Genomic DNA, 115,343 nt, shown 5'->3' on the forward strand with positions numbered 1-115,343 from the left:
GAAAGCCAACAGGAAGGTACTGTCAGTCTTATATTCATGATCAAAAGTATAGTCCTTCAGCAACTTGTTGCCGAAGTCATTTTTCAGTCGCAGGCGAAGTTGGTTGGTTGTCGTATCCCCGAATACTTTAACCGAGTCATTTGTCATACTCGGGATAACACTGACGGGTGCATCGTTATAAGTAAGCTCACCGGCGCGGGCAAACTGTTCTGTCGTACGATAAGGATAATTATTATTTACGCCAATGGCAGCATTCTGATCAATTTCATACACCTTAAAACCCAGTGGCTGGGTAGAGTCACCATATACTGCCCCTCCGGTACTTAAAACCAGCACAACGGAATCCAGGGTCAGGCTGTCTTTACCTACGGGAAAACTGAAAGAATCAACAGCGGGTTGCATCTGAATATTGATCGTAGCCTGTGTATGCCCAAAAACAGAACTGACCGTATTGCCCAACACATTCATTGAAGTAATGGGAATTGAAGCGCTATCTTCACCCCAGGTTTTAGCAAAGACATCAATTAAAGTGTCTTTGACATTCACGCCATCAATTGGCGGGATAAAGTCCTTTCCGAGCGTAGTGGTAATGTCTTTGGTACATGCGGCAATAGTGCCGATTGCCAAAGCTGCTATGATCCAGATTTTTTTGTACTTCACTGATTATCTGCTGTGTTGTTAGATAATATTTAAAGGGCTTTCTCTGCAACGGTTAATAGTAGTAATCGGAAAATGGTGTTATCCGGACTGCCCATCCCAGATGCCAATCCTTCTGGTGGAGAGATCTAGCTCCATTCCTATTTTCATCCCACCTCCTGAGATGTACCCAGGTTATCCGTTCCAATCCAACTGAAAATATAGCTTCAGTTTCTGAAAAAGCGCAATAAACGATTAAGGCGCAATCTCGTTATACAATTCTAAATACTCTGTTAAATCAGTCTCCCAGCCTTTAAATGGCAGGATTTTTTTGCCTTTTGCCTTCGAAAACTCAGTAACAATTTTCTTATCAACATTATCAGAGGCAAAAATAATACCGTCGGCAAAGGTAGCCCCACCACGGTTCATACCCATATTGTCGCCTGTTTTAAAGATCTCCAGATCTTTCGATTTAACGTTGGCATTGATTGCAGCCTGCTTTATAAAATCTTTGCTAAAATTATCTTCAAATGTTTGCCCCCCTACGGAATAAAGAACTTTACTATTGGTAAATACAGGATCTTTCTTATAGGCTGTTTTTATATAAAGAGGGATGAGTGCACTCATCCAGCCACTGCAGTGAATAATGTCCGGAGGCCATCCGAACTTCTTTACAGTTTCCAATGCCCCCTTACAGAAGAAAACAGAACGAAGGCCATTATCGTCGAACCAGTTTTCGTTTTCATCATGAAAAACGAACTTCCGTTTAAAGAATTCATCGTTATCCAGAAAATAAACCTGTAGTCTGGCGTTGGGCAGGGACGCTACTTTTATCTGTAGCGGAAAATCATCATTATCTATGGAGACATTGATTCCGGACAGTCTGACGACCTCGTGGAGACGGTGCCGCCTTTCGTTGATTACACCGAACCTCGGCATAATACAGCGGACTTCCAGTCCTGAATCATTACTTTTAATTGCTAGTTTGTTAATAATCTCTGCGTACTCTGTCAGCTCTAAATAGGGCGACATTTCTGTAGAAATAAATAAAATTCTTTTTTTATTAGACATTCTTATACCAATTTTGTCCTCAATAGGTTTGCAAAGGTAACAAAAATAACTCAAATGCGTAATTTGCGGCCTTCCATATATATAATACAATGATTATATTAAAAACAGTAAAGGACTTAACCAAGCAGCTGGAAGCCTACAGAGATGCCGGGAAAACCACTGGTTTCGTTCCGACCATGGGTGCCCTACATGAAGGGCATTTATCGCTGATCCGGGAGGCTAAAGCCAAAGCCGACATTACTATTTGCAGCATATTCGTTAACCCAACTCAGTTTAATGACCCCGAAGACTTCAAAAAATACCCCGTGACGACCGGTAATGATATTGAACTCTTGCTGGGAGAAAACGTAGATTTACTATTCCTGCCATCCGCTAACGAAATGTATCCTAAGGATTTAGAAAAAAAGGTGTATCCCCTGGGCCCGCTAGAGATGACACTGGAGGGGGCGCACCGGCCTGGCCATTTTCAGGGGGTGGCACAGGTAATCGACAGATTAGTTGGCATTATCCAACCCACGTATATGGTTATGGGGCAAAAAGATTTTCAGCAGGTGATGATTGTCAGACGTTTATTAGCACTTTTAAAATCCAAAACCGCTTTGATAACCGGCCCTACCCTGCGTGAACCGTCAGGTCTGGCTAAAAGCAGCCGCAATACCCGGCTGACCGCACAACAATTGAATCAGGCTGCTGCCATCTACCAGGCTTTATTATTTGGCAAAGAGACTGCCGGGACAATTCCCATTAAGGAGCTGATACAGCAAATGGAGCAAAGACTGTTGAAAGCGGGGTTTGCCAAAGTTGATTACGTGGCTTTTTATGATCCGACAAATCTCAGTCCTTTAGAAAGTTATACAAAGGGAACTCCGGCAGTTATTCTGGTCGCAGCTTTTTTGGGCGATGTCCGGCTGATTGACAATATTACATTATGAATATCTGGCCAGCGAACCACAGATAGTTTACATATGGCACGTTAATATTGCGACCCCTTGATTCTCAAACTTTTTTTAGACTAGAGGGGGTCGTACCTTTGCAGGGTCCATCATACTATTCAAACAATCAAATATCAGACCTGCAAGGATTTATGCTCAAAAAAATAACCGATAGTGTCCGCAAATACTTTTTAGAACAAAAAGCATTAACGCACAAGAATTACAGGTTATTTATGGTAGGTCAGAGTTTTTCGTTGATCGGGACATGGATTCAGCGTATGGCGATGATCTGGCTTTCCTACCAGTTGACCGGGTCTGCTTTTTTATTGGGCTTGGTTGGCTTTTGTGAACAAATACCCATATTCATACTGGCCCCTTTCGCAGGTGTATACGCTGACAAGTGGGATAAACATAAGGCTCTTTGCCGCATCGAGGCATTTGCCATGATTCAGGCCCTGATATTAGGCATCCTCACGCTTACAGGCACCGTGAACATCTATCATATTATCGTACTAAGCCTCTGCCTTGGCTGCATCAATGCTTTTGAAGTGCCAATGCGGCAGTCCTTTGTTGTGGATATGGTAGATCGGGAAAAAGAGGTGCTACCCAATGCAATCGCTTTAAACTCTACCGTGTTTAATTTATCCAGATTAATCGGGCCTTCCATCGCTGGCATTCTGATCAGTTCAGTGGGTGAAGGCTGGTGTTTTATGGCCAATGCCCTTAGCTATGCCATCGTACTGGTTTCGCTGTTGCTGATGAATATAAAAAAACTTCCGCCTGTGGCAGCAACTTCTGCAAAAGTCCTGACCCGGTTAAAAGAAGGCATTCAATATATAAAAAGGAAGCAGATCATGCGGACCTTGCTTTTACTTTTAGCTATCGTCAGTTTTAGTAATGCTTCACTCAGAACGCTGGCGCCTATATTTGCCCAGGATGTTCTACACGGCGATGCCAATACACTCGGCTTTCTTATGAGTGCTTCGGGCGTAGGGGCGATCTGCGGTGCACTTTTCCTTACTAAATCCAAGACGACACCGTTATTACAGAAGATCGTGTCCATGACAGGTATTCTGTTGGGAACCGGGATGATTCTTTTTGCGATTTCTAAATCGCTGATATTATCTCTGATCTTTATCGGCATTGCCGGTCTGGCCCAGATGATGCATACGGCTTGCACAAATACCCTATTGCAACTACATGTGGCAGATGATAAAAGAGGCCGGGTAATGAGTTTTTATACCGTGTGCCTACAAGGAACAATGCCCTTTGGTAGTCTGGTCGCAGGCGCCATTGCAGGCGCCCTCAGCGGCCCATGGGCCATGGCAATCATGGGCCTGATCTGCCTGGCTGCGACATTAATTTTCCGCCATGAGAAACACCCTGAACAGCCAGAGGACAGGCAACTGTCGCCAGCTTAATCATTGATTTTGTATAACCAGATTTTTTTTAGAGCGTACCCGGCAGGTAATCAGCCCTGATTTACTCATCCAAATCAATCATGACTCTGATTTTCTGGAGCCGGTTCTTACTGATTTCTTCGACCGAAAAGTTAAAGTCACCGCAGTTGATCATGGTTCCCAAGGCGGGAATTTCTCCTGCAAGCTCCAGAACAAGGCCTGCCAGCGAATCGCTGTCACCCTTTACAACATCAAAAGTATTGGAAGGAATACCCATAGCCCGGCATACATCATTGATCATGGTACGGCCTTCAAAAACATAATTATAATCGTCGATCTTCTTATAGGATGTTTCCATATTATCATGTTCATCCTTAATTTCTCCTATAATCTCTTCCTGGATATCCTGCACAGTGACAATACCACTGGTACCCCCAAACTCATCAACAACAACTGCAAACCGCAGGTGTTTTTGCTGAAATTCCTCTAATAACTCACCGGCGAGCTTTTGCTCAAAAACAAAATACAGATTACTGATTAGTGAATGCCAATCAAAATTGTCGTTTTCGTGAAGATGCGGCAACACATCTTTTATATGTAACATCCCAACCATCTGATCCAGACTTCCCTTATACACGGGTAATCTGGAAAAGCGGACATCCTTGATTCTTTGAATTACCTGGCCAAAGTTCAGTTCATAATCCAGGCCGCAGATATCTAACCTGGCTTTCATAACCTGCTTTACGGTGACCTTATTGAACTTTAATACCCCCTGCAGAATCCTTTTCTCTTCTTCAGAGGCATCTCTGTGTGTCAGACTAATGGCGTTGTCTAATTCCACATTATAATAAGAACTTGCATCTCTTTTAAAGATCACCGCTTCCAGTTTATTGGAGGAATAGAGCATCCATGTGCCGATTCTCCTGAAAAAATAATAGACGATCTCTGTCAATACGCCAAAGTCTTTGGCAAATCTGATACTTTCCTGTGCTGCATAGGATTTGGGAAGGCACTCTCCCAGTAAAAAGATCAGTATAAAAATGATAGCCGTCTTGATCAGGAATATCCCGGCAAAACCAATACTGGTCACAATCAAATGGTCAATCAGATAGCTGGAAGTGAAAATGATAGCCAGATAGATAAACCAGCTGGCTATCTGTAAAGCATACAATAATTCCTGCGGATGTTCCAGTAAATCCAAAATACGTTTATACGAAGCCTGGGGCTTGGTCTTGATCAGGTTGATATCCTTAATCCCGAAAGAGAAAAAAGCGACCTGGGAACCAGACACAGCAAAAGCAAATATAAAAAGCACGACCAGTAATGCACCGAAGATGGTAATCATCTGTGAGTCCGCCGCATCCATGTGCACCGTTTGTATGAGCGTATTGATCAATGTGGAGTTAATCACAGTCAAGGGTTCTTTAAAATTATCAAAATCGAAACCGGCTTAATCCTTACAGGCTCTAGCACTTCTAACAACTTATGTCAAGTAAGGGTAAACAGAAGATGCTATTCAGTACTACTTGATTTTACGTATGAAATTAAACAAAATTCTGGACAAAATCTGATTTTTTGTCCTGGCATTTTTTAGGTTAATACACAAAATACACTGCAATAATAAGACATTTTTTACTATTCCGAAAGATTATAAGTGATTGTTTGTTAACCACATGGGGCTGCATATCAACTAAAAAGCCTCTTTGATTGAATCCAAAGAGGCTTTTATAATCTTATTTGAGCTTATTTTACATTGGCCACGACCCTTGCGCCTGCTTTCTTGGCTGATTGCATAATCCTGAACACCTGACCATAATAGGAAACGGTATCTGCGTTTATGACCACCGAGGGGGTATCAACCGTTGCATGAAGTTTATTTACCGCTGCCATGAGAATGGTATCCAGCTGATTGTAATCGGCGACCATATTCTGGCCTACATATATATGCTGATCCTTATCGATGGAAACCACAATATTTTGCTTCACTTTAGTATCTTTTTGACCTTTGGGGTTGTTCACCTTGATCACATTAGGGTTGGCCAGCGTGGATACGATCAAAAAGAACAGCAAAAGGATAAACAATATATCATTCAGTGAGCCGGTATAAACTTCGGGGCGCTCTTTAAATCTTCTTCTTATATTCATTTTTACTTAGTGCTTTAGGCGAACAACAACCTTTTATCTTGTCGGTTCCTGTAATATATCAATGAATTCTGTACTGGCTATTTCCATCTTATTGGCCGTCTTGTCTACCTGTGTCGTGAGGTAGTTATGCATGATGTAGGCAATAAGACCAATCACCAGACCTGTACCGGAAGTAATCATTTTAATATAAATACCTCCTGCGATTACGCTTAATTCAAAATTTCCCGTACTATTAATCTCAAAAAAGAGTTCAATCATACCCACAATGGTACCCAGGAATCCGAACATGGGTGCAATACCGGCGATAAGCGACAGGATATTGAGGTTTTTCTCCATATTATAAAGTTCCAATCTACCGACACTTTCCATGCTTTTTTCAATGACGTCGATAGGCTTACCCACTCTTTTAAGACCTTTATCAATGATCCGGGCTACCGGGCTGTCTGTTGTACGGGCCAGGTTTCTGGCAGCTTGTACGTTCCCCGAAAGAATATTATCGCGAATAACCCGCATAAAATTGGCATCTATCCGGGATGCCTTGCGAATAGCCAAAAAACGTTCAAAGAACATGAAAATAGCCAGTATTAAGAGCAAATACAAAGGGTACATCAGCACCCCACCCTTACCCAGCAATCCCCAAAGCGAGATCTTCTCCATGGCCTGCTGGCCGGTTTGAGCGGCCTGAACGGTGGTATCTGCTACAATCTGCAATAAAACACTCATATTTATTATTATTAATATTTTCGCTAAAATAACAAGACCCGTACAAGAATTTTGTTAATGTTGATAAGTTTTTAGCCATTTGGAGTGATAGTCACTCTAAAAGTTTAATGCGCCGCCTAAATGTGTACCCATTTGCCAATAATACAAAAAAGGCTCCAACTATCTTTAGACAGCGGAGCCCAGTACATAAAACCCCATTTTAATTATTTATTGTTGGTAGATCTCTCTTTCAAACTTATCGAGCCAATGAGACCCCTGTAACCCCCAGTCACTGTTCGGTTCTACCTTTAACCAATAAAACATATTCGCTACAATATCTTCAGTTACCGGAACCACTGAAATACCCGTGTTTGTGTCAGGGACCATCGACACCGGCACATCAGTTCCCAGTCCGTCCCATTGAAAATTCCCGGTCATCATCATATCATATCCTTTTGGCGCTCTGTTAGTCACCAGACCTCCTCCCCCCTCGTCAATGGGCCAGTAACCGATCAGGTGGGCATACTCTGGATGTTTGGTGATATCTTTCAACGCAATGTTATTAGCGATCGTCTCTGCATCCAGTGCAATATCAAAGATCTCCAGGTCCGCTGCATGAAAATCAGCACCTCCGGAGCCAGGATCAGATACATTTCCAATGGCAAGCGGCGCATCCGTATTCAGGCTTTTGTTGCCTGTGATATCCTTAGAGGTCGCAAATACACCATCTGTATATACATACGCCGTACGTTTTCCATCTTCCATTTTTACACTAAAGGTAATCGTATGCCATTTGCCATTCACAATCGGCGTATTGACTGCAATCTGGTTCTTGCCGCTACCGCCATTGGCCGTACCTCCAAATTCAACATTATAATGATCATTTTCCAGCATTAAAAACCATCCGGTTAATTTACTACCATCCAACGGTGTATTTTTACCCAAAAAACCAGGATAGTTTCTACTGCTGGGGATATTTACCTGGACCTGGACTGTAAAGTCTTTATCTGCACCAAAATTATATAGTCCCTTATCATCCGGTATATGTGCAATAGCTCCCGCAGTCCCTGATCCCTTAAAATGAATGGTATTGAAGCCCACTTTCTTGAGTTCTTCCTTTTTCAGTTTAGCATTGGAGGCAATAACAAATCCCAATTGCGGATTCTCTGCACTACCGCCCCGTGCAGAGGTTACCATAATCAGCCAGTCTTCTGCCGCAATGTTCTCACGATTTTGGAGTGCTTTTACAACCTCACCCACATAGCTGTCAACTTTGTCTACGGCCGCCTTAAATCCTGCATCACTTAAGTCATACTTACCTGCATGCCCGGCGAGGTCAACGCTATTAAAATCTAAAAACATAACGCCCATTGTTGTTAGCCGTAATAGAGAAACCGCAGAGTCCTTTACAGCCGCGTCATTATTTACCAGGTAAGGATAGTCTGCAATTTGGACGGTGTTTACCAGATTGCGCCAGGGAGAAACAAGAGCCGTTTTATATCCCGGTTTCGTCTGCAAGACATAATTAAGTACATTTGGCACATAAGGTGTTGGCGATCCTTCCCCCTCACTGACATCTCCGGTTGGAATATATTGAAAGCTGCTGTCATAAATCTGGTGCTTGCCGAACCCGACGCCTGTCAAAAGGCTTGTCCAAACCGCAGCATCCGTACTATTCACGTTTTTTAATTGTGCAAATGAATACTTACCTGTCTCCATCAACTTTTCAAGGTTGGACAATTTAGCGGCTTTCAATTGGGGGCCACTTAATCCATTAATATTAATGATCAGCACTTTACGTTGATTAACAACACTATCCTCGCCATACGCCTCAAAATAAGGCGGCGGATCTGCATATTTCTTACAGGCACTGCCCAGGATTGTAACAACCAGCATGCAAAATCCTAATTTTCTCATCATTGCCATAATATTACGATTTTCCGAGTTCTTTAATAAATTGTTCGATACAATAGAGGAACAACATCTAACCATTTACTCAATACCTTCTAAAATACATTTACCTCAGCCATGGATGCAAACTGGGATGCATCTGTTTGCCCTTTGGTGAACACCAGTTTAAAGACCTGAAAACTCTGAGGTGAACTGAAATTGATGGCCTGCTGTTCATTTTGTGAGGCTAGGTCTGATTCTGTATACTTCGTCAGATGGTCTTTGTCCGGTCCCAGCCACACTTCTACATGCGATGGACGGGTTCCGGAACTATTCTGCCTCATCGTCAGGTAAATCCCATGAAGATTTTGTTTCTTCTCTGTCATGTCGATTAATAAATAATGCGGATAAGGAGGTTGCGCCTGATACCACTGAGAATGCCAGAAGGTATTGACATTTCCATCCAGTACATTGATGGCCGCTCCATCTTCGCCTTCGGTTTCCTGAGAATCAAATTCAACCAACCAGTCCGTCCTCGGCACGGTATAATCGACTACGTTATCACCTCCGCTTTTTGTCAGTGGATTGTAGTTCCATATATCTGTCGGGACTTTGTCAGGGAACTGGTCGCCCATGGCGGACCTGGACTGCGCAGAGAGGGCTATCCCCCAAGCCTGGAAAAATTTATAATAATCAAGATGCGTATATTCACAGACGGCCTCATATAGAAAATCATGTTTTGCGAGATCTGTCAAAGAATAACGCTGGGCATGCCGTGTCCTCCAATATAAATAAGGCATCAGCCCATATCCGTCCTGTTTGCCGTCCCAGCGCTTGATTTTATCAAATAACTGCATAAAGGGCACCATGCGTGTGAAGGGACTATTCACCAATGGATCAGTATCAAACTTTTTCCCTTCATTCGGCTGGGATGTGTATGCCAGGCCGTCGCGTACAGCGCCTGGTAATGCGGGATGTAAGGCGCTGATATTTTTAATACCGATTCGGTGAGCGCGCTTGATTGAAAACAGGTTATTTGTCGTTTCCCCCAGTGTACTCCAACTCCAGTATTGTCCCTGTTGATTATTATGACCAATTTCATGAAGCGTCCCCCAGATAGATACAGTGTCTGTTGCAAGCATCGCTGCACTAAACCATTCATTATCATCTTGTGCCACAACAGGGAAACCGCTATGCCCATAGCCTACCACAGGCTGGATATCCAAGACAATTCTCCAGGGCAGATTAATAGGCTTATCCCTTTGGTCGGAGGCGGTATCAGACAGGCCTTCCCATTCGTTATAATCTTTTTCAATGATCTCATCCCATGCCTTCAATTCGGCAATCGGATCAACATCCGGGTGTCTCATAATATAATCCACCATTTTCTGGCGGGGTAAGGTAAAGGCCACATGACCGGAAGCAAACTCAAACCACGGCACTTTACTGTCCATGATATCTTTCTTCCAGGTAGCTGCATCTGTTTTGCCCAACACAAAGTCCGGGCTCTTACACGCCCCGGTGAAATTCAATGTGACGGGCTGCTTTATCGGAAAGTTCGTTACAACATAAATATTTCCTCCGAATAAATTGCGGACATAATTTCTGCCGGGGAACAGCATTTTCTCACTATAAATGATCGGCTCCCTTCTCCTATCCTTGGTGCCGCTAAGATCGTCCGTCCACATCCCGATCAGGCAGACCAATCCCTTTACACCGGCAGGCACATCGATAATAACAGGCTCTCCGGGCGCTGCATACATTCCCGTACCAAATATAGGTTGCGGGATGACACTGATCCGCAAACGATTGTAGGCTTCATTCAGATAATTAAGGTTTAAAGTAACCGGGTAGTCCTTTATCCTTGGCTCTGCCGCGTCTACCAAACCAGGAAAAATCCGGGCCTTAGACAGCATACTGAAATCTGGCCTGCTGCCGGAAGTATCCACCGTAATATGCTCTTTCAACGTATCAAGGCCGTATCCGTCCTTTATGTCAAATCCGTACTTCTTACAGCCCGAAACGACCAGCATACTTGCCACCGTCAGAAGACCTAATAAAGCATGTATTTTTTTCATCCGAAAATATTTTATTGTTGGGTTGGCCGCTCATGCATATTGCAAACCGGCCAGTTCAAATCTAAATTTCAATCACAGTTAATAATTATCGGGCAACTGAACATCATTATACCCATTGGACCAATATTGCCCGTCAAGTCCCCAGGACGGATTAATAACGATACCCAGCCACTGATAAATCTGTAAAGGAATATCCAGCCCATTAGGCGTCGCTTTGTAGAAATTCTTGTCGGGCGAAGGACATACATTATTACTTACTTCATTAAAGGACTTCCATGTCGCGAGGCCACTTGGATCCTGAATCACCCCATCCTGCTGATTCACAGAATAATCTTTAACGGTCGTGCTGTTATTTCCGTCGTTCATTTTATAATTAGCAGCCAGGTAGGGATAATAGGGGCTTGAAGTAGAGATATCCGTTTTACAGTTATACTGAGTGATTATATCGTACGGTAACAATGTTTTCCAATACCTGAAATCTGTCAGATAAAAATCTGTATACTTCGTTACACTGGCGGTGCTCCCATGTCCAAAAGTCAGCGCCCTGCCAGATGTCAAATTGCTGCTAAGCGTCACAACACGCTCACTGATATCAATCAGGCCGTCATAATATAGATTTATATGCACTTTATCACTTCCTTTCGGCCAGGCAAGCGTCGCCGCAAGGGTGTGCCAGTTATTATCCTTAATCTGTACCGTCATATCGACATTATAATAGGTTTTGGAGTCAGAAATATATAATAAAAAACCTGAGCCTGTCCGCCAGAATCCCCACCCATTCCCATTAGAATACCAGCCGGTTTGTGAACCCACCAGGTTCAGAAAATAGCCACCACCGGAAAGTTCATAATCCAGGAATTTTACTTTAAAAGCGATCGTAATACTATCACCCTGTTTAAAATCATATACCCTTTTTGGATCATCTACTTTCACGTTTACACCGGTTGAGCCAATACCTGTAAACAGCAAAGAAGAATCACGGTAAGCTGAGAGTCCCTTGGTAGAAGGGGTTCCGTCCCTGCCGATATTTTCGTCAACGAATCTTGGGTTGTTGTAAATAATAAAATTGTTCCGGCGTGTATCATTATATGCAGAAGTACTATCGCCGTTATTATTCTTGTCAACCGAACCATTCTCATTAGAGGCCAGAATCACCAGCCAGTCTTCATTGGCATAATTGGGCCTCGCCTTAAGTGCTGCCATAATTTCCCCGATATAACCATCTACCTTCTCAACGGCAGCCGCATACTCAGCCACGTCAAACCTATACCCGAACTGATCACCTGCAACGGCAATGCTATGAAACTGACCGATAACCAGACTCGCAGAATCATCTTTCAACGTGCTAATGACATTGGCCGCAACAGCACCGTCGTCGCCTGTTGACAATTTGTGTTTAGTTGCGCCCGTTAACAAATGGCTGTCAAATAAGGGAGAGGCGGCATAGCCCACAGTACGCAAATCCGGTTCAAGCTTCTTTAACCGGCTCACAATGGAAGGATAAGTCTCCAGGTCCGCCGTATCAAATCCGGCGCCCACCTTTGACTTATCGGTATTCACACCCGTCATCATGGACGTCCAGGCACCCGGCAATACCGTATCCCGGTTATTGGACCCGCTGATCCCTATCCATGTATACACGGATGTTTTCAGAAGAGCAGTAATATTAGCCGGCGCGAGCGTGTCTATTTGTTTGCCTTCGGCACCATCAAGAATCAAATACAGCACCTTCCTCTGCTTAAAGGCTGAACCGCTGCCATCAGGAGGATAGCTGTCCTGCAGACTGTTTTCAACTGTCTTGTTACAGGAAAAGACCCCGACAACAAATGCAAGAAGCAAAAACCTGCTTGCCATTACTTTCAACTGCTGTGTATTTTTCAGTATCATCATCACTGTTAACCTTTATTATTTTAATCAAAAGCAATTTTTACGATATTCCCTACTTTCACATTGTCAAACAAAGTGAAATAGCCATACAGTACCACCGAATGCGGATTGATTTCAACCATGCCATAGATCTCACCCGCGAAACTGCCGGTGTTATTATAACCGGCCGCCAGTGTTCCATCCTGATTTAAAATCATGAAACCCTGACGCACGATATCATTATACTTGTTGAATGTACCCGAAACAATAATCTTTCCATCATTTAACTGGCCGGCAAAACTCGGACGCCCTCCAGACAGGGCGCCTAATGCAAAGCTATCGTCATAAGTTCCATCTGCATTCAGCATGGCGATACCGTTTGCTTTATGTCCATCAAACTGTGTAAAATCACCAGACACTAAAATCTTGCCCGTCTGCTTATTGTAGGTAATTTTCTGAATGTCGCCATCGGCACCCTGACCAATATTTGCAGCAAAGTCGGGATCCAGTCCACCCTCATCTGTCAGGGCACAAATTCTGGCCGCCGGCGCGCCGTCAAAGCGCGTAAATGAGCCGACAAAAATAATTTTACCGTCTGGCAACTGTATCGCGTCTGCGATACCCCCATTCAGCTTCCACCTTCCCTTTTGAATTGTCTCATCAAAATTATAGGAAGAGTCCAGCTTGCCATCTGCATCCAACCGGATGAAATTATACATCTCTGTCTGATCAACATAATAGTTATCCTTCTGCGACCCTTCATAAAAATAGCTGTAGTAGCTCACGAAGTTGCCTATCGCTATGATTCCCTGATCTTTGCTTTCGAACAATCTTGAAACACTTCCGGTTAAATAAGCATTTAAAGCAGGCACCCTGGCTGTATCGGCTTCCGGATTTTTTTCGCCATTGGGGTTCACCAGGTCTACGACCATAGTATCTATAGAACAGTCGTCATTCAGTCTTGTAAGGCCTTCCACTCTGTGTGCACCATAGCCCGAAAGTACCCCTCCGATATAATATTTCGAGTTCAGGCTGAGAATCGTAGAGACAGTACCGCCAAATGCGCCCTTGCCGGCGCTGTATTCCTGTACAGTCCCGTCACCGGCAATTTTGACAATACTGTTAACAGGACTGCTGGCACTGGCATTATTAAAATCACTAAATGCACCTCCTAAAAGGAACATGCCATTTCCGGCACCATTATAATAAGCCGTAAAAATGGGACCATTCGCACCATTCCCTATTTTAAACGTTCGGTCGATCGATACCCGGCCATCTATTTTTAAAATCGGGCCATAGAAATACTGCCCGTCAACAGTAAGTACTGATGCCGGGCCGGAAGATGTCCCTTCCGGTATCACAACAGTAGCCAGGCTGTCTGTAACAGCCACCACTTCTGCCGGTATCTGGTTAATAAAAAATTTAAAATCCTTCAATTTGTCCAGACCGACAACTTCAAAGGTAACCTTATCTCCTGCCCTGCCGTCCTGAGGATTCGGCTTTTTACCATAAAACTGGACAGCCGTCTGTGGCGCATCAAAATAGGGCCCACTGCCAAGTTCAGTTTTTTTACTGCACCCACCGATCGATAAGCCTACCATCAGGCAGCTTGATACCAAAAAATATTTCAGCGCTAGTTTATTCATTATTTCAACCTTTTTAATAAGTACGTCTTATAATTTAGATCTTACTTTCTTCTTTTCTGACTCCTAATAATTGATGCCTGCTTCCAGTACCTCACTGATAAAGCTATACGGCGCAAACCCAAAATATACGGGTATGGTGGTTACAGTATAGTCGTCTGAATCTCCCTGCTGATAAATAAACTTCTGTGTATACTGCAGCACATGGACAATCCCATTATACGGATGTATATCCGATGAGGCTACAGGTACGATATAGGGCAAAAAGTCAGGCGGGGTCTCACCGGAAAAATAACCCAGCATCAGCTGCCGGTATCCCGCATATTTTACCCCGTTCACATCATTAAAATATACCCCGATATTCATTACTTTGCCGCTATAGGACGAATAATACTGGCCTCCATAAACCTGCATGGCCAGAGGATCTAACTGGGGGTAATCTTTTAGCCTGTGGACGCCTTTAAATATATATTGTGACAGCTCTTTTTTCCAGACAGCCGCCGGAATCTGAGATATCTGTGTTACCGTATCCTTACCGTCGAGCTTTAACTGTTCATTCAGCAGCTGGATACTTGACAGGATGCAGGTATCAGCTGGCGCGAAAAAAGTGATCGAATCATTTTGGAATACCTGCTCCATACCGGCTAACCGGATTACCTTGCACAGCGTGTCGAACATATGATATGGATTCTGTTCAAGATACTCCATAACGGTCCCTTTATAATCGGCTTTGTGCAGACCGGTATCCTTAAAATAATCATCCTTGTGACAGGCACCGCCAATCAACACAAGGGCGACCAATGTCATTAAACTTCCAAATAACTTCCTATTATACATCTTTACAATTTTTAAAATGAAACGCTTCAACACAAAGGCCTGTTTTCAAAAGCAAAACATTATTAACGCCAATAATCATTTAACCGCATTCCCGGATTCTTCTCCAGAGCCTTTTCACTGATCGGCCAGGTCCATGCTCCTCTTGAAAAAGCCTCTGCCGAAATCGGATGCGGACAAATCTTGCCATCCAAAATCCTTCTCGTCCTGACCATGTCAAAGAAATAGTACCCTTCTCCAAAGAGCTCTTTCCACCTTTCATAAAATATGGCGTCAGATAAATCATGGTTCGGCGTTTCTCCCTCCGTGTAAGGCGTCGCACCGGCTCTGCCCCGGACGATATCCAGAAGCCTGATCGCTTCAGCAGTCTTACCCAGATTCGCGCACGCTTCTGCTCTTAACAGAATCGCATCAGGAAGTCTGAAAATGATCTGGTTGTCGTCCGGGTTCACGTCTTCACCTTCCTCCGCATAAATATTGCTGAATTTCAAATACTCCATACCAAAATTGTCATTATCCCGGTCAGTAAACAACAGCGTCCAGCGCAGATCAGGTTTTCCCGGCGGAAACAGGATATCCAGATACCTGCGATCGACCCGAAGATAGCTCTGCGAGCTTCCGTTTTGCTTATGCGGATAGTGTAACATATTATCGGTGAATGTAGAGAACAAACCAAAAACTTCACCTTTATTCAAGCTCTGCGCAATCTCAAACAAACCTTCTTTTGAATTCCCTTCAAATACTTCATGAAAACGGTCCATCGGCAATAATTCATAAGAGCCTCCATTTTCTGTGAGTAAAACATTGCCCAGTGAATCGGTTGCTTCCCAATAATCCTGTTGATGGTCCAAATCAAACCCGGCACACCACATGTTTATTTCCATCATAAGATCCAAGGCCGATCCCTTCATTGCCCTTACCCCTCTTTTGGACGGATCATCGTAGGTCCAGGGGAGGCCATTGGCGGCAGCACCCATATCGACAAGACACTTTTTCAGTACAGTTACCATATCTTCCCTGGGTGTCGCTTCTACTTTGAAAGGTTCGGTGTAATAGGGTATATCTCCATACAGGCGAGCCATATAGAAATAACACAGGTTCCTCATAAAGACCGCCTCTCCCTTATACTGCGCCGCATTCTTCTCAGAAAGAACGCCGTCAGACTTATCAATCTCATCGATAAGAATATTGCAAGAGGAAATAATTTCAAAAAAACGGGACCAGTCCGTAATCTTGGCATAAGTGCCCTTCCAGTAGGTCGTATTATTAATGGCACTCTTCAGATCGTTCACTGCAAACTGGTTGATATAGGCGCGATTTGAATTATTTACGCCAATAAACGGTGCACAGCGGAAGTCACCGATTGCGGGAAAAAACTGCGTATAAGTACCGCCCCAATCCATCATTGTATACGTTCTGAACTGGTTATAAATTCCTGCCATATAATTATCAAAATCGGCGTCGGTTTTCCAAAAACTATTTCCGGATAGCGCACTGATCGGATCTACGTTAAGGAACTTCTTACAGCCTGTTCCCAGTGATATACTTGCCCCTACCATAGCCATTACCAGAATTTTACTTGTCAATTTCATAGTCTCAATTTTTATTAACCGTCCTGTTTATAACTTTATTATACAAATCACTAAAACTGAATATCTATACCTAAAACATAGTTTTTCGGGTTAGGATAACCATTAGGGTTATCAAAGCCCAGACTCGTTACGTTCTCAGGACTGCTGCCGGAGTACGGAGAAATAATCAAAAGATTCGCCCCGGTAAAATAGACCCTTGCAGAAGTAATTCCAAAACGTTTACTCCACCCTTTGTCGATCATATAGGACAACGTAACATTATTCAACTTCCAGTAAGATCCGTCTTCAAAAAAGAGTGTCTGATTGTGACGATAGGGATTCATGAGCGGGGCATTCAGATAGTCAAAAGGATTTGGAAAATCTGCATTATCGCCATCTACCTTCCAATAATTATATCCGTCAATCGGTACCAGCACGCCATTGTTAGAAAGATTGCTATTGCTTCCGGTAAACAAGGGATCTTTAAAATGTTCAAACTTTCCTGCCAGGGCTGTATTGATCACATCTCTGAATAGTGTGGCAGAAATACTCGAATTCAATGTCCACTGCTTATACTTAATATAAAAGTTGATGCCGCCTGTCAGTTTAGGCAAAGGATTACCCAAAACAACCAAATCATTATCATCAATAATATAGTCTCCGTTCAGGTCTGTCCAGATGGGAGATCCCCCGGTCAGATAAACATCACTTCCCAATCCGACCTGAACCGGGCGGCCGGTCAACGGGTCGACAATCACTGCACTGGCAGTCGGGTAGACGCCAACTGTATTATACACCATGGTCTGCAAAGGGGTATTACCGATTCTATACAGCAAAGGATATTTAGTAGCCGCATCTGGCTTAATCAACTGTCGCATGTTATCCGGAAGCCTGGTCAGGACATCATGGTTAATGCCGACATTTGCTGAAATATTCCAGCTCAGGCTTTTTTCATCGCTACTCGGAGCAGACCTGAATGACAGGGTCAACTCATTACCATAGCTTACAGTAGAAACATCGTTGGTCACCAGTTTCTGATAGCCGGTCGTATTGGCCAGTGCGTTGTCGAACGGCTGATTATCCTTGGTATTATAGTAAAAATCATACATGACGCTAAGCCGGTTGTTGAAGAACGTCCCCTCATATCCCACATCAAAAGACGTATTGGTATACGATTTAAAGTTGACATTAGGCGCATACTCAAAATCGGAGACAATAGTCTGCTGTCCGTTATAGTTGGTCCCCGGTGCAAACTTTCCATAGACGCTAAATATATCACCTGTCGGAACGAGCGTTGTACCGTAGCTGAATCTAAAGGAGCTTTCATTCATCCAGTGCCAGCTCTTGGTCCACTCTTCATTTTGCATATTCCAGCGTGCACTGATGGTCGGACTTTTCATAAAACCTGAATTAGGCCCATTGGTAGAAGTTCCGGAAGCGCGATACTGAAAATCAACGACATACCGGAGTTTATAATTATAGCTAAAAGCTCCCCCGTAGGCAAAAGTGCGGCTATCCTTTGCATTATCAAATGTCCCGGCCACACTGGCATACCAGTTATATCCGTTAGGCCCTGTCAGATAGTCATTTGCTGATCCGGACAACATAGACTGATCAGCCCTGTAAGAATCCATCGTTATTTCGTCAAATACAAAAATGTTGAAGTTATGCGCAGCCTCTCCGTCCTTATCTATCGTCTTGATATAGTTCAGTGAGTTTCTGTTATACAGTGAGTAAGTACGGCTGTGATAAGAAGTGGTCAAACCATTACCTTTATTAATAATGGACGGCTTAAAATTATCGCTTATGGAGGAATTGAAATTATAATTCGAACTGCTCAATATTTGGATGCCTTCAACAGGCATCCACTGAATATCAATGCTGGGCTGTACCTGAATCGTTTTATTGTCATCCCGTACTGAAATACTCGCGAGTGCTTCATTATTGGCTGAATATTGAGAAGGCGCTGGCAGCAGCGAAGAAGCGTTCGTGCCGTCCGCCACACCTTCCTGCACCAATCCATTCCCACTGCCATTACGCTTCTGAGCCAGCCCGGAATTAATGGCAGCCGTCAAAATGAATTTTTCCGATGGTTGGTACCGGGTGTTCATATTCAGGCTGTATCTGGTCAGGCCAGTATTCTCTATAATCCCTTTCTGATCAAAAACACCCATATTCACTTTATAATTAAATTTCTGGCTTCCCCCTCTAATGTTGATATTATGGGTGTGATTATAGGTCGGCTTGTAAAAAACGGCCTGCCAGTTGGTGGAATTATTGTAATATGGATTCAGGCTGTCAGACAAATACGGATGGGAGTTAATCTGTAAAAGTGCATCCGCATACGATGTGTCGTAGGCCAGTAGCTGGCGGATACGCAACATCCGTTCTTCCCTGCCGCCAATAACATCTCTGAGTCTCGGAATATCGCTGTAAAACACTTTTCCCTGATACTCCACAATGGGGATTTCAGAATTCCCCCTTTTTGTTGTCACCAGTATTACACCATAAGCCCCCCTGGATCCCCAAAGCGCCGTGGCGGCAGCGTCTTTTAATACTTCAACTTTCTCGATATCTTCCACAGGAATCAAAGAAAGAGGGCTGATGCCGGGGCCTCCTTGATTAAACCCATACTGATACTCACTATTCATATCAACGGGTACGCCATCAATCACAAACAAAGGAGAAGTGGGAGTCAGATAACCATTCGCTCCTGAACCGGATACAGAGATATTGGAAAGTCCGCGAACAAACATGGCACCTCTCGCCCCGGGAGATCCGTTATTATTCTGTATATTCAAACCTGCCACCTTACCCTGCAAAAGATCGGCAACACTTGCTGCAGGGACATCCTGCAGGTCTTTCCCCGAAATCACAATCGATGAACCGGTATTGGCATCCCGGGATACCTTTCTAAACCCGACCACCGCAACATCTTGTAAATCACTGTCATCTTTTGTCGTCATGGCGACTTCCATTTCATTTTTGGAATTCGCAATCGCCGTCGCATTGACATAATTTACGAAGGTAAATTCCAGCTCTGTACCATCGGGAACCTCTACTGTAAACTTCCCATGCTCATCAGTCCTGCCCACCACTTTGCGGGTCTTCTTTATTAAGATAGACACACCAACCATCGGATTATTTGTCACTTTATCAATCACCGTCCCCGAACAGCTGGCCTTTGTCTGCCCAAATGAAGGCTGAATGCCAAAGCACATTGTAAATATTAATAAAATAGCAATCACATGCCTCATAGCTAAACTTTTGTATATTAAAAAAGCAATATAATTTCAGAGATTTCTACGACGGAAAATTTATTCATCCTCAAAATTGGGGTTATCATTGATAAACCAAAATTTGATCTGCCAGTCGCCCGGCTCATAAATAGCGAAATCAAGCCCCAGGTTGGCAATCATTCTCTTACCGCCAAAACCTAGCCTGTCGTAACTAAAAACAGTATGTGCTTTCAGACCATCAGTAGTTGTATAGCGGGTTTTTAAATTCGTCAGTGGAATCGGATAAGCCACCTGATAGGTAACAGCCGTATCACTCATTTTCATGTCAAAGCCATGCACCAGGTTCTTCCAGTCCGTGAGATTAAATTTTTTGGGGTTGATCGGATTCTGAAGCGTGTCTAAAAACTGAAAACTCAGTGAATTTCCATTGCCGACTTTATGAAAAATAACGCCGATCTGATATACAAACTGCCGGGTATGCTCTCCGTAAATATTCTGAACGAAGGTGGGATAAATGCCGACAGAGGTTGTCTGTCCGGTGATCGGATCCTGTATGCTCGGTTCAAAAGGGATCTCCCTGAAAGGCTTCAGCCGCATATTACGGAAGTAGCGCCTTCCGCCGGAATTCGTCATCTCTACATCAAAAATATAACCGGAGTCAGGCTGTGCGTGAATAAAAGTGGACTTGGCCTCAGGCCACATTACAAACTGCCCCGAATGTTCCCTGATCTCAAAAAGCCGGTGATTCTCCACGCCTCTTTTTTCACTAATCTCCTTCAGTGATGTTTCCTTTCCTGTATAGGCTTCTTTCCAGACTTTAACAGGAAACACATCAGTCAACTCGGGGGCTGCCTCTCCTGAATAGCTGCGCGGATTAATAATTTTAAAATTAAGCGGCTGTGTCGAGTTGCCGACATTAAAAGTATTGAAGAGCGTCGCCCGGCCAAGAACGGGAGAGTAAACATCCTGTGTAAAACTTGAATTGGTGGCCACAGAAGCCCTTTCATCCGGCAAAAGTTTGTCACATGAATTCAATACCAGGCTGCTGAAGGCTAACAAGGCCAATGGTACTCTGAATAGTAATCTCATCCGATTAAATTTATTAGTTGACTCAGGGAGTTTACCCTTTGAGTTATATTTTTTAAACATTTAATTGCTATTTATTCATCCGCCTTGTAAACTCTCCAAACCCAAACTCATGACCACCTGACAGAAGATGTACGATGCCATTAGTGGTATGTATGTTGACAGAAGTCGTGTAGGTCGTTACCCAATACCTTTCAAATATGGAACTTTTGGGATCGCTGAGCTGAATTTCCTGCGGGCCACCGTTCTGGTATCCATTTGCATCCTGCCGGTTATAGCGCAGATGCATATCATAATCATAACGCAGGCTTTCTACTCCGACACCATCCGTAAATTTGGATAATGAGTCGGTCGTATACTCACCTTTAATCACATACCGGCATAGCAAAGTGTCTAATTCCACCAGGTCAATATCACTTAAACTAAGAGGTGCCTTATGCTGACTGCCCCTTAATTCATTTAGGTTCTTGAGTGCATTGGTAAAACACTGGTTGGTGGGCGCAAACAAGGTGACCGAAAAATTTTCAATCGTGTCCTTAAGATTAGGAACCCTGTCAATCACATATACCAGGGAATCATATAGCCCTCCCTGGCTCTTTAAGAAAGCATATGTGCTTCCCTCATATACTGCATTGCGATTCTGATAGTCATAATAGGCTCCTTCGTGGCTTTTAGAACAGCCTATAGCGAACAGCAGTAGGCCTGCCATTAACCATATGCCGCCACCAGCTTTTATTTTATTCTTAAATAAACTTTTCATTGTACCCATCATTTTATAACTGACTTAATTATTTTACAACGTTCCAATATGCGTTCTGCGTCAATTTCTCATTAGCAGACAAAACGGAGGCCGCTATCGGCCAATAGATTCCGCCTTCATCTATCAACTTGGTCATTTCAGGATCCTTTCTGGTTATCTTATTATAGCGGATCTGGTCATACCATCTCCATCCTTCGCCCATTAATTCCCTTCGTCTTTCCGCAAAGATGGCATCAATCAGGGGCCCGTCCACAGTAGCCTCATAAGGCGACTCACCCCGTTTGGTGCGAATAATATCCAGTAGTGTAATCGCCCCATCTACACCGATTGACTTCCCTAAAACAGCGTCTGCCTCCGCTTTCAAAAGGGTGATCTCTTCGAGTCTGGAAAAAATAATCGCAGAGCTGTAAATAGCGAACTCCCCGTCGGTGCCCCCATCTCCTAAAACCTTTATTTTTGAAAAAATGGGAATCTCAGCATTGTAGTTAGTAAAGTAAGCTGTTCTGGGAAGTCCGTTAACGGTGTCAATACCAAAGCGCTGATCACCCCGGTCTGTAAAAGCCGCATTGATTACATCCACCGGAACATACATATCCGGTTTGGGTTTGGTAATTAAAGGAGCTGCCAGTGTCCAGGACTCAATATGGCCGACACCACTGGTACCGGTCTCCCCATGACCATATACAAAATTGAATCCCAATAACTGATTATAGTTTCCCCTGGCATAAAAGACACCATCGGGGTCAGTCAAGTCACTTGTGGTCAGATAGTAAAGGTGTGAATTACTGTAATTATCAATAACAAACTTCGCATACACGTCTACGTCCGCATAATGTCCTTGCCAGGCAGCCACATGCGCCAATAAAGCATAGGCGGCTGTTCTTGAAATCAACGTATTCTCAAAGCGGGATAATCCATAGGTGTAATACAAACCTGGTAAGATCGGGTCATCCAGTACACCGTACTGGAATGGCAAAACCTGCGCTGCTGCTAATAGCTCCTGTTCACAAAAAGAAAGTACCTTCCCCTGGCTGGACTTTCCAATTGCCGGAAAGCTTCCGTCATAAGAATTCGTAATAAACGGAACATCGCCCCAGATACGCACCATCATAAAATAAGCCCATGCCCTGAGCGAACGTACCTGTGCCACATCCACATCGTGATTCAGTGTTGTATAACGTGGATCAACCAGTGCTTCTCCAGATCTTTCTATAAAAAGGTTAGCGGCATTAATGACTGCATAAAAGCGGCGCCAGTCCTTCATATCATCAAGGGTTTTATAGGAGGCATTCAGGTCGCCGTCAATAACGGCTTTTAAATCGGCGCGGGTAGTGGACACAAAATCTCCATGACGCAACTCTCCCCAGAGCCAATAATCATTATTATTCGCCAAAGCTGCCCGGAAAAGAGCATATACCCCGATCAGGTTGCTCCTTGTATCATCCATCGTTTTCCATTGCGTGTTTTCATTCGCCATGGCGTTGGTATCGACATCCAGCTTTTTATTACAAGCGCCAAGTACAAACAGTAACAACAGGGCGCATAATAAGGTCTTACTAAATCTCATTGTATATAATATTATCTCGATTATCAATTAATTAAAGATCCAGGCGCAGGCCGATCGTGTATGTTTTAGGCAACAGCTGATTATAGCCCCTGTAGTATCCCTGGTAGTCCACTAGTTCGGGATCACCATGTTTAAATGAACTGATCGTGAATAAATTAGTAGCGGAAACATATAACTGCGCACTCCTGAAGATCCTGTCAGGATTATTCCTGTCGCCGTGCATCATATCATATCCAATCGTGAGTGACCGCAGCTTTAAAAAAGAAGCATTCTCCAGAAATAAATCCTGATCAATCTGGTAGGGAACAACATTACTCCAGGGATTATATACGGGATAGTCGCTGGGTTCGAAAGTTTTTTGCCAGTAGGTAATTTCCTTGACCGTAGAAAGATCCCGGCTACCTTCCGTATTAATAAAGTCAAATCTGTTTGCGATTTGTTGGTTGAGTAGTTTTTGCCCCAGGGCAAAATAGAATTGAAAACTCAGGTTAAAGCCATTGTAGGTGAAATTATTACCAAAACCACCGGTGACAGTCGGCATTGCGTGCCCCTTAAATACTTTATCATCTTCATTAATATCATAATCCCCATTCAGATCTGCCCATCTTGGATCACCTGCATTCAATAAGAGTCCATTGAATGACTGCCTCACTCCAGTCTTACTATTAACGGGAATCGAAGCAACATCTTCATATATGCCCTGGTTCTCATACACCCAGAAGGCATCGACAGGCTGGCCGATCTCCAGTTTTCTGTTTCCTATTATGATGGACTGAAGTCCATCGGGGAGCGCCGTTAACTTGTTCTTATTGAGCCCTAGATTAAAGTTCGTCGTCCAGGAAAACCGATCCGGATTTTCCGGTGCAAAAATCCGCCCCATTAAACTGACATCCACGCCTTTGTTATTGACCACCATGCCATTTTTATAGGCCGCAGTATAGCCTAGCTCCTTAGGTACAGGGACCGGGATTATCAGATTCTTATTATCTTCATTATAAAGATCGACAGAGAGCTGAATGTGATCATCGGCAAAACCAAAATCCAGTCCAAGATTCATTTTATCCGATTTCTGCCAGCCAATACCATAACCCGCCCAACCCGTCGTATACGGCCTGGAGGCGGCGGCGATGCCAACATAAGAACCAATGGCAGGATCCGCGGGCCAGCTTGCATCTGTTACGTACCTGGGACCTTTGCTATAGATATCTGTATTATACAGAGCTCCGAAACTTCCATATGATGCCCGTACTTCAAGATTACTCAAGGCAGTAGATTTTTTCAACAGGCTGCTTAATACATCCCAGGACAGATTGACGACGGGACTGGTGATCCAGCGACTATCCGGTTGTACATTGGAAGAACCATCTCTTCTTACAACACCTGTCAATGTCAGGTAGTCTTTATAGCTATAGTTTACCTGTCCGTAAAAGGAGGTCACTCTCTGATTTAACTTACCAAAAAACGGAAAATATTGCATGTTGAATATAGGCACGTAATCGCCACCATCATTGATCTTGGTCGTTCTGAACTTTATAAAGTTATTGGGAGTATTATAACCGAATGCATAGTCATAACGGTTGATATCAGCCTGATAAGACTGTCCGGCTTCCAGATCTATTTTATGGTCTTCATTCAGCTTAAATTCATAAGAAGCTGTATTAGACAGCAGTAACCTTTGATTATAGCCAAAATAATAGGAAACAAAATTATTACCACTAAGCAGCTCTGTTGGCCAGAATGCATCCCGCTGGGATTCATTGTAATCAACAGACAGCTTCGACAACAGAGAAAAGCCAGAGAGTTTTGCTCCCACAGAAAAATAGCCCTGGATGCTGTTTACTTTGTTATCATCAATCGCTTCGTCAAAATCATGCAGATACTTTCCATACACATTGCTGCTGGGCGGTAATGGGTTACTGAGATCAGGGATATAGCGAACTTCAGCGAGCCTGTCCCTGATATTTCTGTTTCTGTCTCTTTCCAAACGGTTCGCATTAATCATGCTGGATACCGTCAGCCAGGTCAGGGGCGACATGTTGATAAAAAACGACAGACCATACTTGTTGAGCCCGGCTCCATCTTGCCCTGAAACACTTTTGGTATTATTGACCTGGAACCGGAAATTAGCTCTCGGGGAACCGCCTGTGAGACTCATATTCACGGCATAAAAAGGCTTATTCTTAAAATAGAGATCCGTCCAGTCGGCCGTTCCATAGTACTCCTGATCAGTAGAGTCCTTCAAATACACCGGGTAATTGATCAGATCCGCTGCCGTGGCATACTTGTTATAAAAAGTCTGCCTGAACTGATTTTCGTAAGCCGCATTTACTGGTGTCACTTTCGGGGACTGAATCATTCCAAAATAAGCGTCTATCGCGATGTGTTTCTCTCCTGACTGCGCTTTTTTTGTGGTTACCCAGATAGCCCCATTAGTGGCCAGAGGCCCTAACTTCGCCAGGGTTGCAGGATCTTTAAGTATTTCAATGCTTTCAATACTATTGGGATCAACTGTCGTTAAAAGATTGGTCGCAGGTCCTACCATATTGAAATCTGTCGCTTGTATATCAAGAGGCATTATGCTGTTTTGTATGAGAGCCACTCCATTGACAAAAACAACCGGCTGCTGGGCATACAGATCTTTCTTTGACAACATAGGCCCCTTCAGTCCATGGATAAACATATACTGCTCAGATCCGGGCTCGCCGTTGGGTTCGGCGACATATACGCCGGCAGCATTCCCTTTAACCATCTGCTGAATAGAAACATAATCCAAGCGATTAATAATATTGGTATCAACTTTCGCCCGATAAGGATTAGAGCCTGAAAGTTCATTGATGATTCTTGTCTGATTGGTCAATTTCATCAAAGAATCCACGTTACCTGAAGCAGAGTCCTTTGTATTATTGAACAAATCAAGTGCTTTTGATCGGTGTGTCGAGTCCTGACCAAAGAGTTGTACCTGACAAACAAATGTCATAAGCACTATCAGCAGCTTATGATTTCTCCCGTTCATTATTGATGTATATATTTTTATTGACATATGTTTAAGAACATTGAATAATGAAAATTTTCAGAATGGTTATATAAGTTTCGGCATTAGCCTTTTGGTTTGTGTTTGACTTAACTGTCCATTGATGCCCCATTATCAGTAAAAAAAGCAGTTTTTACTAATTTTAGGCACTTGCCAAACGTTAACAGATATATCTATGATTTCGCCTAACAAATGTTAAACAAAGAAAGTTGTTTATTCTTTAAAAAAAAGTCGAATATTTCAATAAAAATCACAAATAACTGATAAACAGCATAATCAAACGTTTGCGCAAGTTTTTAAAACTCTAAAAATTCCTAAAAATCCGAACCAAATTAATGTTAGTTTTTACATATCCTTAAAACTATCCTTTATTTTGTTAAAATGGAGGATAGTTATATATGTATAACATATTAAAAAGCAAAATTTGCATAGGCTTCTCCCATCGTGGGCGCCTGGATTCCCGGCAATAAAATCTATCGGTACATTTATCTGCAATAAATAGTAGCTGATACTAATTTTTTAATGTAATTTATTTTTATTATATATATAGCAGACACCATTACAGCCTGCTTTTACCGGTATATATGTACGAAGCAGTGGTATGCGATATCACTAATTTTGATCGCCGGAAGGTGGCATACAGGCGATGCCCGGTCCATGAGGTTAACCGTGCAAAATTTGTAGCACTTACGAAGTTATCGGCAAATAAAAATCAGATAAAACTGATTTAATATTTTGCCAGGCAGCGGACAAGCAATATTAATTCTGCAGCCCGACACATAAGGTGATACAGTAAAACAATGTCTGTAAAAAATGATCAATCCACTTGGCACTATAAAAATGGCAAAACATGGCGGGGAATTTGCCATTTTTGAACGTAGATGAGTCATGGCAATTGTTCTCTTCCCTTTTCTGTAGATAATTCCATCACTCATCTATCTTGTAACTCTGAGGGATTCTCTTTTGACCCATCGCATGGCCTTGAATGCGTCCTGACCAAAAACAAAACGGGCAATCCCTAAGCCTTATTCAGACCGGATTGCCCGTTAAAAGATCCATTTATGTATAATCTAATGGCTAGATTACCCTATTCTTATTTGAATTGCGGAGCTAAGCCTTTCACCAGCTCTACCATTTTCTGTACACCGTCTTCAGGTAAGTTACCCTTCTTGAATTCAGCTAACACTTCAGGTAATTTATTTTCCATTTCCAGGAAGAACTGTGTTTCGAAAGCTTTTACATTCTTAACAGCAATATCACGCAACAGGCCCTGAGAACCCAGGTAGATGATAGCAACCTGTTTATCTACGGATAATGGAGAGAACTGAGGTTGTTTCAGGATTTCTACGTTACGTGCACCTTTATCCAATACCAGTTTAGTAGCAGCATCCAGGTCACCACCGAATTTAGAGAAAGCCTCCATTTCACGGTAAAGCGCCTGATCCAATTTCAAAGTACCGGACACTTTTTTCATGGATTTGATCTGGGCACTACCACCCACACGGCTAACAGAAATACCTACGTTGATAGCCGGACGGATACCAGCGTTAAACAGATTACCTTCCAGGAAGATCTGTCCATCCGTGATGGAGATTACGTTTGTAGGAATATAAGCAGACACGTCACCAGCCTGTGTCTCAATGATAGGTAAGGCTGTCAAAGATCCACCACCTTTCACCAAATGTTTGATCGAATCAGGCAAGTCGTTCATATTCTTAACAACGTCCTGATTGCCGATTACTTTCGCAGCTCTTTCCAACAGACGGCTATGCAGATAGAACACATCACCCGGATAAGCTTCACGTCCCGGAGGGCGGCGAAGTAGCAAAGACACTTCACGATAGGCCACGGCCTGTTTAGACAAATCATCGTATACGATCAGGGCAGGACGACCTGTATCACGGAAGTACTCACCGATCGCCGCGCCGGCAAACGGCGCATAGAACTGCTGAGGAGCCGGATCTGATGCAGAAGCCGCAACAATAGTCGTGTAAGCCATAGCACCATTATCTTCCAGCGTTTTCATGACACCGGCTATCGTAGAAGCTTTCTGTCCGATTGCAACGTATATACAATAAACAGGTTTGCCTGCTTCGTAGAATTCTTTCTGATTGATGATCGTATCAATACAAATGGCTGTTTTACCAGTCTGACGGTCGCCGATCACCAATTCTCTTTGTCCACGTCCGATAGGGATCATCGCATCAATTGCTTTGATACCCGTCTGCAGTGGTTCTTTAACCGGCTCGCGAAAGATCACGCCAGGGGCTTTTCTTTCCAGAGGCATCTCATAAAGATCACCTGTGATAGGACCTTTTCCATCGATAGGTTCGCCGAGCATGTTGATAACACGTCCGACAAGACCCTCACCTGCTTTGATCGAGGCAATGCTACCTGTGCGGCGCACTTTTGCACCTTCTTTTATACCTGTACTCTTACCCATAAGTACCACACCAACATTGTCTTCTTCCAGGTTCAGGGCGATGGCCTTGGTACCGGTCTCAAATTCGACCAGTTCACCTGAACGGACATTATTAAGACCATAGACACGTGCAATACCGTCACCTACTTCCAGTACGGTACCCACTTCTTCCAATTCAGCAGCGCTATTGAAGTTGCTCAATTGTTGTCTTAATATCGCCGATATTTCATCTGGTTTAATCTCTGCCATATTATTTAGAATTTGTCTTTCGTTTGAAAACGAAAAAGGATTTTTGATTTTTAGTTTTAAAAAGATTGCTTATCGAATATCCTGAATATAGTCGTTACGCTGAAACTGTCTCTTGACATCCTGCAGGTCACGGAGTATACTCGCATCGATCAGATTATTATTATATTCCAATATAAACCCGCCGATGATATCCTGATTGACTTCGGTGTCCATTTTTATATGTTCGAAACCTGCATCCTTTTTCAGCTTCTCTTCAATACGTTTTCTCAGCGCTTCACTTAAAGGTTCTGCAGTCGTCACTTTTACCTGATGAATAGAGTTGCGCTCGTTATATAAATGAATAAAGGCAACCGCGATCTCAGGTAAATAACCTTCTCTACCCTTTCTGATCAACAGTGTATTAAATGCTGCCGTCAAGTCATTGATATTGCCTTTTGTAATAGCCGTCAGAATACCTTGCTTTTTATCAGCATATACAACAGGGCTTTTCAGTAAAAGTACCAGATCACGGCTGGCAGCACAAAGTGCCTTCAGATATTCCATATCCTGATACACCTGCTCAAACTGACCTTTTTCTTCGGCCAGATCTGCCAGGCTTTTTGCGTAAACAGCGGCTAAACGTGGATTTTGCATCTTATTAATATATTATAGATATCAGGAAAATTAAAGCTATGGTCCGACAGGAGCTTAATTTAACTTCACATTGTCAACCAGATCCTGAATCAGGGTTTCCTGTTCACCTTTATTAGATAACTGCTTGCGTAATACTTTCTCAGCAACTTCAATAACCAGATTACCTACCTGATTCTTAACATCTGTCAGCGCTGCCTGTTTTTGTTGTGTAATAGCAGCCTGCGCATCAGCTACGATCCTTTCGTATTCGGATTTGGCCTTTGACTGTGCATCAGAGATCAGTTTTTCCGCATTATCCTTAGCTTCTTTCAGCATCAGGCTACGCTCTTCACGCGCTTTTTGTAATAAGGCTTCATTTTCACTTTTCAGGCTAGCCATTTCCTGCCTTGCTTTTTCTGCAGTAGCCAGGCTTTCAGCGATTGAATTTTCACGCTCAGACAATGAATTTAAAATCGGCTTCCAGGCAAATTTACCCAGTACAAATAAAACCAGTAAAAATGCCAGCAGCGTCCAAAAGAATAATCCGAAATCCGGGGTAAGAAGTCCCATCTTATAGTGAATTTATGATCAATGATTAATGTTCTAAAAAAACCGCGTTTTAGCCCTGTGCGTCCAACGCGGTTCAGGTACTTTTCTAATTAAAGTACGATTGCAAGGATACCGGCAATTACACCCAGGAAGGCAACACCTTCAACCAAGGCAGCTGCTAAGATCATGTTCGCACGGATATCACCAGAAGCTTCTGGCTGACGAGCGATCGCTTCTACAGCACCTTTACCGATTTGTCCGATACCAACCCCTGCACCAAGGGCGGCAACGCCTGCACCAATAGCTCCGAAACCTTTTGCCATTCCAGCGGCTTCTGCCATTACAGTGTTTAATACTGACATTGTATTTGGGTTTTAAAATGAAAAAACAAAATTGAATACTATCTAAAATCTTTTACTTCCTGACAATTACAGAGATAACTCTCTTTCCGTATCTGTGTGGTCAAACCCCTCTTCTCCTGCATGGTGGCTGTGATCTTCAATCATCTGACCAATAAAGATAGCCGTCAGATTCGCAAAGATATATGCCTGGATCGCTGTTACCAAAAGCTCGATCAGCATGGAGAAGACGGACAGGCCGACAGAGACCACCGAGAATCCCATACCAATATATTGATTCAGATTGGCGAAAATAAAGATCAGGAGTACAAAACAGGCGATAACGATGTGTCCGGCCAGCATATTGGCAAAAAGACGGATCATTAAGGCGATTGGTTTGATGATCAGAGAAATTATTTCAATCGGTACCAGGATGAATTTAACCGCAGTAGGCATGCCGGGAGGGTTAAACAAATGACCCCAGAAATGCTTCTTGCTGGTAAACAGCATTACAATGAAGGCAATTACCGCCAGACAGCAGGTAACGGCGATATTACCGGTCAGGTTTGCGCCGCCGGGAATAAGTCCCAGCATATTAGCGATCCAGATAAAGAAAAAGATCGTAAGGATCAAGGGCATAAAGCGTCTATAATCTTTACCCAGATTAGGAATAGCCACTTCATCTCTTATAAATACGACACAAGCTTCAATCGCATTCTGCAATCCGGAAGGTGCCTTATCAGGGCCGTTCTTTTTATATTTTTTGGAAACATTTAAAAACACAAGGAGGATCAAAATTACCGCCAAAAGCATCGCTACGACATTCTTTGTCATTGAGATATCGTAAATTTTGGAACCGTCAAGTGCTTCTACTTTACCTTCAGTATTTAATTGATAACCATTATAAGCAGCATGACCATGTTCAAATTTGCTGGACATAAAAGCAGTCAGCCCACTCGACGGACTATAAATAATCACGGGGAGTGGTATAGTAACATGATTTTCACCGAAGGAAAATATATGCCAATCGTGCGAATCCTGAATATGGGAAAATATCTCATGAGAAATATCCAATTTGCCTTCTTCATGAGCAGGTTCAGCCGCTCTTACCTGAAAGGAAAACAGGGTCAAAATAACGCTGAAAGAGAGTGCCCACAATAGTTTCACAGATTTAGATGCCATACCTATGCTAAATTTTCGGCAAAGATAACACGTTGCAACCAAATAACAGGCGTTTGAAGACAAAAATTTTGACGGATTTTCTATTATATAAATATATTTATTAATGCGATTTAGATCAACGCTTCGCCAATGTTCTAACATCTAAAATTATCCGCCAAATCCCGTCAAAATACTAACAAAAATAATCACCAAAACAATCAATGTTATAACAACATACATCCTATCCTTTTCCTGATTAAATGCCCATAGGGAAAATATAACTCTCGTAAGTGGCGTTGCAATTAATAGTAAAATACCCAATTCGATAATAGACAGGCCGTCTCCATGGGCAACACCTCTCAGTGTATCGGTTATCAAATCAAAGAGGTTTTCGTCTTTTTCTATAAAAACATTGTGTTGTACACTCGTGTGGTTCCCCTCAGCCACGAGGTAAATGAGTCCGCCGACTACTGCTACAGAAAGGGATAAATATACCCCACAGCGGAGAATCTTTCCAATGATCAGCGATATATCTTTATCTTTTATTGTCTTAGTGTTCATACTTGATCATATGATTATATGATTATATCTGTCCTGTCATACCTTTATAGATCATGTCCAGGGCAATTATCAGGATAAATATGGAGAATCCAAACCTGAGTTTAGCTGTATTGGATTGCAAAAGGATCTTAGAACCGCCCATTGCGCCAATTAATACGCCAATCACCACCGGCATACAAAGTGCCGGGTGGATATATCCGTTTTGCAGGTAGATGAAAGCCCCGGCCGTAGCAGTCACCCCGATCATGAAATTACTCGTAGTGGTGGAAACCTTGAACGGCACCCGCATTATATTATCCATAGCAATCACCTTCATCGCACCGGCCCCGATGCCTAAAAGTCCTGAAATAATCCCCGCAAGCATCATCATAAAAAAACCTCCCACCACATTTTTCACACCATACCTGACGGGTCCGTCCGGACCGGGATAGGCGCCTGTCAATTTAAATCTTTTCCCCATTTTGCTGCAGACCTGTTCCGTAATTTCTGGCTTTTTGCGCCAGGAATTAACGGCCGACAATATCAATATGATGCCAAATAATATAGCGACGATGGGCGTTGGGATCAGCTTAGAGGCGACCAGTAATGCACCGAACACCGCCCCTATAGTGGTCGCGATTTCCAAGAACATCCCCATACGCAAATTCGTAACGCCTTCTTTTACATAAGCCGCAGCGGATCCTGAAGATGTGGCAATAACGGCCACCAGCGCTGTCCCTATGGCATAATGGAAGTCCACTCCCATATAGGTCAATAATGGAATAATAATGACACCTCCCCCCAAACCCGTCAGAGAACCCAGCAGCCCCGCCAAAATGGAGCCGGCAAACAGCACTAATGTGAAGGCAAGTGTGGTCATATTATTAAATAAATAGGATTGGTACTTTGCAAAATTAAAGATCACTAGTAAACTAATTTTCCATAGAGAAACATCAGACTTGGCATCCCGAATGACAGAACATAGTGCTTAATGCTGTTTTTTAAAGAGAAAAACCGAAGTTTGCCAGATAATTAAGACTAAACGAAAAAATGTGTCATGGCTAAAAAAACACTCTGTTTTGATTTTGGTAACAGTCGCCTAAAATGCGCGCTGATGAATGGTGGGGAAGTAAAGGAAGAACGGTTCTTAAATGGGACTCCTGAACAGTTAAAAGCCCTGCTCCAGGAGTTTAAACCAGATCGGACCATATTGTCTTCTGTCATTGATCACGACCCGGCTCTGGAGGATATATTGGCAACTTATGGCCATTTTCTCAAAATTGGCCCTGACACAGCGTTTCCTATTTCGGTTCCATCAGGTCAGGCGAAAACCGTTGGTGCCGACCGGTGGGCGATGCTTATGGCCGCCAGGGACCAGTTCCCCGGGCAGCATAATCTCATTATCGGTCTGGGTTCCTGTATTACCTTTAATTTTCTGGATAAATTTGATAAATTTCTGGGTGGATCCATCAGTCCGGGGTTACGTATGCGTCTGAGGTCTTTAAACGATTATACCGCTGGCTTACCCCTTGTGCAACCTGACTGGAATTTTCCACTGATAGGCTATGATACCAGAACCAATATTCTCAGTGGGGTTATCCTGGGCATGTCCGCAGAAATCGATGGTATTATTGATTTATATAAGGCAAAATACAGTAAGTTTAATATTATGATCACTGGCGGGGACATCGCTTTTTTTACCCCACATCTCAAAAACACGATACTTCCTGATCCTTATCTGATTTATAAAGGATTATACCGGATTAGCCAGGATAACGGTTAATCCGTATAAATTTTCAGGAGACAATCACCTGTTTGCGCCCTGGAGTGATTAACCACTCAGCTAGCTGGTTGCCGGGCTACTGGGAACGAAATTCAAAATGAATCTGATAGCGACCATATTAAGGATAGATATCAGGTGTAAAACGGTAAGTTTAACGTACTTTTAACCGGTCGGGATTTATCTATTTTTGTCCCGCACCTTAAAAACAAGATATTTGCAGACCCCTATTTACATTGTAGGGGTATATATCTTATTCGTTTAGAAAATGCTTAGAACAAACAAGTGCCTGTTATTATTGGTATTGGTATGCTTTATACAGAAGGCTCAGAGCCAGATCAATTCTCCTTTCTCCCGGTACGGGCTCGGAGTTGATTATGCCAGCCAGAATTCCCGCTACCTGGGTATTGGCGGAATGTCAGCAGCCTTCAGTGACCAACAGGCTCTGAATACCGGTAATCCGGCCAGTTATGGCGACCTCCATACACTGGGACCCGCCGGAGGTCTTGCGACCTTTGACTTGGGATTTGACATCAGCTCTCACAATCTAAAAAGCCTTGATCCGGCAGGTACCTATAAATCAAATTACTTCAGGCCTTCTTATTTCACACTCGGTATGCCTCTTGCCAAGAAAGGCTTCGGTTTGATTTTTGGTCTGAGATCTCTGACTGACATCAACTACAATATTAAAGAGCAGAACTCATTGCCGATAAATGGTTACCCCGATTCGGTCAGAAATTATAATAGCCTCTATCGGGGTGATGGCGGGCTGAATCAGGTGTTTATGGGCCTTGGTAAAAGGATCGGGCATTTGTCGCTGGGGGTCAACCTCGGTTATGATTTTGGTAAAAGAAACATCAGCACACAAACGGCTTTCGATTCCTCCTATTCGGCGGATCCGGCTGATGCCGTTACACAGGGATCTATTAAAAATGTAAGAATGGCAGTAGGCGGTTTTGTATGGGAAGGGGGCCTCCAATATGAGCTTCCCTTATCGAACAAAACAGACCCTGTCACAAAGATTAAGACGAGTTCAAGCCTGACCCTTGGAGCCACGATGTCTCTCAGTCAGGACCTTACCAGCAAAACCAATACGACCTTCTTTACCTACTACGCCAGTGATCCTGATAATCCCATCGGGCAGGATACTGTCGTAAGTTCCGGAGAAGTCAGGGGTAAAGTGACCCTGCCCCGGTCCTATAAAATAGGCCTGATGTATAACAACTACCAGGAAAATATAGACCGCTGGGGTGTAGGTGCAGAATACAACAGCACCAGTTGGGGCTCCGACTATAAAGAAGATGGTGTTAGTGAACCAGCTTACGCGAATAGCTACATGATTCGTGGCGGTGTTTATTTCCGGCCCTCACCGCTGAGAGGTAAAAGTATGTTCTCCAGAGCCCGGTACAGTGCTGGTTTTTACACAGGAAAAGATAAATTGGTGTTTGATGGCAAACAATATAAAATTCAAGCTGTAACTTTGGGCATGGATTTTATGATCCGGAATTTTGTCCGCACTTCCAGACAATATAGTCTGATCAATGCGGCACTTCAGTTCGGGCGCAGAGGCTCTGATGAGAATAATGTCTCTGAGAGTTTTATTAAATTCTCTATGGGATTTTCTCTTAGTGATTTCTGGTTTACCAAGAGAAGATACTAATAAGATCAAACAGATATGCCCACTTTCACGTCAAAATACTTACGTAAAAGCTGCTGCCTGCTCTTAGCAGGCAGTTTGCTTCTTGGCGGTTGTGAAAATGACATCAATGAGGTGAAAGCCCTGAATAATCATGGATATAACACCGAGGAAGCCACGGGTGTGACCAGCTATCTGAGTATCGGAGGGAAAGTGAAAGCCAAGCTGACAGCTCCGGTTATGATCAGTTCTGAGAAAGATACGACCAGTATGAGTTTCCCTAACTCGCTTTTTGTTGTTTTCTATGATGATTCCACCAGTCTCCCTTCCAGCTTTGTATCCGCAAAGTATGGCATCTACTATAAAAGACTCAATAAAGTCAAACTTAAGGACTCAGTTGTCGCTTATACCATCGCAGGAGATACATTGACGACCAGCGAGTTATGGTGGGATCAGAATACCGAAACTATTTATAGTGATAAACCCTCAGTGCTTAAACAAACGCATCCATATGGTTTGATTCCCGGTGATAACGGATTTCATGCCAAACAGGATTTCAGTGAATTTGTTTTCTTGAATGCCAATGACGCAATCTTGGAAGTTGAAAATTCTATCAGTTCCGGCAGTAACGACTCTTCTGCGCCACCTGTTACCGCTGGCACGGACACGACCACGGAGGCTCGGGACACCACAGCCCCGGCAAAAGAAAATACACCGAAGCCGGCTGACAGTGCCCATAAGCCCTAAAACGGCATTATTTGGCCCTAAATAGCTGACGGGCAAATATTTATCCGCATATAGCAAAAAAAAGGGCGGCTTGCTTTTCTGCTTCATTTGATTTACATAATTTAGCCTAATTAATTTTTTTACCTTAATTTCAACCCTATGAGTCAGTTAAGTGCACTTACGGGCATATTGATTACGCTTCTATTGATCCTGTTTTTTGCAGGAATGGAAGCCGCTTTCCTTACTGCAAACCGGTTGAATATCGAGCTGAAAAAAAAACAAGGCTCGAGTGAAGGGCTGTTATCTTCAAGATTTGCTGATAACCCCACGACTTTTATAGGTACCAGTATTTTTGGAGCATTGCTTTGTCTGGTAGTGTATGGGCTGTTCTTTAATGAATTCTTCAATCAGCTATTTTGGGCTAAAACCAGTTTTCATAATGAGAACCTGCAGATGGTCCTGAATACGATTATCTCTACCATCTTTGTGGTATTCTTTGGCCGGTTCCTTGCCAGGTTATTCTTCAATCGTAATGATAAGCTCTTTCATTCCCTTCTTTCCTTTTTCAGTATATTCTATAATCTGTTTAATAATATAATCAAGATCTTTCTCAGCTTTTCAGGCGGTATTCTCAAATACCTGTTCAATGTCCGCCTGAAACCGGAGAAGAAACCGTTTGGCCGTATGCAGGTGGAACATCTTTTCCAGCAGGCCAAAGATTCAGATGAAATGGTCAGCCAGGACCTCAATACCTATCTATTTGAAAATGCGCTGACCTTGCCCAATATCAAGATCCGCCAGTGCCTGGTACCCCGTACCGAGATCATCGGTGTTGAATTGCATACCAGCATTGAAGACCTGCGACAGTCCTTTATCAAGCACATCATGAGCAAGCTGGTCGTTTATGAAGGTTCTATTGATAATATCATCGGGTATGTTACGCAACAGGGACTATTTACAAGGCCCGGAAGTATCGAGCAGATCCTGCTTCCTACATTTACGGTTCCGGAAAGTATGAGTATTATTGATCTGCTTACCCGCTTCTCAAAAGAACGCAAGAGTCTGGCCTGGGTCGTAGATGAATTTGGGGGCACGGCGGGTATCATCACCGTAGAGAATATTTTATCTGAACTATTCGGAGAGATGCAGCATGAATCTGATAAAGAAGCCTTTGTGGAACAAAAAGTAGCCGAAAATGAATATGTCTTCTCCGGACGGCTGGAGCTTGAATATCTTAACGAAAAATACGACTTCGAATTTCCTGAAAATAATTCTGAAACATTATCGGGTTACATCATTAAGGAAAATAAAGACATTCCGAAACAAAAAGAAAGAATTATCGTGGATAATTATGAGTTCGACATTATCAGTGTGACAGATACCCGTATTGGCATGGTCAAGATGCGGATACTCAGATAAGTATATGATCAGCTCTGTAGCTGATGGCATAAAACCCAGAAAAGGGGGTAATTAAATGATCCGGTATCATTTAATTACCCCCTTTTTTATTGGTATTTTCGCCTCTGGCTCTTTTGAACAACTGCTCTGAAACCTATTAAAACAGGGTCTTTAATTTTCTGGTCAGCGCCTCCATGGTCAGGTTCTTGGCTACGATCTTACCAGAGCGGTCTACCAGCACGTTTTGCGGCAGTACAACTACCCCATACATTCTGCCGACCTTGGAATTCCAGAATCTCAGATCTGACACCTGCGGCCAGCTCAGCTTATCATCTCTGATTGCATCGGTCCATTCGGATTTCTCGCCAGGTTTATCCAGGGCTACACCTATGATTTCCAGACCCTGGTCTTTATACTGATTGTAGAGTTTAATCAATGTAGGGTTTTGCGCCCGGCAGGGGCCGCACCAACTCGCCCAGAAATTCACAAGCACATATTTACCTTTGAAATCAGAAAGGGCAATCGTCTTACCGTCCGGATCACTTTCGGTAAATTCAGGTGCCTGACTACCCACCGGCGTGAGCTTTGCAAACCCGATCAGGGTTTCCATCCTTCTGCCATCAGGAGACTGACGCAAGGATTGCGGCAGCAGATTAAAGAGTTTTTGCGTCTCGTCCGGTTGATCGATCAGCGCACCGGAAAACTGCTGCAATGCAAAAAAAGCGATGGGAGAACCGGGATCCTTTCTGATATAGTCTGCGTAGACCTCTTTTTTGAGCTGGGACTGCAGATCTTCTATTTGTTGTTGCGTATTGTCCAGAGCAGACTGATTACCTGCTTTCTCCTCTGCCGCTGCTTTCTTCAATAATGTGGCAGCCCTTGCTTCAAATGGTTTAGCTGCAGCTCTCAGTTTATCAAATTCTATATTAGATTTAGACCCACTAACACTCGCATTAGAAAAGGAGTCGACGCTTTTAACCTCCATATCAGCCGGATCTGCAAACAAGGTAATCATATCACGTCCCATAGAAGGCTTCACTTTTTCTTTCAGATCATAGCCAGCTCTAAGTTCAATGCGGGTCGGCTGATTGATTACCCCCTGAAATACGTATTTATTTCCACTCACATTTGTGCTGTCAATAACGTTATGACCACCGGAAGCGTAGGAGATATACACCTTTTCTACTTTGGGAGAGACTCCTCTTACCGTTCCCTGAATAGTAAAGTTGCTTTGGGCCAGTACACATAGTGGTGCTGCCACAAGCACTGCCAGGCCCATATTTTTTATCGCTTTCATTTAATTGTATTTTTAATTTAAGGTTCCTATTCCTAACAAAAGTAGACACTTATGTGAAAAACGGAAAATATATCCTGTATGACACACCTGCGTTAGTTAAAGTTTATCCCTATAATCATAAAATTTCACTTTAAACCAGTCACAAACACTTCAAAAACAAAGAATTCAGGCCCCTGAAAATATGTAGATTATATTCAATACCAAAGAATTCACTAAAAACCGCCGATTTTTAAGCAATATTGGCCGCTTCGTTGTAATTTGTAACCGGAATTAATAATATCAACAGACCGAACTTTGGATAGGATATCGCTTTGGGTTCGCTTTCGCTGCGATACTGCTTAAGCATATAAGCACTGTTCCGGAAGGTATTAATCTCCACCGAGTTTTAAAATTATCAGCTTTTTTTCGGATGAAACCCCAGTTACTTAAGATTTCCAGTAATCCTGCTTTCTCGTTCCAGGTCCGCCGCGACAGGGTACCCTATTTTTTTGACAAATGGCACTATCATCCGGAAGTAGAGTTGGTCTATATTGTCAAAGGCAGCGGCACCCAGTTTATCGGCAATGACATTGACAGGTTTGCACCGGGTGATATGATTATGGTCGGCGCCAACCTGCCCCATCTCTGGCGCTGTGACCAGCAGTATTATGAAGGAAAAGAAGCCCGGCTGGCGGAATCCTCTGTGCTTCACTTTGCGCCTCAGGCCCTGGGAGAGAAATTCTGGCAAATGCCCGAGAATAAAGCTTTCAACGAGCTATTAGAAAGGGCAAGACTGGGGATCATAATAGAAGGTGCTGCCCGGAAGGCCATCGCCCGGTATATGAAGCAACTGGAGGCAACCAGTGAGCATGGACGTACTGTTTTGCTGTTGCAAATATTGGAAGCAGCCAGTAATCTGGAAGATACCCGGACCATTTTGTCACCGACCTCGCATAAGGCAGATTTCCATGATAAATCTGAGTCGGAACGCATGAACCGGATCTATCAGTATATCTTTAATAATTTCCAGCAGAAAATCTCTCTGGAGGACATTGCAGGAGTGGCCCATATCAGCCCGCATTCATTCTGCAGGTTCTTTAAATCCAAGACCAAGAAAAGCTTTTCTACCTTTTTAACCGAGGTCAGGATCCATCATGCCTGTAAGCTGCTTGCGGAGACAGATCACCCCGTTTCAGATATATGTTACGAAAGCGGCTTTAATAATTTTTCCAATTTTAACCGACACTTTAAGCTGTTGAAAAACAAATCCCCTCTTCAGCATCGCCAGCAGTACCAGCAACCCAAAAAGGGGATCTAACGGTTTCAATCTATTACTATTAACAGCTCAGCTGAAAGTTCGTAAGCCGGACAAATTTCGCGGCGCGTTTTTGAATATCTTCTGGCGTGAGAGATTTCAGGCGCTCTGTACCCATTTTCTCGCAGCAGAAACTCGCTGTTACACTACCCATGATAACCGCTGTTTTCATATTCTCAAATGAGAGATCGCCTGTACTGGCCAGATAGCCGATAAAACCACCTGCAAAGGCGTCACCGGCGCCGGTTGGATCGAAAACTTCTTCTAGCGGCAACGCCGGTGCACAGAATATTTCTTCGCCATTGAACAGTAAAGCACCATGTTCGCCTTTTTTAACGATCAAAAACTTAGGGCCCATGGCTAGGATCTTGCGGGCTGCCTTTACCAAGGCAAATTCTCCGGAGAGCTGTCTGGCTTCACTATCATTTACCACCAGCACATCGACCATTTTCAAGACGTCCTCCAGGTCTTCCATAGCCGTCTCCATCCAGAAATTCATAGTGTCCAGTACAATCAGCTTAGGTCTTTTAGACAACTGATTGATAACAGAACGTTGAATAGCTGGGACCAGATTACCCAGTAACAGATAATCCGTCTCCAGATAGCTGTCCGGCAGCGTCGGATTAAAATCGGCCAGCACATTTAAGTCAGTGATCAAAGTCTCCCGGGTATTCATATCCAGGTGGTATTTACCACTCCAGAAAAAGGATTTTTTGTCTTTTACAATCTCTACGCCCTCGGTATTGACGCCTAGGCGGTTCAGATCCTGGAGTACCTCCTGCGGGAAGTCGCCACCCACAATTGACACCTGATTAATGGAATGCATGAAGTTTGTGGCGGCATAGGCGCAATAAGTTCCTGATCCCCCAATTGTTTTTTCTGTCTTGGCAAACGGCGTTTCGATTGCATCGAAAGCCATTGTTCCAATAATGGTTAAGGCCATGTAAGCTGCTTTTTGTTTAAAGATATCTTATACAACCCCGCAAACCTATTACATTTACATAATATTTCAAATGTTCGGTGATAATTTATGGTTTTCAAAGCGGGCGGAGGTTCATATAAACAGTGATTTCCTTTAAAATCCCTTTGATTTTCTTTGCATATAGGTTAACGTATAGTAGTCGGTTTATTATTCTTTTTAATGTAACTTAGAGCCATTATTCAAATTAAAAATGATACGTTGATGAAAAAGTATTGGGTAGCGTTATCGGCTGTCTGTCTGCTGGCTGTTGCCTGCGGTTCTAATAGTAATAGTGAAAAACCAGAAACCACCCCCCCGGCAGCTGAAAGTCATGAGTCTGCCGCAAATGATATCTCGAAAGATCCTAACTATCAGAAGGGCCTGAAATTAGTCGCACAAAACGATTGTCTTACCTGCCACAAGGTGAGCGGACAGTCCACCGGTCCTTCTTACGAAGAAGTCGCCAATAAGTACACCAATGACGAGACCACGATTAATATGCTGGCACAGAAAATCATCGACGGCGGCAGCGGCCATTGGGGAACTGTTCCCATGACAGCCCATCCAACCTTAAAACCCGAGGATGCCAAGCAAATGGTCAAATACGTTTTACTTCTGGGAAAAAAATAACAGGATCCGTGCAGCAGACAGATGAGTTCTATATGCGTCAGGCCCTTAGAGAAGCAGAAAAAGCCTTTGAGATGGGTGAAGTCCCGATTGGCGCTGTTTTGGTGATTGGGGACAGGATTGTTGCCCGTGCACACAATCAGGTAGAGCTCCTCAAAGACCCGACCGCCCATGCCGAAGTAATGGCCATCACAGCCGCCTGCGATTTTATGGGGGCCAAGTACCTTCCGGAAGCCACACTCTTTATCACCTTGGAGCCTTGCCTGATGTGCAGCGGGGCTCTGTATTGGAGCAAAATCGGGCGGGTCGTCTTTGGCGCAAGTGATCCTAAAAACGGTTATGGCCGTCAGGTGAACACTACGCCATTTCATCCGAAAACAAAAGTACAGAGTGGTCTGCTGGAAAAAGAAGCACTGGAACTGATGCAGTCATTTTTCAAGAACAGGCGCTGATTTATTAATATTTCATTCTCATTGAGGCTGAACGATCAACCATAATTTTCAGTACCTTTGTTAGGCTCCTGTAAGAAATCTGAAGTGATGCTTTCAGGACACATAACATTTCATTATTCAACATTTAAAATTAAATAGTATGGCTTTTACACTCCCACAGCTTCCATATGCATTTGATGCACTGGAACCACATATCGACGCTAAAACAATGGAAATTCACCATGGCAAACACCATCAGGCCTACGTGAACAATCTCAATAAAGCAATTGAAGGAACTGACAACGCAGATAAGAGTCTGGAAGAGTTGGTTAAAAACGCTGGCAGTTTTTCCCCTGCTGTTCGTAATAACGGTGGCGGGCATTGGAACCACTCCTTCTTCTGGACCATATTGTCGCCTAATGGCGGCCAGCCTTCCGGTGATCTGGCGGCAGCCATTGACAGCACTTTCGGCTCTCTGGACGGCTTAAAAGAAAAGTTTAACGCAGCAGGCGGAGCACGCTTCGGCAGCGGCTGGGCATGGCTGATCGTTAAAGACGGTAAACTGGAAGTAACCTCTACACCAAATCAGGATAATCCCCTGATGGATGTAGCAGAAACCAAAGGAACCCCAATCCTGGGCGTTGACGTCTGGGAACATGCTTATTACCTAAATTATCAGAACCGCCGGCCTGATTATCTGGCTGCCTTCTGGAATGTGGTAAATTGGGACAAAGTAGCAGAACTTTACAACGCAGCTAAATAAGGCATGCCTTGTAAAATTCAATAGCACAATACTAGGTGCAAAGCAGGAGTGTTTTGCACCTTTTTTTTCATCATAAAAAATCAATTTCTATGAAAAAACTCTTATGGGCAATCTTACCGCTGGCCATGATGGCTTCCTGTGGTAAAAGTAGTGAACGCAAGATCCTGGTTGTCGCCAACGGTGATATTTCCGTTGCGGGTCAGGACCTGAAAATCACCAACCCTTCTGATGGCGCCGTTGAAAAGCTGATTGATTTGAAAAACGCAGCGCAAACCAGCTACACGGTTAACAATGCCGGCAAGACCAGCACCGTGGATCTGCCTGCAGAAGACGGATTTTATATACTCAACCTGATGAAAGATACCGTGTTTGGCAGCCAGCTGATTGATGGACGGGATTATAACACCTCTGAAGACCTGGGTTTGGACAAACAAAAACAAATGATTGACAGCCTGAAACTGATATTACAGGGTCAGAATATCTCTGCGGCCAATAAGAATTACATGATTGTGCCCGGGCAATTGACTAAAATTACCAACGATTTAGTTCATGCCCGTGTGTTCGGCCCTTTCCACGCAATGGATGCCAACGTAGATGCACCAACTGATGGTAAGCCACCCGTACTATATAAATTCTATTCCTCGGATGAATTACAGACCCGCCTGCAAACAGTGGAAGAGTCTTATAATTCTACCGATTAACGTCTTTGGTATAGAGCCAGAAACTAAAAATTGCCGCTCAGTGTAACGATTAAACACCAGCGGCAATTTTCTATATAAAGAAGCCCATTATCAAGTGCTTCTCCGTATTTTCAATACATAATAATTATTTGCGATCTGCCTTGGGCTTTTTAAGGATAGCAAATACTTCAATCCCAAACCCCAGCAAAATAACGATAGGCGCAACCGTTATTCTTCTAAAGCTGTATACCTGTGTTTTATCAAACACACTGGCATCCGTACTACGACCACCGGACAGCAACATCATTCCCAGGGCAATCACTACTGCCCCGATGATCATCCACATGTAATTATCTTTGGTAAAATGCAATCCGCCGCTACTGCGCTGTGGTTCTTTATTATCCATAGTAATTAATTTGCCTGACAAATATGCTATTAAATTTTGAATTTAACGGTAATTTCCTGTTATTTCTCCCAAATCTTACGAAAAGACATCCAAACAATTCTCTTCCTAATACAGATCATCCAGCCTGGTCTTCAGGTATTTATTAACGCTCCGGTTTGTACTGAACCAGGATATCAGCACGGAAAACACAACCATACATCCGTAGAGCAGAAAATTCAATCCGGCATTCTCCAGACTTCGGATCTCAGGAAATCTTTCTTTGGCCCATCCTGTCAGCAATAGCATGATGAGAATGGCCACGGCTGCACTGATTAACCCATTAACAATGGCTCTTACATTCATAGGCCGGGCAATGAAGCTGCGGGTTGCCCCGACCATTTGCATAGTCTTGATCAAAAACCTGTTTGAATACATGGTCAGCTTAATGGTGTTATCGATACTCACAACAACAATGACCCCCAAAATAATGCTGATGGCCAGAAAAATGAGCCCCATCTTATTGACCTTGTCGTTCATGGAAGTGACAAGGGTTTCGGGATAGTTGAGTCCGGAGAGCTGCGTGCCAAATTTCTGCGTCAGTTCGCCGGCGATCTTTTTGAGGCTGTCTTCATTGACATAATCGGCCTTCGCATAGAAGTTAATGCTCTCCGGCAGCGGATTATAGTCCAGGATTTTATCCCAATCCTCATTATTATCTTTATTCCATATTTCCTTGGCTTTCTCTTTATCAATATATTGCACATCTTTGGCGTAGGGCTGGGCAGCGATATAGTTTTTGATCTGGGCGATGGTGTCTTTGCCCTTCACATTAAGGTAAGCAGAGACCTCTACCTGCTCTTTCAGGTTATTGCCCATGGTTTTGAGGTTAAGAAAAAACCAGCCCATAATTCCCATGATTAATAATACCAGGGATATCCCGACAATACTAAAGACGGAATTAGATTTTTTTTTGTGCTTGGGGACGCTTTGAATTTCTGACATATTGTCCTTAAAAGTATAACATTGAAGATAGAACCTATAAGGGCAAATTTAATGTTTAGATACTAAACACGTACATTTGCAAGCAATTATTTTAATTTGTTTAAAGGTTTGACCGTTGGAGCTATGTTCGCCGGCCATTCCGTCCGTTTAATTTACGCATCATATGGATTATAATTTCAGGGATATTGAGAAGAAGTGGCAACAGCACTGGACTGAAACAGAGGCATATAAAGTGCCCAATGACACCACTAAGCCTAAGTTTTATGTACTGGATATGTTCCCCTACCCCAGTGGTGCCGGACTGCACGTGGGGCACCCCTTAGGGTATATCGCCAGCGATATCTTTGCCCGGTATAAAAGACTTAAAGGCTATAACGTTCTGCATCCGATGGGTTATGACGCCTTCGGGCTCCCTGCAGAGCAATATGCCATTGAGCATGGCATCCACCCGGCAGACTCCACCCGGCAGAATATCGCCACATTTGAAAAACAGCTCAATAATATAGGATTTTGCTTTGACTGGTCCAGAAGGGTCAATACCAGCGATCCCGGCTATTATAAATGGACGCAGTGGATCTTCCTGCAGCTTTTTGATAGCTTTTATGACCGTCATCAGAAAAAAGCCAGAAAAATCACGCAATTACAATCCCTGTTTGAAAAAGAAGGAAACCAGGCGCACCCCTGCCCTGGAGACGATACGATTGTCTTTTCAGCAGATCAGTGGAATGCTTATGACAATAAAAAGCAGCAGGATATTTTAATGCAGTACCGCCTGGCCTATTGTGGTTACGGAGAAGTAAACTGGTGTGAAGCATTGGGAACGGTGCTCGCCAATGATGAAGTGGTGAATGGTGTGAGTGAACGGGGCGGTCATCCGGTGCAAAAGAAAACACTGAGACAATGGTATCTGCGCATTACCGAATATGCGGACCGTCTGTTGGAAGGGCTGGATACGGTCGAGTTCAGTGATGCCATGAAAGAGATGCAAACCAATTGGATTGGCAAAAGCACCGGGGCAGAAATCACTTTTAAAATTAGCAGTGAATCGGACGAAATTCCGTCATTTACCGCCTATACAACACGGCCCGATACAATCATGGGCGTTGATTTCTGTGTCTTAGCGCCAGAACTGGATTGGATACTGAGTATCGCCTCAGTAGAACAGAGGCCGGAAGTCGAAAAATATATCGCCTATGTAAAGAGCAGAAGCGAAAGAGAGCGAATGGCAGAAAAACGGATTACCGGATGTTTTACCGGAGCCTATGCCATTAATCCCTTTGATGAAAACAAAAAGATTCCGATCTATATTTCAGAGTACGTGCTGGCCGGATACGGAACCGGTGCCATTATGGCTGTCCCCTGTGGTGATGAAAGAGATTACAAGTTTGCAAAAAACTTTGAGATTCCCATCACCAATATCCTGGGGGATCATTTTGACGGCGAGTACGCCAACCCGACTAAAGATGCCATTTTACAAAACAGTGGCTTCCTGAACGGACTTCCTATGCGGGAAGCGATGGAAGTCGTTGTAACGAAGCTACAGGAAAAAGGAATCGGTAAAAGAAAGACCAACTACCGGATGCGCGACGCCGCCTTCAGCCGTCAGCGATACTGGGGAGAGCCGTTCCCGATCATATGGAAAGACGGTATTGCGATCCCTTTATCAGAACAAGAGTTACCTCTCTTATTGCCGCAGATAGATAAATACGGTCCCGGTCCCGGAGGTGCCGGTCCTCTGGCGACAATAGACAGTTGGACCAGCCGGGGGCTGGAGACCAATACCATGCCTGGTTACGCCGGCAGCTCCTGGTATTTTCTACGCTATATGGACCCCCACAATACAGAAGCCTTCTGCGACCCTGCAGTCAGCGCCTACTGGAACCAGGTAGATCTGTATATCGGCGGTACGGAACATGCCGTAGGGCACCTGCTCTATAGCCGCCTTTGGACAAAGATCCTGTATGATTTAGGCTTTGTTACTTTCCAGGAACCGTTTAAAAAGCTCCTGAACCAGGGCATGATCCAGGGAAGCTCCCGTTTTGTTTACCGCCGGCATGGCACCCAGGAATTTATTTCTGCGGGATTAATTGCGGGGCAGCAAGTAGACCGTATCCATGTAGATGTGAACATCGTAGACGGCGTGGAGCTGGATATGGAGGCTTTTAAACAATGGAAGAACGGAGAATTTGCACAGGCCGCTTTTATTCTGGAAGAGGGTAAATATATATGCGGGGTTGAAGTAGAAAAAATGTCCAAATCCAAGTTCAACACCGTGAATCCGGATACCCTCGTCGAAAAATTCGGCGCGGACACCTTCCGAATGTACGAAATGTTCCTGGGCCCGGTAGAGCAGTCTAAGCCCTGGGATACCAAAGGTATCGAAGGCGTACACCGCTTTTTGAAAAAACTCTGGCGCCTATTCTTTGACGAAGAAAAGGGTGCTGTCTGGACAGATCAGGAGCCAACCACAGCAGAGTTAAAAGTGCTGCACAAAACCATCCAGAAAGTACAGTCTGACACAGAACGTTACTCATTTAATACCGTAGTTTCTGCCTTCATGGTCTGCGTCAATGAGCTCACCGACCTTAAGTGCCATAAAAAGCAAATCCTGGCGCCCTTACTGATCATGCTGACACCTTATGCACCGCACATCGCAGCTGAACTCTGGCAGGCGATCGGTGGCACAGGCGAAATTTTGGATGCTTCCTTCCCGGCATTCAAACCGGAACTCATAAAAGAATCCTCCAAGAATTATCCCGTCAGCATTAACGGTAAAATGCGCACCAATATGGAATTTGCCCTGGATGCCGATAAAGAAGCCATACAGACTGCCGTACTGGAAAATGAAGTAGTCAAAAAATGGGTCGAGGACAAACCTGTTAAAAAGTTCATCTTCGTCCCAGGCAAAATGATCAATGTGGTCATATAAGAAAAAGCAATGCTCCTCAATATTGTGTAAGCCCGGTATGTTTTAACATTACATACCGGGCTTATTGCTGCTTTTTCGTGGCTGGCATATCAAGTACAACGTTTGCGTGATTTTTACTTCCGCTAGGCTGATGTCTTTGTTTTTATGCATCTTTGATGGTACAGATGAATACCCGCTGCTGATACACTGTTCATCGCCTAATAAGTAATCAACTATGCACACAAAACGACATTGGAAACCTTTCACCGCTACTTGTCTCGGATTAAGCCTCATGACGCTGGGCTTCAGTTTGAATCCCGGTCTGGCCGGGGCACAGTCTAAAACATTCACGGTGCCGGCTAATAAGGGCTATGTCCTCCCTTTTACCGCGGGGCGCCATCAGGGTGTTTCAGTTCCTGTCGGTTATCCTGAAACCATCCGGCCTGTTTCTAAATGGACAGACAAGACTAAATCAGTGGTATGGTACCTGTATCAGGAACCGGGAGACTATAATTTTAGCTTTGACGGACAAGTAGACAAGGGTATTGACCTCCCCTTTGAACTTAGCATTTCCGACGCGGATCCAGCCGGTCAATTTAACGAACAACATCAGCGAATCACCTTCAAAGGTAGCGGGAGCAGAGATACCTTTACTGTTGGAAGCATCGCTATAGCTGATACAGGCTACTACCGTTATGAGCTTAAACCGAAGGCCGATCCTAAAAATGCGATTACTTTACATTCCTTGTTCTTTACTGCCGAAAATGGAAAAGGCGAGGTACATCAGACCGATTACCAGTCCTCTCCTTCTGTGCACTTAAGTTTTAGTTCGACAGCGCCAACAACCAAATCATACGACTGGATCTATGGCGAGATCCTTGTACCCAAAGGAGGTGATCCGCTGGCTACTTATTATGAAAGCCTGGGCTTCTACCGGGGCTACATGGGCATCCAGACCAATAGTGATCAGGAACGCAGGGTGTTGTTTTCCGTTTGGGACAGCAAGGATGCCGAAAAGGATAAGAGCATTCAGCAATCTGATCTGGTAACCCTTGTCGCCAAAGGCCCCGGAACAGTTACAAATAATTTCGGGGGCGAAGGAACCGGGGGGCAGTGTTATAACCCCAATGCCAACTGGGAAACCGGCAAACCCGTCCATTTTCTGATGAATGTATTACCGGATAGCAATGGCTCTGTCGTAATTTCCGCCTGGTATCAGATCGACACTAAGCCGTGGGTCTATGTCGCCAGCTGGCGGGCCCCGAAAGAAAAGCGTTATTTTGACGGGTATTATTCCTTTATTGAGAATTATGGTTATACCAATGGTTGGATGCGGCGAATGGCCTATTATTATAATGCCTGGGGTAAACAAAGCGGTGGCGGAGACTGGGTATCTTTCAACAGAGTCCGGTTCTCACATACGGATGGCAAGCCAGGTCAACGTGTAGATTATGAACAAGGGGTATCTCCGGCATACCCAGACCGGTTCTATATGGCATCGGGCGGCTATACACCAACGAAGCTAACCGCCAATGAAATTCCACTGGGAAAGCAGATTCCCATCAAAGATCTGACATCCTTTAAAAAACAGGTGCAGGACGCGTTAAAGGAGGAAGTAAAACGACAATAGCCTTAGAGAATAATACCCTCAAGAATAGCACGGTATCCACCCCTTTTTTAGATACAATAGGGGTGTCGCCATTTTGACATAAACAACGCCCCTGTTGTTATCTTGTCAGCTCTATTCAATCCAGGGAGCTGCATTCGTCTACTCGCTTTTCAAATGCCGCAACAAATTGGATTTAGCGGCCTTATATACCTTGAGACTGATCGTCATAAAGGTGATCAGCATCAGTGTGCAAAATACCTCTATAAATACATCGGCACCGATCGTTGATTGGTAGGCAAAATTACGAAGCCATCTGCCAGCCAGCAAATAAGATACCGGTGTGGCTATTAAAATTGCCAGCAATACCAAGACGACAAACTCCTTACAGATTAAACGTACAAGACTACGGGCACTCGCCCCCAACACTTTTCTGATACCCATTTCTTTAATCCTTGTCTCCGTACTATAGGTCGCCAGACCGAACAGGCCCAGACAGGAAATAAAAATAGCGATAGAAGCAAAGGTGGTAAATAAAGCGCCGACCCGCATATCCGATTTATACAAATTCTCAAACTGCTTGTCTAAAAAATGATAACTGAAAGGAGCATCGCTGGTCTTATAAGGTGTATAGGCATCAGCCACTGCCGCAATAGCTGATTTCATCTGCCGGGCAGATGTTCTGACATAAAGTGTATTCCACGATTTGGGTTGCACATAGAACACAAGTGGCGAAACAGCTGACCTTAAATCCTGAAAATTAAAATCCTTCACGACACCGATAACCTTATATTTCTTTCCGGAGAATCCCACCTCTTGGCCCAGATAAGGAGCTTTAAGGCCCATTTGGCGTACGGCTGTTTGATTCAAAATAACTGCTAAACTGTCTGCTGGTGAACCTGTAAAGTTCCGGCCATGTGCCAGCGCCATTTTCATGGCCGGAATAAAAGAAGCATCAATGGCTACTGGGTAACTCAAAAAACTGCTATTAGGATCCTGGCCTTGTTTTTTTAGACTCGTGGAAGAAACATTCAGATTTGTCAGTTCTTCGGCACTACTCAATCCTATATTTTCAATACTGGTGTAATGCAACAGATCTGCCTTTATCGCTTCCAGATGAGGAATGGCCGTTTTGGGAAAGGTCACTGTAAATACATAGGCTCTGTCATAGCCAATATTTATGTTTCGAATGTAATCCAGCTGACGGCCCATGATCAGGGTTACGAATAGTAATACAGCTGCCATGAAAAACTGAAAAACCACTAGGCCCTTCCGGAATGTATTTGCACCTATATTTCTGCTGATTTTTCCTTTTAACGACTCGATGGGCTTGAAAGAAGACAGCAAAATGGCAGGATAAATACTGGCCACCAATAAGGTTGCTATTAAAACGACACCTAAAGTTTTCCATAGCTGCCAGTCGTTTAACGCACAGCTAAATGCTTTACCGGAAATAAAATTATATAGTGGCATGAGCGCAAATATCAAGCCTATCGCGATCACCATCGAAATGCCAAAAACCATCACCGTCTCCCCCATAAATTGAAAGAACAGCTGCCTTCTTTTAGCTCCGACAATCTTTTTTATACCCACTTCCTTAGCGCGAACTAAAGATCTGGCAGTAGACATATTCACATAGTTGATACAGGCAATCAGAAATAACATGAGCATAATCACCATGAAGACTTGTACCAAGCGGTAAGCGCTGTTATTTCCGTTCGGTTGAATCAGGTGGATATCGGTTAAGTGTTGCAGGCGAAACTCGAAACGCTTGTCTCCGATGTCTGTCCAGTTTTTGACAACAGCGGCCGCAACTTTATTGGCGTCTGTCTTATTTCGTAGCAAAAGAAAGGTCGACATACTAAAGTTCTGCCGGTCTTCATCCAGATTTTTCCCACTATGCCTGGCTGCATATCCGGCTGCGTAATAACTGATAGGTAAAAGCACATCAGCGCGGATCGTCGAATTTTCCGGAAAGTCAGCCAGTATACCGGTAATCGTCATCGGATGCCCGTCATAGTTCAGCACCTGCCCCAGGGGCGCTGTGTTTCCATATATTTTTTTTGCGGCAGATGCCGTCAGTACAATACTATAGGGATTTTGCCAGAGGCCATTTCTGTTACCTGCCAACAGCTTAAAACTGAAAACAGACAGAAAGCTATTATCAACAAATAGAGAAGATAGTTTAAAGTCTCGGGAAAGGCGTGCCCTGGTAAACCTGGCCTGACCATTATCGATAATCCGGGAAGCAGCTGCTACAGCTGGTATGGACGAAGTCACATCAAACACTTTGGGCGGGGTCATAGGGTAAACAACCTCTTGACCGGCATTTTCCTGCCCCATAAAATGTGTATTGACCCTGTAGATACGATCTGCATTTTGGAAGAACGCATCAAAGCTCGATTCATTTTGGACCCAAATCAGTAACATAATACCTGTCGCCAGTCCTATGCTAAGACCGGCAATATTAATAATACTATATAGTTTCCCCTTTTTTAGATTTCTCCAGGCTGATCTTAGATAATACTTCCACATATAATTAATAGGCTGCTATATTCCCGTCATTAAAAATATAAACACCAAAGGGCCACTATTAATATGCCAATACATAAATATGTAATTAACTGAATAATTATATATTATATTTTTATAACAACTGTTCGAGATCGAAACAACCTGTGTCCGCTTTTTGTACAGTTGTACCTCAGAGATTGCTTAGCCGCTACGGACTATTTTTCAATCAGGTAGCACCAGCGTTTTAATTTCCCTTCAAAGTCAAAGGGGGTAGTTCTTTTGGTAATATCCGTGATCTTCGTGGCCGGTATGTTTGCAGCGTCCAATACGAACCGTGTATAATTGGTACTAAAATAGAGCTGTCCACCGGCAGTAAGTGCATGTAACACATCGCTGATCAGCGTGACATGGTCCCTTTGGATGTCCAGTATATCTTTCATCTTTTTGGAATTACTGAAAGTAGGAGGATCCATCACTGCCAGATCAAAAGAATTTGGCGTGAGTGTCTTCAGGTATGCTTTCACGTCTGCCGGTATAAAACTGTATTTCCTTTTCGTAGACGGTGTCAGCAACCGGTTATACCTGAAATTCTCCTCCGCCCAATTGAGATAGGTATTAGATAAGTCTACGCTACAAACGCTGGCAGCCCCACCGTCAGCAGCATAGACTGAAAACGAGCCCGTATAGCAAAAAAGGTTCAGCACGTTTTTATCCCGGGCCACTTCCCGTACCATTTGCCTGGTAACTCTGTGATCAAGGAAAAGGCCTGTATCCAGATAATCTGTCAGGTTAATCCTAAAGCTCAATCCACCCTCTTCCACTGTAAAGAAATGTCCTTCACCGTCTACTTTTTCATACTGTGCGCCGGCAGTTCTATGACTCATTTTACTACGCTGCTTAAGATAGATCTTCGCAACGGGTATGCCTGTCACCTGACTGATCTTCTCGAAACAGGCATGTACTTTCTGTTCCGGCCACTCATCCTCCTGATTGGTATCCGTGTTTTTTTTAGCATAAATGCTTACATAGGCTTTTTCTCCATACAGATCAATACTGATAGGAAATTCAGTCAAATCCCGGTCATAAAGGCGATAACACTCGATCTGCTGCCTTCTGGCCAGCTTGCTGCGGTGTTTAAACACCTTGGTCAGCCGGTTACTAAACATTTGCATTGCTTCTTCCATACCCTACGCTTGAACGATTGATTGGACCTGCAAAGTACGCCGAATTATTGTGACTGATAACTGAAATTAAGCAGCCATTGTACCAACCAGGATAAAGGCCGTAAAATGCAAACCGGCTCTACGGCAATAAAGCTATAGAGCCAGTCAAAAAATCAGCGTCGATCCGGGACGCTGTACCCGTATTATTTCTTCACAAAAGACACGTTAAAGCCATTCACTATACCATAATAAATGCCAGCAGCAAGGCCGGTAACATCAATGTCGTTGTTGCCAGTTTCCAGCGCCTGGGTCAATACTTTTTTCCCGGATCCGTTATAAATGGTCAGAATACCTGATTTCAGTATGTATACATGGATATACTGAGTGGCAGGATTAGGATAAACAAAGATCCCTTGTGGATCATTTTTGTGGTCAACCGTGATCACTTTGCTATAGTTTACCGCTCCGCCCATGTCCACTAGTCTAAGCCGGTAGTAGGCCCTGGCGGCGGTTTGTGCGATACTTGCCCGGTACTGCTGTTCACTCCCTTTCGCAGCGATCCGGCTCACAGAACTAAATGTATTATTATTTAAACTCCTTTCCAACTCATAGTGATCAAAATTCGTTTCTACACCGCTGGCCCAATTGAAGCTGGCGGTGTTGCCGGTCAGGCGGCCTGTAAACCACTTCAGGTCTACAGATGTGGCATCTAAGGCTTCCAGATTTACATTGTCAACAGCCATAAAGTCGTTTACTATACTGGTAGTAATAACTACCTTATCGACTCCTTTAAAACCGGCATTGCCGGTAAGATCAAAATTGACGGCAACCGCATAACCGCCCTGTCCTTTAATAACCGTACTAAGTGCAACTTTTGTTGTCACCGCCAAGTTGTTTTTAAACCCCTGAACATATATGTCAAAGGGAACATCATAATCCGGCACGGATGGATACGCAGACAATGTGATCTTATTAAAGTCAAATAGACCGCCTCCGGTGCGGGTCAGATCTATCTCAGTCATAGGCGACCCGTCCAGCGTCCCCAGATACATGTAGACAGAATTGTAGCCTATCGATTCCGGATACGTCGAAGGATTATCCTGATCAAAACCATAATATACACCACCAGTGCTACTGGTCGAATAAATGGTAAAATCAAAGCCCGAATAGCTTGCGGATGTCTGGCTTGTGTTTGCAGCTTCGAAGTACGTACCAGGTGCTTGTGATTCAAAATCAATTGCGGTCTGCGCAAAACTGAAAGCGGTCATTGCCAGGGCAAGCAGGCACAAAAAAAACTGTTTGTAGAAATGTTTCATAAATAGTGTTTTGGAAGTCCTGAAAGAAGCAGCATCAAAGTTATTACTTTTGGGGAATCATCCGCACCGAAAATCCATAAACGGCATGACCTCTTCATTATTTTTTGGATGGATATCTATAATTCAGTGAAGTAGTCTTATTTTTGAATTTACGGCACCTCTATAAAAGGTTGCCTGGATGTTCCCAAGCGGAATCGTGTGCCGTTTAAAAATTAAAACAGAAAATATGACCTCTTTTAAAGAAATTGAAATAAATGGATTGCAAAACGGACAACTCGATCTTCTTGTCGGGCTGCTGGCGGAAGCAGGCTATTCAGGCTTCGAGGAATTGGAAAACGGGCAGACACTTAAAGCATTTATAGAATTGCCTGAGTTCGACGAGTCCTTGCTTAACAAGCTGCTTGCACCCTACAATATCAGCTATAAACAGCAGGATATTCAGCAACAGAATTGGAATGCGCTTTGGGAATCCAATTTTGAACCTGTTATCGTTGATGATTTTGTGGTTATCCGGGCGGACTTTCATGAGCAAAAATTCAATACGGAGCTGGAAATCCTCATTACGCCGAAAATGAGTTTCGGAACGGGGCACCATGCCACCACCTATATGATGGTATCTCAGATGCGGCTATTGGAATGGGCAGGGAAAAAAGTACTGGATTTCGGGACGGGAACAGGAATTCTTGCCATTCTGGCCAATAAACTAGGCGCCAGAGAAGTGGTTGCACTCGATAATGACGACTGGTCTATCGAAAATGCAACAGAAAACATCCTGCGGAATAACTGCCACCATATCACGGTCAAAAAAGCGCACACCGCAGCCACGGGAGATCAATATGAAATCATCCTCGCAAATATCAACAGAAATGTGATTATTGCCAATGGAGAAATCCTGGCAGACTCCTTGCGCCCAGATGCAGATTTGCTGGTCAGCGGGCTATTGAAGGAAGATGAGCAAGACATCAAAGCACTGTTTATCCAATTAGGTTTAACCTATCTCACTTCAGTATATAAGGCACAATGGACCACTATCCATTTTAGGAAAACCACATAGGTTCATTGGTTAGCAACCCCTTCGAAATTTATATCGCACAGATTTTAGCTTCCGGCCGGATTGCACACAGGTTGTTAAAATATCTTAAAAGGCTATTTTTTGTACTTTATAAATGTCAATTTTTCATCGACATTGTCTATAATTGGCAATAAGCTGTTATATTTGTGACTTATAATTTCTGACGAAAAGCTATTAATGCAAGAGATATTACTTTTACTGGTAGCCTATATGCTTGGCTCTATACCTACTTCTGTATGGGTGAGCAAACACTTTTTTGGTATTGATATCCGGGAATATGGTAGTGGAAATGCGGGCGCGACCAATACATTCAGGGTACTCGGCCCTAAATGGGGTACTATTGTCATGCTGGTGGATGTGTCGAAGGGCGCAGCGGCAGCTTTATTGGTTTTTACCCTGCAGAAGTATGCTTTACATGACAGCATGCAGCGGACCAATCTGATGATCGGATTGGGGCTTGCGGCAGTTGTGGGACATATCTTCCCGCTTTGGGCCGGATTTAAAGGCGGCAAGGGAGTCGCTACTTTATTTGGAATGATTCTCGCCATCCAACCTGCGGTTGCCGGGCTCTGCGTCGGTGTATTCATTCTGGTCTTATACCTGACGCGCTTTGTTTCATTGAGTTCTATATTATCGGGCGTCGCATTTGCCATTCTGATCCTTTTTATTTTTAACGACGATTCAACCTTTTACCGAATATTTTCCATTGCGGTAGCATTGATGCTGGTACTGACTCATCAGAAAAATATCAATCGCATTCTAAAAGGCACAGAAAGTAAGGTCCCGATCTTAAAATTCAGAGACCGTCGCAAAAATCGTCGCAGAGGCAATAAAAATCAGGAAGAAACCGAAAATTCCTAATACCCGGACCAGCCTGCTTCGTATTTCTGTGGTCCAACTACGGCATAGACTTTATATAAAAACATAACAATCAGTATTTCACCCTTCGATCCCCCTACCGATGGAATCAGCAGATTTTGTGGAGGAAAAATAATGGTTGGCAACCAAACAAGCATTCTTTTTGGTACGGATATTGATTTTAACAAATAAGTCGCAATACCCTTTAATAAGGTATCCCGGCCAATTTAATTCACTTCTACTTTACTGTTAAATACTAGTACTATGTTACTCAAGAAACTGTCTCTTAGCGCTTTAGGACTTATTACACTTTTTGGCTGCACCCGCAATGCCATTTCCGGCCGCAGTCAACTCATGCTGACTTCAGAGAGCTCCCTACAGACGCAAGCACTCACCGAATACAAGGATTTTCTTTCTAAGAATAAAGTGGTTACCGCAGCAGTGGACAAAAAAGACTATGATGTGGTGCAGAAGGTTGGCAAAAGGATTGCCGCTGCTATCACAAAATATTACGCGCAAAAAGGCCTTTCCAATGAATTGAGCGGTTATAAATGGGAATTCAATCTGGTACAGTCCAAGGATGTGAATGCCTGGTGTATGCCCGGCGGTAAGGTTGTCGTATACACAGGCCTGTTGCCTGTCGCTCAAAATGAAGCAGGCCTGGCCATTGTAATGGGCCATGAAATCGCTCACGCTGTCCTGCACCATGGTCAGGAGCGGGTCAGCCAACAGCAGGCAGCTGCTATCGGCGGAAATATTGTGGGTAGTGTGTTGTCCAAGGGTTCTAACAAAATAGCTTCCAACGTATTCAATACAGTGTACGCGCCAACAGCGCAAATGGGCGTAATTTTGCCCAATTCCAGGAAACAGGAGTCAGAAGCAGACCATTACGGGTTGATTTTTGCAGCGATGGCAGGTTATAATCCGCAGGAAGCGATCACTTTTTGGCAGCGAATGGAAAAAATGGGAGGTGCAGACAACACACCGACCCTACTACGCAGTCATCCCACAAATGCCACCAGAATCGCCGATATTAAAAGATTAATGCCTGAGGCAGAACGCTATTATAAAGCGCGTTAATTTTTGATATTAACGCTAAATAACACGTTAAAAAAGTTAAAACATTGTTCAACTTTGCCTGGACGGCTGGTTCATATCGATTTTTTACCTTAAATAGTGTAATTTTGCATGTATTTGTTTTTTTAACCTTAAACCACAATTAAGGAATGTCCCATCTAGATTTGTACGAGCAATTTCAATTAACTAACGAAAAGAACATACTTATACAAGGCTTACCTTCTTCTATAGAAAAACAATTTGCAAAGGTTTCTTTCAGTAAAAATGTAACCCCTTTATTAAGGAATAAGAAAATTGATTTTGCGCTGGTTTTCGCAATTAACCATCAGCAGCTTTGTTGTATATTAAAAGATGTGTTTCCGGCCCTGCATGGGAACAGTAAAGTTTGGATCGCCTATCCAAAATCTTCCAGTAAGATTGTAAGTGATTTGAACCGGGTTGATTGCTGGGAGATTCTGAGCAATAACAGTTACGAAAAATCGACCGAAGAAATCGTATTAGATAATGTCTGGGGAGCAGTTAAATTTAATAAAGTACAGGCAGAGGAACCCGCTGAATCTGCACCTATCGCCACCAAAACACCCCGTGCCAAAGGCTTTGATAAAAAGTTATCCATTATCCCGGCAGAACTGGACGCACTTTTTGTGAAACACAATAAGGCTAAAGAGTTTTTTAGCTCTCTGCCTTCTGCTAATCAAAAAGAATTTGTCACCTGGATTGAAGGAGCAAAACGCAGCGATACCAAACAAAAGCGCCTGGCTTCTACCCTGGAAAAACTGCTGGCAGGTAAGAAAAACCCTATAGAGAAATAGGTGCTGACCAGCCAGATCTGGTACATTGAATATTAAAGAAAAATCGCCGGGCAATAATACTTGTCCGGCGATTTTTCTTTCCATGCAGCCCTGCATGAGCCATCACCTATTTCTTTTTTACGGCTTTTGCTTTAGTTTTTGAAGCAGTATTTTTACCGGACGGAGCCACAGCTTTCTTTTTGGCAGCAGGGACCCCAACAGTTTTTTTCCTGACAGGTGTCGCTTTTAATTCTTCTTCCAGAAATTTAGCCGTAAAACTTTCCTTGCAGTGAATCATTTCTTCCGGGGTACCCTCAAATAAAATCTCGCCGCCCCCTTTTCCTCCTTCAGGGCCTAAATCGACGACATGATCGGCTACTTTGATTACATCCAGGTTATGCTCAATAATCAGCACAGTATTACCTCTGTCAGCCAGTTTATCCATCACATGCATTAGCTGGCGAATATCACTAAAATGCAACCCGGTTGTTGGTTCATCCAGTATGTAAAAAGTCTTACCTGTATCTTTTTTGGCCAGCTCTGTGGCCAGCTTTACACGTTGCGCCTCTCCTCCGCTAAGCGTTACGGCAGACTGTCCAAGGCTGATATAACCTAACCCAACGTCTTGCAAGGTTTTTACCTTTCTATATAAGGAAGGAACCGCCTGAAAAAATTCCACAGCTTCATCTACTGTCATATTCAGGACATCACTGATGGACTTGCCTTTGTAGCGAATCTCAAGGGTTTCCCGATTATAGCGTTTACCTCCACATTTTTCACAAGGCACATACACATCTGGTAGAAAATTCATTTCTATAACACGCATTCCCCCTCCTTCACAAACATCACATCTGCCCCCTCTGACATTAAAAGAGAACCGCCCCGGTGCATAGCCCCGGATCTTGGCTTCAGGTACCGCAGCAAATAACTGTCGGATATCTGTAAAAAAACCGCAATAGGTAGCCGGGTTGCTTCTGGGCGTTCTGCCAATAGGCGACTGGTCAATTTCTATCACCTTATCAATATTTTCCAGCCCCTTGACTGATTTATAAGGAAGAGGCGTCATTTTAGAGTGATAACAATGTTTAGACAAAATAGGATATAATGTCTCATTGATTAAGGTTGATTTACCACTACCGCTGACACCTGTCACAACGATGAGCTTGCCCAGGGGTAATTTCAAATGGACGTTTTTAAGGTTATTGCCACTGGCACCTTTGATCTCAATCCATTTGCCATTACCGGGTCTGCGCATTTCTGGTATTTCGATGGCTTTTTCTCCGTTTAAAAAGCGGGCTGTTTCCGTATGAGCTTTAAGCGCCTCGGAGGGCGTTCCGGAAAACACGATCTCGCCACCGTGGAGACCGGCTCTTGGGCCTATATCCACCAGATAATCAGATGCCAGCATAATATCTTTATCATGTTCTACAACCAGTACACTATTGCCTATATCCCGCAAATGCTGCAATGCCGTAATCAAACGATGATTGTCCCTTTGATGAAGTCCGATAGAAGGCTCATCCAATACATAGGTAATCCCCTGCAATTGAGAGCCAATCTGAGTGGCCAGCCGGATGCGCTGGCTTTCCCCACCGCTTAAACTCCGGCTCGGCCTGTTAAGTGTTAGATAAGTAAGCCCTACATCGAGCAAAAACTGTAGTCTTTCTCTGATTTCCTTTAATATGTCTTTAGCAATAACATTTTGTTTCTTGGAGAGTCGGCTTTCCAGCCCTGTAAACCAGCCGGCAAGCTCCTCGAGATCCATATCACCTAATTGGGCAATATTGTGTTTATCGATCCAGAACCAGAGGCTTTCCTTCCTTAACCGCTGTCCTTCGCACATATTACAAGGACGCAGTTCCATAAAACCGGATACCCAATCCCGGAGATGATCAGAACTACCAGAGGCGGAGAACCATCTTTTTAGCATAGGAACCATTCCTTCGTAACTTCCTGTATACACCTGAGGAATGCTGTCGTCCTGCCCGTCTATTTCAAAAGTTTTTTGTGCGTCACCATCCCCAAACAGCAGTAAATCCAGCTCCTTTTTCGAAAGGCTTTCCAAAGGCTTATCCAATGGGATCTTATGTTTTTTACTAAATTGCACAACCTGTTGATAAACGCTTGCACTCCGCTCCTCTCCCAATGGAGCAAGGCCACCTTTCTTTATACTTAACTTTTTATCCGGCAACATCAATTCTTCGCTAACGGCATAAATCTCTCCCAGCCCCCTGCATTGCGGGCAAGCGCCATAGGGGGAATTAAAAGAAAAAGAATTGGGCGAAGGCTCCTCATAACTGATCCCCGTGTCCGCACAAACCAATTGTCTGGAATACTGGGCAAGCGTTTCATTATCACCCACCAGGACGAAAACCAGGTCTTTTCCCAGTTTAAGAGCCTGCTGAATACTGGAAGACAGTCTGGGTTGCATATCTTCGGTTATCTTCATCCGGTCAATGACGATCTCTACATCATGAATCTTATAACGGTCCAACTGCATTTGCGGCTTCAGATCCTGGATCTCACCATCTACCCGTACTTTGACAAAGCCTTTCTTGCGGATCTCTTCGAAGAGTTCCCGGTAATGTCCTTTTCTACCCCTGACAACAGGTGCCAGAATCACCGCTTTTTGGCCTTTTTGCCTGAGATAGATATCCGATACGATCTCTTCTTCGCTGAACTTGACCATTTTCTTCCCCGTGTTATAACTATAGGCTTCCGCCACACGGGCAAAAAACAAACGTAAAAAATCATAGACCTCTGTAACCGTACCGACGGTCGATCTCGGGTTCTTGTTAGTGGTCTTCTGTTCAATTGAAATGACTGGGCTGAGCCCCGTGATCTTATCCACATCAGGCCTTTCCATATCTCCCATAAACTGCCTGGCATAGGCACTAAAGCTCTCCATGTACCTTCTTTGACCTTCATTATAGATGGTATCAAAGGCCAATGACGACTTCCCGCTGCCAGACACACCCGTAAACACGACCATCCTGTTTTTAGGAATATGGATATCAATATCTTTCAGGTTATGTTCTCTGGCACCAAATACATCCAGCGTTTCTATCGTTTGCTGAAGAGCCGAGGCGCCAATCGTATTATTTAGTTTTACCGGCGCAGAAGTCCGGGAGTTTCTCTTGGTCATAGTATCACCAAAATTAATGGAAATTTCTTCAATTGATACTAAAATATTTATAAGATTAAAAAAAGTTTATCGTTATCCCAAAAAAGAAGGCCTGATCTATAAAGATCAAACCTTCCAGTCAACGGTATTATACATCAATATTGGGAACAGGTCTTATTGACCTTCCTGTTCTCTTTTATTGTCTTTATGTTTTCCTATGCCGTATCCGGCGCCTCCACCGATCGCGGCGCCGATTACAGCGCCCAATCCACGGTTTTTCTTGGAAATAATAGCTCCGAGTACAGCACCGGATCCGGCGCCTATGACAGCCCCCTTAGCAGCACTGCTGAATTTCTTCTTTTGGGTGGTTCTCGCTTCTGTATTCGATGTCTGTGTCGGGTCGGCAGCTACTTCCGTATTACCTGCAGTTGCCCCTGCACTGTTATCATCTATATAGTCGCCGCCCGTATTGTCGTCGTTCACAGATTTGATAGCACCGCCTTCATCCTCACTGCCAGTGTAGGCGTCATTGTCGCCACCTGAGGTGAAAGCCTGGTTTGCGCCATTGTCAGTTACCCCATTTCCGTCAGGCGCTTCCCCGTTTAGGGCAGCGACTGAATCTGCGGCTTTTTGTGCATTAAAAGCGGCCAGGCCAGCTGTATCTGAAGGAGCGATCTGTGAATCTGAAGCGCCACTGTTCTTACAAGATCCAAACAGGATAGCCGCACTAAGTAGCACTGCCATCCATAAAATCCAGCGAAACTTAGTGGCGGCAGCCCACTTTGATCTGTCAGTGGTAACCACGGAAAGCCTGTTCATTTGCCGGTTGTGTATAGGAGATTCTCGATCGATTGAATTTACATTTTGTTTCATAACGAATAAATTGTTTGCTTACCAGCGAAAATTCAAAAAGCATACCAAGCAGGATCATTAAACAGGGCAAAACACAGGCCCATCCAGTAGGGCATTATCCAATATACTACTAACCAATGAATTACATGATTTGCCAGCCCTATCTCCTTTGTTAAAATCAGCCGGTGAATTAATAAAACATTAAGCCTCTGTGTAGGGTTTGACCTCCGTTTCAAACTTTTTATCGATGTATTTGGAATGCATAATACGCAGGATGCCCATATAATCCATTTTAAACTCTATCAGGTCGCCCGTTTTAATGCCTTTTTTGTTGCTGCCCAGATCGATTACTGTCATATCCGAACTGGAACCGACAATATGCATGTCGGCCTCTACCGGCTTAAAATGTTCAGCCTCAATATCCAGCAGGCCAACATCAACAATCGCCCGGTGTGCACTTCCTGAAGCACTTTGTTGATCGAACTGTAATACATCACCAGTCAGATTATGCCCCAGTTCACCCATAGGAACCATGGGCTTCTCATTTACCTCAATAACTTCTGCGTACAATTTGAATACATCATTGTGCATCTGGTCGAAAGTGGTGTTATGATAAACGTCAGTTCCTAAATACAGCGTTTCCCCCACTCTGAAGTGATTAACACCAGCCGGCAACAGGCCATTTTCAATTAAAGGGATCGTGACTGAAGCGCCTCCCGATACATAAGGTATTTTCCTGTTGAACTTCGTTTCTATAAGCTGTTTATAAATACAAAGCTGAATAAGTTTATCATGATTAGGCAATACGCCATACATACAAGTAAGATTTGTACCAATTCCAATGACCTCGATGCCCGGCAATTTAAATATATCACTGTAAAAATCAACCAGGTGCTCCCGCATAACGCCTTCCCTGAGTTCTCCCAGTTCAATCATGATCACCACCTTATGTATCTTACCCATTTTAACCGCAGCATCTGAAAGCAGGCGGATAGTTTGCAGTTCTGTATTAAAGCTAATATCCGCAAATTCTACCACACCTTGAATAGACCTTTTGGCAGGCGGCTTGATGAATACTGTTTCGATAGAAGGCTTAATCGCCTTGATTGCCTTTAGGTTGGTCACTCTGGAGTCACAGATCTGCGTCACTCCCAGGTCTATGACAGCTTCCAGATATTTCTTGTTACCACAAAGCAGTTTACTGACAACAGCCCATTCTATATTTTTACTTCTAAACAATGCATCCAGCTTTCCGTAATTCTCCCGAAGTTTCTTCTTATTGAGTGTTATAAAAGCCATGGATTATTTTTTAATTAAACGCATTTCTAAATATTTATTGCCAAAGCCAAACTTCTCATATAGTTTCCTGGCAGGGTTTTGCGGCTCTACGTGCAAGGCGATATCACCTTCAACCACATCTACCATTTTTTGCATCAATTGCCCTCCCAGGCCTTGCCCCCTATGTTGTTTATGGGTGGCAAGATAAACCAGAATATTTTCGGGGATATATTCTCCCATTCCCGTTTTATTGATGACTGCAGCCGAAAGCAACCTGCCCTCCTCCAAAACTTCAATCAGGTATCCACCAGGTGTATCACTGGAATTTGCATATAGAACGGCTTTTTCAATGGCAGATTTCTCATCGCCATATTCTTCCAGATGTTCAAATAAGAATGATGTTAACTTAGTCAGCTCCTCCGATGACAATTGCTCATCGGGCGTAATTATACGTGTATCTTTCATGATAATGTCGGTAGCCAGACGCCACCACTTGTTAATCCACTCATCCAAAATAAAAGCAAGATGTGCAATGCTTTTTCTCTCTCGCGTAAGTGCTGGGTAAAAATAAAGAAGAGTGTTGCTAAAAAAAATGATAAACCGAAGCCCAGCCTGATAGCTTATCTGTTGATGATTGACGCATATTCCCATCTTTATTTGGGAAAACTGCTCCGCAAAGTTACGAAAATAATATTTAATGGCATTTGATCCGCCAAAAGCTGCAGCAATTCAGCGTTTTAAACAAAATCGATATTATAATAAATTTTGTCGCGTTGCTTCAATAATCAATTCGGCCGTATTTTTTACACCAAACTTCTGAAGCATATTTTTGCGATGTGTATCAACCGTTAAATTACTCAAAAACAATTCTTCAGCGATCTGAATGCTTGTCTTCCCCTCAGCGATCATCTTTAATATCTGTTTCTCCCTTTTGGTAATAGATGTAACGCCTAATAAGTCTCGTCTGGATGGCTGTGCAATAATCTCCTGCACCTCTTTCGAATAAATGAGCCGGCCATCCATCGCAGCGCGGACGGCCTCTATAATTTCCTGCACGGAAGCATTCTTTAATAAATACCCCTTCGCACCATTTTGAATAGACTGCATGATCATACTTCTTTCCGTATGATTACTAAGAATAAGAATAGCAACATCGGGCCATTTCAATTTAATATTCTTACAGAGTTCCAGGCCGTTGGTCTCCGGAAGGCTTATATCCAACAAAATGACATCTACAGCTTTGTCCGCAATATGCTGCATCAGTCCGTTCGATGAATCAAAAGTACCTGTCACGACAAAACCAGGCTCTTTATCCAGCATATTTTTGAGCCCTTCCACTACGATAGGATGATCTTCGACAATTGCAATATAAATATCAGTTTGTTTCATATATTTCTATTTCTATATTGACAGTCGTACCTTCTCCCGGGCTGGAAATTATTTCCATTCTACCTTTAAGAAAGTCGACCCTGCTTTTAAGGTTATGTAATCCAATTCCTTTGACTTTTTGTAACTGGCCGGTGTCAAAACCGCGGCCATTATCTTCAACCGTAATCAGAAAGTTCTTCTCATTCTGACTGCATTGCAAAACTATTTGTGTGGCCTCTCCATGCTTGATTGCATTGGACAATAATTCCTGAATGATGCGGTAGATATTCAGTTGCATTGACACACTTAAATGATTTTTAATACCAAAATATTGGAAATTTATCTGCGTTTGTGGGCCATCATAAAACGCCACAAGGTCTTTGAGTGCCTGGTTGAGACCAAATTTTAACAGCGTCTCCGGAATCATATTGCGGGCGATACGCCTTAGCTCAGAAACAGCGTTATCCAACTGGTGCATGGTCTTTATAAGTTCCGGATCTTTTGACCTTTCCCGGGTATCATCGACCCAACCCGATAGATTTAATTTGACACCGGCCAGTATCCCGCCCAACCCATCATGCAGATCTCTTGCCATACGCACTCTCTCTTTTTCTTCTCCCTCCAGCATCGCCTCGGTAACCTGTATTTGTCGCTGCTGTTCCAGCACGCGTAACTGGCCTTTATGATCTTTTTCCTTTAGCTTATTTTGATGCCTGTAATAAAAGATTGCCAGTAAAATCAGCAATCCCAGGAAACCACATATAACCAGCAACAGCCTGCTGGTATATTTGGCTTTCTGCTGATCCAACTCCCTTTGACTATTCTCCCCCTGTAAGGCCAGGATTTTCTTTTCTTTTTCTGAAGTCCTGAACTTTATTTCCAATGCGTTGATCTTTCCCTGGATGTCCTCCTGGTGTAAACTGTCCTGCAGGGAAGAATAACGCTGCATCCAACCGTAGGCCGCCCTATAATCACCAAGCCTTTCATAGGTCTTGGCCATTTCATAGTAGCAAAGAACGCGATTACCCGCGCGCGACACAACCGGACTATGCATAATGGCATCCAGTACATTTCTGGCATGACGATAGTTACCTTGATCGGTATAAGTCTTGTACTGCTGAAATCGGATGGAATATGTATTATATACCGCATTTAACTCTTTACTAAGCGCAAGGCCTTTATTGAGTGCTTCAATAGAAGCATCGTGCTCTTTTTCCATCCTGTAATACATCCCTAAATACTCATAATAATCTAAAAAATTATCAGACTTCGGATAAGGAGCGATAATGCTGTAAACGGTATCCAGCATTGACTTGGCTATTTTGGTCTGTCCCATAAACAGCTTATTTCTGCTGCTGCGCAGATAACAATAGGCAGATATCGAATTAAGATAATAAGGCCCTTTGCGGATAGACTGTAATCCAAGGGAAAAATATGTATCCGCTTTGACGTAATTATTGGTGTTAGAGAATGCGAGCGCAACATTGACGTATAAAAGTCCCAATTCATCATTTCTGCCTGAAGCCTCCGCCATCGGGATGGCCTTATTCAACATCAGATCCAGATACCTTTCTTTATGATCCTTCATCTGTTCCAAAACACAGAAATTGTTCCATGCCTGAGCCCGGAAATAATAACTATCCGGTGATTTTATCTCGGATAGAAGACTGACAGCGCGCATATACAGTTTTTGTGTTGAATCCACATTGCGTTCAAAGAGTATTCCTCCCTGAAAATAAGGATAGACCGCATTGAGGAAACTGTTATTATGCATCAATCTTTTAGCGGACTGCAGGTAATGGATGGCCTTCATCGTATCCTTAGCTGACCAGTAGTCAGATAACCTTAGATTGGCCATCGCCTTTATACTGTCTGTCGTTTCTTTTTGCGGCTGCTTTATAATCGCCTCTATACTGTCTAAATAACGGCTTTCATTCAGATCTACAAATTGCGCAGTTCCCCAACAGGTCAGGGATAGAAAAATCAATAAGAGATTTACTTTGAGGCGCATGGAGAAATGAATATAACAGCAATTTAAACATATATCCGCAATCTACCTATCCTTGGCGTATCATCCCTGGAAACTACCAGATTTTCGGTAGCGGCATTTACTTGTCAATTGGTATTGCCGGTTATTCGTATGGCAGCTACCTTCATACCTGTTTTTAGAAATGTTTAGGTGATGCTTCAGCAAGTGCAGGGTACAATGTGTAAATAGGGCGGTTTTTTCTGTTATTGGTTTCTATTGATTACCCGGAGCTTCCTGATACATCCATAGAAATAAAGCGTCGCAACCAGTTCAGCTTCCTGCTGATTGCAGAGATAGAGAAGCCGCCCAAACTTTAATATAAACATGGATGCAGGACATCGCTAGCGCGGCCCCTATAATGTTTTTAATATAACAATGCCGTGCGCCGGAATCTGAAAGGCCGCCAAATCCGCTAGTCGTCCCAGATCTTTATGCTGCCATAAATCCCGCACTTTTTGGTTACCGGTAAGATCTATTTTTTCAGCTACCAATCTGTAGGTGGTGGATGTATCCGACCGGTTCATAATCGCTATAGCTTTATGTTTCCCGGATTTGCCAAGCGCTTTTACCCAGATGTCAATATTGCCGTTTTCTTTGTTGACAACCCTTCTGCCCTGTCGATAGCCGGGATCCTGATCAATAGCGATCAATTCTTTGTTGGTCAGAATTTCCTTTGACTGATCACTTAAATGTGTCAGGTCACAACTGATCAGCAGCGGCGATGTCAGCATACACCACATTGAAAAATGCGTTTTATCCTCTTCATAGCTCATGCCACGGCCCACCTGCAGCATATCCATATCATTATAATGACCGGGGCTTACATATTTATATAAATCGGCGTTTTGGTCAATTATCTCTAGGATCTTCGGAAAATTATTGCGGATATCTGTTGACATCCGCCAACTGTCCGCGGCCTTAATGGCCCATGTACCCGGGAATTCCCAGCGACAAAGGTTAAATACAACGTCCGGCTTGATCTGACGGATCGTATCAATAATATGCAGATAAGTGGCACTGTCATCGAGCTTCAATACTTTCCCCCCGCACCAGTCTACCTTGATAAAATCGAAACCCCAATCTTTAAAAAACTGCCAGCCGTCCTGTTTTACATGACCATATAATCCGACACCGATTCCTTTCTTATCATTATTCCAGATGGAGCCGCAGGTATTGCAACCTCCATCAGAATATATACCAGCCTTCATACCCAGGCCATGAATATAATCCGCCATCCCCTTCATGCCTGAAGGGAATTTAATACTGTCATATAATAATCTGCCATCTGCTGCGCGGCCTTCAAAATAGCCATCGTCGATATTCACGTAATTGTAACCCGCGTCATAGAGACCGGATGCTTTCAAGGCGTCCGCCTGTGCCCGGATTCCGGTCTCGCTGATCCGGACATCATATTGATACCAGCTGCTCCACCCCATTACAGGTGGTTTTGCCTGTTGGCCCCTGGCCTTTACAAAAAATAATAATCCAAAAAGTATACAAAGTGACAGCCCTGTTCTTCTCATATTAATGCGCTTTAATTTTACAATAGATCAAGAAATTTCCGGTTGTATCCTGCCTGGCAACCGGAACCTATTATAACGAAAATAAGGGTTTTCTGCTATTTATCTTCGTGTATAATCGCTCTATATAAACAAAAAAGAAGGGATTGACGGCCAAATCAGATAAACGAAAGGAGCTTTATCGCAGCAGTAAGCGCGGACAAGTTAAAAATTACCTGTCCAGTGTATGGTATACAAGCAGCCCCTTCCAGGAAGGCAATAAAAAACAGCTACAGGCAGTAAAGCAAAAGGAGTTAAGCCTTAAACAATGATTTTATCTTATCGCAGAAACCAGAGGCAATCATTTGTTCTGCCTGGATAATCATGTTACTAAAAGCTCTGTCATTGCTGATGCCATGACCAATGATTACAGGCTTGTCAATACCCAAGATGGGGGTACCACCATAATTCTCATAATGGAAGCGACTGAGAAACGCATCGTTTTCCAGTTGTCTTTCCGCAGCGATCTCATAAATGGATTCTGCCATTTTAAGCACAATATTACCGGTAAAACCGTCACAGACAATTACATCTGCCTGTTCCTTAAACAAGTCACGGCTCTCAATATTGCCGACAAAGTTAATCTGTTCGTTCTCCTTAAGTAAGGGATAAGTCGCCTGGCAAAGCAGGTTACCTTTTTCCGCTTCTTCACCCACATTTAGCAAAGCGACGCGGGGTTTTGCCATTTGCAGGACACCTTTGGCGTATTCACTGCCTAAAATGGCAAATTGATTCAATTGTTCCGGTTTACAATCTGCATTCAATCCTACATCCAGTAATAGTCCGTTCTCTCCATTTAATTTAGGTACCAGCGTAGGAATAGTGGGTCTTAATACACCTTCAATGGTTTTAATGGTATACATTGCTCCGACAAGCATTGCACCTGTATTACCTGCACTGATAAAGGCATGGATCTTGCCCGTTGAGAGTAAATGAAAACCGATGCCGATGGAGGAATCTGGCTTTTCTTTCAGGGCTTTTGTAGGATGTTCATTATAACCAATGGTCTGCGGCGCATGAACGACCTTGATACGCGGATCGGCGGCAATACCACAACTATCCAATAGCGGCTGGATTTCTGCTTCGTTACCGATACAATAGATCAGACATGTTTTTGAATCATCGTTAAGATACAGCGCAATGCCTTTTACAGCTTCAGAGGGGGCATAATCACCACCCATCATATCTATTCCAATGTTGATGTCAGACACGTTTAAGGTTTTTGTTGAATTGGAAATAACTTAGATGTCGAAAACATGCATAGTTATTAAGCGACGACGCAGGCTTCAATAGTCCCAGTAATTCCCTGTGCGTCTACTGAGTATGAGACCGGTGCGCCTGCTTCTTGCGAAATTACAAAATTGCCTATATTGACCAAATATTTCCCCTTACAACCCACTTGTTAATAAAAACAACAAGGGAATGTAAGGGGTTATAATATCATTGCTCGTAGCCGGACAATTTCCAATAAGATCAAAAACCACATTTGGGCAATCCATTGACCAAATATGACCTGTAAGCCTGTGTCGGAAATCTCGGTTCACCCGAAAAGTGCCGGCTGTAGAACCCGGTAAGTGTAATACGTTGCTTTCGCAGGCTGTATGACTCTAGGCTTTCAAAGGTGCTTTTTCAGCAACGAGTTTGCCTTTGTAATACAGTTTCCCTTCGCTGACGTGTGCGCGATGACGTACATGCGTTTCGCCGGTAGTGGCGTCTTTGCTTAAAGTCACTTCTTCTGCAACATAATGTGTTCTTCTTTTCGCACTGCGTTGTTGAGAGTGTCTGCGTTTAGGATTTGGCATGACTATTCTGTTTTTTTAAATTGTGATCGTTTTATTATTGTTAAGGAAACTGAAGTTTAATTCAATTCATTCTCCTCAAATCCCTTCAGTTTATCCAGATCTTTCCAAACGTTGGAAGCCCCGTTATTCATGGTTCTTGCTTTCATTTGATCAAGTTTTTGCAATACTTCCGGATTACATTTGGAGGTGTCCTCGGCATTTTCGCCGCAGAACCGCTGGGTCGGAATGCTCAGGTTCACAAATTCGTAAATCCAATCGGCCAGATGTAAGTGGCTCTCCTGATATCCTATATAAAAAATATCGGGATCTTCTTCCTGCTCGTTCATCTGTTCGGGCTCCTCTACCATTTTCACCACCACGTCAAACTCATCCCACAACTCTTTGGTAATGGTATTGGCGCATCTGTCACACTGAACATCTACGGTCCCGGAAATATCAAACTTTAATAAGATCAGCGATGTTGTTTTTTCAAGCTTTACTTTCACCTCCGCATGACAATTTTCAAAGTCTTGCGGCCCGTAATGCTCAAAAAAAGTGTCATCCACCTTGTATTCGAATTCATGAACTCCCGGCTTCAGGCCCACAAAGGCAATTTCGTATGCTCGTCGGTAATTCATTCTCTCAAATTTAGGCGCACAAAGGTAAAAATTTATATCTGAATAGACAAATTAGTTTTTGGCGGAACAGCTGTTACATTTCGCCTGCGCAGAAGATATCTGGGCCATCATTCACCCGTAAGCACGCTTAGCAACGGCCAACAACGCCCCCTCACCACCCCGGCAAGGAGCGTTCGTAAGACAAATAATTGATTATTAACTATTTATCATCTAACAAACCAAAAGAACACGGATGTTACTACAATACATCGCGCTTTTCAACCACTTTGCCGGGTGTATGCGCTGCGGCCAGTAAGATGGCTCCGCCAAACAGACCAATGTCCTTTACCAGCATCATTGGATCACCGGTTTTGTTGAGGGCGCCCGGTATCTGAATGCTCAGCAAGATCACTAGTAAATAAAGTGCCAATAGCCATGCGGCCAGCCGGACCTGAATATTAAGCACGAAAGAGATAGCAGCCAGAAGCTGCGCAACACCGGTAAAATATACCCAAAAAGTCGCGGGCGGAAAGGGCACCATCGGCGCCATGGTACTGCCTGCCATCAAATGATTGATGCCAAAATAGGCGAAAGGTACCGCTATAAGAATCTGGGCGATTCTAAGTAATACTGCTTTGGACATACCTGAAACGTTTTATATGAATATATCTTGCTCACAGGAACCACCCTGCCGGGACCGGATCCCATGGGGCATTGTCTTTAACAACAGTAAGGTACGAAGATTTCTGCGTTTCAGGGAATTATATTTTTTTAAGACTCTCCTTCAGGGTAGACCCGTCTCAGGTGTAAGCTGCGCGTTGTGGAAACAATTAGCGGAAATTTCTCTACCTGAACATAGCTCGAATCCAACCCAAAACCCTTTTCCTCCCCAAGAGAGATCTTCTTCAAGAAGAAATAATATTTCATGATCAGCTTCTCAAAGAAAGGCAGTTCATTATCATTGGACAGGAACTTTTCAAGCACAACAAACTGAAAATCACCACTGATATTATTACGCTCCAGGCTCTCATACCGGCTGGTAATATTCACCTCTTTATTGGCATACAACTCTTCCACTACTCTTTTCATCATCAGCTGGATCTTCTGTTCTACCCTGAAACCGAGCCGGAATTCCACACGAATGATATCATTGGGAATGATATGTTCTACAACAAATTCAGTTGTATAAGGATCATCAACAATATCTACATGCACGAACCAATAAATATCTGCCCGCTTGGGTTTGCGGTTCAAAATGGAATAAATAATCTTATGCTCGATTTCCTTGGGGTTGTTAGCACTGGTCATATAGACCAGATGCGTAGAATACATCGGAATTGATTTATCATTGCTGAGCTCCTGGATCATAGGGACATAATGCTCCAGCCGGACAAATTCCACGTACCTGTTTTTGATTTTACGGCTGCGAAACCAGACGTACATGACCCCAAAGAGAATTCCTCCCACAATAATAGCCACATAGCCTCCATGAGGAAATTTGTTCAGATTGGCTCCCAGGAAAGAAAGTTCAATGACCAGGTAAACTAATAAATACACCACCACCCAAATTCTTTTCACCCGCTTGCCGATCAGATAATTAGCGAATAAAATTGAAGTACTGATCATGCACAGTGTAATGGCCAGACCATAAGCCGCTTCCATCTTGGAGGATTCCTGAAAATGCAGGACAATCGCCAGACAGCCAATCCAGAGTAAAGTATTGATTCCAGGTATATATACCTGACCTTTTTCCTCAGAAGGGTATTTGATCTTCATTTTAGGCCAGAGGTTAAGACGGAGGGCCTCAGAGATCAATGTAAAAGATCCGGAAATAAGCGCCTGGGAAGCAATCACAGCTGCCGCCGTGGCAATCAGAATCCCTATCAGTCTAAAGTTGTCGGGCATAACGGCAAAAAACGGATTTCGGCCCAGATCCAGCGTGCCATTCTTATATTGTGCAAGCAACCAGGCTCCCTGTCCTAAATAATTCAGTATCAAACAAATCTTTACAAAAACCCAGGTAACATAAATATTCTTTCTGCCACAATGCCCCAGATCCGAATAAAGCGCCTCCGCCCCTGTCGTACAAAGGAAAACCGCTCCCAGCAACCAGAAACCACCTGGATAATCAATCAGTAGCCGGATGGCATAATAGGGATTGAAGGCTTTCAATACACCTAAGTTATCCATCAGGTGGCTGCCACCCAGGATCGCCATCATTATAAACCAGATCAGCATGATCGGGCCAAATAATTTTCCAATATTATAAGTACCGAATTGCTGCATAAAAAAGAGCACACAGATAATAGACATGACGATCAACACGATGGCCTCTCTGGTGATTCCGGCAAATGCAGGTATCAGCTCCAGCCCTTCAATAGCAGATGTCACCGTTACAGGGGGTGTAATAATACCGTCAGCCAATAAGGCAGCGCCGCCAATCATCGCCGGTACTACTAACCATTTTTTTTGTCTTCTGACCAGGGCGTATAAACTAAAAATGCCGCCTTCACCTCTGTTATCAGCTCGTAAAGTCAGCACTACGTATTTGATGGTTGTCTGCAGGGTCAGTGTCCAGATGATACACGATATACCTCCTATAATGAGTTCAGGAAATCTACCAGAAGGTATTAAATCATGGTTCAGAATGGCCTTCAATACATACAATGGAGAAGTTCCGATATCTCCATAGATGATGCCCAATGCTATCACAAGGCCCGCCAGGGAAACCTTGTTGATATTGTTTTTACTCATGTGGATGTACCTTGATGAATAATTTTATGTTGCAGGCAGGTTATGCCACCCGTTAAACGGCAAAAATACAAAACCGTTTTCAATTATCTGGTTTTATCCTGCTTACGAGTGTTTGTTTAATGACAGATAATTTCCTGCCTTTCAACGGGAGAGTTGGATGTCATAAGCTATATTTGCCCTGAAATTATTATTGTAACTGTGGTTAGCCTCTTTAAAGAAAAAACCACAATCGGGGTGTTTCGCCTGATTCTCCTGAGTGTGGTGGTTCATATTCGATTTTTTATTCATTCTCCGGTAGTGACACCGCTGCCGGATAACCTGCTGTTGGGGCCACTGCTGAAAGAAATGATGGACCTTCCGACACTGTTGCTGGCGACGATCTATCACGCTTTAGTTGTTATTCAGGGACTCCGCCTTAATTATATCCTCGGCAATCACAAGCTTTTTGCACATACCAACTTCACGGTGGCCATGTGTTATATTCTTTTTACCGGCTTGCTGCCGGAATGGTGTATGATCACAGGTGCACTGATTATCAATATTCTGATTATATGGCTGGTTCATTTACTATGCCAGTTGTATCATAGCGTAAAGCCAGGGGCAGTTATATTCAATATCGGGCTGATCGCGGGAATAGCAGTGCTATTATATCCACCTGCCTATTTGACCCTTTTGATCATGTTGATCGGTATTCTGATCATCCGGCCTTTCCGGTTTACCCAGGTCTTTACCTATCTGATCGGAGCTATGCTGCCGCTCTATTTTCTGGGTTCCTATTTATATCTGCATGGAGCAATAACTCAACTTCATTTATACCTGCCTAAACTCAGCTGGCATCAGCCTCCATTGCGGGAGAAAGGCACACTGATCGGTAGTTTTGCACTCATTGTCATTTGCCTGGTGGGCGGTTTTTCCTACATGCAAGCCGGAATGCACAAACTACTTATCCTGGCCCGTAAATGCTGGATCATTTTATTCTTAATGTTACTTTGTTTTATACCTGCCATTTTTACGGTACAAAATACCAGTTGGGCAGTCGCTCTTCTGTTGATGCCCGCTTCCGCGGCTATTGCAGGTAATCTATTTTATTATAACCAACAAAAGGTACTCCTTTCGGTTTTATTCTGGCTGTTTATATTTTCCGCCTGGTTCTATAGTTTTAACGGCTGGCAACTTTTACAGGCTAAATAATTTTTTACTTCCAGACACCTTCCTGTACTCGGTAAATCCCCTTAAAACGTTTAACTTTGCACCCGAGTTGAGCGCAGCAGGTCAATAATTGTAAAAAAAGCGCTCTATTTACTTTTAAACATAAATATTCTACGATGAAATTTGGAGTAGTAGTATTCCCCGGATCCAACTGTGATCATGATATGCAACATGCTTTGCAGAATGACTTAAATAAGGAAGTCAGAATGCTTTGGCATAAGGATAAATCTCTGGACGGGTTTACTACGGAAGACTGCATTGTTCTACCCGGCGGTTTTTCATTTGGCGACTACCTGCGTTGCGGTGCTATCGCCCGCTTCAGTCCAATGATGCAAAGCGTCATTGATTTTGCAGGTAAGGGCGGAAAAGTACTGGGGGTATGTAATGGATTTCAGATCCTGTGCGAAAGTCACTTGCTACCCGGCGTCCTGACCATGAACGCCCATCGTCAGTTTGTTTGTAAAAATAACTATCTTAAGGCACCGGGCGGTGAGCCTTTATTGATTCCGGTAGCGCATGGGGATGGACGTTTCCAGGCCGATGAGAAAACCCTGGATGACCTCGAAGCTAACAACCAGGTTCTTTTCTATTATTGTGATGACAAAGGCAATGTTGTAGACGACGCCAATCCAAACGGCGCCATCAGAAATATTGCCGGCATCCGGAATAAAGAAGGGAATGTGTTTGGCATGATGCCCCACCCTGAGAGAGCCGTATCGGCCACACTGGGAAATGTGGATGGCAAGAAGGTTTTTGAGATGCTGGGATTATTATAGCCCGGCACCCGCAGGCAAAGAGGCGCAAAAAAAAGTTAAAACATAGACCCGCCTTCCACTCGGCCGGGTCTATGTTTTTTCGTCAGGGCAATGCGTTAAAACGCTCCTCAGCTTCGACAAGATCCGGTTTAAGTTTCGCAGGTTTATGGAAGGAAAACTATTCATAGTCAAGGCTGCCCGCTACATGATAAGATAATCAGTGGCGGGCAGTGTTTCTGAAGGGTTATGCAGAAATCGCCTGAAATTTGAAAAAGCTCCCTCCGCATTTAAAAAATATGGGGATCTCTTAACCCATCCGTTAAACAACTATGAGTGAAATTGGTCTATATTTGGTCTGCTTAAGCATACTAAATGAGCAAGACAATGTAATTTAAAACGAAACAATGATGAAAAAATTAACAGCAACACTGGTATTGGCTTTTATCGCAGTTCTTTCTTTTGCCCAACAATCTCCTGTTAAATGGAGCTCTTCTGCAGAAAAAGTGGATGGTGGCCAATATAAAGTGACGATTACTGCCACGTTTGCGGAACCTTGGCATATCTATTCTCAGAATACACCGGATGGCGGTCCCGTACCGACTAGTTTTACCTTTGCCAAGAATCCACTGGTGTCACTGGTTGGTAAGACAAAGGAAGTCGGTAAGATGCAAACCGTCCATGATAAGAACTTTGGCGTCGACGTAAAATACTACTCTAATAAAGTGAGTTTTACGCAGCTTGTCAAAGTAAAAGGAAACGTTAAAACAAACTTGTCCGGTGAAGTGGAATTTATGGTTTGTAACGATCATGAATGTCTGCCACCCAGCAGTTCTAAGTTCTCAGTAGCACTGAAATAGCCAGGTTTAGTGTAGTATACCATTTTAGTATACTGGTATAATCTAATTTTAAGGTTTGTCCGACAGGTTTACGGACAAACCTTTTTACTTTTGTATCCTGTCAGAAGACAGCTATCTTCAATACATTATAGACTTATGCGTAAATTCATTTTGCTTCTTTCCTTTTTCATCGCCGCAATCATAGGCTGTAAGGCGCAGCCAACAGACAGTCGGGATGATACCGCTGTTCATTTTACAGCCGATATCCAGCGGATCAGTGATACAATTGCCGTATTAAGCATAAAGGCAACAATTGCTTCGGGCAATATGCTGATGAGTACCCGGAAATTTTCTGAGGAAGATGCCTTTATTTCGACGCTGGAATTAGACAGCTCGCTGAAAGCCTACCAATTGCCTGCAGATACGGTTACTGAAAAGGGGAAAATACAATCTTTGGACGCGCCGGATCTGGGCGGCACCTTACATTACTATACGGATAGTGTCAGTTTTGAGTTACCGCTTCATATTAAATCTTCTGAAGAGGCAACGGTGCGGGGAGCGTTTACCTGGCTGGCTAAGAACGGGGATAACTTTCCCAGTGGCGAGTATAAGTTTGTCGTGCCTCTCAAAAAAGGCAGTGCGGCTCAAGCTGTCAGTAAGGGAAATGCCAGCAGTATCGCCGGGCCCGCAAACGATATTGATACAAACAATTCTCTGCTTAAAATCTTCTGGCTGGGCCTCATTGCCGGTTTGATTGCGGTATTTACGCCATGCGTATTCCCGCTGATCCCAGTGACTGTAAGCTTCTTTCTTAAACGTAGTCAAAGTAAGCGTGAAGGTATCCGCAACGCCGTTATCTATTCCATTTCCATTATTTTGATCTATACCGTTCCGACCTTTGTGCTGACCAAAATATTCGGAGATGATATCATGTATACGATAGCCACCAGCGCTATTGCGAATCTGCTGTTCTTTGTCATCTTTATCATATTTGCCATCTCTTTCTTCGGTGGCTTTGAACTGACGCTACCCAGTAGCTGGGCAACCAAGGCAGATCAGAAAGCCAGCGGCGGCGGATTGATCGGTATCTTCTTTATGGCCCTTACCTTAGTGATCGTGTCATTTTCCTGTACGGGTCCTTTTGTAGGCAGTCTTCTGGCCCAGGTCAGTTCAGCGAACTCGGCGCATGCGGGATCAGCAGCCGTATTTGGTATGTTAGGGTTGAGTGCAGGGCTCGCCATACCTTTCTCCCTGTTTGCTTTCTTCCCGTCTCTGCTCCATGTATTGCCGAAGAGTGGCGGCTGGCTCAATAGCGTAAAAGTCGTATTTGGCTTTATAGAACTGGCACTGGCCATGAAATTCCTTTCCATGGTAGATCAGATATACGGCTGGCACTTATTGGACAGAGAAATCTTTCTGGCGATCTGGATTGTACTGACCTTACTTGCGGGCTTTTACCTGTTAGGGAAGCTTAAATTCTCCCATGACAGTGACCTGAAATTTATCAGTATTCCGCGCTTGTTTTTTGCAATTATTTTTTTGACGTTCGGTGTGTATCTGATTCCCGGTATGTGGGGCGCACCGCTTAAGTCTATGAGCGGGCTTTTACCGCCTGTTACGACGCAGGATTTTGACCTGAATGCGCTACAATATAAACTGGATGGAATTGCCAGCTCTTCTGGTGGTGGTAGCAATACCGCCGATTTTGCCGCAAAGGCAGATCCTCCCAAGCTCTATATAGACAAATTACATGTCCCTTATGGATTAACAGCGTATTACGATCTGGACGAAGGTTTAAAAGCCGCCAAAGCCTTAAATAAACCTGTTATGCTGGACTTTACGGGCCATTCCTGTACTAATTGCCGGAAAATGGAACAGGAGGTATGGGGTGATCCGGAGGTGCTTAAAAGAATTAAAAATGACTTTGTATTGGTGAGTTTATATGTAGATGAGAATTCTACACTTCCTGTGGAGCAGCAGTATACCGCTAAAAACGGTAAATATATATCCACTGTCGGCGACAAGAACAAAGATTATGAGATCTCAACCTTTGGCGTATTGGTTCAACCGCTCTATATGTTCCTGGATGTAAATGGCCAGCCACTAAGCATGGAACATTATGGCTATGATTCCGATATTGACAAGTTTGTTAAACATCTCGACGATATGAAAGCTGCCTTTGAAGCGAGAAAGCAATAATCCAACGTCACGGCAGATATAGTCTTCTTAAAAAGAAACTAGAAAGCCAAAGGCCGGATGTATTCGATACATCCGGCCTTTGGCTTTTCGTTCAGTATTGGTACCAGACTAATTTTCAAAAGAGCTATAGTAGTATGGCGTCTTTGCTTCGAATTCGGCACTGCAGGTATCTACCATTTTGTAAACACGGGTAATACCCGCCGCCTTACGCTTTTCATACACTTGATCTTCCGTACAATCACCATGAACAATCTTGGCGATCTGTGCGTCTCCAAAACCATGTTTCTTGGCATCTTTCAACAGATCCAGCGGTAAGTTATCAATGGAATATTTAGCAACCTCTTTTTCAATGTTACACAGTAATTGAATCTGATAAATGAACCAACGGTCGATCTGTGTAGCCTGTACAATGGTTTTTACTGTAACGCCCAGCATTAAGGCATCTTTAATTCTGAAAATGCGGTCCCATTTTGGCACCTTAATATATTCTACCAGTTCTTCAGCCTTCATCTGGTTTTTACCATAGTAGCCCAAACCGAGTGCATCATTTTCGAGGCTCTGGCAGGCCTTTTGAATCGCCTCAGTAAAGCTCCGGCCGATGGCCATTACCTCACCTACGCTTTTCATCTGCAGCCCCAACGTATCGTCAGCACCTTTGAACTTATCAAAGTTCCAGCGGGGAATTTTTACGATCACGTAGTCCAGTGCCGGTTCAAAATAAGCGGAAGTAGTCTTGGTGATCTGATTTTTCAATTCATCCAGAGTATAACCCAGTGCCAGTTTAGCTGCAATTTTAGCGATTGGATAGCCGGTTGCTTTTGATGCCAGTGCAGAAGAGCGGCTTACACGCGGATTAATCTCAATGGCAATGATCTCTTCTGTTTCCGGGTTAAGGGAGAACTGGATATTACATCCGCCTGCGAAGTTGCCTAAATCGCGCATGATTCTGATAGCGGTGTTTCGCATCAGTTGGAAGGCCGTATCACTCAGTGTCATGGCCGGAGCTACAGTCACACTATCTCCGGTATGGATACCCATCGGGTCGAAGTTTTCTACGGTACAGATAATAGCTACATTATCTGCGCTGTCACGCAGCAGTTCCAGTTCAAACTCTTTCCACCCTAACACGGCTTTCTCCACCAATACTTCATGGATCGGAGAGGCTTCCAGCCCACGGTTCAGGGCTTCATCCAGGTCATCTTTTGTATGGACAAATCCGCCACCGGTGCCTCCCAGTGTAAAAGAAGGACGAATCACCAATGGAAAGCCGATTTCCTGTGCAAACTCTTTTCCTTCCAGGAAGCTGTTGGCCGTTTTCGCCGGTGCCACCTGAATGCCCATTTCAATCATCCATTTACGGAAAAGCTCTCTGTCTTCCGCCTTATCAATGGCATTGATATCAACACCGATAAGTCTGACCCCATATTTTTCCCAGATACCCAGGTCGGCAACTTCCTTACAGAGATTGAGTGCTGTCTGCCCACCCATGGTCGGTAATACCGCATCAATGTCATTTTCCTGGAGGATCTTTTCGACACTTTCTACTTCCAGCGGCAACAGATATACCTTATCAGCCATCATGGGGTCAGTCATAATGGTCGCCGGATTACTGTTGATCAGCGTCACTTTAATTCCTTCTTCACTGATACTGCGCGCAGCCTGGCTGCCGGAATAATCGAACTCACAGGCCTGACCGATAACAATAGGTCCAGAACCAATAATGAGCACCGATTTGATTGAATTGTCTTTTGGCATCTTTTTAAAAATATAAATTGCGCAAAACTACAAGATTATGGCCAAACTAAAAAGACAATTTACAGATTATGCACCTACCCGACCTATAAAAAGTTGGTGCTTAGCTGAATGTCATCGAAAATTAAAACGAATTAGAGCATCAAGCTGGTAATCAGATAATCCAGCGTAAGAATAATCACACAGTTAAGTGTCACGGAACGTGTAGAAGTACGGCTCAGCTCGACCGTGCCGCCTCTAAAATAATATCCCAAATAAAAGGCAACACTTGAGATAACAAAAGCATAAGTGAAAGTCTTAACCCCTGCCACTGCGACTTCATAGGGATTAAATTCAGTGGTTAATCCTGTCAGGTAATAAGCAGTTGGAATATTAGCAGAAAAGAGTGCGACCAGATATCCCCCAAACATGCTTAGAGTCAATGAGAAGATAATCAGACAGGGGATCGTTAGCATAGCCGCCAGTATTCTGGGGAAAAGCATATAATTAAGCGTTTGCACCCCCATAATTTCCATGGCATCCAGTTGTTCATATAGCCGCATGTACCCGACCTCAGAAGTGATCTTAAACCCCACCACACCGGCCAGTATACAACAGATCCCGGTCGGCGCAATCTCCAGCATCATCGAATCACGTACAACCGTAGCAATTACCGAACGCGGAACAATGGGATTAGTCAACATATACGCTACCTGAAGGGTCATTACCATCCCCAAAAAGATAGAAATAATACAAATCACTGGTAAAGCCTCTAGTCCGATAAACTTGCATTGATCAAAAAATTGTTTCCTGAACATCCGGAAATTGTCGGGAACAGTGAACATGTTTTTCAACATAACCATGTACCGGCCCAATTCGGTTAGTATTTCGGCAATTTTTTTCAGGATGCTTGCTTTTTAAGTAGCTAAACTATTGTATTTCAATGATTATTCCAAATCCCCGCAGATTTTAAATTCCGTTCCCTCCAGGTGATCATCCAGGCGGAGCTGGCAGGCCAGTCGGCTGGTATCATCTGCATCCGGCAGGGTGTCCAGCATGTCCATTTCCGCATCGTTTTTCTCCGGCAGTTGGTCCTGACCTTTGCTAAACTTAACATGGCAGGTGGCGCAAAGCGCCATACCGCCACAGGTAGCCATAATATTATATTCAAAGGCCTTCAACGTCTCCATAAGACTGAGCCCCATATCATCGGGCGCTTCCAGCTCCTGTTTTGAACCATCGCGGTCTTCTACTGTAAATTTTACCATACTCATAGTGCTGCAAAGATAATTGCTTCACTGAATATCTGAACAAGGCCCACCGGTTTAACGCAATAAATCTTCTATTGTATTATGGACCCAAAGAGAGGCGGGTTATTAACAGTGAAAGCTCTTCCCTGATCTGGAAGAGCTTTCACTGTTAATATTATTATTTGTTTATCAGTTTTTTAAAATTCATGTACGCCATTGACTGTGGTATACTTAAAACTCAGGTGTTTATCGGGGAACACATGCTTGAAAGCACTCTGCATCATAATCGCGCCTTCGTGGAAGCCACACAGGATTAGCTTTAATTTGCCAGGATAGGTATTGATATCTCCGATGGCATAGATACCTAATACATTTGTGGAATAATCTGTCGTGTCAACTTTAATCTGCGCCTTCTCAATTTCCAGTTCCCAATCCGCAATGGGTCCCAGTTTAGGGCTCAGACCAAATAAAGGAATCAGGTAATCAGCCTTAATGGTTTGTTCATTTTTATCAGCATCTTCATAGAAGACTGCCTTTAATGATCCGTTACCATCAATTTTCTTGAGATTAGCCTTTAAAATCAAATCGATCTTACCTTCCTTAGCCAAGTTAAACACCTTCTCTGCTGAATCGGGCGCGCCACGGAAAGTCTCCCCGCGATGCACCAGGGTCACTCTTTTAGAGATATTCGATAAGTAGATCGTCCAGTCAAGTGCGGAGTCTCCGCCACCTGCCAGGACAATTTCTTTATCCCTGAATAACTCAGGATTTTTCACCATATAGGCAACGCCTTTGCCGTGCTCAAATTCTTCCAGACGCTCAATCGCCGGTTTGCGTGGTTCAAAGCAGCCCAAACCACCAGCAATAACAATCACCTTACAAGCTATAGTCGTCCCTTCATTGGTTCCTACAATAAAGGACTGATCTTCTTGTCGTTCAATAGTTTCAACACGTTCCCCCAAGGTCATGGTCGGATGAAAAGGGGCAATCTGTTCCATCAGATTATCCACCAATTCCTGTGCGTTGACTGAAGGAAATCCTGGAATATCATATATAGGTTTATGGGGATAGATTTCTGATAATTGGCCTCCAACCTGCGGAAGCGCATCAACTAAATGACAGCGCATTTTCAGAAGTCCGGCTTCAAAAACGGAGAAAAGTCCGACCGGGCCAGCGCCAACTATACATATATCAGTGGTTATCATATCTTAAAATTAAGAACTCTATTGAAATTTGGTGCAAAATTAATCCATCTGCCTAAGTAATAAAAGGTTTTGAGGAAACATTTTGATTATTGACACTATAATGACAAAAAACGCTCCACATTGTCATATATGTTATGCCGGTTCTGTCATTATTGCGGTTTTAGCACTTCGGCAAATAATTTGAACTGGCTTAGGCTAATCGTCAAGAAAATAGTGAAATCATGAGTATAAATGGTAAAAAGCATCATGAAAATGATGATCAATTTCAGAATGATCAGGAACATACCACTGATAATCAATCAACTGAAGAAAATAATGCCAACACTGAAGCCGTTACAGACGGGACAGCACAACAAACACAGGCTGCAGGTGAGGCGGAGCAATTAGCCGACGCTTTGGCAGAACAAAAAGACAAATATATCCGCCTGATGGCGGAGTTTGAAAATTATAAAAGAAGAACAGCCAAGGAACGTATTGAATTGATACAGACTGCCGGTAAAGACATTATTGTCAGCCTGTTAGATGTGCTGGATGATTGCGACCGCGCCGAAAAACAAATGGGCCAGGATACAGATATCAACCATGTAAAAGAAGGCAGTCTGCTTGTTTTTAACAAATTCAGAAAAACGCTGGAAGCCAAGGGCGTTAAATCCATGGACAGCCAGGGAAAAGAATTTGATGTGGAGACCCAGGAAGCCATTGCCGAAGTGCCAGGGACACCTGAGCAAAGCGGCAAAGTCATCGATGTTATTCAAAAAGGCTATTTATTAAATGATAAACTGATTCGTTTCGCGAAAGTGGTGGTTGGGAAATAACCCCGCTGATACAGAGCTGAACCGGTAATTTTTATTGCCCAAACACACTGAACAGGTAAAAGATGAAAAGAGATTATTATGAGATTCTGAGTGTCACCAAGACGGCCAGCGGTGATGAAATCAAAAAGGCCTATCGCAAGGTAGCCATGCAGTTTCATCCCGACCGTAACCCTGGTGACAAAGAAGCGGAGGAGAAGTTTAAAGAAGCAGCCGAAGCTTATGAAGTGCTGAGCGATGCCGATAAAAGAGCCAAGTATGACCGTTACGGGCATCAAGCCTTTGGCCCCGGCATGAATGGCGGTAATCCGTTTGGCGGCGGCGGCATGGATATGAATGATATCTTCAGCCAATTCGGGGATATCTTCGGAGGCGGTGGTTTTTCTGATTTCTTTGGCGGTGGCGGCTCAAGAAGCAGTCAGGGGCGCGGTTCCAAGGGTAGCAACCTCCGAGTAAAGATTCGCCTCAATTATGAGGAGATGGCTGCCGGTGTCACCAAAAATATTAAAATCAAAAAATATGTTACCTGTTCCCATTGCCATGGCAATGGTGCAAAGGACAGTAGCAGTATTGAAACCTGTAAGACCTGTCACGGCAGTGGCCAGGTAAGAAAAGTTCAGTCTACTTTCCTGGGCCAGATGCAGACGGTGGTAGTTTGTCCGACTTGTCAGGGCCAGGGTTCTACGATCACTGCGAAGTGCGGCCATTGTAAAGGTGATGGCAGGGTATACGATGAAGAAACAGTCGCTATCAATATTCCGGCTGGTGTTTACGAAGGCCTTCAGCTCAGCATGAGTGGCAAAGGCAATGCCGGCCTTAGAGGTGGCCCGGCAGGAGACCTGTTGATTGCGATTGAAGAAGAAGCCCATAAAGAGCTCCACCGGGACGGGATCAATGTTGGCTATGATTTATTTATTTCCTTCCCCGAAGCCGTATTTGGCGCGCAGGTGGAAGTACCGACAATTGGCGGCCGCGCGAAAATCAAGATTCCTGCCGGCACACAAAGCGGCAAAATATTCCGCCTCAAAGGCAAGGGGTTCCCGGATATCAATGGATATAACAAGGGGGATCAATTGATTAATGTCAATGTATGGACACCACAGACTTTATCCGGTGAAGAAAAGGCAGCACTTGAAGCGATAAAAGACTCAGAGAACTTTAAGCCCCAGCCCAATAAAAATGAGAAAAGTTTCTTTGATAAGATCAAAGAAGTCTTCTCTTGATTTTAAACTGACCAACATACCTCCTCTGTGGAAAGGCTTGTTTACGTATATTACATCAAAAGGGTTATAGCACCGGTGCTATAACCCTTTTGATGTAATATAACTTTTTTTTATTCTTATTGCCTATGCCACTTGTGAAGCCTTGATATCTTCTTCACTGGCCAGATCCAGTTCAATTTTAAGATTGTCAATAATGAATTCCTGTCGCTGGGGGGTATTCTTACCCATGAAATAATCCAGCAGGCTGAATATATGCGCCCCCTGATCCAATAGCACAGGCTGTACACGCATATCCTCACCAATGAAACGGCCGAATTCCTCAGGAGATATCTCACCAAGGCCTTTGAACCTGGTAATTTCCGGCTTATTCCCTAATTTCTTGATGGCAGCCTGCTTTTCCGTTTCGTCATAACAATAAATGGTCTCCTTTTTATTACGGACCCTGAACAGCGGTGTCTCCAGGATGTAGACGTGCTTTTGTTTGACCAGATCAGGAAAGAACTGCAGAAAAAACGTCATCAGGAGCAACCGGATATGCATCCCATCCACATCTGCATCTGTCGCGATAACGATATTCTTATAACGAAGACCATCCAGCCCGTCTTCAATATTAAGCGCGTGCTGTAATAAGTTGAACTCCTCATTTTCATAAACGACTTTCTTGGATAGTCCGAAGCAATTCAATGGTTTACCGCGCAGGCTGAAGACCGCCTGTGTATCCACATTCCGGCTTTTGGTTATGCTTCCGCTCGCACTGTCTCCCTCGGTAATAAAAATGGTGGTTTGCTGTTGTTTTTCCAGCACATCCTCTTTATTCTTTCCACTGGGCTCTTCATTATAATGGATCTTGCAATCCCTAAGCTTTTTGTTGTGCAGATTGGCCTTTTTAGCCCGCTCATTGGCCAGCTTTTTGATACCGGAAAGCTCCTTGCGTTCCCTTTCGCTTTGTTCAATCCTTTTTTTCAGGATATCGGCCACCGTTGGATTCTTATGCAGGTAGTTATCCAGTTCTCTGGACATGAACTCCAGCACGAAACTCTTCATACTCTGGCCTCCTTCGACGACATACTGAGATCCCAGCTTCGTCTTGGTCTGGCTTTCAAACACGGGTTCCTGTACCCGCACGGCCAGCGCGGCAACGATACTCTGCCGGATATCGGAAGCATCATAATCTTTTTTATAGAAATCGCGAACGGTCTTGACAAATGCTTCTCTGAATGCCTGCTGATGCGTACCGCCCTGAGTGGTATACTGGCCATTGACGAAGGAGTAGAGATCTTCTCCGTAGTCATTCCCATGAGAAAAAGCGACTTCAATGTCGTAACCTTTCAGAGAGACGATCGGATAGCGAAGTTCATCCTCATTCGCTTTTCTTTTGAGCAAGTCTACCAAGCCGTTTTTGCTGACATATTTCTTCCCGTTAAAATAAATGGTCAGTCCGGCATTCAGGTAGCAATAATTCCAGAGCAGATCATCCAGATAATCCGGCTTAAAATGAAAGTTCTTAAAAACAGTCTCATCCGGAACAAAATGGACAAAAGTACCGTTTGGCTCACTGGTCTTGGTTTCCTTGGACTCATTCAGCAGTACCCCTTTTTCGAAGTCCGCACTGCGCATTTTGCCTTCCCGGTAACTTTCAATCTTAAAATAATTGCTTAATGCATTAACCGCCTTGATACCCACCCCATTCAGACCGACACTTTTCTGGAAAGCCTTACTGTCATATTTCGCCCCGGTGTTAATCTTGCTGGCCACGTCGACCAGTTTGCCCAACGGCACACCTCTGCCATAATCTCTGGCAGATACGCTTCTATCTTCAATAGTGATTTCAATCTTGGTACCGAAGCCCATCATATGCTCATCGATACAGTTATCCAGTACTTCTTTTACCAGTACATAGATACCGTCATCAGGAGCGTTGCCGTCTCCCAATTTGCCGATATACATACCTGGCCTCAAACGGATATGCTCCCGCCAGTCGAGACTCCGGATACTTCCTTCGTCATAATTTGATGCTGTCATATTCCTAACTTATTTAGTCCAAATTTCGTCAAATATAATCAATTTCTGCGCAAATACTATAAATATCTGCCTGTATACACATTGCCGGTCAAATGTAAGGGATTCAGGTAAACAAATAATCGCAGGTGAACAAATTGAAGATAATCTACTGCAATCGGTCAAAAATTTCCTTGGAAAAAACTAATCTCTTGTTGTATTTTTGCGCTCGAATTTAAACAAGCCTCCTTAGCTCAGTTGGCAGAGCAACTGTTTCGTGAACTACCTGACAACTATTGAGTTATCCGGCTTCGGGTTTCATCGGCTCATCTGCCTTGTGGCAGTTTTGTATGAGCCTCCGCCCGTGTTATTCGGAGAGTCCCGCCCCGATTATTCTATTCCCTTCCATAAGGATATTGATAGCCGCGTTGATATCCCTGTCCAGTTTATGTCCATTCTTACAAGTCCATTGTCTTTCAGATAGCTTCATCCCTTGGTTAATATCTCCGCAGACATGACAGGTTTTACTGGAGGGAAAGAAGCGTCCGACCCTGACAATCTGCTTATTATTCCATTCGGCCTTCTGCTCAAGAAGCCTGAGGAGCATCCCCCAAGCAGCATCTGCAATACGCCTCGCCAGAGCATGATTTCTCAACAATCCGGCTACAATAAGATCTTCCACACAAATCACATCATACGATTTGATTATCAACGTTGAAAGTTTGTGTGAAAAGTCCCGTCTTGAGTTCGCGATTTTTTTATGTATTGCCACTACCTTCAACCTTTGCCTTTCCCAACTCATAGAGCCGCATTGCTTTCGAGAAAGATGTCTTTGGGCATGGGCAAGTTCCCTCGCATATTTTTCTGTCGGGCTATTATTTTCAAATTTTTCACCTGTCGAAGCGATAACAAGGTTTTTTATTCCCATGTCCAGGCCAACTTTTTTACCGGTAGATTTTAAAGGTTCATGCCCCTTTTCACAAACAATAGATACAAAAAAATCTCCCGTTGTTGTTCTTGTAACAATACAACGCTTTATTTCACCTTTAATATCGCGGTGTTTTATCAGCCTGATCCCTTCTTTGAATTTAGGGATAAACAATAGATTTCCATCTACATAAACGCGTTGGGGAACGATAAAGCTATTTTTCTTCTTTCTGGATTTATGCCGCGGTGCGCCGGCACGCCCTTCTTCATGATTCTCATCAGCGATCCTTAAAACGCGTAAGGCCGCATGGAGTGATTGACTATTGACCTCATTGAAAAAATAAAAAGCATCTTCTTTTTTTAATAGCGTCAATTCCCGGCATTGAGCATAAAAACCGTCACAAATGTCCGTTTGAAGCCGTTGCTCTTTCATCCGGTCTAAAAACATATTATAAACAAGACGCACACAGCCCAAGTGCCTGTTCAGCAGGGCAATGTCCTGTTTTGAAGGATTCAATTTAAACTTGTATGTAATAATAATTTTTTTCATCTGTCCAAAAGCGTTGGCTTATAGCATTTTTTAGCCTATCATAATAAAATAGCAATACAAAACAAATATAAGTATATAATTTAGTATTCAATACTAAATAAATAATCCAATCATCTATTTAACTTTTCAATAACCATCTTGGACTTGTATATGACGAAAGAAAAACTCAATAATGAAAGCCAAATTGCACACGCGCATTGATCCTGAAAATAGCACTACCTTAGGAAGGATCTGGAGATCTATTATAGCACCATGAAAAATTTACTTGGAAATAACTAATCTCTTGTTGTATTTTTGCGCTCGAATTTAAACAAGCCTCCTTAGCTCAGTTGGTAGAGCGCTTCATTCGTAATGAATAGGTCGTAGGTTCAAGTCCTATAGGAGGCTCTGGCTATATAAAAAAACTCCCGGTAAGACTTATGCTTATCGGGAGTTTTAATGTAAGAAAATCTATCTCAGTGTGCGTTTTTTCAAGCTTTGCCGGATTGCACGCAACACTATTTATGCCTCGCATTTCTTTATAATCCAAAACGCCAGCCAGCCTTAAAGGCCACCCAGCCGTTCCCCCCGCTGGGGTCCCCGCTTTTCTTGCCGATCAGTTCATAATCGATCTGCGCTTCAATAGGGCCCAGCTTTCCGCCCACACCAAAAGAACCTGTGAATCTGGATCCGCTGGTCAGGTCATTTTTCACCTTGGCGCTTCCGACATCTGCATGTAAAAACAACAGATTCAGGGGCAAAAAGTTCTGGCGAAGCCCAAACCGGACCGGTACATAAGACATTCTGCCGGGCCTTGGGCTGGCAGATTTATCCTGGCCAAAAGAACTGTAACCTATCGTTCCGGTCGCGTAAGTCTTATTAAATAATTTGATACCCCCGCCAAGTTCACCACCGATACCATACTTATAGCTTTGCATAATACCGTTGTTACCCGGATTCTCATAGGCCAGATGCCCAAAGAGAAAAAAGAGTTTCTGTGCCCTGGCTGTCTGCACGCTTAAGCCAACTGACATTACGAGTGCCAATACAGCGCCAAACAAGGCTTTCTTGGAAAAGGAAAAGGATTGTCGCATAATTTTTATTTTTAGAAGCGTGTTTAAATTTGATAAGGGATTGTAACATTAGTTGTTACATATCCAAAGTTACATGATATTTTGTAGTGAAACGCCTATTTTTTAAGTTATTCTATTCAAATGCAAATATCCTGCCCTTATAGTAGCATCGATACTGCCCTGAAAAGAAAAACAGGAAAAGAAGACAGACCGTCAACTTTTCCTGTTTTAAAGCTTCTATAAATGATTTCTGTTACCTTTCGGATAGCAGCAACTATTTTTTCTTAGCTTCTTTATCCGCTGCTGCTTCTTCCTGACGCAACTGACGTGTCATAACGATTGAAGCGATAGGAATACGTTTGGAGTTCATGATTTCCAGATCAGGTTCATTTACGTCTTCCACACGGATGTTCTCGTTTAAGGCCAGGTTAGTAATATCCAGACTGATAAACTCTTTCAGATCTTTTGGATAACACTTAACCTTCAGAGATTTCAGTTTAGTCACCAGTTTACCACCGGCTTTAACACCTTCTGCGTTACCTTCCATTTTAACGGGGATGGTAGCGATCAGTTTCTTACCTTCCACCAGTTCCAGCAAGTCAATGTGGATTAGCTTGTCAGTAACTCTGTCAAATTGCAGGTCTTTGATGATGGTCGTATATTTTTTACCATCGATTTCTACTTCAGCTTTCTGAAACTCACTAGTGTAGACCAGGGCTTTGAAATCTTTAGCAGAAGCATGGAAATTAATTTCCTTTTCACCGCCATAAATTACACCTGGCACGTTCTCCTGAGAGCGAATTTGGCGGGTGGCACTTTTTCCGCTTTCGGTCCTCAGTTGTCCTTTGATTGTAATTGTTTTCATGTTTTATATTTAATGAATAAAAAACTATTTTTTGATAAGCTCCTAGGATCTCTGACCATGTGTCCGCTCTCTTTCTCTTAGCTGAGAGTGAAAGAACAGGCTCGAGATACTTTTATTCTCGTGTGCGTTTTTGATCGCAATAGCGAATAAATCTGCGACAGAGAGTACTTTGATCTTATCAGACTGCGCCTTTAATGGTATGGTATCGCAAACCACCAATTCATCCAAAACACTGTTTTCAATGGTTTGGTAGGCGTTGCCGCTCAATATCGGATGTGTACATAAAGCGCGAACACTTCTGGCGCCTTTTTCCATAAGCAGCCCTGCTGCTTTGGTCAAAGTTCCGGCTGTATCACAGATATCATCCACCAGGACAATATCTTTATCTACTACATCCCCTATTACCACCATACTGGCTATTTCATTGGCCCTTTTTCTGTGCTTGTCACAGATCACCATTTCTGCATTGAAATAGTTGGCCACTTCCCTGACTCTATTGGTACTACCCACATCAGGGGCCGCAAAGGTAAGGTTTTTTAGTTTCAATTGCTCAATATAAGGAATAAATATGGCGGAACTGTCCAAATGGTCCACCGGAATATCGAAAAACCCTTGAATCTGAGCAGCATGGAGATCCATGGTGATCACCCTGTCCGCACCGGCAGCCTCCAAAAGCGTCGCCACCAGCTTGGCACCGATCGCCACACGAGGACGATCCTTACGATCCTGGCGGGCAAAGCCATAATAAGGTATTACGGCCACAATTCTGCTGGCGCTGGCCCTTTTAGCCGCATCAATCATGAGTAACAGCTCCATCAGGTTATCAGTGGGAGCAAAAGTACTTTGCACCAGAAAAACATAGTCTCCACGGATGCTTTCCAGGAAAACCGGTTGAATTTCACCGTCGCTGAACTTTTGAACATTGATTTTACCAAGGGGAGCCCCGAAGCGTTGGGCGATTTTCTCTGCCAGCGCCTGAGAGCCGGTTCCAGAAAAAATCTTGACAGATGGATTCATAACTAAATAGTAATATTAGGTGCGAAAATATAAAACTTCACCAAAACGGCAATTTATTTTACCGGCTTCCCCGCCAGGATTAGCTGGTTTTTCCACATTTTAAGGTGCAAAACTTCATATCATTTTGCTTCGCCTCTACACCTTTTTCAGTTTTTACACCCAAGTCCCTTCATTCCATCATCAAACTTTATATTTGCCTGCCTGCGCCCGGATTAACTTTTTTAAACAGAAGCATCTCGATGAAACTTTCGCGCTACATAATACCGATGTCACCAACTGTATATAATACCTGTTGGGCAATTTCCTGTGATCGTCCTCATGCAATTTTCGCTATTCACTGCTGACAGGCCTGACTGAGCATTACTAAATACCGTCCTTTCTCAGTGCTGGCTGTGCTTTCCCTATTCATTTTCAGCCAACTGAACGGTAGATTATAGACGGCACACAACATATCATATCATTTCATCTTAATTATCAATCAGGTAATTAGCTCAATCAAAATTGTCAAAGCAAACCCCGACACTTCCTTGAAGCGCTAAAGTCCTGCAATAAAGTAAATTATGAACAACGTACCTATAAAAAACTGGGCAGAAGATGACCGGCCAAGGGAAAAGCTCATTGCCAAGGGAGCCGCGTCCCTCAGCAATGCAGAACTGCTGGCTATTTTGATCATTACCGGCAGTACCAAAGGTTCCGCCCTGGATATTGCCCAGGAATTGCTGGCCATTTGTGACAACAAGCTGAATTTGCTATCCCGGCTCTCCGTGCACGAAATACTGGAATACAAAATACCGGGCCTGGGCCAGGCCAAAGCCGTTGCTATCCTGGCGGCCTTATCGCTATCTGCGCGTAAAGAGCAGGAAGATAAATCCAGGCAGCAGATAACCTGCTCCAAGGATATGGCAGATTTCCTTATGCCTCATATGGCTCATTTACAACACGAAATCTTTATGGTCATCTATATGAATAGCGCTAATCATATCATCAAACATAAAATCATCAGTTCCGGCGGATTAACAGGTACTACCGTAGATGTACGGGTCATTCTGAAAATGGCTTTACAATATAATGCGGTTGCCTTTATCATCTCCCACAATCACCCCAGCGGTTCGCTCAATCCCAGTGAACAGGACCTGGCAATCACCAGGGCGATACACAGCGCCGCCAAGACAATGGATATTACCATGCTCGATCATATTATAATCTCTGATCATGGATTTTTCAGTTTTCTGGATAATGAATTCATGAAATAGATGTCCCAAAAAGACATTTTTTCAGTCTATACAATTCTTAATCAATACTAAATGTATAAATGCATTATATTTTTACTGATTATCAACCAATTATATTGTGAAAAATTTAATAGATCCCGATGACGGGAAAGTTCCCGGACGACAAAACCGACCGGATAAGTTTAGAATTTATCTTTAAAATTCGCTTTGTACGTTCAACTTTTGTTTATTATTGCAAAATTGTACCGTCATATTAGAGAAGATTTCGTATTAAAATAGTATATAATCTAAATAGAATAATGGCAAAAAACTTATTAATAGTAGAGTCGCCGGCCAAGGCCAAAACCATAGAAAAATTCCTGGGCAAGGACTTTGAAGTGGTGAGCAGCTATGGCCATATACGTGACCTTGCAAAAGGTGACAATGGTATTGATATTGAAGAAGGATTTAAACCAACTTATATAGTTCCCGATGAAAAATTAAAGGTTGTTAGTGCCCTCAAGCAGAAGGCGCAGAAGGCAGACGAAGTCTGGCTGGCATCGGATGAGGACCGGGAAGGAGAAAGTATCAGCTGGCATCTGGCTGAAGTACTGAAGCTGAATCCACATACCACTAAAAGGATCATCTTTCACGAAATCACCAAACCTGCTATTCAGCGGGCGATTCAAACACCCCGCACCATTGACCTGAATCTGGTCAATGCGCAGCAGGCCAGACGTGTACTGGACCGGTTAGTGGGTTTTGAACTCAGTCCGGTTCTATGGCGCAAGATCGGCATGACAGGCGGGCTCAGTGCGGGCAGGGTACAGAGTGTCGCGGTTCGCCTGATTGTGGAAAGAGAAAGAGAGATCAATGGATTTACGCCGGTCAGCAGCTTTAAGATAGATGGTTTTTTCCAGGCGGATGATCATAGTGGCAAAACCGTTAGCTTTAAAGCCGAAGGGCCTAATAAACTACCGGACAGCAATACAGCTGAGCAATTCTTAAATAGCTGCAAAGGGGCTACTTATAAGGTAGCAGATATACAGGTAAAACCTGCTAAGAGAACCCCTTCTGCCCCCTTTACGACCTCAACCCTGCAACAGGAAGCCAGTCGTAAGCTGGGCTTTGGCGTTAGTAAAACCATGCAGATCGCGCAACGACTGTATGAAAATGGACATATTACCTATATGCGTACTGACAGTATCAATTTAAGTGATACTGCCATGGGTGAGATCAGTCAGGAAATTAAAAATGCCTACGGCAATGAGTATTATCAACCCCGTAAGTTCAAAAATAAAAATGACAGTGCTCAGGAAGCTCATGAGGCGATTCGTCCGACCTATATCAGTCACCATACAGTAGAAGGCTACGATGAGAGAAGGTTATACGACCTCATCTGGAAACGCACCATCGCATCCCAGATGAGTGATGCTGCCTTTGAGAAAACTATCGCCAAGATTGATATATCGACAAATAAGGAGCAGTTAACAGCTTCCGGTGAAGTATTACAATTCGATGGTTTTTTAAAGGTTTACCTGGAAGGCAAAGATGAAGAGGAGGAAGAAGAACAGGAAGGCATGTTGCCGCCACTGGCTGTGGGTCAGCAGCTGACTTTCAAAGAAATGATCGCAACTGAGAAATTCACCCGTCCGGCCCCACGCTATACTGAAGCCTCTTTGGTGAAGAAACTGGAAGAGCTGGGCATTGGCAGACCGTCTACCTATGCGCCAACGATCACAACAATCATGAAGCGCAATTATGTAGAGAAAAGAGAAAAGGAAGGGACGGAAAGGATCATTCATATGATACGTCTGGATGACAAGCAACAGATCGCCAAAAAAGAGAAAAAAGAAATCACCGGTGCGGATAAAGGCAAGCTCGTACCTACAGATCTGGGTATGGTGGTAACCGACTTCTTGACCATGCATTTTAAAAATGTAATGGACTACAACTTTACTGCCCGCGTGGAAGCCGAGTTTGATGAAATAGCCGACGGTAAATTGGTCTGGAACAAAATGATCCATGCATTCTATGGCCCCTTCCACCTGAGCATTGAAGAGACCATGGAAAATGCTGGACGTGCCACCGGAGAAAGAGAACTGGGCATTGATCCTGCTTCAGGCAAGAAAGTCTATGCCCGCATGGGTAAATTTGGACCTATGGTACAGATCGGCGAACAGGAAGACGCTGAGGAGCGCCGCTTTGCCTCCCTTCGGAAAGATCAGAGTATTGAAACCATTACTTTCGAAGAAGCCATGGATCTGTTTAAGCTTCCAATCACGCTAGGTGAATATAAAGATGCTGAAGTATCCGCATCCGTGGGAAGATTTGGTCCTTATGTAAAATGGGGAGAGACCTATGTCTCTTTACCCAAAGGCAGTGACCCTTTGGAAACGACCATGGAGCAGGCCATTGAACTGATTGAAGAAAAGATCAAAGCAGATGCACCTATCGCCTTTTATCAGGACAAGCCAGTGACCAAGGGCAAAGGCCGTTTTGGTCCCTTTATTAAATGGGAAGATTATTTTATCAACGTGCCCAAAGCCTATGATTTTGACAACCTGAGCCAGTCCGACATTGACGAGCTGGTGGCCAAAAAAATAGAGAAGGAAGCCAATCGGTATATTCATAACTGGCCGGCAGAGAAAATCGCCATTGAGAATGGACGCTGGGGGCCTTTTATCCGCTTTGGCAAGGCTTCTATCAAACTGGGGAAGCGGCCCGACGGCGAAAGGTTTACGGCAGAAGACTTAAAGGATGTCACCCTGGAAGACGTCAAAAAAATGATCGAGAAAGAAGTACCGGGCGCGTTTACCAAGAAAGCCAAGAAGGCAGCACCTAAAAAGGCCGCCAAAAAAGCAGCTCCTAAAAAAACAGCTAAGAAGGCGGCTCCTAAGAAAGCGGCGGCCAAAAAGGCAGCCAGGAAATAAACAGCCTGGTCAAAGGGGCAAATGTACAATAACCATGGTCGGCTTTTTAAGGAGTCGACCATGGTTTTTATTAAGGTGGCAATACCTACCGTACTGTACAACTAAAGTATTTCTGGTCCCTGAAAAAAGTAAAATACATAATGGAAAGGATCATCAGCCCACCGGCACCTCCTACGACATATTTAATCAGCCATCCGGTATCCTCAAACTGAAAAAATAAAAAGCAGCACAGAAGACAGAGCAAATAATACCAGTCTGGAATAAACGGCCGTATGATCAGCTTAGTAGATTGTGCATTAATATGGATTGTATTGGTAGCATACCAACCTTCCAGGCGCATTTTCACTTCGCTCGTCCCTTCCGGAAGGGTTATTTGCTGTGCTTTGAGGCCGGCGAGCATATAGACATGTCCCCCGATTTCGATCTTCATTTTCGCTATGGGTAATATCCCCTTGCGTATCAGCTGTATTTGAGCCATCGCTTGATTTACATTTTTGTATCGCTAAAATTAAAGGATTTGCAACCAAAACCAACACAAATTAGTATTTGGTGTATTATCTTTGCATTTACTAAAAGGAAATGGTGTCTTCCTACTCAACCGCCTGTCTTTGCACACAGGCTGATGGCGCCTACAAATAAAAACGCATAAAGCGTACATTGGCCTGACAGGCCTCATATTTATTATTTGTAGGAAAGCATGAAAAAAATCATTACATCTTTCGAACATATTTCGATTCTCAGGCATCTTTTAAAATGGACGTTGATCACGATCCCAGTGTCCTTATTTGCCGGTTCAACTGTCGCCCTGTTTTTATGGATGCTTGAGCAGGTGACTGTTATAAGATGGCAACATCCCTGGCTATTATTTTTATTACCCTTGTCAGGTATCCTTATCTATTTGTCGTATTACTACTCCGGAAAAAACGCAGAAGCGGGCAATAATCTTATTGTGGATGAGATCCATAAGCCTGGTGGCGGTGTACCGTTCAGAATGGCACCTCTCGTATTACTCACCACCGTCGCCACCCACCTGTTTGGGGGGTCGGCAGGCCGGGAAGGAACGGCTGTGCAGATTGGCGGAAGTATTTCCAGCCTGATCGGTAAAAAACTACAACTAGACAAGGCGGATACCAAGATCCTGCTCATGACAGGTGTAGCGGCCGGCTTTGGCGCCGTGTTTGGCACACCGCTGACAGGTGCCATTTTTGCCTTAGAAGTAATTACAGTCGGGAAGATCAATCATAAGGCCCTGCTCCCCTGTTTCATGGCCAGTATACTGGCTGACATCGTCTGTAAGGAATGGGGAATACATCATACACAGTATGCCATCGCTTTTAAAAATATGCTTACCGGTGCAGACGGCATGTTCCATATGAATTGGCGATTACTGGCCAGTGTTATATTAGGGGGTGTATTGTTCGGACTTGCCAGCTATTTGTTTTCCGAGCTGTCCCATACCATTAAAAATTACAGTCAGCGATGGATTTCCAAAAAATGGCTGATCCCATTTATTGGGGGCGTTGTTATCATCGGGCTGACATACCTGTTGGGGACTGACAGCTATTTAGGCCTGGGTGTGGATAATCCCGACCCCAGGGCCGTCAGTATCTTATCCTGCTTTAAAGAAGGAGGTGCCTCTTATCTAAGCTGGTTCTGGAAACTGCTTTTTACAGCCATTACGCTTAGCATGGGTTTCAAAGGCGGTGAGGTAACACCCTTATTTTTCATCGGCGCAGCATTGGGCAATGCCATTGGTATGCTGACAGGAGCACCGGTAGACCTGATGGCAGGCCTGGGCTTTATTGCCGTGTTTGCGGGGGCCACCAACACGCCTATTGCCTGTACTTTAATGGGAGTAGAACTATTCGGCAGTGAGAACCTGATCTATTTTGCTATTGCCTGCTTCACCGCCTATTATTTCAGTGGCCATACTGGCATTTATTCTGCACAAAGACTGGGCTATTCAAAGCTCAATGCAGAACCTGCAACAGACAATGAATTAACTTTACAGAAGATCAGAAAGGCAAAACTGGAGAGAAAAAACAAAAGCGCTAACAGATAAGCCCGGATTTCCCTGAAATAAAGGAAAGTGCATTCAAGCCATACAGTTGCTCTTCATGCACTTTTCATGATCAGATCGGTCCGTTGATGTCCTATAATTTAAAGGCAACCGTCATGCTGTAATTAACCGGTCTTTGCGGATTGACAGACCAGTATCCTATGTAATATTGTTTATCCAGCAGATTGTTCCCGTTCAGCGACACTCTTACATGCCTGCCATTATAATACAAAGTCGCATTCACAAGTGTATAGGATGGCAATTCAAAAACACCGGTAGCACTGTTGTCCACTACTTTATAGACACCTGCATAATTGCCGCCGATTCCGAAGCCGAAGTTCCTGAGCGCACCCTGCTGAAAAGTATAGGTTCCCCAGAAGTTCGCCAGATCCTGCGGTCCCTGACCACCCGGCGCCCGCCCTTTTTCTGTGTAAAAATCTGTCTTATTGGCTGACGTATTCTCAATTTTATTATGAGAATAACCAGCGATCAGGCTCAGACCAGCAGCAGGCTCCGCCTCGAGATCCAGATCAAAACCGCGGCTATGAACTTTCCCACGCTGATCCGCATCGTTTATATTGCCGGCAAGCGGCGTAACCCTGTCTTCTACTTTGATATCATAATAAGAGGCGGTAAAAGCCAGTTTATTTTGAATGATATTGGTTTTAATACCAGCTTCCCACTGGTTGGCGTGCTCCGGTTTAAAGGTCTTCAAACGTGGATTACTGCCATCGACGTCATATACAGTCCGAGGCGCCACATTCATAAATGAATTTTGATAATTCGCAAACAGGGATACCTGATCCAGCACAGGTTGATAGACCAGACCAAATTTCGGGCTCAATGCAAACTGATCAAAATCATCTTCTTTATTTCCTTTTTCTCCCTTATTGTCAAAATAGTCTGCCCTGAGACTCAACATAGCAGATAAGTTGGGTGTAAAATTAATTACGTCAGATACGTAAGCGGCATATGTCTGTTTACTGGTATTGCTGAGTGAATTGCCTTTGCCCGCCAACAGACTATCTATAGAAGCCTTTGTTAAGTAGACAGGATGACTGTCATCTACCTGGAACACTTCCCCCTGAGGCGTCACAAACCGGACGATGCCATATCCGGATCCGTTATTGACAATCTGCTGCGAAAAATAATCCAGTCCGATCAACAGCCGGTTGCGGACCGATCCGATCTTAAAGTCGGCATTAAAATTCTGCTGAATATCAAATACGCGGTTACTTTGATTCTCTTTGGTAATATCCTGTTCAAAATGATCACTGCCCTGTTCATTGCCAAAGATATATCCATAATAACCGTCTGCCCATGATACACTTCTGGAGATCGCCGTCTGAGAAGACCAGACGCCGGATATCTTATAATTCATTTGTGCCTGAATATTGAACCTTGGATTTTTAATGGTCAGGTCATTGGAGGTAAAGGATAGTTCGGGATTCAGGTTCAGGGAGGCGATGTCTTTAAAAGTCAGTGGATCAACCCGGTTGGTATGGAAAAACACCGGCGCGGCGGCACGTTCTTCGTGATAAATCTCCGCCATAAAATCAAAAGTCAAACGGTCACTGGCCCTGTAAGTAAAGGAAGGGGCCAGGAAGAAGGACTTTTTAAACCCGGCATCCTGAAAGCTGTTCTCCGTATGATAATCAGCCACCATCCGGAAAGCCATACTATCATTCAGCGGTGTATTATAATCTGCCGTAATCTGGCTCAGTCCGAAACTGCCGCCTGTATAACTGAGTGTACCTCCTTTTTCAAAATAAGGCTTCTTGGTTATCACATTGATTACGCCGCCGTAGCCGACAAAGTTCGCACCGTAAAGGGTGCCGGAAGGCCCTTTCAATACCTGAATCTCTTCAATATTAGCCGGATCCAGATCTCCTGCCGTGAACCCCGGAAGGCCGTTGTATAAAGAAGGCTGCGCTTCAAATCCCCTTAAGGCAAAATATGTGGCCCCGTCTCCTGCCCGGCCGGTAGACGCCCAGGTTCTGGAAATGCCGGGCACATTACGCATCGCGTCATCAAAATTGGTAATTCCCTGCTGGATCATCAAATCAGCGCCTACACTGCTGTATACCTGAGGATTCTCCAGATTTTTAAGCGGCATCTTGGCAACACCGTAGGTTACCTTATTGCCCAATAGGATTTGCCTGGCCTGTACGGTCACATCTGCCAATTGAGCATACGTCAGGTTAATGACAAAATCTTCTTTAATATGGGCGCCTGCGCTGAGATAAACTTCTTTGGTCTGCTCCCGGGTGCCTAATGCGGTTAAGCGTAATAAATAAGTTCCGGCGGTGGGCACATCAATATGGTAGTTGCCGTTTATATCACTGATATCGGCCCAGTTTTTTCCATCTATCCGGATATTCACCTGACTGGCGGGCTTACCGTCTGTCGTAGTAATGTGACCACTGATAACGGCCTTTTGAGCCAGCACAATACCACTGCCGCAGCTCATGACAGTCAGCAGGCAAATAATTGATTGGAAGAGTTTCATAATTTTATTGAAATAGAAAATGATTGATTCTGATAATGGCGAAAAGCCTAAGTCCGTGGACCGAAAATAAGCGGTATCGCCAGATGTCCTGCAATTACACACACAATCGCGTTGCCGACCGGCGCATGCATAAATGCATTCCAAATTCCGGCGCAAAAATAATTCACATAGTCTCAACCCTTTTACGAGATGCGGAAAAAGATCAGATCTCCACGAATCATGCGGATCAGTTGGGGCAACCCTCTGATGAATTTTTTGTATCTTGTGTTGACAGTATTTTTAAAAGTAAGCAGCTGATAATGACACAGCAGAAGACAAAAAGAATCTGTCCAAATGGGCATAGCTATTACAAAACCAGTCATTGCCCCGTTTGTCCGGTCTGTGCGGCTGAGCGCAAACCGCCCGAAGATTTTTATGCCGCACTTGCAGCCCCCGCCAGGCGTGCACTATTATCCCATCAGATAAACGATCCGGAGACACTTTCCCAACTAAGCAGGAAAGAAGTGCAGGGCTGGCATGGGATAGGCGATAAGGCAATAGCCCTGCTCGACCAGGCTCTGACAGAAGCAGGCCTTTGCTTTCGATCTCAGTAGCAGAATGATTATTTAGCCTTCAAATCCAATTCCATATGGATATTGGCCCGTTTATAGGGAGAATGGATGCCTGTTACTTTGACAAAGCCCAGTTTATAGTATAGATTGATTGCAGGTGTCAAGCGTGTATTACTCTCCAGATAAAGCTTAGAAGCACCGGCCTCCTTCGCGGCTTTCACAATCGCCTTTCCGAGTAACCAACCGATATGCTTTCCCTGCGCCTCGGGGGAAACAGCCATTTTCGCCATTTCAAAATCATAATCGGTGTCCGTCATTTTAATGAGCGCACAGACCCCAACCGGCTTGCCGTTATACAAGGCTACCAATATTTTCCCACCTTTTTTCAATATCAGTTCCGGATTATCAAGGGCCTTATAATCAGCTTCCTCCATCTCAAAATATTGGTTAATCCATGCTTCGTTCAATGCCCGGAATACAGCCTTATATTTAGGAGTATAGGATATAATCTTCACATCCCGGCTCTCTCGTCTCTTTTTTTGCTCCTTCACACGCAAAAACAGAGACTTTTGCCCCAATAAGAACTCCCATTCGGCTATGGCTTCCCAAAGAGGATAGCTCGCCTCCTTTTCAATATTTTCAATAGCAGCGTCTACATCCTGATACTGCAGATGTATCTTTTGGGATAACTCCTTCCCTTTTGTTGTCAACCCAACAACATTTCTACGCTTATCTGTGGATTTAAGATTGCTCTTAACAAGGCCGGACCTGGCCATTTCTTTCACTATTTTCGTAACCGATGGCTGAGAATGGCCAATTTGCTGAGCGATCTCCGTTATCGTCATTGATGCATTATCAGAGAGCACAAAGAAAACAGGAAACCACTTAGGTGTCAGTTCTATATTGTATAATCCATATAGCAATGCTGAGTCATCGGTTATCTTAGAGGTCAGCAACCTGAGGCGGCTCCCGATAGCCATCTTACCTGTTTTTTCAAACAATTTCATTATTGTATATTTAATTATATAACTGGTTATGCAAATATAGATATTTTTCCCTGATCCCCGGATTTCTTTTTTCTATTTAAATTCACAACAACCTGATTCTATAAAAACTGTTGTGGGTAGGTATTTATTTTCAGCCACTTTGAGCAAGGAATAACAAAGAAAAATATGGCAATCTGCCCTTTTGCACTTAACTTAGAAGAGTCAACAGTCCATACTGGTGGCGCGGCCACTTGCCGGTGTATTGCTTTTATTGACAATATTTTAAGTCCTTAAGGCAAGCGAAAGAAAATGACGTAGCAGTGCATGGTGTCGACACCTGGCCTATTAAGACAGCTTTTAACCGATTCTTTATATGAGCAAGGGCACATTTTTAAAACGCGGTTTACCGGTCTCCATCTCTCTTAGTCCGACACTGGAAGCAGAGAACATGAAACCCAAAATCCCGCAGAGCAAAAAAAGACTGATCACCGTTTCTCTGATGGCCATTTCTGTAGCCATCCTGATCAGTTTTATTGCCAAATTCCTGATGTTTATTATTGGATTTATTACCCAGCTTTCTTTTTACGGCAAGGTAGCCATGACCACTGAAGCCAATCCTTCGCTCAATCACCTCGGCATCTGGGTTATTTTCATTCCGGCCATTGGCGGGCTTGTTGTGGGATTTATGGCACTGTATGGCTCCCAGGCCATCAGAGGGCATGGTATACCAGAGGCGATGGAACAGATCCTGACCAATAAGAGTAAGATCAAACCTACCATTGTATACCTAAAACCCATTTCTTCCGCAATAGCGATCGGTACAGGCGGCCCGTTCGGTGCAGAGGGCCCGATTATTGCCACGGGGGGCGCTTTGGGCTCTACCCTTGGCCAGATATTAAAGATATCCAACAATGAACGTAAAATCCTGCTCGCAGCCGGTGCCGCCGCTGGTATGGCAACGATATTTGGCAGTCCTGTTTCTTCTATTTTTCTGGCGATTGAATTACTCTTATTTGAATTTTCTCCCAGGTCTATCATTCCGGTAGCGCTGGCCTGTATAACCGGTGCCGCGGGGCATCATCTGTTTTTTGGTCAGGGACCGGTATTCCCCATGGAAAGCCTGGTGTCCATGCCGGGTAATACCGCTCTTTTATGGTACAGCATCATGGGTGTCATTTTAGGGTTCGTGTCTATTTTGGCAACCAAATCCGTTTTCTGGATCGAGGATCTTTTTGCCAAGATACCCATTAGCTGGTTTTGGTACCCCGCTATCGGTGGTCTGATAGCAGGTGTCATCGGATATTTCGCGCCGCGGACACTGGGCGTAGGCTATTTCAATATTACGGACATTCTAACCGGTAGCCTGCCGATCACCTTATTATTATCGCTATCGATTCTAAAATTTCTCTCCTGGACCATTGCACTGGGAAGCGGTACATCCGGAGGTACACTAGCCCCCTTACTCACCATTGGCGGTGCCGCCGGACTCCTGTTTGGAATGGCGATCAGCTATTACTTCCCCAATAGCGGCATCAACCTGCCGCTGGCAGCACTCATCGGCATGTCAGCGCTATTTGCCGGCGCATCCAGAGCGTTGTTAACTTCTATCATATTTGCAATCGAAAGTACGGGGCAGTCCAATGCCCTGCTCCCCTTACTAGCAGCCTGCTCTGCCGCTTATTTCGTATCTTTCTTTTTTATGAAGTACACCATCATGACGGAAAAAATCGCCCGAAAAGGTGTCAAAATCCCCGAATCCTACGAACCGGATATTCTGGAAAAAATCCTGGTCGCCCAGGTAACCAAATCTAATACAATGGTCGTGCATGCCTCCGACAAGATCAATACCGTCAAAGACCTGATCCTGCGGGATAACCAACACCTCAATTATTTTATGGTCAGATCCGAAGACGGAGAATTTATTGGCTATCTCAGTGTAATGGATCTTTTTGGCAACCATTCAGACAACCAGGAAGTCGGCAGCCTGATCACTGAAAAAAATGAAGTATTTATCCAAGATTCAGATAACCTTCTGACCGCCTTAAAACTTTTACTAAAAAAGGATAAAGAAGCTATTCCTGTTAAGAATAGCAAAGGAAAATACATAGGATTATTAACGTATAAAGATATCCTGTCCGCCTATCAGATCAGCCAGGGTGAGTTTATTAAAACCACGCCTTCAATTTCCCTGAAACGTCGTGGACTCCGTATTCTGGCCAGAGGTAATCACTTTATACAGGAAAGAAAACAACGTCATCCATAGCCACCTGATCTGAGGGATGCCAATCCGGAAATTATTTTTCCGGTACTGTACACAAATGCGTAAATTCGTCTTTATAAAAGACTTTGACGCGAATTGAAACAAACAACAACTGAAAAAGAATTGGTCAGGTATAGCCTGAATGAGGAGCAGGAAAAGAGAGAAATTCTGCGCAGATACCGTGCCTTACTGCGGACGCTGAGACCTAAATTTAAGAAAGGTGACAAGGAAATCGTCCGCCAGGCTTTTTATATGGCTGCAGAAGCACATAAAACCATGCGGCGAAAAAGCGGCGAGCCCTACATCTTCCACCCCATTGCGGTAGCCATGATCTGTGTTGAAGAGATTGGGCTGGGTGTTCGCAGTACTATCTGCGCTCTGTTGCATGATACGGTAGAAGATACAGATATTACAATTGAGGATATTACCCGCGAATTTGGGAATGAGATCGCCCGCATTGTAGATGGGCTGACAAAAATATCTACTGTAGTAGACGCGTCTACAACGCAACAGACAGAGAACTTTAAAAAAATCTTACTCACGCTGACCGATGACCCAAGAGTGATTCTGATTAAACTTGCGGACCGGCTGCATAATATGCGTACGCTGGATTGGATGAAACAGGAAAAGCAGCTTAAAATTGCCAGCGAGACTGTTTGGGTGTATGCACCACTGGCGCACAGAATGGGCCTTTATAATATTAAGACTGAGCTGGAAGACCTCTCCATGAAGTATCTGGAAAAGGACAAGTATAAGGAGATTGCCCGTAAGCTGGCAGAAACAAGAAGAGAGCGGACAAGATTTATCAATGAATTTATCAAACCCATTAAGGATAAACTGGTTTCCGCTGGTTTTAAATTCGAGATCTATGGGCGTCCAAAGAGTATCCATTCCATCTGGAATAAGATGAAAAAGAAAGGAGTCGTCTTTGAAGAAGTCTATGACTTATTTGCCATCAGGGTTATACTGGACTCGGAGCCGGAAAAAGAGAAGGAGGAGTGCTGGAAAGTCTATTCCATTGTGACAGATGCCTACGCACCTGCCCCGGAAAGACTACGGGACTGGCTGAGTAACCCTAAAAGCAACGGTTATGAAGCGCTGCACACAACTGTAATGGGGCCAAAAGGGAAATGGGTTGAAGTCCAGATCCGGACTAAACGTATGAATGAGATCGCAGAAAAAGGCCTGGCAGCACACTGGAAATACAAGGAGGGTACCAGTACGGAAGACCGGTTTGATAAATGGTTTGGCCAGATCAGAGAGATGATCAGTTCCCAGGGGACAGATAGTATCGACTTTCTGGAAGACTTTAAAACCAGTTTCCTGGCCGAGGAAATATACGCCTACACGCCGAAGGGGGATGTCAAGATGCTTCCCAAAGGATCAACGGCACTTGATTTTGCCTTTAGTATCCACTCTGCTGTCGGACAAAAATGCATTGGAGCGAAGGTTAACCATAAACTGGTGCCGATCAGTCATATTCTGCGTAGCGGCGATCAGGTAGAGATTATTACCAGTAATAAACAAAAACCCAGTGAAGACTGGCTCAGTCTGGTGGTGACAGCCAAGGCCAAAAATAGAATAAAGGATGCTTTAAAAGAAGAGAAGAGAACCATCGGCGAGGATGGCAAATATACCCTCAAAAGGAAACTGGAAAACATGGGGGTACCGGTGTCCACTTACAATGTAGATGAACTGGTGAGCTTTTATGGGCTCAGTTCTCACCTGGATCTTTATTACGGCATCGCCATTAAGAAAATTGACCTGAAAGAACTCAAGACTTTCTCTGTTAACGGCGATAAACTTGAACCGCCTAAACTAGAGGTTAAAACTGAAAAACCCGTATATAATCCAGACAGCGCAAAAACCTTATCCAAAAAGGATTCTGAATTAATCATATTTGGAGAGACCAGTGATAAGATCATGTATACGCTGGCCAACTGTTGCCACCCCATTCCGGGAGACGATGTGTTTGGCTTCGTCAGCGTGGGTAAGGGACTGATCATTCACAGGACCAACTGCCCCAATGCGGCACAGTTGATGGCTAATCAGGGTCACCGGATTGTCAAGACCAAATGGGCTAAGAACAAGGAAATATCCTTTCTTACCGGCATTGAAATCATTGGTGTGGACGATGTGGGTGTCATCAATAAGATCACCAATGTCATTAGCGGCGAATTAAAAATTAATATCTCCGCCTTAAGTATTGAATCGAAAGAAGGCTTATTCAACGGTCGGCTGAAAATCTTCGTACATGATAAAGAAGAGCTTGATACGCTGGTGGAACACCTGAAGCTACTCGATGGCATACAAGGAGTAGAGCGTTTCGATACGGATGATCTGGTTTAGGTGCTGAAACAGGTATAAATTAACGACAAGAAGGGCAGCCGGGTCAAATCCTGCTGCCCTTCTTGTCATTATCTATGTTTTTGTGCATCAACACCGAGGCGTATCCGATATAAAAAACCGTATCGAACCCTGCATTTTCAAGAGATGAATTGCGAGATTCGATACGGTTAAAATACGTTTATGGACTTTATCTTCGGAATACTTCTGGTGAGTTATATTTACTCATCCCGGTGATATCTGATCGGAAAAGCAGGAAGGATGATGCAAAATCATAACCTATACGCCCCCTTCAGTTTTCCTTTTAGCAAATCAGACCTGAGCTTTTCTGAAGGTCAGATTATTTTGCCAGAAATTCTTTGATATTGTCTTTGTGTATGATTGCTTCTTTAAAAGTGTAAGCACCTGTTTTTGGGCTGCGTACAGTTTTAATCACTTTAGTCCAGTTCTTAGCATCTGCTGCTGCTTTCTGGTCTTTAGTTTTAATCGCGGTTTTAGCTGCTTTTGCCATGATTCGTTATTTATAAGATGGTCCTGCCGGTAAAAACCGGGGTGATTATTTAATTTCTTTGTGTACAGTTACTTTTTTCAAAATAGGATTATACTTCTTCAGCTCTAAACGCTCAGCAGTATTTTTCTTATTTTTCTGTGTAATGTAACGGCTGGTTCCTGGAAGTCCACTTGCTTTGTGTTCTGTGCATTCCAAAATTACCTGAACCCTGTTTCCTTTCTTTGCCATTGCTATAATGCTTTAATTGTTGTCGACTTTTGATTAGATTTTTACGCCGTCTGCTCTTAATTGTTTAACGACTGCATTCAGGCCATTTTTATTAATGGTACGGATTGCATCGGCAGACACTTTCAATGTAATCCAGCGATCTTCCTCAGCATAAAAGAAACGTTTCGTCTGTAAATTCGGTAAGAAACGACGCTTGGATTTAATGTTAGAGTGTGAAACATTGTTTCCCACCATTGGTTTTTTTCCTGTAACCTGACATACTCTTGCCATAACTGTATTTTTTATCGGACGGCAAAGGTATAACAACCCGTCCGTAATTCCAAATTGTTTTTATTTTACCTGATTACCAGACTACCATAAACATGGCTATCTGGTCAAGGGCTGCAAAGGTAATAAAAAAGCAGTGTGAATACACTGCTTTTTTTAAAGAATTATATAGAAGGAAGAAGCTTTTACGCCTCTCCTGCAACTACCATTTTTCCACCTCTTCTGAAGCCAGCTTATCTGAAGTCTCCGTAGCATTGACAACATCCTCACCCGAATTTGTAACTACCTCTGTATCAGATGACTGGGAATGAATAACTTCAGTCTCTATCGCGGAAGCATCCGGCTCAGTCTGGATTCCGGACGCCGGCTTAAGGGCCGGTGCGGTTTCGGTCACACTGGTAGCACTTTGCTCACTGTAATTATTTTGATTATCGTTCTTATAAGAGCCGGCAGCTGTCGCGGAGGCAGGGCGGATGTGCGCTTCATCTTGCTCCTCGCCTTCATGGCTAAAGCTATCAAAGTCATAATCAGGCATCAGTTCTGTCTTTACATGATCTACCGCTTCTCCAAGAGCTTTCAGAAATTTGTTAAAATCTTCTTTATAAAGAAAGATTTTGTGCCTGTCATAGCCATCTTCGTTAAATCTTTTACGACTTTCGGTAATCGTCAGAAAAAAATCATTCCCTCTGGTTTCCCGGACATCGAAAAAGTACGTTCTTCGCTTTCCTGCTTTAAGTCTTCTGCTGTAAACACTTGCCTGTTTCCGGTCGTTGTAATCGTAATCCAAAATTCAAGTTTTTTGTTGAGCAATTAACTGTTATCTAATTTAACCTTTACAAATATAATATTGTTTTCATTTTAGCAAAACATTTTGACTATTTTTTTTATACCGTTCATGTAAAATCTGGGTATTTTTAAAGATTATTCAATAAATCCGTCACTTTTTCTCTTTGAAGGATCAGATAACCCAACCGGTCGTTGCTGATCCCATCTCGTAGCTGGTAACTGAAAATCAGGTTATCTTCTATAACCTCCGTTTCAAAATAGCGAAACTGAATATTGGGATACTTACGGAGTGGCTCTCCGATCTCATACAAATGGGTAGACAATATAAATATAGAATGATCCACTTTGCGTAACCCTTCCACAACAGTGGTGGAACATTTCATAGCATCGACAATATTGGTCCCCTTAAACAACTCATCAATGAGTATCAGCCACTTAGAACCTTGCTTTATTTTTTCGACTATCGTTTTTACCCTTTGTACTTCATTAAAAAAGTAACTTTCGCCGTTTAACGTGTTATCTGTCACTTCAATATTACTGAGCAGGCCATCAAAAGTACTGACCCGCATAGAGACGGCCGGCACGCCCATTCCCAACGCTGCCAGATAGAGCCCGATCCCAACTGCCCGGATAAAAGTACTTTTACCGGCCATATTGGCACCGGTCAGAAACAGAAAATTCTTTCCCTGATCTAACTGCAGATCATACGCAACGGGAGCATCCAGTAAAGGATGATAAAGCCCTTTTGCCTCCATAACCGGCGCATCGCATTCCAGGATTTCAGGGAAAGCCAATTTGTGTTCCTTAACGGCCTTGGCCATACTGGCCCAGGCATCTATTTTTAAAAAAGACTCTTCCAAGGCCTTCATGCCAGTCTTTTCCGTGTATTGGTAAAGGGAATGACCATATTTGATCACCTCTCTGGCTGTCAACTTTCCTCCCTTTTCTATCCTGGCTCCCAATTTACCCATTTGTTTAAAAAAGGGTTTTTCAAGAATCTCTCCGGTTTTATCCATTATCTCTGAGAGCTCTCTGGAAGGGCAGTCAGGGGCATATATCTCATGCACCTTTTTCATGCCATAAACAAAACGGGCCAGATGTCCCATACTATAACGCAGTAATACGTAATCTGGCCGGCTCAGCCATTTAAAAAAGGTAACATCCACCATGGATGATGAGTTCGGAATATTCGTCATGGGAGAATAATAAAATTTATCCATCACCATCATCGTCCCATTAGAGACAGTCGGCGGCAATACTTTATCCCTCATATGATTGAGCAGTGCCTGCCGGTCCCGAATCTGTTCAATATCGCTCATCGGTTCCTTGATGAAAAAACGGAGCCAGTCTTTACCCCCAGAAGTAGTAGTAAAGTCCAGATAATGAAATAGCGATTGTTGTTCGTATCGGCTGATAATTCCCAGATCGTATAAGGTCTTGTCATCTACATGCATGCCTGCTCGCTTTTTAATGAATAGACAGTCGGCAATCATCATTATATCTGATAACAAGCAGATACCCTACTGTCAAGAAAATAGATTACCTATTGAAGCACAGGAAAAAGGCGATTTAAACGCCCACCCTAATAACAAATCAGGCGATCATTACCTGGTTACCGGTTAAAAGAAAGCCTTTCTCCCTTTATAGATTCATCAAAGCCCTGATTTCCATAAACTAAATGACCGTTTACAAAAGTTTTTTCGATGGTTACGGGCATATGCTCCTCTTCAAACGGCGACCAACCGCATTTGCTATAGAGACTATCCGGGGTTATCCTTACTGGTTGGTCCATATTCACTAACACCAAATCAGCATAGTACCCTTCTTTTACGTACCCTCTGTCCCGGATCTGAAAACAGCGAGCCACGGCATGGCTCATTTTTTCAACGACCTTTTCAATGGTAAGCCTGCCTTCCTTTACAAAGCGGAGCATTAATGGCAGACTGTGTTGCACGAGCGGCAGACCGGCGTGCGCATTTTCATAGGTTGCCATAGCAGAAGGCTCCAGTTCTCCTGAAGTATTACGGATATAGCCTTTCTCATTTAACTGATGCGGCGCATGGTCCGTTGCAATCACATCCAGGCGATCATCTAACAGCGCCCTCCACAGTGCATCACGATTAAATCCATCCTTAATTGCAGGATTGCATTTAATCAGGTATCCTTTAGCAGCATAGTCCGCTGCGGTAAATGTCAGATGGTGGACACAGACTTCGCAAGTAATGCGCTTTTCTTCCAGAGGCAGCATATTGGAGAACAGTTGCAGCTCTTTTTCTGTGGTGATATGCAATATATGAAGCCGGCTATTATGTTTCTGTGCCAGCTGAATAGCCTTATAACTACTTTCAAAACAGTTTTCCGCATTGCGGATTATCGGGTGATCAGCAGGTCCTAAAACCCCTTTTTCAGCTTTTAGCTTTTCGTAGTTCGCCCGGATAATACTTTCCTCTTCACAGTGAGTCGCAATAAGCACTTCACTGGTGCCGAATACATTGTCCAGTACAATCGGGTCATTAACCAGCAGGTTGCCGGTGGAAGAACCCATGAATATTTTTAGACCGCAAATTTCATTTTTTCGGTCATTCAGCTTCTTGATTTCCTCCAGATTATCATTAGAAGTCCCCAGGTAAAAAGAATAATTAGCCAGAGACACCTGCTTCGCCCGCTCGTATTTTTTCTCCAGCAAGTCCAGGGTAAAGGCAGGTGGCACGGTATTTGGCATTTCCATAAAACTGGTCACCCCTCCGGCCACCGCGGCCTTGGCTTCTGTGTAGATTTCGGCTTTATGTGTCAGTCCCGGCTCGCGGAAATGGACTTGATCATCGATGACACCTGGCAGGAGATATAGACCGGTTGCATCTATTTCCTGAACATTAAAATTAACCTGCAACGATGGAGCTATTTTTTCAATTCGTTGATTACGAATGAGTACATCACTGATAAATGTCTTACCTTCGCTTACAATTCGGGCATTTTTTATTAAATAGTCACTCATTAATATAGCATAAAAATTTTATATGAAAATAAGGTACGCACTTTTGCTGGGAACCTGTCTCGCCTTTACCGCGCTTAAAGTTAAGGCGCAAACCGATAACATCGAGTTAAGTGACAAACAAAATCTGTTAATCAAACGACTGGACATCAAATTAAGAGGTGATTCTGTCATGCAGTTCACGACGGTCAAGCCTGCAGACCGTAAGCGCATTACGGAACGGATGGAATTAATTGACTCTTTGGAGAAGGCCGGTGCCTTACAAGGCGTTCTTACTGATGTAGACCGCTATAACCTTAGGAGCCTCCTGATGAATAACCAGGACTGGACGCACTACTATACTGATTCCTTTGGTGTCAAAAAACCCATTTTCAATACCTTCTTCAAAACCCCTGCCCATTTATATGCCGTGGCTAAACCGGAATACAGCATTATTGTAGATCCACTACTCAATTTGCAATTCGGCCATTCCAGCGATGGAACCAGCCTATTTGTAAATTCCAGGGGTATCCGTGTTCGGGGTCAGGTAGACCAGCGGCTGGGTTACTATCTGTATTTTTCAGAAAATCAGGAAAGGGATCCGCTCTATGTAAGGCAATATACAGCTGCTCATTATTCATTGCCGGGCAAAGGTTATTATAAGCATTACAATAAAAATGGCTATGATTATTTCGATGTCCGCGGGGGCATTACTTTCCATGCTGGCAAAAACATTGATTTTCAATTAGGTTATGACCGCTTCTTTATCGGTGATGGCTATCGCAGCCTGTTTTTAAGTGACAATAGTGCTCCATTTTATTTCCTGAAATTTGGTGTGCAGGCCGGCAATATCAAGTATACCGCTGTCGGCGCACAAACCATTGCTTCTTTTATCCCGAATTCGGATTCAACGCGCCCCAGGAATTATATGATGTTCCATTATCTGACCTGGCAGGCAACAGACTGGTTAAAAGTAGGGCTGTATGAGAATACCATGTACAATTCCAAAATCAATGGCGGTTTACAGGTTAGCTACATCAACCCGGCGATATTCAACCGTTCCATGTCCCAAAATACAGGTAACAGTGCAAAATCCAGCATCGGGCTTGATTTTAAGGCTAATTTTGCCAAGCAGTTTGAAGTCTACGGCCAATGGCTGATCAATGAGTTCCATATTGATAAAGCGTTTAAATTCGGAGATGGCAACTGGGTCAATAAGTTTGGCTTCCAACTGGGCGGAAAATATGTTGACGCCTTTACAATTAAGAATCTGGATCTGCAACTGGAAGGCAATCTTGTCCGTCCTTTTACCTATATGGATAAGTGGGCACAAAACAATTTCCTGCATTATAACCAACCGCTCGCCCATCCATTGGGCGCCAACTTCAAAGAACTTGTGGCCATCGCCAATTACCAGCCGATCCCCCGTCTGAACATCGAACTGATGGCTATGACCTACAGAAAGGGCCTGGATACAGCAGCGGCTTATGTTACAACAATTGATCAACCCAATAACGGTGGCGATTTATTCAGAAACTATAACGACCACCGCCTCGCTGAAGATGGCTATTTCCCGGGTGACGGTGTTCGGGTAAACGGCCTTTTAGGCTCATTGACCGCATCCTATGAAATCCTGCAAAATCTGTATTTTGATGCGAATTTCACGTACCGCAGACATGATATTGAAACAATCCCTAAAAATCACATTAAAATGTTCATGTTTGGGCTAAGATGGAACATGGCCAGAAGAAGTTTTAACTTTTAAAACTGATTTTTTTGATATTTACAAGGTGCGCGGTTTTTCTGCGCACCTTTTTCGTATTAAATTTGCCTGCATGAAGACGTACCAACATCTTTTTTTCGATTTAGACCATACCATCTGGGATTTTGAGGCCAATGCAAAAGATGCCCTCAGGGAGAGTTATCTGTATCATGAATTAGCCCTTAGTGGCATTGAGCCCTATGAAAACTTTTACGAGAGGTATACGTATCATAATAAGCGACTCTGGGACCGTTATACCAAAGGGCTGATTATTCAAAGGGAACTAAAGTGGAAAAGAATGTTCCTGACCCTGCTGGATTTTAAAATTGCCGATGAACCGCTGGCCAGAAGTCTGAGCCAGGATTTTCTGGACCGGTTACCGATACGAAAAAAAGTCTTTCCCTATACTTTTGAAATTCTGGACTATCTGAAAAACAAAAATTACCAGCTGCACTTAATCACAAACGGCTTTAACCGGATACAGGAGCAGAAGTTGGTCCATGCGGGTCTTCAAGACTATTTTGAAGTCATGGTCACATCTGAGATCAGCGGATGCCTAAAACCTCATGCAGGTATTTTTGAATATGCCATGGAGGCTACTGGCGCTCAACCTGATAAAAGCATCATGATCGGGGACAATCTGGTAGCGGACATACAAGGGGCTGCGAACTTCGGAATTGATTCTGTCTTTACCAATCATATCGAAGATACGACAGCACACGTGGCCACTTATGAGGTCCGGCATTTGAGGGAGTTGGAAGATATCTTTTGATAGGAAAGAATTTGATCAATTGATAAGAGCTCTGTTTTACATTCCGGTTTAAAGCCCCTGATATCACTCCTGTGTACCGAAGTAAAATTTCCTCCTTTATTTAATCAGCTGGGTAAATTATTAATTTGGCGGAATCCCATGATTGTATATCACCTGCCAAATACAGGTATTATAATTGGCGGAATCTCATGATTCTATGCCACATTCCGCCAATTATAACATCAAACGAACGGATAAATTTATTGGAGGCATGAAACAAAAACAGGCGGATATTCATTCCATTGGATTTATTCAAAATGTTATCCGCAATGGATGACTTGTTTCAATAATCGGGCTTAGCTTTTTAAAGAGAAGTGTTTGGTAGCCGCCTTTCTGGCTGGAACCCAGGCAGCTAGTAAGGCTACGATGAAAACGGTCGCGCCTACCAAAAGGAAATCCAAGACATGCATTTTTACGGGGTAGTAATCTACCACAAAAGTACCGCCTTCCAATTTCAGTAAATGTAACTTATCCTGCAAAAGACAGATAACAAATGCAATAAACATCCCCATTAGCCCGCCAAGTCCACCTAATAGAAAGCCTTCTGTCAGGAAAATTTTCTGTATCACACTCTTTCGTGCACCCAGCGCCTCCAGAATGGCAATATCCTTTCTTTTCTCCAGCACCAACATGGTGAGTGCACCGACCATATTAAAAGCAGCAATCACCAGGATAATCGATAAGATAATATAGATGATCCATTTTTCCATTTGCATAACCGTAAATAAGCTCTGATTTTGCTGGAAGCGCGTTTCAACCTTATACAGGTTGCCTAATTGTTGTTGAATCTTCTTTTGTACCCTAAACAGGTCTGTTTCCGGTTTTACAGCAATGGCAATCTCCGTATAATAGTCAGCAGGTAATTCGACCATATAACGCAAAAAGTCCAGGTTAGTAAAGGCATATTTATTATCAAAACCTTCCTGAATCCTGAAAATACCCACCTCCTTGATCTCATAAGAATTCAAGGCGGCCTGTACACTCGTTTTATCGGTGCTGTTTCGGTTCGGAAGATAGACGATCAGGGGAACTGTTGAATTCGCATCCGCGCCGATACTACTGGCAATACCGCCGCCTAACACCATTTGGGGCGCCCGCTCCACTCCCAGGCCATAATGTCCGTTCTCCTCGATATGCCCCGCAATATTTACGACATGCTCATAATTGCTATCCACTCCTTTTAACATGACGGTCGCCTGATACGCACCATCATTATCCAGTAAAGCCTTCTCACCTATCACAAGGCTAAAGTCTTTAATCTCCCGGATCTTATGCAGCTTTTGTAGCTGGACGGAATCCAGCCTCATGTATTTACCCGTTCTGGCCATTACACGCAGATCGGGATAAAAATCGCCATACATGGATTTTACCAGTCCCTGGAAACCATTGAATACACTTAAAACAATAATAAGGGCTGCAGCGCCGACAGCAATAGCAATCACGCTGATCCAACTGATAATGTTGATCGCGTTGGTGGATTTCTTAGACTTAAAATATCGCCAGGCGAAAAGAAAATTCATGCGCTCAGGAGGTTATGTAGGCCATCATGGTACC

General features: G+C 43.6%; 92 protein-coding genes, 1 tRNA gene and 1 riboswitch (1 of these 94 running past the window's edge). Of the genes, 32 read left to right on the plus strand and 61 right to left on the minus strand.

Annotated elements, in window-relative coordinates; genetic code table 11:
- On the minus strand, positions 1-660 hold the beginning of the coding sequence (locus tag K9M52_RS05310; RefSeq protein WP_224071020.1) for a DUF4270 family protein. The gene continues 852 nt to the left of window position 1, outside the view; 660 of the gene's 1,512 nt are visible here — the first part of the coding sequence; the start codon lies at positions 658-660; the stop codon falls past the left edge of the window.
- Between the two features lie 231 nt (positions 661-891).
- Positions 892-1,707: a glycogen/starch synthase gene (locus K9M52_RS05315; RefSeq protein ID WP_224071021.1), complete on the minus strand. Its 816-nt coding sequence runs from the start codon at positions 1,705-1,707 to the stop codon at positions 892-894.
- 89 nt (positions 1,708-1,796) lie between these two features.
- Here K9M52_RS05315 and panC point away from each other — a divergent pair, with 89 nt between their 5' ends.
- Together panC and K9M52_RS05325 are read left to right on the plus strand one after the other, a co-directional pair.
- On the plus strand, positions 1,797-2,639 hold the full coding sequence (panC, locus tag K9M52_RS05320; RefSeq protein ID WP_224071022.1) for a pantoate--beta-alanine ligase: 843 nt from the start codon (positions 1,797-1,799) through the stop codon (positions 2,637-2,639).
- A gap of 152 nt (positions 2,640-2,791) precedes the next feature.
- Positions 2,792-4,060, plus strand: coding sequence for an MFS transporter (locus tag K9M52_RS05325; protein WP_224071023.1), 1,269 nt, complete (start codon positions 2,792-2,794; stop codon positions 4,058-4,060).
- A gap of 61 nt (positions 4,061-4,121) precedes the next feature.
- Here K9M52_RS05325 and gldE read toward each other — a convergent pair whose 3' ends face one another.
- The 21 genes from gldE to K9M52_RS05430 form a co-directional block, all read right to left on the minus strand.
- On the minus strand, positions 4,122-5,450 hold the full coding sequence (gldE, locus tag K9M52_RS05330) for a gliding motility-associated protein GldE (RefSeq protein WP_224071024.1): 1,329 nt from the start codon (positions 5,448-5,450) through the stop codon (positions 4,122-4,124).
- Positions 5,451-5,782: 332 nt separating this feature from the next.
- The gene (locus K9M52_RS05335) at positions 5,783-6,184 is read right to left on the minus strand and encodes an ExbD/TolR family protein (protein ID WP_224071025.1); all 402 of its coding nucleotides are present in this window, start codon (positions 6,182-6,184) and stop codon (positions 5,783-5,785) included.
- A gap of 33 nt (positions 6,185-6,217) precedes the next feature.
- Entirely contained in the window at positions 6,218-6,907 is a 690-nt protein-coding gene (locus K9M52_RS05340; RefSeq protein WP_224071026.1) for a MotA/TolQ/ExbB proton channel family protein, read from the minus strand.
- 207 nt (positions 6,908-7,114) lie between these two features.
- Positions 7,115-8,806 (minus strand): LamG-like jellyroll fold domain-containing protein, encoded by a 1,692-nt coding sequence (locus K9M52_RS05345; RefSeq protein ID WP_224071027.1) that lies wholly within the window; start codon positions 8,804-8,806, stop codon positions 7,115-7,117.
- Between the two features lie 86 nt (positions 8,807-8,892).
- Positions 8,893-10,854 (minus strand): M60 family metallopeptidase, encoded by a 1,962-nt coding sequence (locus K9M52_RS05350; RefSeq protein ID WP_224071028.1) that lies wholly within the window; start codon positions 10,852-10,854, stop codon positions 8,893-8,895.
- Between the two features lie 78 nt (positions 10,855-10,932).
- Positions 10,933-12,744 (minus strand): LamG-like jellyroll fold domain-containing protein, encoded by a 1,812-nt coding sequence (locus K9M52_RS05355; protein ID WP_224071029.1) that lies wholly within the window; start codon positions 12,742-12,744, stop codon positions 10,933-10,935.
- A 20-nt stretch (positions 12,745-12,764) separates the two neighbouring features.
- Positions 12,765-14,366, minus strand: coding sequence for a DUF5008 domain-containing protein (locus K9M52_RS05360; RefSeq protein ID WP_224071030.1), 1,602 nt, complete (start codon positions 14,364-14,366; stop codon positions 12,765-12,767).
- Positions 14,367-14,429: 63 nt separating this feature from the next.
- Complete coding sequence (locus tag K9M52_RS05365) at positions 14,430-15,200, minus strand: hypothetical protein (protein ID WP_224071031.1); 771 nt, start codon at positions 15,198-15,200, stop codon at positions 14,430-14,432.
- 62 nt (positions 15,201-15,262) lie between these two features.
- A complete protein-coding gene (locus tag K9M52_RS05370) occupies positions 15,263-16,789 on the minus strand; it encodes a RagB/SusD family nutrient uptake outer membrane protein (protein ID WP_224071032.1) in 1,527 nt (508 codons plus the stop codon).
- Between the two features lie 50 nt (positions 16,790-16,839).
- On the minus strand, positions 16,840-20,025 hold the full coding sequence (locus K9M52_RS05375; RefSeq protein ID WP_224071033.1) for a SusC/RagA family TonB-linked outer membrane protein: 3,186 nt from the start codon (positions 20,023-20,025) through the stop codon (positions 16,840-16,842).
- 60 nt (positions 20,026-20,085) lie between these two features.
- The gene (locus K9M52_RS05380) at positions 20,086-21,096 is read right to left on the minus strand and encodes a DUF5007 domain-containing protein (RefSeq protein ID WP_224071034.1); all 1,011 of its coding nucleotides are present in this window, start codon (positions 21,094-21,096) and stop codon (positions 20,086-20,088) included.
- Positions 21,097-21,163: 67 nt separating this feature from the next.
- On the minus strand, positions 21,164-21,853 hold the full coding sequence (locus K9M52_RS05385) for a fasciclin domain-containing protein (protein WP_224071035.1): 690 nt from the start codon (positions 21,851-21,853) through the stop codon (positions 21,164-21,166).
- 28 nt (positions 21,854-21,881) lie between these two features.
- On the minus strand, positions 21,882-23,420 hold the full coding sequence (locus K9M52_RS05390) for a RagB/SusD family nutrient uptake outer membrane protein (protein WP_224071036.1): 1,539 nt from the start codon (positions 23,418-23,420) through the stop codon (positions 21,882-21,884).
- A 31-nt stretch (positions 23,421-23,451) separates the two neighbouring features.
- The gene (locus K9M52_RS05395; RefSeq protein ID WP_224071037.1) at positions 23,452-26,433 is read right to left on the minus strand and encodes a SusC/RagA family TonB-linked outer membrane protein; all 2,982 of its coding nucleotides are present in this window, start codon (positions 26,431-26,433) and stop codon (positions 23,452-23,454) included.
- Positions 26,434-27,544: 1,111 nt separating this feature from the next.
- Positions 27,545-29,122, minus strand: coding sequence for a F0F1 ATP synthase subunit alpha (atpA, locus tag K9M52_RS05400; RefSeq protein WP_224071038.1), 1,578 nt, complete (start codon positions 29,120-29,122; stop codon positions 27,545-27,547).
- A 69-nt stretch (positions 29,123-29,191) separates the two neighbouring features.
- Positions 29,192-29,755, minus strand: coding sequence for an ATP synthase F1 subunit delta (gene atpH / locus K9M52_RS05405; RefSeq protein WP_224071039.1), 564 nt, complete (start codon positions 29,753-29,755; stop codon positions 29,192-29,194).
- A 54-nt stretch (positions 29,756-29,809) separates the two neighbouring features.
- The gene (locus tag K9M52_RS05410) at positions 29,810-30,304 is read right to left on the minus strand and encodes a F0F1 ATP synthase subunit B (RefSeq protein ID WP_224071040.1); all 495 of its coding nucleotides are present in this window, start codon (positions 30,302-30,304) and stop codon (positions 29,810-29,812) included.
- An 89-nt stretch (positions 30,305-30,393) separates the two neighbouring features.
- Positions 30,394-30,645: an ATP synthase F0 subunit C gene (gene atpE, locus K9M52_RS05415; protein WP_224071041.1), complete on the minus strand. Its 252-nt coding sequence runs from the start codon at positions 30,643-30,645 to the stop codon at positions 30,394-30,396.
- Between the two features lie 66 nt (positions 30,646-30,711).
- Positions 30,712-31,803: a F0F1 ATP synthase subunit A gene (gene atpB / locus K9M52_RS05420; protein ID WP_224071042.1), complete on the minus strand. Its 1,092-nt coding sequence runs from the start codon at positions 31,801-31,803 to the stop codon at positions 30,712-30,714.
- A gap of 147 nt (positions 31,804-31,950) precedes the next feature.
- Entirely contained in the window at positions 31,951-32,343 is a 393-nt protein-coding gene (locus K9M52_RS05425; protein ID WP_224071043.1) for a DUF1634 domain-containing protein, read from the minus strand.
- 22 nt (positions 32,344-32,365) lie between these two features.
- Positions 32,366-33,202: a sulfite exporter TauE/SafE family protein gene (locus tag K9M52_RS05430; protein ID WP_224071044.1), complete on the minus strand. Its 837-nt coding sequence runs from the start codon at positions 33,200-33,202 to the stop codon at positions 32,366-32,368.
- 177 nt (positions 33,203-33,379) lie between these two features.
- Here K9M52_RS05430 and K9M52_RS05435 point away from each other — a divergent pair, with 177 nt between their 5' ends.
- The 4 genes from K9M52_RS05435 to K9M52_RS05450 all read left to right on the plus strand — a co-directional run bounded on the left by K9M52_RS05435 (position 33,380) and on the right by K9M52_RS05450 (position 37,883).
- Positions 33,380-34,105: a type III pantothenate kinase gene (locus K9M52_RS05435; protein ID WP_224071045.1), complete on the plus strand. Its 726-nt coding sequence runs from the start codon at positions 33,380-33,382 to the stop codon at positions 34,103-34,105.
- Between the two features lie 265 nt (positions 34,106-34,370).
- Positions 34,371-35,762 carry a hypothetical protein gene (locus K9M52_RS05440; RefSeq protein ID WP_224071046.1) on the plus strand — a complete coding sequence of 464 codons (1,392 nt, stop codon included), beginning with the start codon at positions 34,371-34,373 and terminating at the stop codon, positions 35,760-35,762.
- Between the two features lie 15 nt (positions 35,763-35,777).
- The gene (gene lptC, locus K9M52_RS05445) at positions 35,778-36,485 is read left to right on the plus strand and encodes an LPS export ABC transporter periplasmic protein LptC (RefSeq protein ID WP_224071047.1); all 708 of its coding nucleotides are present in this window, start codon (positions 35,778-35,780) and stop codon (positions 36,483-36,485) included.
- Positions 36,486-36,623: 138 nt separating this feature from the next.
- Complete coding sequence (locus K9M52_RS05450) at positions 36,624-37,883, plus strand: hemolysin family protein (RefSeq protein WP_224071048.1); 1,260 nt, start codon at positions 36,624-36,626, stop codon at positions 37,881-37,883.
- A gap of 136 nt (positions 37,884-38,019) precedes the next feature.
- Here K9M52_RS05450 and K9M52_RS05455 read toward each other — a convergent pair whose 3' ends face one another.
- Positions 38,020-39,159 carry a TlpA disulfide reductase family protein gene (locus K9M52_RS05455; protein ID WP_224071049.1) on the minus strand — a complete coding sequence of 380 codons (1,140 nt, stop codon included), beginning with the start codon at positions 39,157-39,159 and terminating at the stop codon, positions 38,020-38,022.
- Positions 39,160-39,568: 409 nt separating this feature from the next.
- On the opposite strand from K9M52_RS05455, the gene K9M52_RS05460 reads away from it, so the two are divergent.
- Positions 39,569-40,456 (plus strand): AraC family transcriptional regulator, encoded by an 888-nt coding sequence (locus K9M52_RS05460; protein ID WP_224071050.1) that lies wholly within the window; start codon positions 39,569-39,571, stop codon positions 40,454-40,456.
- Between the two features lie 19 nt (positions 40,457-40,475).
- Here the strand turns inward: K9M52_RS05460 and K9M52_RS05465 are convergent, their stop codons facing one another.
- Positions 40,476-41,396: a PfkB family carbohydrate kinase gene (locus K9M52_RS05465; RefSeq protein WP_224071051.1), complete on the minus strand. Its 921-nt coding sequence runs from the start codon at positions 41,394-41,396 to the stop codon at positions 40,476-40,478.
- A gap of 240 nt (positions 41,397-41,636) precedes the next feature.
- Between K9M52_RS05465 and K9M52_RS05470 the strand changes: the two genes are divergently transcribed.
- The 4 genes from K9M52_RS05470 to K9M52_RS05485 all read left to right on the plus strand — a co-directional run bounded on the left by K9M52_RS05470 (position 41,637) and on the right by K9M52_RS05485 (position 43,936).
- A complete protein-coding gene (locus K9M52_RS05470) occupies positions 41,637-42,044 on the plus strand; it encodes a c-type cytochrome (RefSeq protein WP_224071052.1) in 408 nt (135 codons plus the stop codon).
- Between the two features lie 8 nt (positions 42,045-42,052).
- A complete protein-coding gene (locus K9M52_RS05475; RefSeq protein WP_224071053.1) occupies positions 42,053-42,493 on the plus strand; it encodes a nucleoside deaminase in 441 nt (146 codons plus the stop codon).
- A 139-nt stretch (positions 42,494-42,632) separates the two neighbouring features.
- Entirely contained in the window at positions 42,633-43,235 is a 603-nt protein-coding gene (locus K9M52_RS05480; RefSeq protein WP_224071054.1) for a superoxide dismutase, read from the plus strand.
- Positions 43,236-43,324: 89 nt separating this feature from the next.
- Positions 43,325-43,936: a hypothetical protein gene (locus tag K9M52_RS05485; protein WP_224071055.1), complete on the plus strand. Its 612-nt coding sequence runs from the start codon at positions 43,325-43,327 to the stop codon at positions 43,934-43,936.
- A 124-nt stretch (positions 43,937-44,060) separates the two neighbouring features.
- On the opposite strand, the gene K9M52_RS05490 is transcribed toward K9M52_RS05485, so the two are convergent.
- Positions 44,061-44,321: a DUF3098 domain-containing protein gene (locus K9M52_RS05490; protein ID WP_224071056.1), complete on the minus strand. Its 261-nt coding sequence runs from the start codon at positions 44,319-44,321 to the stop codon at positions 44,061-44,063.
- Positions 44,322-44,426: 105 nt separating this feature from the next.
- Positions 44,427-45,206, minus strand: a complete 780-nt coding sequence (locus K9M52_RS05495) for a cell division protein FtsX (RefSeq protein WP_224071057.1) — start codon at positions 45,204-45,206, stop codon at positions 44,427-44,429.
- A 259-nt stretch (positions 45,207-45,465) separates the two neighbouring features.
- Between K9M52_RS05495 and leuS the strand changes: the two genes are divergently transcribed.
- Both leuS and K9M52_RS05505 read left to right on the plus strand, forming a co-directional pair.
- Positions 45,466-48,231: a leucine--tRNA ligase gene (leuS, locus tag K9M52_RS05500; protein ID WP_224071058.1), complete on the plus strand. Its 2,766-nt coding sequence runs from the start codon at positions 45,466-45,468 to the stop codon at positions 48,229-48,231.
- Positions 48,232-48,445: 214 nt separating this feature from the next.
- Positions 48,446-49,840, plus strand: coding sequence for a DUF3472 domain-containing protein (locus K9M52_RS05505; RefSeq protein ID WP_224071059.1), 1,395 nt, complete (start codon positions 48,446-48,448; stop codon positions 49,838-49,840).
- A gap of 138 nt (positions 49,841-49,978) precedes the next feature.
- Here the strand turns inward: K9M52_RS05505 and K9M52_RS05510 are convergent, their stop codons facing one another.
- The 3 genes from K9M52_RS05510 to K9M52_RS05520 form a co-directional block, all read right to left on the minus strand.
- Positions 49,979-52,351, minus strand: coding sequence for an ABC transporter permease (locus K9M52_RS05510; RefSeq protein ID WP_224071060.1), 2,373 nt, complete (start codon positions 52,349-52,351; stop codon positions 49,979-49,981).
- A gap of 194 nt (positions 52,352-52,545) precedes the next feature.
- Positions 52,546-53,514, minus strand: coding sequence for a class I SAM-dependent methyltransferase (locus K9M52_RS05515; RefSeq protein ID WP_224071061.1), 969 nt, complete (start codon positions 53,512-53,514; stop codon positions 52,546-52,548).
- A 182-nt stretch (positions 53,515-53,696) separates the two neighbouring features.
- The gene (locus tag K9M52_RS05520; RefSeq protein ID WP_224071062.1) at positions 53,697-54,809 is read right to left on the minus strand and encodes a T9SS type A sorting domain-containing protein; all 1,113 of its coding nucleotides are present in this window, start codon (positions 54,807-54,809) and stop codon (positions 53,697-53,699) included.
- 226 nt (positions 54,810-55,035) lie between these two features.
- Here K9M52_RS05520 and prmA point away from each other — a divergent pair, with 226 nt between their 5' ends.
- From prmA to K9M52_RS05540, 4 genes are all read left to right on the plus strand, one after another.
- A complete protein-coding gene (prmA, locus tag K9M52_RS05525) occupies positions 55,036-55,863 on the plus strand; it encodes a 50S ribosomal protein L11 methyltransferase (protein ID WP_224071063.1) in 828 nt (275 codons plus the stop codon).
- 195 nt (positions 55,864-56,058) lie between these two features.
- The gene (plsY, locus tag K9M52_RS05530; RefSeq protein ID WP_224071064.1) at positions 56,059-56,742 is read left to right on the plus strand and encodes a glycerol-3-phosphate 1-O-acyltransferase PlsY; all 684 of its coding nucleotides are present in this window, start codon (positions 56,059-56,061) and stop codon (positions 56,740-56,742) included.
- 261 nt (positions 56,743-57,003) lie between these two features.
- Complete coding sequence (locus tag K9M52_RS05535) at positions 57,004-57,819, plus strand: M48 family metallopeptidase (RefSeq protein ID WP_224071065.1); 816 nt, start codon at positions 57,004-57,006, stop codon at positions 57,817-57,819.
- Between the two features lie 146 nt (positions 57,820-57,965).
- Positions 57,966-58,628, plus strand: a complete 663-nt coding sequence (locus K9M52_RS05540) for a YdeI/OmpD-associated family protein (protein ID WP_224071066.1) — start codon at positions 57,966-57,968, stop codon at positions 58,626-58,628.
- 106 nt (positions 58,629-58,734) lie between these two features.
- Here K9M52_RS05540 and uvrA read toward each other — a convergent pair whose 3' ends face one another.
- The 12 genes from uvrA to K9M52_RS05600 form a co-directional block, all read right to left on the minus strand.
- Positions 58,735-61,752, minus strand: coding sequence for an excinuclease ABC subunit UvrA (gene uvrA, locus K9M52_RS05545; RefSeq protein ID WP_224071067.1), 3,018 nt, complete (start codon positions 61,750-61,752; stop codon positions 58,735-58,737).
- A gap of 153 nt (positions 61,753-61,905) precedes the next feature.
- Entirely contained in the window at positions 61,906-62,604 is a 699-nt protein-coding gene (locus tag K9M52_RS05550; RefSeq protein ID WP_224071068.1) for a YMGG-like glycine zipper-containing protein, read from the minus strand.
- A gap of 180 nt (positions 62,605-62,784) precedes the next feature.
- Positions 62,785-63,882, minus strand: coding sequence for an alanine racemase (locus K9M52_RS05555; RefSeq protein ID WP_224071069.1), 1,098 nt, complete (start codon positions 63,880-63,882; stop codon positions 62,785-62,787).
- 3 nt (positions 63,883-63,885) lie between these two features.
- Positions 63,886-64,374, minus strand: coding sequence for a GNAT family N-acetyltransferase (locus K9M52_RS05560; RefSeq protein WP_224071070.1), 489 nt, complete (start codon positions 64,372-64,374; stop codon positions 63,886-63,888).
- A 240-nt stretch (positions 64,375-64,614) separates the two neighbouring features.
- Positions 64,615-65,250: a response regulator gene (locus K9M52_RS05565; RefSeq protein ID WP_224071071.1), complete on the minus strand. Its 636-nt coding sequence runs from the start codon at positions 65,248-65,250 to the stop codon at positions 64,615-64,617.
- The gene (locus K9M52_RS05570) at positions 65,237-67,240 is read right to left on the minus strand and encodes a tetratricopeptide repeat-containing sensor histidine kinase (RefSeq protein WP_224071072.1); all 2,004 of its coding nucleotides are present in this window, start codon (positions 67,238-67,240) and stop codon (positions 65,237-65,239) included. Before K9M52_RS05570 ends, K9M52_RS05565 begins: the two co-directional genes overlap by 14 nt.
- Positions 67,241-67,611: 371 nt before the next feature.
- Positions 67,612-68,781 carry a glycoside hydrolase family 27 protein gene (locus K9M52_RS05575; RefSeq protein WP_224071073.1) on the minus strand — a complete coding sequence of 390 codons (1,170 nt, stop codon included), beginning with the start codon at positions 68,779-68,781 and terminating at the stop codon, positions 67,612-67,614.
- 290 nt (positions 68,782-69,071) lie between these two features.
- A complete protein-coding gene (plsX, locus tag K9M52_RS05580; RefSeq protein ID WP_224071074.1) occupies positions 69,072-70,028 on the minus strand; it encodes a phosphate acyltransferase PlsX in 957 nt (318 codons plus the stop codon).
- A 396-nt stretch (positions 70,029-70,424) separates the two neighbouring features.
- Entirely contained in the window at positions 70,425-70,619 is a 195-nt protein-coding gene (rpmF, locus tag K9M52_RS05585; RefSeq protein ID WP_091395148.1) for a 50S ribosomal protein L32, read from the minus strand.
- Positions 70,620-70,675: 56 nt separating this feature from the next.
- Positions 70,676-71,236: a YceD family protein gene (locus K9M52_RS05590; protein ID WP_224071075.1), complete on the minus strand. Its 561-nt coding sequence runs from the start codon at positions 71,234-71,236 to the stop codon at positions 70,676-70,678.
- A 238-nt stretch (positions 71,237-71,474) separates the two neighbouring features.
- Positions 71,475-71,858: a DoxX family membrane protein gene (locus tag K9M52_RS05595; protein WP_224071076.1), complete on the minus strand. Its 384-nt coding sequence runs from the start codon at positions 71,856-71,858 to the stop codon at positions 71,475-71,477.
- 128 nt (positions 71,859-71,986) lie between these two features.
- Positions 71,987-73,969 (minus strand): KUP/HAK/KT family potassium transporter, encoded by a 1,983-nt coding sequence (locus K9M52_RS05600; protein WP_224071077.1) that lies wholly within the window; start codon positions 73,967-73,969, stop codon positions 71,987-71,989.
- 234 nt (positions 73,970-74,203) lie between these two features.
- Here K9M52_RS05600 and K9M52_RS05605 point away from each other — a divergent pair, with 234 nt between their 5' ends.
- The 4 genes from K9M52_RS05605 to K9M52_RS05620 all read left to right on the plus strand — a co-directional run bounded on the left by K9M52_RS05605 (position 74,204) and on the right by K9M52_RS05620 (position 78,968).
- Complete coding sequence (locus K9M52_RS05605; RefSeq protein WP_224071078.1) at positions 74,204-75,160, plus strand: hypothetical protein; 957 nt, start codon at positions 74,204-74,206, stop codon at positions 75,158-75,160.
- 134 nt (positions 75,161-75,294) lie between these two features.
- Positions 75,295-75,954, plus strand: coding sequence for a phosphoribosylformylglycinamidine synthase subunit PurQ (purQ, locus tag K9M52_RS05610; protein WP_224071079.1), 660 nt, complete (start codon positions 75,295-75,297; stop codon positions 75,952-75,954).
- Positions 75,955-76,337: 383 nt separating this feature from the next.
- The gene (locus K9M52_RS05615) at positions 76,338-76,790 is read left to right on the plus strand and encodes a protein-disulfide reductase DsbD domain-containing protein (RefSeq protein ID WP_224071080.1); all 453 of its coding nucleotides are present in this window, start codon (positions 76,338-76,340) and stop codon (positions 76,788-76,790) included.
- 135 nt (positions 76,791-76,925) lie between these two features.
- Positions 76,926-78,968 (plus strand): protein-disulfide reductase DsbD family protein, encoded by a 2,043-nt coding sequence (locus K9M52_RS05620; protein ID WP_224071081.1) that lies wholly within the window; start codon positions 76,926-76,928, stop codon positions 78,966-78,968.
- Positions 78,969-79,076: 108 nt separating this feature from the next.
- Here the strand turns inward: K9M52_RS05620 and carB are convergent, their stop codons facing one another.
- The 4 genes from carB to K9M52_RS05640 form a co-directional block, all read right to left on the minus strand.
- Positions 79,077-80,723 carry a carbamoyl-phosphate synthase large subunit gene (gene carB / locus K9M52_RS05625; RefSeq protein WP_224071082.1) on the minus strand — a complete coding sequence of 549 codons (1,647 nt, stop codon included), beginning with the start codon at positions 80,721-80,723 and terminating at the stop codon, positions 79,077-79,079.
- Between the two features lie 131 nt (positions 80,724-80,854).
- Complete coding sequence (locus K9M52_RS05630; RefSeq protein ID WP_317197282.1) at positions 80,855-81,562, minus strand: MlaE family ABC transporter permease; 708 nt, start codon at positions 81,560-81,562, stop codon at positions 80,855-80,857.
- An 84-nt stretch (positions 81,563-81,646) separates the two neighbouring features.
- Positions 81,647-81,973, minus strand: a complete 327-nt coding sequence (locus tag K9M52_RS05635; RefSeq protein ID WP_224071084.1) for a 2Fe-2S iron-sulfur cluster-binding protein — start codon at positions 81,971-81,973, stop codon at positions 81,647-81,649.
- Positions 81,974-82,146: 173 nt separating this feature from the next.
- A complete protein-coding gene (locus tag K9M52_RS05640; RefSeq protein WP_224071085.1) occupies positions 82,147-83,154 on the minus strand; it encodes an NAD(P)/FAD-dependent oxidoreductase in 1,008 nt (335 codons plus the stop codon).
- Between the two features lie 221 nt (positions 83,155-83,375).
- On the opposite strand from K9M52_RS05640, the gene K9M52_RS05645 reads away from it, so the two are divergent.
- Both K9M52_RS05645 and dnaJ read left to right on the plus strand, forming a co-directional pair.
- A complete protein-coding gene (locus K9M52_RS05645; RefSeq protein WP_224071086.1) occupies positions 83,376-83,969 on the plus strand; it encodes a nucleotide exchange factor GrpE in 594 nt (197 codons plus the stop codon).
- A gap of 62 nt (positions 83,970-84,031) precedes the next feature.
- Complete coding sequence (gene dnaJ / locus K9M52_RS05650; protein ID WP_224071087.1) at positions 84,032-85,189, plus strand: molecular chaperone DnaJ; 1,158 nt, start codon at positions 84,032-84,034, stop codon at positions 85,187-85,189.
- Positions 85,190-85,312: 123 nt separating this feature from the next.
- On the opposite strand, the gene K9M52_RS05655 is transcribed toward dnaJ, so the two are convergent.
- A complete protein-coding gene (locus tag K9M52_RS05655; RefSeq protein WP_224071088.1) occupies positions 85,313-87,211 on the minus strand; it encodes a DNA topoisomerase IV subunit B in 1,899 nt (632 codons plus the stop codon).
- A gap of 343 nt (positions 87,212-87,554) precedes the next feature.
- Positions 87,555-88,664, minus strand: coding sequence for an RNA-guided endonuclease InsQ/TnpB family protein (locus K9M52_RS05660; RefSeq protein WP_224071089.1), 1,110 nt, complete (start codon positions 88,662-88,664; stop codon positions 87,555-87,557).
- Positions 88,665-88,978: 314 nt separating this feature from the next.
- Here K9M52_RS05660 and K9M52_RS05665 point away from each other — a divergent pair.
- Positions 88,979-89,051: transfer RNA gene (locus K9M52_RS05665), tRNA-Thr, on the plus strand.
- A 131-nt stretch (positions 89,052-89,182) separates the two neighbouring features.
- On the opposite strand, the gene K9M52_RS05670 is transcribed toward K9M52_RS05665, so the two are convergent.
- The 3 genes from K9M52_RS05670 to K9M52_RS05680 all read right to left on the minus strand — a co-directional run bounded on the left by K9M52_RS05670 (position 89,183) and on the right by K9M52_RS05680 (position 91,598).
- The gene (locus K9M52_RS05670) at positions 89,183-89,737 is read right to left on the minus strand and encodes a hypothetical protein (RefSeq protein ID WP_224071090.1); all 555 of its coding nucleotides are present in this window, start codon (positions 89,735-89,737) and stop codon (positions 89,183-89,185) included.
- A 253-nt stretch (positions 89,738-89,990) separates the two neighbouring features.
- The gene (locus K9M52_RS05675; RefSeq protein WP_224071091.1) at positions 89,991-90,581 is read right to left on the minus strand and encodes a 50S ribosomal protein L25; all 591 of its coding nucleotides are present in this window, start codon (positions 90,579-90,581) and stop codon (positions 89,991-89,993) included.
- 42 nt (positions 90,582-90,623) lie between these two features.
- Positions 90,624-91,598, minus strand: a complete 975-nt coding sequence (locus K9M52_RS05680) for a ribose-phosphate pyrophosphokinase (protein WP_224071092.1) — start codon at positions 91,596-91,598, stop codon at positions 90,624-90,626.
- Positions 91,599-92,158: 560 nt separating this feature from the next.
- Between K9M52_RS05680 and radC the strand changes: the two genes are divergently transcribed.
- Together radC and topA are read left to right on the plus strand one after the other, a co-directional pair.
- Positions 92,159-92,851 carry a RadC family protein gene (gene radC / locus K9M52_RS05685; protein WP_224071093.1) on the plus strand — a complete coding sequence of 231 codons (693 nt, stop codon included), beginning with the start codon at positions 92,159-92,161 and terminating at the stop codon, positions 92,849-92,851.
- A gap of 278 nt (positions 92,852-93,129) precedes the next feature.
- Complete coding sequence (topA, locus tag K9M52_RS05690; protein WP_224071094.1) at positions 93,130-95,742, plus strand: type I DNA topoisomerase; 2,613 nt, start codon at positions 93,130-93,132, stop codon at positions 95,740-95,742.
- Positions 95,743-95,827: 85 nt separating this feature from the next.
- Here topA and K9M52_RS05695 read toward each other — a convergent pair whose 3' ends face one another.
- Positions 95,828-96,220: a hypothetical protein gene (locus tag K9M52_RS05695; protein ID WP_224071095.1), complete on the minus strand. Its 393-nt coding sequence runs from the start codon at positions 96,218-96,220 to the stop codon at positions 95,828-95,830.
- Positions 96,221-96,308: 88 nt separating this feature from the next.
- Positions 96,309-96,381, plus strand: a riboswitch (Fluoride riboswitch).
- A 58-nt stretch (positions 96,382-96,439) separates the two neighbouring features.
- Between K9M52_RS05695 and K9M52_RS05700 the strand changes: the two genes are divergently transcribed.
- Positions 96,440-97,804, plus strand: coding sequence for a voltage-gated chloride channel family protein (locus tag K9M52_RS05700; RefSeq protein WP_224071096.1), 1,365 nt, complete (start codon positions 96,440-96,442; stop codon positions 97,802-97,804).
- 91 nt (positions 97,805-97,895) lie between these two features.
- Here the strand turns inward: K9M52_RS05700 and K9M52_RS05705 are convergent, their stop codons facing one another.
- Positions 97,896-100,310, minus strand: a complete 2,415-nt coding sequence (locus K9M52_RS05705; protein ID WP_224071097.1) for a TonB-dependent receptor — start codon at positions 100,308-100,310, stop codon at positions 97,896-97,898.
- Positions 100,311-100,345: 35 nt separating this feature from the next.
- Here K9M52_RS05705 and K9M52_RS05710 point away from each other — a divergent pair, with 35 nt between their 5' ends.
- Positions 100,346-100,903, plus strand: a complete 558-nt coding sequence (locus tag K9M52_RS05710; protein ID WP_224071098.1) for a helix-hairpin-helix domain-containing protein — start codon at positions 100,346-100,348, stop codon at positions 100,901-100,903.
- A gap of 8 nt (positions 100,904-100,911) precedes the next feature.
- On the opposite strand, the gene K9M52_RS05715 is transcribed toward K9M52_RS05710, so the two are convergent.
- Positions 100,912-101,868 (minus strand): bifunctional helix-turn-helix transcriptional regulator/GNAT family N-acetyltransferase, encoded by a 957-nt coding sequence (locus K9M52_RS05715; protein ID WP_224071099.1) that lies wholly within the window; start codon positions 101,866-101,868, stop codon positions 100,912-100,914.
- Positions 101,869-102,220: 352 nt separating this feature from the next.
- Between K9M52_RS05715 and K9M52_RS05720 the strand changes: the two genes are divergently transcribed.
- Together K9M52_RS05720 and K9M52_RS05725 are read left to right on the plus strand one after the other, a co-directional pair.
- Positions 102,221-104,110 (plus strand): chloride channel protein, encoded by a 1,890-nt coding sequence (locus K9M52_RS05720; RefSeq protein ID WP_224071100.1) that lies wholly within the window; start codon positions 102,221-102,223, stop codon positions 104,108-104,110.
- A gap of 93 nt (positions 104,111-104,203) precedes the next feature.
- The gene (locus tag K9M52_RS05725; RefSeq protein WP_224071101.1) at positions 104,204-106,456 is read left to right on the plus strand and encodes a RelA/SpoT family protein; all 2,253 of its coding nucleotides are present in this window, start codon (positions 104,204-104,206) and stop codon (positions 106,454-106,456) included.
- Between the two features lie 337 nt (positions 106,457-106,793).
- Here K9M52_RS05725 and K9M52_RS05730 read toward each other — a convergent pair whose 3' ends face one another.
- The 6 genes from K9M52_RS05730 to K9M52_RS05755 all read right to left on the minus strand — a co-directional run bounded on the left by K9M52_RS05730 (position 106,794) and on the right by K9M52_RS05755 (position 111,240).
- Positions 106,794-106,964, minus strand: coding sequence for a DUF4295 family protein (locus K9M52_RS05730; RefSeq protein ID WP_224071102.1), 171 nt, complete (start codon positions 106,962-106,964; stop codon positions 106,794-106,796).
- Between the two features lie 45 nt (positions 106,965-107,009).
- Complete coding sequence (gene rpmG, locus K9M52_RS05735; protein WP_091395254.1) at positions 107,010-107,192, minus strand: 50S ribosomal protein L33; 183 nt, start codon at positions 107,190-107,192, stop codon at positions 107,010-107,012.
- 33 nt (positions 107,193-107,225) lie between these two features.
- On the minus strand, positions 107,226-107,462 hold the full coding sequence (gene rpmB, locus K9M52_RS05740) for a 50S ribosomal protein L28 (RefSeq protein ID WP_146780378.1): 237 nt from the start codon (positions 107,460-107,462) through the stop codon (positions 107,226-107,228).
- A gap of 199 nt (positions 107,463-107,661) precedes the next feature.
- Positions 107,662-108,246: a DUF3276 family protein gene (locus K9M52_RS05745; protein WP_224071103.1), complete on the minus strand. Its 585-nt coding sequence runs from the start codon at positions 108,244-108,246 to the stop codon at positions 107,662-107,664.
- Positions 108,247-108,373: 127 nt separating this feature from the next.
- Entirely contained in the window at positions 108,374-109,699 is a 1,326-nt protein-coding gene (locus K9M52_RS05750) for a MutS-related protein (RefSeq protein ID WP_224071104.1), read from the minus strand.
- 158 nt (positions 109,700-109,857) lie between these two features.
- Entirely contained in the window at positions 109,858-111,240 is a 1,383-nt protein-coding gene (locus tag K9M52_RS05755) for a dihydroorotase (protein WP_224071105.1), read from the minus strand.
- A 22-nt stretch (positions 111,241-111,262) separates the two neighbouring features.
- On the opposite strand from K9M52_RS05755, the gene K9M52_RS05760 reads away from it, so the two are divergent.
- Together K9M52_RS05760 and K9M52_RS05765 are read left to right on the plus strand one after the other, a co-directional pair.
- Positions 111,263-112,981: a capsule assembly Wzi family protein gene (locus tag K9M52_RS05760; RefSeq protein WP_224071106.1), complete on the plus strand. Its 1,719-nt coding sequence runs from the start codon at positions 111,263-111,265 to the stop codon at positions 112,979-112,981.
- A 70-nt stretch (positions 112,982-113,051) separates the two neighbouring features.
- Positions 113,052-113,750, plus strand: coding sequence for a YjjG family noncanonical pyrimidine nucleotidase (locus tag K9M52_RS05765; protein ID WP_224071107.1), 699 nt, complete (start codon positions 113,052-113,054; stop codon positions 113,748-113,750).
- 335 nt (positions 113,751-114,085) lie between these two features.
- Here the strand turns inward: K9M52_RS05765 and K9M52_RS05770 are convergent, their stop codons facing one another.
- Positions 114,086-115,309, minus strand: a complete 1,224-nt coding sequence (locus K9M52_RS05770; protein ID WP_224071108.1) for an FtsX-like permease family protein — start codon at positions 115,307-115,309, stop codon at positions 114,086-114,088.
- Positions 115,310-115,343 lie beyond the last annotated feature (34 nt).

It is taken from the genome of Arachidicoccus terrestris, assembly GCF_020042345.1.
Lineage (GTDB): Bacteria > Bacteroidota > Bacteroidia > Chitinophagales > Chitinophagaceae > Arachidicoccus > Arachidicoccus terrestris.

Bases quoted from the DNA above. Each gene is read 5' to 3' on its own strand.
- K9M52_RS05315 (WP_224071021.1), bottom strand. From the start codon at position 1,707: ATGTCTAATAAAAAAAGAATTTTATTTATTTCTACAGAAATGTCGCCC.
- panC (WP_224071022.1), top strand. From the start codon at position 1,797: ATGATTATATTAAAAACAGTAAAGGACTTAACCAAGCAGCTGGAAGCC.
- K9M52_RS05325 (WP_224071023.1), top strand. From the start codon at position 2,792: ATGCTCAAAAAAATAACCGATAGTGTCCGCAAATACTTTTTAGAACAA.
- K9M52_RS05335 (WP_224071025.1), bottom strand. From the start codon at position 6,184: ATGAATATAAGAAGAAGATTTAAAGAGCGCCCCGAAGTTTATACCGGC.
- K9M52_RS05340 (WP_224071026.1), bottom strand. From the start codon at position 6,907: ATGAGTGTTTTATTGCAGATTGTAGCAGATACCACCGTTCAGGCCGCT.
- K9M52_RS05345 (WP_224071027.1), bottom strand. From the start codon at position 8,806: ATGATGAGAAAATTAGGATTTTGCATGCTGGTTGTTACAATCCTGGGC.
- K9M52_RS05350 (WP_224071028.1), bottom strand. From the start codon at position 10,854: ATGAAAAAAATACATGCTTTATTAGGTCTTCTGACGGTGGCAAGTATG.
- K9M52_RS05355 (WP_224071029.1), bottom strand. From the start codon at position 12,744: ATGATGATACTGAAAAATACACAGCAGTTGAAAGTAATGGCAAGCAGG.
- K9M52_RS05360 (WP_224071030.1), bottom strand. From the start codon at position 14,366: ATGAATAAACTAGCGCTGAAATATTTTTTGGTATCAAGCTGCCTGATG.
- K9M52_RS05365 (WP_224071031.1), bottom strand. From the start codon at position 15,200: ATGTATAATAGGAAGTTATTTGGAAGTTTAATGACATTGGTCGCCCTT.
- K9M52_RS05370 (WP_224071032.1), bottom strand. From the start codon at position 16,789: ATGAAATTGACAAGTAAAATTCTGGTAATGGCTATGGTAGGGGCAAGT.
- K9M52_RS05375 (WP_224071033.1), bottom strand. From the start codon at position 20,025: ATGAGGCATGTGATTGCTATTTTATTAATATTTACAATGTGCTTTGGC.
- K9M52_RS05380 (WP_224071034.1), bottom strand. From the start codon at position 21,096: ATGAGATTACTATTCAGAGTACCATTGGCCTTGTTAGCCTTCAGCAGC.
- K9M52_RS05385 (WP_224071035.1), bottom strand. From the start codon at position 21,853: ATGAAAAGTTTATTTAAGAATAAAATAAAAGCTGGTGGCGGCATATGG.
- K9M52_RS05390 (WP_224071036.1), bottom strand. From the start codon at position 23,420: ATGAGATTTAGTAAGACCTTATTATGCGCCCTGTTGTTACTGTTTGTA.
- K9M52_RS05395 (WP_224071037.1), bottom strand. From the start codon at position 26,433: ATGAACGGGAGAAATCATAAGCTGCTGATAGTGCTTATGACATTTGTT.
- atpA (WP_224071038.1), bottom strand. From the start codon at position 29,122: ATGGCAGAGATTAAACCAGATGAAATATCGGCGATATTAAGACAACAA.
- atpH (WP_224071039.1), bottom strand. From the start codon at position 29,755: ATGCAAAATCCACGTTTAGCCGCTGTTTACGCAAAAAGCCTGGCAGAT.
- K9M52_RS05410 (WP_224071040.1), bottom strand. From the start codon at position 30,304: ATGGGACTTCTTACCCCGGATTTCGGATTATTCTTTTGGACGCTGCTG.
- atpE (WP_224071041.1), bottom strand. From the start codon at position 30,645: ATGTCAGTATTAAACACTGTAATGGCAGAAGCCGCTGGAATGGCAAAA.
- atpB (WP_224071042.1), bottom strand. From the start codon at position 31,803: ATGGCATCTAAATCTGTGAAACTATTGTGGGCACTCTCTTTCAGCGTT.
- K9M52_RS05425 (WP_224071043.1), bottom strand. From the start codon at position 32,343: ATGAACACTAAGACAATAAAAGATAAAGATATATCGCTGATCATTGGA.
- K9M52_RS05430 (WP_224071044.1), bottom strand. From the start codon at position 33,202: ATGACCACACTTGCCTTCACATTAGTGCTGTTTGCCGGCTCCATTTTG.
- K9M52_RS05435 (WP_224071045.1), top strand. From the start codon at position 33,380: ATGGCTAAAAAAACACTCTGTTTTGATTTTGGTAACAGTCGCCTAAAA.
- K9M52_RS05440 (WP_224071046.1), top strand. From the start codon at position 34,371: ATGCTTAGAACAAACAAGTGCCTGTTATTATTGGTATTGGTATGCTTT.
- lptC (WP_224071047.1), top strand. From the start codon at position 35,778: ATGCCCACTTTCACGTCAAAATACTTACGTAAAAGCTGCTGCCTGCTC.
- K9M52_RS05450 (WP_224071048.1), top strand. From the start codon at position 36,624: ATGAGTCAGTTAAGTGCACTTACGGGCATATTGATTACGCTTCTATTG.
- K9M52_RS05455 (WP_224071049.1), bottom strand. From the start codon at position 39,159: ATGAAAGCGATAAAAAATATGGGCCTGGCAGTGCTTGTGGCAGCACCA.
- K9M52_RS05460 (WP_224071050.1), top strand. From the start codon at position 39,569: ATGAAACCCCAGTTACTTAAGATTTCCAGTAATCCTGCTTTCTCGTTC.
- K9M52_RS05465 (WP_224071051.1), bottom strand. From the start codon at position 41,396: ATGGCCTTAACCATTATTGGAACAATGGCTTTCGATGCAATCGAAACG.
- K9M52_RS05470 (WP_224071052.1), top strand. From the start codon at position 41,637: ATGAAAAAGTATTGGGTAGCGTTATCGGCTGTCTGTCTGCTGGCTGTT.
- K9M52_RS05480 (WP_224071054.1), top strand. From the start codon at position 42,633: ATGGCTTTTACACTCCCACAGCTTCCATATGCATTTGATGCACTGGAA.
- K9M52_RS05485 (WP_224071055.1), top strand. From the start codon at position 43,325: ATGAAAAAACTCTTATGGGCAATCTTACCGCTGGCCATGATGGCTTCC.
- K9M52_RS05490 (WP_224071056.1), bottom strand. From the start codon at position 44,321: ATGGATAATAAAGAACCACAGCGCAGTAGCGGCGGATTGCATTTTACC.
- K9M52_RS05495 (WP_224071057.1), bottom strand. From the start codon at position 45,206: ATGGGCTGGTTTTTTCTTAACCTCAAAACCATGGGCAATAACCTGAAA.
- leuS (WP_224071058.1), top strand. From the start codon at position 45,466: ATGGATTATAATTTCAGGGATATTGAGAAGAAGTGGCAACAGCACTGG.
- K9M52_RS05505 (WP_224071059.1), top strand. From the start codon at position 48,446: ATGCACACAAAACGACATTGGAAACCTTTCACCGCTACTTGTCTCGGA.
- K9M52_RS05510 (WP_224071060.1), bottom strand. From the start codon at position 52,351: ATGTGGAAGTATTATCTAAGATCAGCCTGGAGAAATCTAAAAAAGGGG.
- K9M52_RS05515 (WP_224071061.1), bottom strand. From the start codon at position 53,514: ATGGAAGAAGCAATGCAAATGTTTAGTAACCGGCTGACCAAGGTGTTT.
- K9M52_RS05520 (WP_224071062.1), bottom strand. From the start codon at position 54,809: ATGAAACATTTCTACAAACAGTTTTTTTTGTGCCTGCTTGCCCTGGCA.
- prmA (WP_224071063.1), top strand. From the start codon at position 55,036: ATGACCTCTTTTAAAGAAATTGAAATAAATGGATTGCAAAACGGACAA.
- plsY (WP_224071064.1), top strand. From the start codon at position 56,059: ATGCAAGAGATATTACTTTTACTGGTAGCCTATATGCTTGGCTCTATA.
- K9M52_RS05535 (WP_224071065.1), top strand. From the start codon at position 57,004: ATGTTACTCAAGAAACTGTCTCTTAGCGCTTTAGGACTTATTACACTT.
- K9M52_RS05540 (WP_224071066.1), top strand. From the start codon at position 57,966: ATGTCCCATCTAGATTTGTACGAGCAATTTCAATTAACTAACGAAAAG.
- uvrA (WP_224071067.1), bottom strand. From the start codon at position 61,752: ATGACCAAGAGAAACTCCCGGACTTCTGCGCCGGTAAAACTAAATAAT.
- K9M52_RS05550 (WP_224071068.1), bottom strand. From the start codon at position 62,604: ATGAAACAAAATGTAAATTCAATCGATCGAGAATCTCCTATACACAAC.
- K9M52_RS05555 (WP_224071069.1), bottom strand. From the start codon at position 63,882: ATGGCTTTTATAACACTCAATAAGAAGAAACTTCGGGAGAATTACGGA.
- K9M52_RS05565 (WP_224071071.1), bottom strand. From the start codon at position 65,250: ATGAAACAAACTGATATTTATATTGCAATTGTCGAAGATCATCCTATC.
- K9M52_RS05570 (WP_224071072.1), bottom strand. From the start codon at position 67,240: ATGCGCCTCAAAGTAAATCTCTTATTGATTTTTCTATCCCTGACCTGT.
- K9M52_RS05575 (WP_224071073.1), bottom strand. From the start codon at position 68,781: ATGAGAAGAACAGGGCTGTCACTTTGTATACTTTTTGGATTATTATTT.
- rpmF (WP_091395148.1), bottom strand. From the start codon at position 70,619: ATGCCAAATCCTAAACGCAGACACTCTCAACAACGCAGTGCGAAAAGA.
- K9M52_RS05590 (WP_224071075.1), bottom strand. From the start codon at position 71,236: ATGAATTACCGACGAGCATACGAAATTGCCTTTGTGGGCCTGAAGCCG.
- K9M52_RS05595 (WP_224071076.1), bottom strand. From the start codon at position 71,858: ATGTCCAAAGCAGTATTACTTAGAATCGCCCAGATTCTTATAGCGGTA.
- K9M52_RS05600 (WP_224071077.1), bottom strand. From the start codon at position 73,969: ATGAGTAAAAACAATATCAACAAGGTTTCCCTGGCGGGCCTTGTGATA.
- purQ (WP_224071079.1), top strand. From the start codon at position 75,295: ATGAAATTTGGAGTAGTAGTATTCCCCGGATCCAACTGTGATCATGAT.
- K9M52_RS05615 (WP_224071080.1), top strand. From the start codon at position 76,338: ATGATGAAAAAATTAACAGCAACACTGGTATTGGCTTTTATCGCAGTT.
- K9M52_RS05620 (WP_224071081.1), top strand. From the start codon at position 76,926: ATGCGTAAATTCATTTTGCTTCTTTCCTTTTTCATCGCCGCAATCATA.
- carB (WP_224071082.1), bottom strand. From the start codon at position 80,723: ATGCCAAAAGACAATTCAATCAAATCGGTGCTCATTATTGGTTCTGGA.
- K9M52_RS05630 (WP_317197282.1), bottom strand. From the start codon at position 81,562: ATGGTTATGTTGAAAAACATGTTCACTGTTCCCGACAATTTCCGGATG.
- K9M52_RS05635 (WP_224071084.1), bottom strand. From the start codon at position 81,973: ATGAGTATGGTAAAATTTACAGTAGAAGACCGCGATGGTTCAAAACAG.
- K9M52_RS05640 (WP_224071085.1), bottom strand. From the start codon at position 83,154: ATGATAACCACTGATATATGTATAGTTGGCGCTGGCCCGGTCGGACTT.
- K9M52_RS05645 (WP_224071086.1), top strand. From the start codon at position 83,376: ATGAGTATAAATGGTAAAAAGCATCATGAAAATGATGATCAATTTCAG.
- dnaJ (WP_224071087.1), top strand. From the start codon at position 84,032: ATGAAAAGAGATTATTATGAGATTCTGAGTGTCACCAAGACGGCCAGC.
- K9M52_RS05655 (WP_224071088.1), bottom strand. From the start codon at position 87,211: ATGACAGCATCAAATTATGACGAAGGAAGTATCCGGAGTCTCGACTGG.
- K9M52_RS05660 (WP_224071089.1), bottom strand. From the start codon at position 88,664: ATGAAAAAAATTATTATTACATACAAGTTTAAATTGAATCCTTCAAAA.
- K9M52_RS05670 (WP_224071090.1), bottom strand. From the start codon at position 89,737: ATGCGACAATCCTTTTCCTTTTCCAAGAAAGCCTTGTTTGGCGCTGTA.
- K9M52_RS05675 (WP_224071091.1), bottom strand. From the start codon at position 90,581: ATGAAAACAATTACAATCAAAGGACAACTGAGGACCGAAAGCGGAAAA.
- K9M52_RS05680 (WP_224071092.1), bottom strand. From the start codon at position 91,598: ATGAATCCATCTGTCAAGATTTTTTCTGGAACCGGCTCTCAGGCGCTG.
- radC (WP_224071093.1), top strand. From the start codon at position 92,159: ATGAACAACGTACCTATAAAAAACTGGGCAGAAGATGACCGGCCAAGG.
- topA (WP_224071094.1), top strand. From the start codon at position 93,130: ATGGCAAAAAACTTATTAATAGTAGAGTCGCCGGCCAAGGCCAAAACC.
- K9M52_RS05695 (WP_224071095.1), bottom strand. From the start codon at position 96,220: ATGGCTCAAATACAGCTGATACGCAAGGGGATATTACCCATAGCGAAA.
- K9M52_RS05700 (WP_224071096.1), top strand. From the start codon at position 96,440: ATGAAAAAAATCATTACATCTTTCGAACATATTTCGATTCTCAGGCAT.
- K9M52_RS05705 (WP_224071097.1), bottom strand. From the start codon at position 100,310: ATGAAACTCTTCCAATCAATTATTTGCCTGCTGACTGTCATGAGCTGC.
- K9M52_RS05710 (WP_224071098.1), top strand. From the start codon at position 100,346: ATGGCGAAAAGCCTAAGTCCGTGGACCGAAAATAAGCGGTATCGCCAG.
- K9M52_RS05715 (WP_224071099.1), bottom strand. From the start codon at position 101,868: ATGAAATTGTTTGAAAAAACAGGTAAGATGGCTATCGGGAGCCGCCTC.
- K9M52_RS05720 (WP_224071100.1), top strand. From the start codon at position 102,221: ATGAGCAAGGGCACATTTTTAAAACGCGGTTTACCGGTCTCCATCTCT.
- K9M52_RS05730 (WP_224071102.1), bottom strand. From the start codon at position 106,964: ATGGCAAAAGCAGCTAAAACCGCGATTAAAACTAAAGACCAGAAAGCA.
- rpmG (WP_091395254.1), bottom strand. From the start codon at position 107,192: ATGGCAAAGAAAGGAAACAGGGTTCAGGTAATTTTGGAATGCACAGAA.
- rpmB (WP_146780378.1), bottom strand. From the start codon at position 107,462: ATGGCAAGAGTATGTCAGGTTACAGGAAAAAAACCAATGGTGGGAAAC.
- K9M52_RS05750 (WP_224071104.1), bottom strand. From the start codon at position 109,699: ATGCATGTAGATGACAAGACCTTATACGATCTGGGAATTATCAGCCGA.
- K9M52_RS05755 (WP_224071105.1), bottom strand. From the start codon at position 111,240: ATGAGTGACTATTTAATAAAAAATGCCCGAATTGTAAGCGAAGGTAAG.
- K9M52_RS05760 (WP_224071106.1), top strand. From the start codon at position 111,263: ATGAAAATAAGGTACGCACTTTTGCTGGGAACCTGTCTCGCCTTTACC.
- K9M52_RS05765 (WP_224071107.1), top strand. From the start codon at position 113,052: ATGAAGACGTACCAACATCTTTTTTTCGATTTAGACCATACCATCTGG.
- K9M52_RS05770 (WP_224071108.1), bottom strand. From the start codon at position 115,309: ATGAATTTTCTTTTCGCCTGGCGATATTTTAAGTCTAAGAAATCCACC.